General features: G+C 70.7%; 102 protein-coding genes and 1 tRNA gene (2 of these 103 running past the window's edge). 48 read left to right on the forward strand and 55 right to left on the reverse strand.

Annotation, left to right across the window (positions count from 1 at the left end; translation table 11 throughout):
• On the reverse strand, positions 1–616 hold the 5' portion of the coding sequence (locus BFN33_RS34685) for an ABC transporter substrate-binding protein (protein WP_069764159.1). It extends 704 nt beyond the left edge of the window; the window shows 616 of its 1,320 coding nt (coding positions 1–616); it begins with the start codon at positions 614–616; the stop codon falls past the left edge of the window.
• 357 nt (positions 617–973) lie between these two features.
• Here BFN33_RS34685 and BFN33_RS34690 point away from each other — a divergent pair, with 357 nt between their 5' ends.
• Both BFN33_RS34690 and BFN33_RS34695 read left to right on the forward strand, forming a co-directional pair.
• Positions 974–2,029 (forward strand): LacI family DNA-binding transcriptional regulator, encoded by a 1,056-nt coding sequence (locus BFN33_RS34690; protein WP_069764160.1) that lies wholly within the window; start codon positions 974–976, stop codon positions 2,027–2,029.
• 44 nt (positions 2,030–2,073) lie between these two features.
• Positions 2,074–2,853, forward strand: a complete 780-nt coding sequence (locus BFN33_RS34695; protein ID WP_069764161.1) for a serine/threonine protein kinase — start codon at positions 2,074–2,076, stop codon at positions 2,851–2,853.
• 375 nt (positions 2,854–3,228) lie between these two features.
• Here BFN33_RS34695 and BFN33_RS34700 read toward each other — a convergent pair whose 3' ends face one another.
• A complete protein-coding gene (locus BFN33_RS34700; RefSeq protein ID WP_069764162.1) occupies positions 3,229–4,125 on the reverse strand; it encodes an SDR family oxidoreductase in 897 nt (298 codons plus the stop codon).
• Between the two features lie 159 nt (positions 4,126–4,284).
• Between BFN33_RS34700 and BFN33_RS34705 the strand changes: the two genes are divergently transcribed.
• Positions 4,285–5,160, forward strand: coding sequence for a LysR family transcriptional regulator (locus BFN33_RS34705; protein ID WP_069764163.1), 876 nt, complete (start codon positions 4,285–4,287; stop codon positions 5,158–5,160).
• A 49-nt stretch (positions 5,161–5,209) separates the two neighbouring features.
• Here the strand turns inward: BFN33_RS34705 and BFN33_RS34710 are convergent.
• The 4 genes from BFN33_RS34710 to BFN33_RS34725 form a co-directional block, all read right to left on the reverse strand.
• Positions 5,210–5,285 (reverse strand) — tRNA-His (locus BFN33_RS34710).
• A gap of 77 nt (positions 5,286–5,362) precedes the next feature.
• Entirely contained in the window at positions 5,363–5,965 is a 603-nt protein-coding gene (gene orn, locus BFN33_RS34715) for an oligoribonuclease (RefSeq protein ID WP_069764164.1), read from the reverse strand.
• Positions 5,966–6,061: 96 nt separating this feature from the next.
• A complete protein-coding gene (locus BFN33_RS34720; protein ID WP_069764165.1) occupies positions 6,062–7,285 on the reverse strand; it encodes a GlxA family transcriptional regulator in 1,224 nt (407 codons plus the stop codon).
• Positions 7,286–7,671: 386 nt separating this feature from the next.
• Positions 7,672–7,977, reverse strand: coding sequence for a hypothetical protein (locus tag BFN33_RS34725; protein WP_069764166.1), 306 nt, complete (start codon positions 7,975–7,977; stop codon positions 7,672–7,674).
• Positions 7,978–8,313: 336 nt separating this feature from the next.
• Between BFN33_RS34725 and BFN33_RS34730 the strand changes: the two genes are divergently transcribed.
• Positions 8,314–8,841 (forward strand): universal stress protein, encoded by a 528-nt coding sequence (locus BFN33_RS34730; RefSeq protein WP_069764167.1) that lies wholly within the window; start codon positions 8,314–8,316, stop codon positions 8,839–8,841.
• Between the two features lie 244 nt (positions 8,842–9,085).
• Here BFN33_RS34730 and glmS read toward each other — a convergent pair whose 3' ends face one another.
• Positions 9,086–10,903, reverse strand: a complete 1,818-nt coding sequence (gene glmS / locus BFN33_RS34735; RefSeq protein WP_069764168.1) for a glutamine--fructose-6-phosphate transaminase (isomerizing) — start codon at positions 10,901–10,903, stop codon at positions 9,086–9,088.
• 12 nt (positions 10,904–10,915) lie between these two features.
• Positions 10,916–11,173, reverse strand: a complete 258-nt coding sequence (locus BFN33_RS34740) for a hypothetical protein (protein ID WP_069764169.1) — start codon at positions 11,171–11,173, stop codon at positions 10,916–10,918.
• 165 nt (positions 11,174–11,338) lie between these two features.
• On the opposite strand from BFN33_RS34740, the gene BFN33_RS34745 reads away from it, so the two are divergent.
• The gene (locus tag BFN33_RS34745; protein WP_069764170.1) at positions 11,339–12,901 is read left to right on the forward strand and encodes a metallophosphoesterase family protein; all 1,563 of its coding nucleotides are present in this window, start codon (positions 11,339–11,341) and stop codon (positions 12,899–12,901) included.
• 11 nt (positions 12,902–12,912) lie between these two features.
• Here BFN33_RS34745 and BFN33_RS34750 read toward each other — a convergent pair whose 3' ends face one another.
• The 11 genes from BFN33_RS34750 to BFN33_RS34800 all read right to left on the reverse strand — a co-directional run bounded on the left by BFN33_RS34750 (position 12,913) and on the right by BFN33_RS34800 (position 26,689).
• Positions 12,913–13,806 carry a DUF4429 domain-containing protein gene (locus BFN33_RS34750; protein WP_069764171.1) on the reverse strand — a complete coding sequence of 298 codons (894 nt, stop codon included), beginning with the start codon at positions 13,804–13,806 and terminating at the stop codon, positions 12,913–12,915.
• Positions 13,807–13,873: 67 nt separating this feature from the next.
• Positions 13,874–15,646 (reverse strand): IucA/IucC family siderophore biosynthesis protein, encoded by a 1,773-nt coding sequence (locus BFN33_RS34755; RefSeq protein WP_069764172.1) that lies wholly within the window; start codon positions 15,644–15,646, stop codon positions 13,874–13,876.
• Complete coding sequence (locus tag BFN33_RS34760) at positions 15,643–16,179, reverse strand: GNAT family N-acetyltransferase (RefSeq protein WP_069764173.1); 537 nt, start codon at positions 16,177–16,179, stop codon at positions 15,643–15,645. Before BFN33_RS34760 ends, BFN33_RS34755 begins: the two co-directional genes overlap by 4 nt.
• On the reverse strand, positions 16,176–17,453 hold the full coding sequence (locus BFN33_RS34765) for a lysine N(6)-hydroxylase/L-ornithine N(5)-oxygenase family protein (protein WP_069764174.1): 1,278 nt from the start codon (positions 17,451–17,453) through the stop codon (positions 16,176–16,178). Before BFN33_RS34765 ends, BFN33_RS34760 begins: the two co-directional genes overlap by 4 nt.
• A complete protein-coding gene (desA, locus tag BFN33_RS34770; RefSeq protein WP_069764175.1) occupies positions 17,437–18,879 on the reverse strand; it encodes a lysine decarboxylase DesA in 1,443 nt (480 codons plus the stop codon). Before desA ends, BFN33_RS34765 begins: the two co-directional genes overlap by 17 nt.
• A gap of 141 nt (positions 18,880–19,020) precedes the next feature.
• Positions 19,021–19,851 carry a siderophore-interacting protein gene (locus BFN33_RS34775; RefSeq protein ID WP_069764176.1) on the reverse strand — a complete coding sequence of 277 codons (831 nt, stop codon included), beginning with the start codon at positions 19,849–19,851 and terminating at the stop codon, positions 19,021–19,023.
• Between the two features lie 33 nt (positions 19,852–19,884).
• Positions 19,885–20,931: an ABC transporter substrate-binding protein gene (locus BFN33_RS34780; protein ID WP_069764177.1), complete on the reverse strand. Its 1,047-nt coding sequence runs from the start codon at positions 20,929–20,931 to the stop codon at positions 19,885–19,887.
• A 128-nt stretch (positions 20,932–21,059) separates the two neighbouring features.
• Positions 21,060–22,220: an acyl-CoA dehydrogenase family protein gene (locus BFN33_RS34785; protein ID WP_069764178.1), complete on the reverse strand. Its 1,161-nt coding sequence runs from the start codon at positions 22,218–22,220 to the stop codon at positions 21,060–21,062.
• Between the two features lie 6 nt (positions 22,221–22,226).
• Complete coding sequence (locus BFN33_RS34790) at positions 22,227–23,147, reverse strand: hydroxymethylglutaryl-CoA lyase (RefSeq protein WP_069764179.1); 921 nt, start codon at positions 23,145–23,147, stop codon at positions 22,227–22,229.
• Entirely contained in the window at positions 23,144–25,066 is a 1,923-nt protein-coding gene (locus BFN33_RS34795; RefSeq protein ID WP_069764180.1) for a biotin carboxylase N-terminal domain-containing protein, read from the reverse strand. Before BFN33_RS34795 ends, BFN33_RS34790 begins: the two co-directional genes overlap by 4 nt.
• Positions 25,067–25,072: 6 nt before the next feature.
• Positions 25,073–26,689: a carboxyl transferase domain-containing protein gene (locus BFN33_RS34800; RefSeq protein WP_069764181.1), complete on the reverse strand. Its 1,617-nt coding sequence runs from the start codon at positions 26,687–26,689 to the stop codon at positions 25,073–25,075.
• Positions 26,690–26,787: 98 nt separating this feature from the next.
• Between BFN33_RS34800 and BFN33_RS34805 the strand changes: the two genes are divergently transcribed.
• The 3 genes from BFN33_RS34805 (at position 26,788) to BFN33_RS34815 (ending at position 29,548) form a co-directional block, all read left to right on the forward strand.
• Positions 26,788–27,381, forward strand: a complete 594-nt coding sequence (locus BFN33_RS34805; protein ID WP_069764182.1) for a TetR/AcrR family transcriptional regulator — start codon at positions 26,788–26,790, stop codon at positions 27,379–27,381.
• Positions 27,382–27,489: 108 nt separating this feature from the next.
• On the forward strand, positions 27,490–28,647 hold the full coding sequence (locus BFN33_RS34810) for an acyl-CoA dehydrogenase family protein (protein ID WP_069764296.1): 1,158 nt from the start codon (positions 27,490–27,492) through the stop codon (positions 28,645–28,647).
• Positions 28,648–28,681: 34 nt separating this feature from the next.
• Positions 28,682–29,548 carry an acyl-CoA thioesterase II gene (locus BFN33_RS34815; protein WP_069764183.1) on the forward strand — a complete coding sequence of 289 codons (867 nt, stop codon included), beginning with the start codon at positions 28,682–28,684 and terminating at the stop codon, positions 29,546–29,548.
• A gap of 25 nt (positions 29,549–29,573) precedes the next feature.
• Here BFN33_RS34815 and BFN33_RS34820 read toward each other — a convergent pair whose 3' ends face one another.
• Both BFN33_RS34820 and BFN33_RS34825 read right to left on the reverse strand, forming a co-directional pair.
• Complete coding sequence (locus BFN33_RS34820) at positions 29,574–30,362, reverse strand: phosphatase (protein ID WP_069764297.1); 789 nt, start codon at positions 30,360–30,362, stop codon at positions 29,574–29,576.
• Between the two features lie 70 nt (positions 30,363–30,432).
• Positions 30,433–31,893 (reverse strand): PucR family transcriptional regulator, encoded by a 1,461-nt coding sequence (locus BFN33_RS34825; RefSeq protein WP_176742534.1) that lies wholly within the window; start codon positions 31,891–31,893, stop codon positions 30,433–30,435.
• A gap of 106 nt (positions 31,894–31,999) precedes the next feature.
• Here BFN33_RS34825 and BFN33_RS34830 point away from each other — a divergent pair, with 106 nt between their 5' ends.
• Genes BFN33_RS34830 through BFN33_RS34840 form a run of 3 tightly spaced genes read left to right on the forward strand, consistent with a single transcriptional unit; the run spans position 32,000 to position 36,139 of the window.
• The gene (locus BFN33_RS34830) at positions 32,000–33,445 is read left to right on the forward strand and encodes a sodium:solute symporter (RefSeq protein WP_069764185.1); all 1,446 of its coding nucleotides are present in this window, start codon (positions 32,000–32,002) and stop codon (positions 33,443–33,445) included.
• 43 nt (positions 33,446–33,488) lie between these two features.
• Positions 33,489–34,457 carry an agmatinase gene (gene speB, locus BFN33_RS34835; RefSeq protein ID WP_069764186.1) on the forward strand — a complete coding sequence of 323 codons (969 nt, stop codon included), beginning with the start codon at positions 33,489–33,491 and terminating at the stop codon, positions 34,455–34,457.
• Complete coding sequence (locus BFN33_RS34840) at positions 34,454–36,139, forward strand: thiamine pyrophosphate-binding protein (RefSeq protein ID WP_069764187.1); 1,686 nt, start codon at positions 34,454–34,456, stop codon at positions 36,137–36,139. Before speB ends, BFN33_RS34840 begins: the two co-directional genes overlap by 4 nt.
• Before the next feature lie 70 nt (positions 36,140–36,209).
• Here BFN33_RS34840 and BFN33_RS34845 read toward each other — a convergent pair whose 3' ends face one another.
• Entirely contained in the window at positions 36,210–36,641 is a 432-nt protein-coding gene (locus BFN33_RS34845) for a peptidoglycan-binding protein (protein ID WP_069764188.1), read from the reverse strand.
• A 299-nt stretch (positions 36,642–36,940) separates the two neighbouring features.
• On the opposite strand from BFN33_RS34845, the gene BFN33_RS34850 reads away from it, so the two are divergent.
• The 4 genes from BFN33_RS34850 (at position 36,941) to BFN33_RS34865 (ending at position 41,336) form a co-directional block, all read left to right on the forward strand.
• The gene (locus tag BFN33_RS34850; RefSeq protein ID WP_069764298.1) at positions 36,941–37,696 is read left to right on the forward strand and encodes a helix-turn-helix domain-containing protein; all 756 of its coding nucleotides are present in this window, start codon (positions 36,941–36,943) and stop codon (positions 37,694–37,696) included.
• Positions 37,693–38,589 carry an XRE family transcriptional regulator gene (locus tag BFN33_RS53365; RefSeq protein WP_069764189.1) on the forward strand — a complete coding sequence of 299 codons (897 nt, stop codon included), beginning with the start codon at positions 37,693–37,695 and terminating at the stop codon, positions 38,587–38,589. Before BFN33_RS34850 ends, BFN33_RS53365 begins: the two co-directional genes overlap by 4 nt.
• Before the next feature lie 178 nt (positions 38,590–38,767).
• The gene (locus BFN33_RS34860) at positions 38,768–39,628 is read left to right on the forward strand and encodes a PaaX family transcriptional regulator C-terminal domain-containing protein (RefSeq protein WP_256122932.1); all 861 of its coding nucleotides are present in this window, start codon (positions 38,768–38,770) and stop codon (positions 39,626–39,628) included.
• Between the two features lie 133 nt (positions 39,629–39,761).
• A complete protein-coding gene (locus BFN33_RS34865; RefSeq protein ID WP_069764190.1) occupies positions 39,762–41,336 on the forward strand; it encodes an MFS transporter in 1,575 nt (524 codons plus the stop codon).
• A gap of 396 nt (positions 41,337–41,732) precedes the next feature.
• Here the strand turns inward: BFN33_RS34865 and BFN33_RS34870 are convergent, their stop codons facing one another.
• Together BFN33_RS34870 and BFN33_RS34875 are read right to left on the reverse strand one after the other, a co-directional pair.
• Positions 41,733–42,539 carry an endonuclease I family protein gene (locus tag BFN33_RS34870; RefSeq protein ID WP_069764191.1) on the reverse strand — a complete coding sequence of 269 codons (807 nt, stop codon included), beginning with the start codon at positions 42,537–42,539 and terminating at the stop codon, positions 41,733–41,735.
• 189 nt (positions 42,540–42,728) lie between these two features.
• On the reverse strand, positions 42,729–44,939 hold the full coding sequence (locus BFN33_RS34875; protein ID WP_069764192.1) for a glycosyltransferase family 39 protein: 2,211 nt from the start codon (positions 44,937–44,939) through the stop codon (positions 42,729–42,731).
• A gap of 143 nt (positions 44,940–45,082) precedes the next feature.
• On the opposite strand from BFN33_RS34875, the gene BFN33_RS34880 reads away from it, so the two are divergent.
• From BFN33_RS34880 to BFN33_RS34905, 6 genes are all read left to right on the forward strand, one after another.
• Positions 45,083–45,925, forward strand: coding sequence for a serine hydrolase (locus BFN33_RS34880; RefSeq protein WP_069764193.1), 843 nt, complete (start codon positions 45,083–45,085; stop codon positions 45,923–45,925).
• Between the two features lie 48 nt (positions 45,926–45,973).
• Complete coding sequence (locus BFN33_RS34885; RefSeq protein WP_069764194.1) at positions 45,974–46,999, forward strand: esterase-like activity of phytase family protein; 1,026 nt, start codon at positions 45,974–45,976, stop codon at positions 46,997–46,999.
• Positions 47,000–47,092: 93 nt separating this feature from the next.
• Positions 47,093–50,806: an ABC transporter ATP-binding protein gene (locus BFN33_RS34890; RefSeq protein ID WP_069764195.1), complete on the forward strand. Its 3,714-nt coding sequence runs from the start codon at positions 47,093–47,095 to the stop codon at positions 50,804–50,806.
• 20 nt (positions 50,807–50,826) lie between these two features.
• A complete protein-coding gene (locus BFN33_RS34895) occupies positions 50,827–51,039 on the forward strand; it encodes a hypothetical protein (protein ID WP_069764196.1) in 213 nt (70 codons plus the stop codon).
• An 88-nt stretch (positions 51,040–51,127) separates the two neighbouring features.
• Positions 51,128–51,502 carry a hypothetical protein gene (locus tag BFN33_RS34900; RefSeq protein WP_370743344.1) on the forward strand — a complete coding sequence of 125 codons (375 nt, stop codon included), beginning with the start codon at positions 51,128–51,130 and terminating at the stop codon, positions 51,500–51,502.
• A gap of 110 nt (positions 51,503–51,612) precedes the next feature.
• Complete coding sequence (locus BFN33_RS34905) at positions 51,613–53,052, forward strand: S28 family serine protease (protein WP_069764198.1); 1,440 nt, start codon at positions 51,613–51,615, stop codon at positions 53,050–53,052.
• A 24-nt stretch (positions 53,053–53,076) separates the two neighbouring features.
• Here the strand turns inward: BFN33_RS34905 and BFN33_RS34910 are convergent, their stop codons facing one another.
• Together BFN33_RS34910 and BFN33_RS34915 are read right to left on the reverse strand one after the other, a co-directional pair.
• A complete protein-coding gene (locus tag BFN33_RS34910; RefSeq protein WP_069764199.1) occupies positions 53,077–53,718 on the reverse strand; it encodes a hypothetical protein in 642 nt (213 codons plus the stop codon).
• Between the two features lie 134 nt (positions 53,719–53,852).
• The gene (locus BFN33_RS34915; protein WP_088245456.1) at positions 53,853–55,649 is read right to left on the reverse strand and encodes a glycoside hydrolase family 3 protein; all 1,797 of its coding nucleotides are present in this window, start codon (positions 55,647–55,649) and stop codon (positions 53,853–53,855) included.
• 369 nt (positions 55,650–56,018) lie between these two features.
• On the opposite strand from BFN33_RS34915, the gene BFN33_RS34920 reads away from it, so the two are divergent.
• The 4 genes from BFN33_RS34920 to BFN33_RS34935 are packed head-to-tail and all read left to right on the forward strand — an operon-like array spanning position 56,019 to position 58,762.
• The gene (locus BFN33_RS34920) at positions 56,019–56,276 is read left to right on the forward strand and encodes a hypothetical protein (RefSeq protein WP_069764200.1); all 258 of its coding nucleotides are present in this window, start codon (positions 56,019–56,021) and stop codon (positions 56,274–56,276) included.
• A gap of 60 nt (positions 56,277–56,336) precedes the next feature.
• Complete coding sequence (gene aroA / locus BFN33_RS34925; protein ID WP_069764201.1) at positions 56,337–57,602, forward strand: 3-phosphoshikimate 1-carboxyvinyltransferase; 1,266 nt, start codon at positions 56,337–56,339, stop codon at positions 57,600–57,602.
• A gap of 7 nt (positions 57,603–57,609) precedes the next feature.
• Complete coding sequence (locus BFN33_RS34930) at positions 57,610–58,242, forward strand: GNAT family N-acetyltransferase (protein ID WP_069764202.1); 633 nt, start codon at positions 57,610–57,612, stop codon at positions 58,240–58,242.
• Positions 58,243–58,255: 13 nt separating this feature from the next.
• Positions 58,256–58,762: a GNAT family N-acetyltransferase gene (locus BFN33_RS34935; RefSeq protein ID WP_069764203.1), complete on the forward strand. Its 507-nt coding sequence runs from the start codon at positions 58,256–58,258 to the stop codon at positions 58,760–58,762.
• A 480-nt stretch (positions 58,763–59,242) separates the two neighbouring features.
• On the opposite strand, the gene BFN33_RS34940 is transcribed toward BFN33_RS34935, so the two are convergent.
• The 5 genes from BFN33_RS34940 to BFN33_RS34960 form a co-directional block, all read right to left on the reverse strand.
• On the reverse strand, positions 59,243–60,478 hold the full coding sequence (locus BFN33_RS34940) for an MFS transporter (RefSeq protein ID WP_069764204.1): 1,236 nt from the start codon (positions 60,476–60,478) through the stop codon (positions 59,243–59,245).
• A gap of 85 nt (positions 60,479–60,563) precedes the next feature.
• Entirely contained in the window at positions 60,564–61,364 is an 801-nt protein-coding gene (locus BFN33_RS34945; RefSeq protein WP_069764205.1) for a sugar phosphate isomerase/epimerase, read from the reverse strand.
• 367 nt (positions 61,365–61,731) lie between these two features.
• Positions 61,732–62,664, reverse strand: a complete 933-nt coding sequence (locus BFN33_RS34950; RefSeq protein WP_069764206.1) for a bifunctional helix-turn-helix transcriptional regulator/GNAT family N-acetyltransferase — start codon at positions 62,662–62,664, stop codon at positions 61,732–61,734.
• 77 nt (positions 62,665–62,741) lie between these two features.
• Positions 62,742–63,338 (reverse strand): dihydrofolate reductase family protein, encoded by a 597-nt coding sequence (locus tag BFN33_RS34955; protein ID WP_069764207.1) that lies wholly within the window; start codon positions 63,336–63,338, stop codon positions 62,742–62,744.
• A 93-nt stretch (positions 63,339–63,431) separates the two neighbouring features.
• Positions 63,432–64,223, reverse strand: a complete 792-nt coding sequence (locus BFN33_RS34960; RefSeq protein WP_079141152.1) for a DUF4253 domain-containing protein — start codon at positions 64,221–64,223, stop codon at positions 63,432–63,434.
• A 91-nt stretch (positions 64,224–64,314) separates the two neighbouring features.
• Here BFN33_RS34960 and BFN33_RS34965 point away from each other — a divergent pair, with 91 nt between their 5' ends.
• Positions 64,315–64,995 (forward strand): class I SAM-dependent methyltransferase, encoded by a 681-nt coding sequence (locus BFN33_RS34965; protein ID WP_069764208.1) that lies wholly within the window; start codon positions 64,315–64,317, stop codon positions 64,993–64,995.
• 38 nt (positions 64,996–65,033) lie between these two features.
• Positions 65,034–65,627 carry a DinB family protein gene (locus BFN33_RS34970; RefSeq protein WP_069764209.1) on the forward strand — a complete coding sequence of 198 codons (594 nt, stop codon included), beginning with the start codon at positions 65,034–65,036 and terminating at the stop codon, positions 65,625–65,627.
• 75 nt (positions 65,628–65,702) lie between these two features.
• Here BFN33_RS34970 and BFN33_RS34975 read toward each other — a convergent pair whose 3' ends face one another.
• Positions 65,703–66,749, reverse strand: a complete 1,047-nt coding sequence (locus BFN33_RS34975) for a LacI family DNA-binding transcriptional regulator (protein ID WP_057609701.1) — start codon at positions 66,747–66,749, stop codon at positions 65,703–65,705.
• Between the two features lie 265 nt (positions 66,750–67,014).
• On the opposite strand from BFN33_RS34975, the gene BFN33_RS34980 reads away from it, so the two are divergent.
• From BFN33_RS34980 to BFN33_RS34990, 3 genes are read left to right on the forward strand one after another with little or no spacing between them, the layout of a single operon-like run.
• Complete coding sequence (locus BFN33_RS34980) at positions 67,015–68,166, forward strand: Gfo/Idh/MocA family protein (RefSeq protein WP_069764210.1); 1,152 nt, start codon at positions 67,015–67,017, stop codon at positions 68,164–68,166.
• Positions 68,163–69,317 carry a dihydrodipicolinate synthase family protein gene (locus tag BFN33_RS34985; RefSeq protein WP_069764211.1) on the forward strand — a complete coding sequence of 385 codons (1,155 nt, stop codon included), beginning with the start codon at positions 68,163–68,165 and terminating at the stop codon, positions 69,315–69,317. The genes BFN33_RS34980 and BFN33_RS34985 overlap by 4 nt, the downstream gene beginning before the upstream one ends.
• Positions 69,314–70,144 (forward strand): sugar phosphate isomerase/epimerase, encoded by an 831-nt coding sequence (locus BFN33_RS34990; protein WP_256122933.1) that lies wholly within the window; start codon positions 69,314–69,316, stop codon positions 70,142–70,144. Before BFN33_RS34985 ends, BFN33_RS34990 begins: the two co-directional genes overlap by 4 nt.
• Before the next feature lie 54 nt (positions 70,145–70,198).
• On the opposite strand, the gene BFN33_RS34995 is transcribed toward BFN33_RS34990, so the two are convergent.
• From BFN33_RS34995 to BFN33_RS35020, 6 genes are all read right to left on the reverse strand, one after another.
• On the reverse strand, positions 70,199–70,966 hold the full coding sequence (locus BFN33_RS34995) for a DUF1963 domain-containing protein (RefSeq protein ID WP_256122934.1): 768 nt from the start codon (positions 70,964–70,966) through the stop codon (positions 70,199–70,201).
• Positions 70,967–71,298: 332 nt separating this feature from the next.
• Positions 71,299–71,688 carry a D-ribose pyranase gene (gene rbsD, locus BFN33_RS35000; protein ID WP_069764213.1) on the reverse strand — a complete coding sequence of 130 codons (390 nt, stop codon included), beginning with the start codon at positions 71,686–71,688 and terminating at the stop codon, positions 71,299–71,301.
• Entirely contained in the window at positions 71,685–72,590 is a 906-nt protein-coding gene (locus BFN33_RS35005) for a ribokinase (protein WP_069764214.1), read from the reverse strand. Before BFN33_RS35005 ends, rbsD begins: the two co-directional genes overlap by 4 nt.
• A gap of 66 nt (positions 72,591–72,656) precedes the next feature.
• Positions 72,657–74,606 carry a substrate-binding domain-containing protein gene (locus BFN33_RS35010; RefSeq protein ID WP_069764215.1) on the reverse strand — a complete coding sequence of 650 codons (1,950 nt, stop codon included), beginning with the start codon at positions 74,604–74,606 and terminating at the stop codon, positions 72,657–72,659.
• On the reverse strand, positions 74,596–76,116 hold the full coding sequence (locus BFN33_RS35015; protein ID WP_069764216.1) for a sugar ABC transporter ATP-binding protein: 1,521 nt from the start codon (positions 76,114–76,116) through the stop codon (positions 74,596–74,598). The genes BFN33_RS35010 and BFN33_RS35015 overlap by 11 nt, the downstream gene beginning before the upstream one ends.
• Positions 76,113–77,153 (reverse strand): LacI family DNA-binding transcriptional regulator, encoded by a 1,041-nt coding sequence (locus BFN33_RS35020; RefSeq protein WP_069764217.1) that lies wholly within the window; start codon positions 77,151–77,153, stop codon positions 76,113–76,115. Before BFN33_RS35020 ends, BFN33_RS35015 begins: the two co-directional genes overlap by 4 nt.
• A gap of 199 nt (positions 77,154–77,352) precedes the next feature.
• Between BFN33_RS35020 and BFN33_RS35025 the strand changes: the two genes are divergently transcribed.
• A complete protein-coding gene (locus BFN33_RS35025) occupies positions 77,353–79,608 on the forward strand; it encodes an ATP-dependent RecD-like DNA helicase (protein ID WP_069764218.1) in 2,256 nt (751 codons plus the stop codon).
• A gap of 231 nt (positions 79,609–79,839) precedes the next feature.
• Positions 79,840–81,129, forward strand: a complete 1,290-nt coding sequence (locus BFN33_RS35030) for a citrate synthase (RefSeq protein ID WP_062049527.1) — start codon at positions 79,840–79,842, stop codon at positions 81,127–81,129.
• Positions 81,130–81,778: 649 nt separating this feature from the next.
• Here BFN33_RS35030 and BFN33_RS35035 read toward each other — a convergent pair.
• Positions 81,779–84,001 (reverse strand): cation-translocating P-type ATPase, encoded by a 2,223-nt coding sequence (locus BFN33_RS35035; RefSeq protein ID WP_069764219.1) that lies wholly within the window; start codon positions 83,999–84,001, stop codon positions 81,779–81,781.
• A 70-nt stretch (positions 84,002–84,071) separates the two neighbouring features.
• On the reverse strand, positions 84,072–84,311 hold the full coding sequence (locus BFN33_RS35040) for a heavy-metal-associated domain-containing protein (protein ID WP_069764220.1): 240 nt from the start codon (positions 84,309–84,311) through the stop codon (positions 84,072–84,074).
• Positions 84,312–84,459: 148 nt separating this feature from the next.
• On the opposite strand from BFN33_RS35040, the gene BFN33_RS35045 reads away from it, so the two are divergent.
• Complete coding sequence (locus tag BFN33_RS35045; protein WP_069764221.1) at positions 84,460–85,503, forward strand: zinc-dependent alcohol dehydrogenase family protein; 1,044 nt, start codon at positions 84,460–84,462, stop codon at positions 85,501–85,503.
• Here the strand turns inward: BFN33_RS35045 and BFN33_RS35050 are convergent.
• The 4 genes from BFN33_RS35050 to BFN33_RS35065 form a co-directional block, all read right to left on the reverse strand.
• Positions 85,484–86,086, reverse strand: coding sequence for a GNAT family N-acetyltransferase (locus BFN33_RS35050; RefSeq protein WP_069764222.1), 603 nt, complete (start codon positions 86,084–86,086; stop codon positions 85,484–85,486). The two genes, BFN33_RS35045 and BFN33_RS35050, sit on opposite strands and share 20 nt — an antisense overlap.
• Positions 86,087–86,379: 293 nt before the next feature.
• A complete protein-coding gene (locus BFN33_RS35055) occupies positions 86,380–86,580 on the reverse strand; it encodes an AlpA family transcriptional regulator (protein WP_030600956.1) in 201 nt (66 codons plus the stop codon).
• 395 nt (positions 86,581–86,975) lie between these two features.
• Positions 86,976–87,836 (reverse strand): helix-turn-helix domain-containing protein, encoded by an 861-nt coding sequence (locus BFN33_RS35060; protein WP_256122935.1) that lies wholly within the window; start codon positions 87,834–87,836, stop codon positions 86,976–86,978.
• Between the two features lie 161 nt (positions 87,837–87,997).
• The gene (locus BFN33_RS35065) at positions 87,998–88,915 is read right to left on the reverse strand and encodes a sugar phosphate isomerase/epimerase (protein ID WP_069764303.1); all 918 of its coding nucleotides are present in this window, start codon (positions 88,913–88,915) and stop codon (positions 87,998–88,000) included.
• Positions 88,916–89,046: 131 nt separating this feature from the next.
• Between BFN33_RS35065 and iolC the strand changes: the two genes are divergently transcribed.
• The 8 genes from iolC to BFN33_RS35105 all read left to right on the forward strand — a co-directional run bounded on the left by iolC (position 89,047) and on the right by BFN33_RS35105 (position 100,448).
• Positions 89,047–89,997, forward strand: coding sequence for a 5-dehydro-2-deoxygluconokinase (gene iolC / locus BFN33_RS35070; RefSeq protein WP_069764223.1), 951 nt, complete (start codon positions 89,047–89,049; stop codon positions 89,995–89,997).
• Positions 89,994–90,875 carry a deoxyribose-phosphate aldolase gene (locus BFN33_RS35075; RefSeq protein WP_069764224.1) on the forward strand — a complete coding sequence of 294 codons (882 nt, stop codon included), beginning with the start codon at positions 89,994–89,996 and terminating at the stop codon, positions 90,873–90,875. The genes iolC and BFN33_RS35075 overlap by 4 nt, the downstream gene beginning before the upstream one ends.
• Positions 90,876–90,885: 10 nt before the next feature.
• Positions 90,886–91,701 carry a 5-deoxy-glucuronate isomerase gene (iolB, locus tag BFN33_RS35080; protein WP_069764225.1) on the forward strand — a complete coding sequence of 272 codons (816 nt, stop codon included), beginning with the start codon at positions 90,886–90,888 and terminating at the stop codon, positions 91,699–91,701.
• On the forward strand, positions 91,698–93,575 hold the full coding sequence (gene iolD / locus BFN33_RS35085) for a 3D-(3,5/4)-trihydroxycyclohexane-1,2-dione acylhydrolase (decyclizing) (protein ID WP_069764226.1): 1,878 nt from the start codon (positions 91,698–91,700) through the stop codon (positions 93,573–93,575). Before iolB ends, iolD begins: the two co-directional genes overlap by 4 nt.
• Positions 93,576–93,591: 16 nt before the next feature.
• Complete coding sequence (gene mmsA / locus BFN33_RS35090) at positions 93,592–95,094, forward strand: CoA-acylating methylmalonate-semialdehyde dehydrogenase (RefSeq protein ID WP_069764227.1); 1,503 nt, start codon at positions 93,592–93,594, stop codon at positions 95,092–95,094.
• Between the two features lie 178 nt (positions 95,095–95,272).
• Positions 95,273–97,921 carry an alpha/beta fold hydrolase gene (locus tag BFN33_RS35095; protein ID WP_069764228.1) on the forward strand — a complete coding sequence of 883 codons (2,649 nt, stop codon included), beginning with the start codon at positions 95,273–95,275 and terminating at the stop codon, positions 97,919–97,921.
• Positions 97,918–98,784, forward strand: a complete 867-nt coding sequence (locus BFN33_RS35100; RefSeq protein WP_069764229.1) for an ABC transporter permease — start codon at positions 97,918–97,920, stop codon at positions 98,782–98,784. Before BFN33_RS35095 ends, BFN33_RS35100 begins: the two co-directional genes overlap by 4 nt.
• A gap of 146 nt (positions 98,785–98,930) precedes the next feature.
• Entirely contained in the window at positions 98,931–100,448 is a 1,518-nt protein-coding gene (locus BFN33_RS35105) for a VWA domain-containing protein (protein ID WP_069764230.1), read from the forward strand.
• 26 nt (positions 100,449–100,474) lie between these two features.
• Here the strand turns inward: BFN33_RS35105 and BFN33_RS35110 are convergent, their stop codons facing one another.
• From BFN33_RS35110 to BFN33_RS35120, 3 genes are all read right to left on the reverse strand, one after another.
• Positions 100,475–101,170, reverse strand: a complete 696-nt coding sequence (locus BFN33_RS35110) for a chaplin family protein (RefSeq protein ID WP_256122936.1) — start codon at positions 101,168–101,170, stop codon at positions 100,475–100,477.
• Positions 101,171–101,400: 230 nt separating this feature from the next.
• The gene (locus BFN33_RS35115) at positions 101,401–101,676 is read right to left on the reverse strand and encodes a hypothetical protein (protein ID WP_069764232.1); all 276 of its coding nucleotides are present in this window, start codon (positions 101,674–101,676) and stop codon (positions 101,401–101,403) included.
• Between the two features lie 75 nt (positions 101,677–101,751).
• Positions 101,752–102,465, reverse strand: a complete 714-nt coding sequence (locus tag BFN33_RS35120; protein ID WP_069764233.1) for a hypothetical protein — start codon at positions 102,463–102,465, stop codon at positions 101,752–101,754.
• Positions 102,466–102,930: 465 nt separating this feature from the next.
• On the opposite strand from BFN33_RS35120, the gene BFN33_RS35125 reads away from it, so the two are divergent.
• The 3 genes from BFN33_RS35125 (at position 102,931) to BFN33_RS35135 (ending at position 104,324) form a co-directional block, all read left to right on the forward strand.
• Complete coding sequence (locus BFN33_RS35125) at positions 102,931–103,449, forward strand: hypothetical protein (protein WP_069764234.1); 519 nt, start codon at positions 102,931–102,933, stop codon at positions 103,447–103,449.
• A 155-nt stretch (positions 103,450–103,604) separates the two neighbouring features.
• Positions 103,605–103,889, forward strand: coding sequence for a hypothetical protein (locus BFN33_RS35130; RefSeq protein WP_062049489.1), 285 nt, complete (start codon positions 103,605–103,607; stop codon positions 103,887–103,889).
• A gap of 144 nt (positions 103,890–104,033) precedes the next feature.
• Positions 104,034–104,324: a hypothetical protein gene (locus BFN33_RS35135; protein WP_069764235.1), complete on the forward strand. Its 291-nt coding sequence runs from the start codon at positions 104,034–104,036 to the stop codon at positions 104,322–104,324.
• A 129-nt stretch (positions 104,325–104,453) separates the two neighbouring features.
• Here the strand turns inward: BFN33_RS35135 and BFN33_RS35140 are convergent, their stop codons facing one another.
• The 6 genes from BFN33_RS35140 to BFN33_RS35165 form a co-directional block, all read right to left on the reverse strand.
• Positions 104,454–104,810, reverse strand: coding sequence for a hypothetical protein (locus tag BFN33_RS35140; protein WP_256122937.1), 357 nt, complete (start codon positions 104,808–104,810; stop codon positions 104,454–104,456).
• 279 nt (positions 104,811–105,089) lie between these two features.
• Positions 105,090–105,401 (reverse strand): hypothetical protein, encoded by a 312-nt coding sequence (locus tag BFN33_RS53370; protein ID WP_069764236.1) that lies wholly within the window; start codon positions 105,399–105,401, stop codon positions 105,090–105,092.
• A gap of 121 nt (positions 105,402–105,522) precedes the next feature.
• Positions 105,523–105,861 carry a hypothetical protein gene (locus tag BFN33_RS35150; protein WP_069764237.1) on the reverse strand — a complete coding sequence of 113 codons (339 nt, stop codon included), beginning with the start codon at positions 105,859–105,861 and terminating at the stop codon, positions 105,523–105,525.
• Positions 105,862–105,896: 35 nt separating this feature from the next.
• Positions 105,897–106,142, reverse strand: a complete 246-nt coding sequence (locus BFN33_RS35155) for a hypothetical protein (protein ID WP_057609602.1) — start codon at positions 106,140–106,142, stop codon at positions 105,897–105,899.
• Between the two features lie 215 nt (positions 106,143–106,357).
• The gene (locus BFN33_RS35160; RefSeq protein ID WP_069764238.1) at positions 106,358–107,770 is read right to left on the reverse strand and encodes a condensation domain-containing protein; all 1,413 of its coding nucleotides are present in this window, start codon (positions 107,768–107,770) and stop codon (positions 106,358–106,360) included.
• A gap of 272 nt (positions 107,771–108,042) precedes the next feature.
• Positions 108,043–108,435, reverse strand: a complete 393-nt coding sequence (locus tag BFN33_RS35165; protein WP_069764239.1) for a rodlin — start codon at positions 108,433–108,435, stop codon at positions 108,043–108,045.
• Positions 108,436–108,681: 246 nt separating this feature from the next.
• Here BFN33_RS35165 and BFN33_RS35170 point away from each other — a divergent pair, with 246 nt between their 5' ends.
• From BFN33_RS35170 to BFN33_RS35180, 3 genes are all read left to right on the forward strand, one after another.
• Entirely contained in the window at positions 108,682–109,074 is a 393-nt protein-coding gene (locus BFN33_RS35170; protein ID WP_069764240.1) for a rodlin, read from the forward strand.
• Between the two features lie 199 nt (positions 109,075–109,273).
• The gene (locus BFN33_RS35175; protein WP_069764241.1) at positions 109,274–109,525 is read left to right on the forward strand and encodes a chaplin; all 252 of its coding nucleotides are present in this window, start codon (positions 109,274–109,276) and stop codon (positions 109,523–109,525) included.
• Between the two features lie 183 nt (positions 109,526–109,708).
• Entirely contained in the window at positions 109,709–110,323 is a 615-nt protein-coding gene (locus BFN33_RS35180; RefSeq protein WP_305144238.1) for a chaplin, read from the forward strand.
• 113 nt (positions 110,324–110,436) lie between these two features.
• Here the strand turns inward: BFN33_RS35180 and BFN33_RS35185 are convergent, their stop codons facing one another.
• Together BFN33_RS35185 and BFN33_RS35190 are read right to left on the reverse strand one after the other, a co-directional pair.
• Positions 110,437–111,729, reverse strand: coding sequence for an NAD(P)-binding domain-containing protein (locus BFN33_RS35185; protein ID WP_069764243.1), 1,293 nt, complete (start codon positions 111,727–111,729; stop codon positions 110,437–110,439).
• The gene (locus BFN33_RS35190; protein ID WP_069764244.1) at positions 111,729–113,045 is read right to left on the reverse strand and encodes an ATP-grasp domain-containing protein; all 1,317 of its coding nucleotides are present in this window, start codon (positions 113,043–113,045) and stop codon (positions 111,729–111,731) included. Before BFN33_RS35190 ends, BFN33_RS35185 begins: the two co-directional genes overlap by 1 nt.
• 169 nt (positions 113,046–113,214) lie before the next feature.
• Between BFN33_RS35190 and BFN33_RS35195 the strand changes: the two genes are divergently transcribed.
• On the forward strand, positions 113,215–113,773 hold the 5' end (the start) of the coding sequence (locus tag BFN33_RS35195; protein ID WP_069764245.1) for a glycoside hydrolase family 26 protein. The gene runs 767 nt beyond the window's last position; 559 of the gene's 1,326 nt are visible here — the first part of the coding sequence; the start codon lies at positions 113,215–113,217; its stop codon lies beyond the right edge, outside the window.

The raw sequence follows: 113,773 nt of genomic DNA on the forward strand, positions 1-113,773 counted from the left end.
GGGCCTTCCTCTTGTAGTCCGCGCCCGCGTCGACGAGCTTGTTCCAGTCGCCCGCCCACAGCTTGCCGACCTCCTCGCGGTCGGTGGGGAGACCGGCCTGCTGGAAGAGGTCCTTGCGGTAGCAGATCGCCATCGGGCCGATGTCGGTGCCGAGGCCGATGGTCTGGCCGTCCTTGGTGGTGGCCTGCTGCCACTTCCAGTCCACCCACTTGCTCTTGTCCACCCCGGCGACCTTGGACATGTCCACCAGCTTGTCCGCGTTGGTGGAGACGACCTCGGCTATGTTGCCGACTTCGATGGCCTGCACGTCCAGGAGGCCGCTGTTGGTGGTGAGGTGGTTGACGAGAGCCGGGTAGTAGTTCTCGTTCCGCTCGACCACGTTCTCCTGGATCTTGATGTCCGGGTTGAGCTTCTCGTACTCCTTGTAGAGCCCGGCCTCCTTGAAGCCCTGGGTGCCGAAGAGGCCGAGGGTGATCGTGGTCTTGCCTCCGCCCGACGACGAACCGTCGTCGTCGTTGCCGCCGTCGTCGGCACAGCCGGCCAGCAGCCCGGCGCCCAGCGACGCGACGGCCGCGAGGACCACCACCCTGCGGTGGGTTCGGGTACGTGCTCGCATTGCGTCCTCCTGTTGCCCTGACGTGCCGACCCCCCGGCCAACTGCGTTGTTGGGCCCGTTACTTGACTGCTGCGGCTCGGGCGGGGAACGTGCGGGATGTTTATGTGTCAGGTACCGTGGGAGCGCTCCCACTCGTGATGTGTTGAAGGTTCGCGGGTTGGAGCGAGGGTGTCAAGGGAGTGCGCGAGGGGAGATGCGTTCAGTTATAAGCCTGTTAACTGGAACCACTCGGACCGCCCGGCCCTCGGGCAGGAAGGGGTGAGGTGCGGGGCCACCGGCCCCCGTGACCGTCACGCCCACACGCGGGACTGTTAAATTCCAGGCCAGCTTAGAGACACGGTGGGAAGGCGGAGCCCAATGGCAAGCCACGGATCGCGGAGCCGAAGCGGTGGCCGGCCCACCCTCGAAGAGGTCGCCGCGCGCGCAGGCGTCGGCCGGGGGACCGTTTCCCGGGTGATCAACGGCTCGCCCCGGGTCAGCGACGCCACCCGCGCGGCGGTCGAGGCGGCGGTGGCGGAGCTCGGGTACGTCCCGAACACGGCGGCGCGTGCCCTGGCGGCCAACCGTACGGACGCGATCGCGCTGGTCGTGCCCGAACCGGAGACGCGGTTCTTCGCGGAGCCGTACTTCTCGGACATGCTCAAGGGTGTGGGCGCGGAGATCTCGGAGACCGAGATGCAGCTCCTGCTGATCTTCGCGGGTAGCGACCGCGAACGCCGGCGCCTGGCCCAGTACCTGGCGGCACACCGGGTCGACGGCGTCCTGCTGGTGTCGGTCCACGCCGACGACCCGCTTCCCGACCTGCTGTCCCAGCTGGAGATCCCGGCGGTGATCAGCGGCCCGCGCTCGGCGGCGGAGACCCTTCCCTCCGTGGACTCCGACAACTACGGCGGCGGCCGTTCGGCCGTGGAGCACCTCCTGAACGGCGGGCGCCGCGCGATCGCGCACATCACAGGCCGCCTCGACGTGTACGGCGCCCAGCGCCGTGTCGACGGCTACCGGGACGCGTTGCGCGACGCGGGCCACGAGGTGGACGAGCGGCTGATCGAACCCGGCGACTTCACGGAGGAGGGCGGCCGCCGGGCGATGACGAAGCTGCTGGCCCGCCGCCCCGACCTGGACGCCGTCTTCGCCGGCTCCGACGTCATGGCGGCCGGCGCCCGCCAGGTTTTGCGCGAGGAGGGCCGGAGCATCCCCTCCGACGTGGCGCTGATCGGCTACGACGACTCGGCCATAGCGCGCCACATGGACCCGCCTCTGACCAGCGTCCGTCAGCCCATCGAGGAGATGGGCCGGCACATGATCGACCTCCTTCTCACGGAGATCGCCGACCGCCGCCCGGCGGTCTCCCGGGGCCTGGAGCGCAGGCAGGTGGTCCTGGCCACCGAGCTGGTGGCGCGGGCCTCGTCCTGAGCTCAGCATCAAGAGGTTGAACGCAAGGATCACGCGGAAGGGTCATGACGGCGCATCCCCTGCTGGACGTTGACGAGATCCCCGCGACCGAGCCGTACCTGCGGACCGTGGGCCAGGTGTTCCGTTCCTTCCGCGAACAGGACTCCGGCTGCCTCTCCCACGGAGTACGGCTCCCCGACGGCACCCGCTGGTTCGTGAAGGAGGCCACGACCGACCGCGGCCGGCGTTCACTGGACCGCGCCTGGTCCTTCCACCGCACGGTCCGCCACCCGGCGATCGTCCCGCAACTGCACCGGATCACCGTGGGAGACCGCCGTACGGCCGTCGTCATGCCGTGGCACGACGGCGAGATCCTCTACGACGGCTCTGCCCGCGCCCGCTTCCGCGCCCTGTCCCTCGCCCGCGTCCACCACGCCCTGGACCGCGTCCTGGACGCCCACCTCGCGGTCGAGGCCGCGGGTCTGGTCGCCGTGGATCTCTACGACGGTGCCTTCCTCTACGACTTCGGCGCCCACGAGCTGCACCTGATCGACCTGGACGAGTACCGCCCGGGCCCGTTCGTCCTGACCGTGGACCGCCTCCCGGGCTCCACCCGCTTCATGTCCCCCGAGGAGTGGCGGCGCGGCGCCACCATCGACACCCGCACCACCGTCCACGTCCTCGGCCGCACCGCCCGCCTCCTGCTGGACGCCGGCCCGGGCGAGGACGCCTTTCGCGGTACGGCGTCACAGCTCGCGGTCGTCGAACGGGCCACGCATCCTGAGCCGCGCGAACGGTTCGACGGGGTGCGGGAGTTGGTGGAGGCGTGGCGGGCGGTGTCGTAGCGCGGGGGCTCAGGCGGTCGTGGAGCACTGGCCCGCCTCCTGCTGGACGCCGGCCCGGGCGAGGACGCCTTTCGCGGTACGGCGTCACAGCTCGCGGTCGTCGAACGGGCCACGCRTCCTGAGCCGSGCGAACGGTTCGACGGGGTGCGGGAGTTGGTGGAGGCGTGGCGGGCGGTGTCGTAGCGCGGGGGCTCAGGCGGTCGTGGAGCACTGGCCCGCCTCCTGCTGGACGCCGGCCCGGGCGAGGGCGCCTTTCGCGGTACGGCCGCACAGCTCGCGGTCGTCGAACGGGCCACGCGTCCTGAGCCGGGCGAACGGTTCGACGGGGTGCGGGAGTTGGTGGAGGCGTGGCGGGCGGTGTCGTAGCCGGGTGGCTCAGGCGGTCTTGAAGTAGTGGCCCGCCTCCAGGTCCGGGATCAGCGCGGGGTGCTCCGGCTGCCAGTCCAGCAGCTTGCGGGTGAGCGTGCCGGACGCCCGCATGTCGATGGCGGCGAAGTGGCCGAGCCAGCCGAAGTGGTCCATCGCCTCCTCGGGAGCCACGCTCGCGACCGGCACCCCCAGCCCCCGCCCGACGATCTCGGCGATCTCGCGGAACGGCACCCCCTCGTCCCCGATCGCGTGCAGCCGTACGCCCGCCGGTGCCGCCTCCAGGGCCAGCCGGAACAGCCGGGCCGCGTCGAGCCGGTGGACGGCCGCCCAGCGGTTGGAGCCGTCGCCCACCATGGCCGAGACGCCCTTGTCGCGCGCGAAGTCGATGAACATGGGCACGAAGCCGATGTCGCCCTCGCCGTGCACGCTCGGGGGAAGCCGCAGCACCGCCGAGCGCACTCCGCGCTCGGCGAGCGCGAGCGTCGCGACCTCCGAGGCGTGCCGGTGCTTGGCGGGGGAGTCCGGGTCGGCCGGGTCCTCCTCGGTGCCGAGCCGCCCCGGGGCGGTCAGCAGGCCCGAGGTGACCACGAAGGGCTTGCCGGTGCCTTCGAGCACGGACCCGATGGCCTCGATCGCCCGCAGGTCGGCCTCGCCGGAGGTGGTCAGGTTGGTGAAGTCGTGGATGAACGCCAGGTGGGCGACCCCGTCGGCCGCCTCGGCGCCCCGACGCAGACTGTCGAGGTCGTTCAGGTCCCCGCGGTGCACCTCCGCTCCCGCGGACTTCAGTGCTTCCGCGGACCGGTCCGAACGGGCCAGGCCCAGGACCTCGTGCCCGGCGTCGAGGAGTTCACGGGTGACGGCGGAACCGACGAAGCCGGTCGCACCGGTGACGAATACACGCATGGTGATCCTTCGCTGTGACGAGTGAGGGTCCCAGCGTGCGGAGAAGGGATCGGATGCGTCCAAAGCTTGTTCCGCATTGCGCAATACGTATCAGGCATGACAGCAGGTGGCAGCCGTTTCTGCGGGCACCGGCCGCGATCCCGGGCGTACGCTTCGGGCATGACCGACCTCGACCTCCGGCTGGTCCGGTACTTCACGGCCGTCGCCGAGCACCGGCACTTCGGCCGGGCCGCCGACGCGTTGCACATCACCCAGCCGTCGCTGAGCAGGCAGATCCGGCGGCTGGAGCAGCAGCTGGGCGCGCGACTGCTGGAGCGGACCCCGCAGGGGAGCCGTCTCACCGAGGCGGGGGAGGTCTTCCTGCCCCGGGCGAAGGCGCTGCTGCGCTCTGCGGCCCAGGCGGCGGGCCTTGCCCGGGCGGCCGCCGAGCCGAGCCGCATCACCGTGGGGTACACGGCGGGGATCATCGTCACCCCGGCGGTGCGCGCGCTGCGCGAGCGCTTCCCGGACGCCGACGTCAGGACCGTGCACGTCGACTGGAACGAGCGGACCACGGTCCTGCCCGAGCTCAAGGTCGACGCGCTGGTGACCCGGCTGCCCTTCCCGACCGACGGGGCGCAGGTGACGGTCCTCTACGACGAGCTCCGATTCCTGGTGCTCCCGGTCGGTCACCGCCTCGCCGGCAAGGAGTTCGTCACCCTCGACGACATCGCCGACGAGCCGCTGGTCCGGGTGTCCGACCCGGCCTGGAACGCGTACTGGCGCATCGACCCCCGGCCGGACGGCCGACCGGCACCCGACGGTCCGCTGGCCGACGCGCTGGAGGACAAGTTCGAACTCGTCGCGTCGGGGCAGGCCCTGGCCATCACGGCGTTGCCCCGGGCCGGTGCGCTCCGCCCGGACGTCACCGCGGTCCCGCTGCACGGGGTCGACCCGGCCCATGTGGTCCTCGCGACCCGAGCCGAGGAGCGGAGCCGGCTGGTCGCGGCCTTCCGCAAGGACGCGCGGGCCTTGCTCAGGGCGTCCGACTCCTGAAACGACCTCAGCCGGTGACCCTGTCTCCAGGATCACCGGCTGAGGTGAGTGGGGTGAGTGACGGGACTTGAACCCGCGGCCACCTGGACCACAACCAGGTGCTCTACCAACTGAGCTACACCCACCATGTTCGGCTGTCCTGGGTTTCCCCGACCGGCCGAGAAAAAGTGTACAGGGTCTGAAGGGGTGCTCGCGCCCGGCTTTACCGCCCGGGCAGAACGTGCTTCGCGGCGATCGTCTTCGCGGTGTCGGAGTCGGGTCCGGGCTGCGGGACGAAGATCGCCTCGCGGTAGTAGCGCAGCTCCGCGATGGACTCGCGGATGTCGGCGAGGGCGCGGTGGTTGCCGTTCTTCTCCGGGCTGTTGAAGTATGCCCGCGGATACCAGCGCCGGGCGAGCTCCTTGACGGAGCTGACGTCCACGATCCGGTAGTGGAGGTACTCCTCCAGGGTGGGCATGTCCCGGAGCAGGAACCCGCGGTCGGTGCCGACGGAGTTGCCGCACAGCGGGGCCTTGCCGGGTTCCTTGACGTGCTCGCGGACGTAGGAGAGGACCTGGTCCTCGGCGTCGGCGAGCGTCGTGCCGCCGGACAGCTCGGTGAGCAGTCCGGACGCGGTGTGCATCTGACGCACCACCTCCGGCATCGTCTCCAGCGCCTGGTCCGGCGGCCGGATGACGATGTCCACACCGTCGCCGAGCACGTTGAGCTCGGAGTCGGTGACGAGGGCGGCAACCTCGATGAGCGCGTCGTCGGACAGCGAGAGGCCGGTCATCTCGCAGTCGATCCACACCATGCGATCGTTCATGCGAACACCCTACGGCTGACGTCCGCTTTTGGGGTGCCCCGCGTCGGCGCGAGCATGACACCGGGCGGGCTCGATGGCCCGCCCGGCATCAGGACGTCACGTGCCGCTGCGCTGCCCGGGCAGGCTCGCCCGGCCGCCGACGTACAGCTCGCGGCCGTTCTCGGAGTGCGGGCCCACGGGGGCCGGGGTGCGGCGGGTCTGGATCGGCACCGGACCGCTCTCCGGGTGCAGCTGCACCGGTGGATTGGGCGCGGGACCCGTCGGGCCCCCCGAGCCGTCGCTGTCCACCGGCTTGTCGCCCTGCGGACGGCGGGCCCGGTACGCGGCCCGGTAGGCGGCCGGGGACGAGCCCAGCTGCCGCCGGAAGTGCCCGCGCAGCGCCACCGGCGAGCGGAAGCCGCAGCGGCCCGCGACCTCGTCCACCGAGTAGTCGGACGTCTCGAGCAGCCGCTGCGCCTGCAGCACCCGCTGCGTGATGAGCCACTGCAGCGGGGCCGAACCCGTCAGTGAGCGGAACCGGCGGTCGAACGTACGACGGCTCATGTACGCCCGCGCCGCCAGCGTCTCCACGTCGAACTGCTCGTGGAGGTGCTCCAGCGCCCAGGCGACGACCTCGGCGAGCGGGTCGGCGCCGATCTCCTCTGGTAAAGACCTGTCGAGGTAGCGCTCCTGACCGCCCGAGCGGCGCGGCGGGACCACCAGCCGGCGGGCCAGCGCGCCGGCCGCCTCGTTGCCGTGGTCCGTCCGCACGATGTGGAGACAGAGGTCGATTCCGGCCGCGGTACCGGCCGAGGTCAGTACGTCGCCGTCGTCCACGAAGAGTTCTCGTGGATCGACGTGCACCGACGGGTAGCGCTTGGCCAGCGTCGGTGCGTACATCCAGTGTGTTGTCGCGGGGCGGCCGTCCAGCAGGCCCGCCGCGGCCAGGACGAAGGCGCCGGTGCACAGCCCGACGATGCGGGCGCCCTCCTCGTGCGCCCGGCGCAGAGCGTCGAGCGCCTCCTCCGGCGGCGGTGAAGTGATCGAGCGCCAGGCCGGTACGACGACCGTGCCCGCGCGTGAGATCGCTTCCAGGCCATGTGGTGCGGTGAGTTCCAGGCCCCCTGTGGTCCGCAGCGGGCCTTCTTCGCCACCGCACACCAAAAGGCGGTAGCGCGGTACGCCGGCGTCCTGGCGGTCAATCCCGAACACCGACAACGGTATGGAACTCTCGAAGATGGGGCCGCCGCTGAACAGCAGCACCGCGACGATCTCCTTGCGGCGTCGCCCGGAAAGCTTCCGGGCCGCGGCTTCCGGCGCGGCAGTGGAGTCGTGGCTCATACTGCTAAGCCCCCCTCGGTGGTCGCGGCGCCCCTAACTTGTCGGGCATGTCGCTCCAGCACGTTTCCCCTCGGTCCTGCACGAGTCCCCCGCCGTAAGACGTCAAGATCGAATCTACTGTGTCCCGTCGTGCCGACGTGACCAGTTCGTCATCCGGCACATTGTCGACATGGCAACTTGGCGTAAAGCATTCGATCACGAAGCGTTGCACTCGTGGGCCGTGCAGGGAAGTGCGCCTTGTGGCAGTGGCTAATCCACGTAGGGTGCGCAGGGCACCGGAGACCCTATCCGTGCAGGTGGAACGGGGGTTGAGGGGTGGTCGGGCCAAGGGACACGCCCAGTGCGGAAGTTGGCTGAAAAGAATCGTCCGGGTGCATGGAAACCGGTCAGCCGACCGGTGTATTTCCCCCGGTGTGACGACCGCCTCGCCGGGCCCCGGCGCCGCTCCTGTGACGACGGCCACGACGAGGCGCCCGCTCCTCCGCCCGCAGGCGGGCCGCGCCACGCTCCGACTGGCGCAGGAGGATACGGCAGACGGCCGTGACGGCGGCCAGACCGAGAGCCGTGCCCGCCGCGCCGGCCAGCGACGTGCCGTAGCAGACGAGGACCACGGGGACGAGGACGCAGCTGAAGGCCGCCCAGCGGACCACGTCCGTGGTGGAGTCCTCGGAGGGCGGTCGGTGTCCGGTCATCACGTGCTCCCTGTGGCGTCTCCCTGCGGGGTGGCTCAGGGAAGTCAACGCGCGTTCGACCGGTCGGTCACTGTATCGAGGGCCGTCCGGTGGGTCCCGCACAGGACCGGCCATGTGAACCCTGTGCAAACCGCCTGTACAACGCAGCAACCATTGCGTTACGGGCGCCCCCTCGTGCATGCTCCCTGGAACCCCCACGGACGGTGGGCGGGCTCTGGGCCAAGGAGGCTTGGCGCCGTACCCTTGGGGGTATGGGGTTGGGAAGATGATTCCCGGACACAGCTCCGCCGCACACTGTCGTCCCTCCCACACAAGGATCACAACGCCGAGACAGCCATGGCCGGTCACGAATTCTTCGAACCAGCGGACCGCAAGCGGCCCGTCGCCGACCCCACGGCGGCAGAGCCCCTGGCGGCGGAAGAGCCACGCCACTCCTGCGACCCCGCCTTCAAGCACGGCGTCGTGGTCGGCTTCGACGGCTCCACATCCAGCGAGCGCGCCCTCGCGTACGCGATCGGCATGGCCCATCGCTCCGGCTCGGGCCTGATCATCGTGCACGTCGCCAACCGGCTGCCCACCACCGTGTGGGCCGGCTGTGAGCCACCGGTCTTCGTCGACGTGCCGGACCACCGCACCGAGGTGCTCGGCCTCGAGCTCGCCTGTGCCGAGTACCTGGCCGAGGTGCCCTGGATCCTCGTCGAGCGCGGCGGAGACATCTGCCACGAGCTCGAGGAGGTCGGGCGGGAGTACGAGGCGGACGCGATCGTCGTCGGCTCCACCCACGGCATCGTGGGGCGCATCTTCGGCTCTGTCGCGGGGCGGCTCGCCAAGCGGGCGAAGCGGCCCGTCATCGTCATCCCGTAACTCGCCCTCCACCCAGGCGAGATGGGCAAACCTACCCGTGCGTAGAGGTGTTTGCGCCCTTGTGAAGGGCATATACCGGTCACCGCAGCACTGCTGCCGGCCGGGGCGTGACGGCCACCGGCCGGCCGCGCGGGCCGGGAGTCGGGCGGCTTCCCGGCGATGAGACGGACCCCCGTGGACGGTGGCATCACGTGGGGTCCGTCCGCCTGTCCGGCCGCTGCGGCTGGGCGGCCCTTCGGGTCGGCTACTCGACCGTGACCGACTTGGCGAGGTTCCTCGGCTTGTCGATGTCCCGGCCCAGCGCCAAGGCCGTGTGGTACGCGAGGAGTTGGAGGGGGATGCCCATCAGGATGGGGTCCAGTTCGTCCTCGTTCTTCGGGACCACGATCGTCTCGTCGGCCTTCTCCTGGTGCTGGTGGGCGACCGCCAGGATCCTGCCGCTGCGGGCCTTGATCTCCTCCAGGGCGGCGCGGTTCTTCTCCAGGAGGTCGTCGTTCGGGACGATCGCGACCGTGGGCAGCGCGGGCTCGATGAGGGCCAGGGGGCCGTGCTTGAGCTCGGAGGCGGGGTAGGCCTCGGCGTGGATGTAGGAGACCTCCTTGAGCTTCAGGGAAGCCTCGCGGGCCACCGGATAGCCCCGCACCCGGCCGATGAAGAGCATCGAGCGGGCCTCGGCGTACTGCTCGGCCAGCTTCTTGATGTGCTCCTCCTGCTCCAGCATCTCGGTGATCTGCGCGGGCAGCCTGCGCAGGCCCTCGATGATCCGCTTGCCGTCGCGGACCGAGAGGTCACGGGTGCGGCCCAGGTGCAGGGCGAGGAGGGCGAAGGCCACCGTCGTGTTGGTGAAGCACTTCGTGGAGACCACGCACACCTCCGGGCCCGCGTGCACGTAGATGCCGCCGTCCGCCTCCCGGGCGATCGCCGAGCCGACCACGTTCACCACGCCCAGGACGCGCGCGCCCTTGCGCTTGAGCTCCTGGACGGCCGCGAGGACGTCGTAGGTCTCACCGGACTGCGAGACCGCGATGTAGAGGGTGTCCGGGTCCACGACCGCGTTGCGGTAACGGAACTCCGAGGCGGGCTCCGCGTCCGCGGGGATGCGGGCCAGCTCCTCGATCATCTGGGCGCCGATCATGCCCGCGTGGTACGAGGTGCCGCAGCCGAGGATCTTCACCCGGCGGATCTGGCGGGCCTCGCGGGCGTCCAGGTTGAGGCCGCCCAGGTGCACCGTGGAGAAGCGGTCGTCGATGCGGCCGCGCAGCACGCGGTCCACGGCGTCGGCCTGCTCGTGGATCTCCTTGTGCATGTAGGTGTCGTGGCCGCCCATGTCGTAGGAGGCGGCCTCCCACTCGACGGTGGTGGGCTCGGCCGTCGTGCGGGTGCCCTCCGTCGTGTAGGTGCGGAAGTCGTCGGCCTTGAGCGTGGCCATCTCGCCGTCGTCCAGCGTCACTATCTGCCGCGTGTGGGCGACCAGTGCGGCGATGTCCGAGGCGACGAACATCTCCTTCTCGCCGATACCGAGGACGACCGGGGAGCCGTTGCGGGCCACCACGATGCGGTCGCTGAAGTCGGCGTGCATCACGGCGATGCCGTAGGTGCCCTCGATCACCCGCAGGGTGTCGCGGACCTTGTCCTCAAGCTTCTCCGCCTGGGAGCGCGCGATGAGGTGGACGAGGACCTCGGTGTCGGTCTCCGAGAGGAACTCGACACCGTCCGCCTCCAGCTTGCGGCGCAGGTCGGAGGCGTTGTCGATGATGCCGTTGTGGACGACGGCGACCTTGCCCTCGGCGTCCAGGTGCGGGTGGGCGTTCACGTCGGAAGGGGCGCCATGGGTGGCCCAGCGGGTGTGGGCGATGCCGGTCGTGCCCTTGAAGCGGGTGGGGACCTTCGCCTCCAGGTCGCGCACGCGGCCCTTGGCCTTGACCATCTTCAGGCCGGCCGTCTTCGGCGAGGTGACGACTATGCCGGCCGAGTCGTAGCCGCGGTACTCCAGGCGCTGCAGGCCCTCCAGGAGCAGGGGGGCGACATCACGCTTCCCGATGTAACCGACGATTCCGCACATATATATGTATTCCTAGCCGTAGACGATGCGCCGTAGCTGCCTGAGCGTGAGCTCGGGCGGTGCCACCGCTCGGTATGCCAGATCCGCCTCGATCCGTCCGAAGATCTCCGTGTTCACCAGGCCCTGCGCCTGGAGCTCGCGGTGGCGGCGACGGACGAACTCCACGGTCGTCTCGTCGAAGTAGGCGAGCACATCCTGGATCACCCGCAGCGCCTCGCCCCGGCTCAGGGGCGTGGACCGCGTCAGATGATCAACCAGGTCGTCGTGCACCCGGTAGATCCTGGGGTACCGCGAGCCGTTTCGCAAGAAACCTGCCCGATATCGGGCAAGGTGCTGTTGATGTTCTTATGGACGTCTGTTCGTAAGCTGTCCATCCTGCGTCTCACACCTCGTTGCTCATGGCGACGAGTTTCAGACGTCATGGACATTCCTCGTATGGGCGTACCCGACCAGCTCGCCGAGCACATGAGCATGGCCGAGCAGCACGAGTACCTGCGCGCCAGATTCTCCCGGCGCAACATGATCAGGGGCGGCGCCGTCACGCTGGGCGCCGTCGCCGGTGGCGCGTTCGTGCCGGGCGCCGTCGCCCAGGCCGCAACGCCGACCCAGACCTTCGCCAGTACCGAGAGCGTCGACGGCGCCCTCGTCGCCCCCTTCGGCCGACACCTCGCGTACGGCAACGACGCGCGCACCGAGATGACCGTCTCCTGGCAGGTGCCGGTCGCGGTCAAGAAGCCGTTCATCCGGATCGGCGCCCGCCCCTGGGACCTCTCCCGCAAGATCGAGGCCGAGGTGCGCACCCTCTACACCCCGGCCGGCGTCGGCGCCAGCGGCGATCACACGCAGTACTACCTGCACGCCAAGCTGAGTCACCTGCGTCCCGGCCAGACCTACTACTACGGTGTCGGCCACCAGGGCTTCGACCCGGCCGAGCCGCACCTGACCGGCACCCTGGGCACCTTCACCACCGCGCCCGCCCACAAGAAGCCGTTCACCTTCACGGCCTTCGGCGACCAGGGTGTCAGCTACCACGGCCTGGCCAACGACAGCCTGCTCCTCGGCCAGAACCCTGCCTTCCATCTGCACGCCGGCGACATCGCGTACGCCGACCCGGCCGGCGCCGGCAAGACCGCCGACACCGGCTTCGACTCGCGCGTGTGGGACCAGTTCCTCGCCCAGACCGAGTCGGTCGCCAAGTCCGTGCCGTGGATGGTGAGTTACGGCAACCACGACATGGAGGCCTGGTACTCGCCCAACGGCTACGGAGGCGAGGAGGCCCGCTTCACGCTCCCCGACAACGGGCCGGACAAGGCGCACCTGCCGGGCGTGTACTCCTTCGTCTACGGCAACACGGCGGTCATCTCGCTGGACCCGAACGACGTCTCCTTCGAGATCCCGGCCAACCTCGGCATCTCCGGCGGCACCCAGACCACGTGGTTCGAGGGGCAGCTGAAGAAGTACCGCGCCTCGAAGGACATCGACTTCATCATCGTGTTCTTCCACCACTGCGCGTACTGCACCTCCACCGCACACGCCTCGGAGGGGGGCGTGCGCCAGGAGTGGGTGGCGCTGTTCGACAAGTACACGGTGGACCTGGTCATCAACGGCCACAACCACCAGTACGAGCGCACCGACGTCATCAAGGGCGACAAGGTCGCCAAGAAGCTCCCCATCGGTGAGACGGCCTACTCGGAGACCGAGGGCGTCGTCTACGTCACGGCGGGCGCCGCGGGCCGCAGCCTGTACGCGTTCACCGCGCCGGACTCGTACGAGGGCCACCTCAACGAGCAGGACTCGGTGGCCTCCTTCATCAACACCAAGGACGGCAAGGTCAACGAGACCGTCGCCTGGTCCCGGGTGCGCTACCTCAACTACTCCTTCCTGCGCGTGGACGTGGAACCCGCGGCGAAGGGCCACTACGCCAAGCTGAAGGTGTCGGGCATCGCCGAGACCGGTGACCGCATCGACCACTTCACGGTGGCCCGCAAGGCGAAGTAAGCCACCTCGGATCACATCCGCTTGAGGATCGCCTGCTTGGCCATCGTGAACTCCTCGTCCGTCAGGACACCCGTGCGGTGCAGCTCACCGAGCTCGCGCAGCCGGCGCAGGAGGGCATCGTGACCGTCCTCGGCGGAGCCGACCGGAGAAGAAGGCGTTTCCGGTCGTACGTCCCGTGGTGTGCCCACGTCGATGGCGGCGGCCCGGGCCGGGTGCGGAAGCCTGGCCTGGACCGCGGCCGCGACCAACGCCATCAGCGGGTCCTTCTTGAAGCCCCAGAGTTCCACCGCGTTGGGGTCGTACTTCGGCGGGGCCTTCGTCGGAGCGTGTCGCACGGTGAAACGCAGGTGGCCGTTCTCCAGGCCGGCGGCGGGCTGCCACTCCACGGCGACGACGTCGGTCAGGGCGAGGGTGCGGGGCCCCGCGGAGGCCTTGGCGTCCTCCGTCTTCCAGTTCCACTCCAGCCGGATGTGCTCGCCGTCGAAGGCGGCGGTGCCGTCACCCGCGGACACGGCGAGGGGGACGGCCGGGCCCGCGAGCAGATACCCGTCCACGGGGTCGGTGGGGACCTGGTCCAGGAGCAGCGCGCTTCGGACCTCGTCCACGAAGTACTCGGCCACGCCGTAGCGGTCCGACTCCACGGTCAGCTGGTAGGGATCGTGCGGCTCGGTCAGCCGGCCGCCGGTCGCGTGCAGCAGGGGATCGGCGCCGTCGCGCAGCCGTAGCCTCAACCGGCCCGTCTTCCTGCCCTGTTCGAAGGAGACGCCCGCCAACGCGCCGAGCGGGACGACGAGTTCACCCAGCGCTCTGCGCAGCAGCCCGACGTTCTTGTCCCTGCCCGGAGTCAGCCGCAGAGCGTCGCCGTCGAAGACCCATGTGCCGTCCTTCTGGAGGATTTCCGCCATGGGGAAATTCTGGCATTCGGGGCCCACTTGCCCAGCGCCTTGTCCAGGACGTCGTCGAGGAGAGCCGCTACCGGCCCGCGATGGGGTTGTTCAGCGTGCCGACCAGCTGGAGCGCGCCCGAGGGGTCCGCCAGGTCCACCATCTGCTTGTTGTTGCGCAGCTGGAGGCGGTTGAGGCAGGACAGGGCGAACTCGGGGGCGAACATGTCGTACTGCCGGAACTTCTCGGCCAGTTCGGGCACCGAGCGCTGGTAGTCGCGGGTCACCTCGGCGACAGCGCGCCAGAAGTCCTCCTCCTCCAGGATCCCCTCGGCGGCGAGGTTCGCGGCGAGGAAGCGGAAGAAGCAGTCGAAGACGTCCGTGAAGATCGACAGCAGCTTCTTGTCGTCGGGGACCTCGACGCGCAGCCGCTCGACCGCCGGCGGCAGCACCGCCTCCGGGTCCATGACGGCGATCTCCTCGGCGATGTCCTTGTAGATCGCCCGCTCGACCACGCCGTCCTTCACGACCAGGATGACGTTCTCGCCGTGCGGCATGAACACCAGGTCGTAGGCGTAGAAGCTGTGCAGGAGCGGGGTGTAGTAGGCGCGGAGGTAGCGGCGCAGCCAGTCGGCCGGGGCGAGTCCCGACCGCTCGATGAGGGCGCCCGCGAAGGACCGGCCCTCGTGGTCGACGTGGACCAGCGAGGCCATGGTGGCGAGCGACTCCCCGTCCCGGAGGGAGGGGACCGGGCTCTCGCGCCACAGCGCGGCGAGCATCTTGCGGTACGGCGAGTAGCGGTCGGTGGCTGCCTCGTACTCCAGGTGCCGGTAGCCCACGGCCGCGCGCTCGCGGATGATCGTGAGGCCCGTCGCCTTCAGCACCGGGTCGCCCTCGATCAGCGCGGCGAGCCAGTCGTTGATGGCCGGGGTCGCCTCCATGTACGCGGCCGAGAGTCCGCGCATGAAGCCCATGTTGAGGACGGACAGGGCCGTCTTCACATAGTGCTTCTGGGGGTTCGACCGGTTGAAGAAGGTCCGGATGGACTGCTGGGCCAGGTACTCGTCGTCGCCCTCGCCCAGGCAGACCAGCAGCCCGCGGGCGACCTCGGCGGCGAAGGTGACGGTGAGCTTGTTCCACCACTGCCAGGGGTGGACCGGTATGAGGAGGTAGTCGGCTGGGTCGAGGCCCTTGGCGCGCAGGACGCCGTAGAAGCGCTCGACGGTCTCCTCGCCCAGCTCCTGGCGTACGAAGGACTCGTACTCGATGCCGACCCCGGCCGTGAACGCGGCGCGCGAGCGGTGCGCGGCGAGCCAGACCAGGCGGACCGGGCTCGCGGTCTCGGGGGCGTACGAGAGGTACTCGTGGACGCCGAAGCCGAGCCGGCCGTTGTTGGCGACGAAGCAGGGGTGGCCCTCGGTCATACCGGACTCGATGTCCTGGAAGCCGCTCTTCGCGAGCTCGGCGACCGGGATCTGTGGCTTGGTGAGCTTGTAGCAGGTGCCCGAGAGGGTGGAGGAGATCTCCTCCAGGTAGACCGGCAGGATCTCGTCGCTCAGGCCCAGGGTCTGCTTCAGTTCGATGAAGAAGTCGAGGGCGGCGAGGGCGAGTTCGGCACCCTCGCGGTGGCGGGTGATCGAGTCGGCGTCGATCTGCCAGTGGTCCAGGGCGCGGCGGACGGCCGTGAAGTCGTAGCGGGTCCTGCCGTCGTCGCTGCGGACGACGTAGTGGTCCTTGTCGGTCTCCTCGGGCTCGATCAGCCGCTCGTGCGCGAACTCGGCGAGGGCCTTGCGGACCAGCAGGCGGTTGGCGGTCTCCCAGCGCTCGGGGGAGAGGTGGGCCACGGCGTCGGCGAGGCTCATGCGGTCACCCCCGTCGTTTCAAAGAAGCGTTCCCGGGTGCAGAAGCTCAACAGGGCTGTTTTCTCCGGCTTTTGGATCTCCCGCTCGGGCACGAACCCGACTGCCTCATTGAGGGCGTGGACGGCCTTGTTGGAGACGTCCGGTTCCACGACGACCCGCTCGACGGCCCGGTCCTCGAAGAGGTGGGCCATCACGGCGGTGATGACGGACCGGGTGAAGCCGTGGACGGGCCTGTCGGTCGCCGGGGTCAGGAAGTGCATGCCGATGTCACCGGGCCGGGGCTCGTACAGCCCGACGAGCTCGCGGTGGGCGGGGTCGTACTTCTCCATCAGGAAGGCGGGGACGCCCTGCTCGTCGAGGCCCAGCAGCGCGTGGTGGTGCTCGTCGGCCGCGATGTCCATGTAGGCGCGCTCGACGTCGACCAGCGTGGCGTCCTGCATCATCCAGAACGCGGCCTTGGGGTGGGTGACCCACCCATGCAGGAGCTCGGCGTCCTTCAGGGGGTCGAGGGGGCGGAAGGTGAAGGAGGTCATACGGAAAACTCCTGGAACGCGATCGTCTTCTCGACCGGGTAGTACTCGGTGCCGAGCAGTTCTCGGATGATGTAGCTGTTGCGGTAGGCACCCATGCCCAGGTCGGGGCTGGTGATGCTGTGGGTGTGGACGCCGGCGTTCTGGAGGAAGACGCCTCTGCCCGTCACGTCGATCGCGTAGTTGCGGGACACGTCGAAGTTGCCCTGGGAGTCGTACACGAGCCGGTCCTTGACCGGCGCCAGGAACTCCGGCTCGGCGTACTTGTAGCCGGTGGCGAGAACCAGACCCTGCGACTCGATCTCGAAGTCCTTATCCTGCTCCTCCTGGCGGAAGGCGAGCGTGTACGTGCCGTTCTCGTGACGCGCGCTGTTCAGCGAGGAGTTGGTGAGCAGGCGGGTGGGGACCGGACCGCCGAGGTTCTTCTGGTAGAGCAGGTCGAAGATCTCGTTGATCAGGTCGCCGTCGATGCCCTTGAACAGGCCCTTCTGCTCGGCGGTGAGCCGGTAGCGGGTGGCCTCGGGGAGCTCGCGGTAGTAGTCGATGTACTCCGGGGAGGTCATCTCCAGCGTGAGCTTGGTGTATTCGAGGGGGAAGAAGCGGGGGGAGCGGGTGACCCAGTTCAGCCGGTAGCCGTGGACGTCGATCTCGCTTAGGAGGTCGTGGTAGATCTCGGCGGCGGACTGCCCCGAGCCGACGACGGTGATCGACTCCTTCTTCACCAGCTCCGAACGGTGCTGCACATAGCGGGAGTTGTGGATGAAGTCGCCGTCCAGCCCCTGGCAGGCCTCCGGGATGTACGGCGGGGTGCCGGTGCCGAGGACCAGGTGGCGGGCGCCGAACTCCTCACCGGCCGCGGTTTTCACGACGTAGAGGTCGTTCTCGTACGTCACCTCGGTGACCGTCGTGCCGAAGCGGACGTTGCTCAGTTTGTTCGCGGCCCAGCGGCAGTAGTCGTCGTACTCCACGCGCAGCGGATAGAAGTTCTCGCGGATGTAGAACGAGTACAGCCGGCCCTTCTCCTTCAGGTAGTTGAGGAAGGAGTACGGCGAGGTCGGATCCGCGAGGGTGACCAGGTCCGACATGAACGGGGTCTGGAGGTGGGCGCCGTCCAGGAACATGCCGGCGTGCCACTCGAAGTCGGGCTTCGAGTCCAGGAAGATCCCGTCGAGTTCGTCGATGGGCTCGGTGAGGCAGGCCAGGCCGAGGTTGAAGGGGCCCAGCCCGATACCCACGAAGTCATAGGTCTTGGGCGTGTTTTCAGGACGCGCGGTCAAGGGACTCTCCCAGGTACTGCTCGGCGTGGCCGGCGATCAGGTCGAGGACGACGGACATGTCCTCGACCGTCGTCTCAGGGTTGAGCAGGGTGAACTTCAGGTAGTGGCGGCCGCTCACCTTGGTGCCCGCGACCACCGCGTCCCCGGAGGCGAACAGGGCCTTGCGGGCGTACAGGTTGGCGCGGTCGATCTCGGCCGGGTCGGTGACGGCGGCCGGGACGTAGCGGAAGACGAGCGTGGAGAGACTCGGTTCGACGACCACGTCGAAGCGCGGGTCGGCGGCGAGCAGTTTCCAGCCCTCGGCGGCCAGGTCGCAGACCTCGTCGAAGAGCTGCCCGATGCCGTCGGCGCCCATCACGCGCAGGGTCATCCACAGCTTCAGCGCGTCGAAGCGGCGGGTGGTCTGGAGGGACTTGTCCACCTGGTTAGGGATACGTTCCTGCACCATACGGCGCGGGTTGAGGTACTCCGCGTGGTAGGTGGCGTGACGCAGCGTCGAGGAGTCCCGTACCAGTACGGCGGACGAACTCACCGGCTGGAAAAACGACTTGTGGTAGTCCACGGTCACCGAGTCGGCGTTCTCGATGCCGTCGATGCGGTCCCGGTACCTGAGGGAGGCGAGCAGCCCGCAGCCGTAGGCCGCGTCCACATGCATCCAGGCGCCGTACTGCTCGCACAGCTCGGCGATCTCGGGCAGCGGGTCGATCGAACCGAAGTCGGTGGTGCCCGCGGTGGCGACGACGGCCATCGGGACCAGGCCGTCGCGACGGCAGCGCTCCAGCTCACGGGCGAGGGCGACGGTCTGCATGCGCTTGTCGTGGTCGACGGGGATACAGACCACGGAGTCCTGGCCGAGGCCGAGGAGCTTGGCCGACTTCTTCACGCTGAAGTGGCTGACCTCGGAGGCGAAGACGCGCAGTCCGGCCGCTGTCTGTGTCTTCGCCTCCTCGCGGGCGAGCAGCAGTGCCTGCAGGTTGGACTGTGTCCCGCCGGAGGTGAACACCCCGTCCGCGTTGTCGCCGAGACCGATGCGCGCGGTCGTCCAGTCGATCAGTTTGCGTTCGATGAGGGTGCCGCCGGCCGACTGGTCCCAGGTGTCCAGCGAGGAGTTGACGGCCGAGAGGATGGCCTCGCCGAGCACGGCCGGGATGACGACCGGGCAGTTGAGGTGGGCGAGGTAGCGGGGATGGTGAAAGTAGACCGCGTCCCGGAGATACACCTCCTCCAGCTCGTCGAGCACGGCCGCCGTGTCCAGCAGGGGCTTGTCGAGGTCGATCCCGTCGATGCGGGGGCTGAGGGCGTCGACGGTGATTCCGGTGAACGGCCTTGTGGTGGTGGCGAGTTTGGCCGCCACCCGCTCGATTCCTTCGGTCACGGAGCGGCGGTAGCTCTCCGCGGTCGTGTCATTGAGCAGGTGCGAGCGCATGTGGGGGCCCTCCGGTGGGGAATCCGTGCGGGACGGGGCAGAGCGGGGCGGGGCCCCGGGTTCAACTTAGGTAAGCCTAACCTAATTAACTCGGGCGGAAACCTGCCTCATCAGTGACCGGGGTCACTTGGACGGGAGTTACTAGGCTGCCCGCAGCTGCTCTTCGGTCATCCCCTGCCGCCAGTACCCGACGAAGGTGACCCGGCGCCGGTCGATCCCGCGCTCCCGCACGAAGTGCCGCCGCAGCTCCTTCACGCACCCGGACTCGCCCGCGATCCAGACGTACGGCCGCTCGGCGTCGGGCAGTTGTGCATCGCGAAGGGCGCCGAGTGCCATGGGGGAGCACTGGGCGCCGGTCTCTTCGGGCACGAGCCAGGTGATCTCGGCGTCCGCCTCGGTCGCGAGGTCCTGGATGTCCCCGGCGTCGCGCACCTCCAGCCAGACACGGGCACGCCGGCCGGCGGGGAGGGCTTCGAGGATCGCGGAGACGGCGGGCAGGGCGGTCTCGTCGCCCCACAGCAGCACCAGATCGGTGTCCTCGGGCGGACGGAACCGGATCGCCCGGTTGTCGGCGACGGCGGGCCCGAGCAACTGCACCCGGTCGCCCGCGGCGGCACGTGCGGCCCACCGGGAGGCCGGTCCGGCGGGCTCGTGCAGCACGAAGTCGATGTCGATCTCGTCGGGGTCCCGACGGAGCGAGCGCAGCGTGTACGACCGCATCACGGCCCGTACGTCGTCGGGGAGTTCACGCCACGCCTGCCACCATCCGTCGCCGAGCTCGACGGGAACTCCGGGCTCGGTCCGCCCTTCGGCGGGGAGGAAGAGGGACAGCGACTGATCGCGTCCGTCGGAGAAGAAGTGCCGGAGGTCCTCCCCGGTGAAGCTGACCCGGACGAGAGACGGGCCGAGCCGCCTCGTCCGTACGACCTGGAGGGAGAAGAAGCGGAACGGGGCGGCTACGGCCGTGGTCATGGGGCTACTCCTGAATCGGCGTCAACGACGTGCCTAGCTGACCTTCTTCGCGGTCTCTATCGCCTTCGCGAGGTTCTCCACCATCGCCACGCACTTGTCGTACGACGGAATCGGCTCCGGCGACCGCGAGATGACCTGCCCCGCCTTCACCGCGGGCAGCTTCTTCCAGGTCGCCTCGGTGATGTCGGCCGGCTGGATGGTCGCCGTACGGTCGTCCATCATGATGATGTCGGCCGCGTACTTGTCGACGTTCTCCCAGCTCAGCGACTCGTACCAGCCGCCGGAGGCCTTGAGTACGGACGCCGGGGGCTCCACGAAGTTCACGCCGAGTGCCTTGAAGTACTCGAGGTCGATGGAGAGGTTGGTGCCGGAGACGTAGAAGACGTCCTGCGCCGCGGATCCGGCCAGCACCTTGATGTCGGGGTGGGCCTTGGCGGCGGTGCGCAGCCGCTCCGACGCCGCTTCGAACCGCTTCTTCGCGTCGGTGACCTTCGTCGCCGTCATGTCGGCGCCGAGGGACTCGGCCAGCTCCCACACCCGCTGGAGCGGCGTGGTGATCTGGCGGTCGTAGACGGAGACGGCCACGCTCGGCGCCAGCTTTGCGATCTTGGAAGCGGAGGCCGCGGGGACGTACCAGAGGGTGCCGGCGCTGTCGAAGGTCGTGGTGATGAGGACCTCGGGCGCGAAGGCCGCGTACTGCTCGACGTTGAACTGGTCCCAGACGTTGCCGAAGACCGTCAGCTTGCTGACGTCCATGTCGCCGGCCTGGACGTCGGCCTTGCCGTCCTTGGTCTTGGTGGGGCCGAAGACGCCCTTGACCTCGATGCCGTAGTCGTGGAGCGCGGCGGCGACGCCGACGAAGGCGACGATCCTCGTGGGAACCTTGTCGAGCTTCACGGTCGTGCCGCGGTCGTCCTTGAAGGTCCAGGGCCCGGCCTTCGCGGCCGTGGTCTCCTTGCTCGAGCCCTCGCTGCCGGAGTCGTCGTCACCGCAGGCCGCGAGCACGGCGCCGAGGCCGAGTGCGCCGCCCGCGGCGAGGATGCCACGGCGGGTGAGATGGGCGGCTCGTGCGTTGGACATGTGTGGCTGCTTTCGAACGGGGCGGAGCGCCCGCCGGACAAGTTCGAATGTAGGTTAGCCTAACCTCACTGAATGTCCAGGGGGCGGTCCCGCCTCGCCGAAGCAGTGGGTGCCCTGCCGTCCGCGGTCTAACCCGGCAGCCCCAACTCCCGTGCGATCAGCATCCGCTGGACCTCGCTGGTGCCCTCGCCGATCTCCAGGATCTTGGAGTCGCGCCACATACGGGCGACCGGGTACTCGTTCATGAAGCCGTAGCCGCCGTGGATCTGGGTGGCGTCGCGGGCGTTGTCCACGGCGATCGTGGAGGAGTACAGCTTGGCGAGGGCCGCCTCCTTCTTGAAGGGCTCGCCGGTGACCAGACGCGAGGCCGCGTCCCGCCAGGCGAGCCGGGCCGTGTGCGACTTCATCTCCATGTCGGCGATCTTGAACTGGATCGCCTGGTTGGCGCCGATCGGCCGCCCGAACGCCTCCCGCTCCTTGGCGTACTTCACCGACTCGTCCACACAGCCCTGCGCGAGCCCGGTCGCGAGGGCCGCGATGGCGATCCGGCCCTCGTCGAGGATGCGCAGGAACTGGGCGTATCCGCGGCCCTGTTCGCCCAGCAGGTTCGCCGCCGGGACCCGGACGTCCGAGAAGGACAGCTCACGGGTGTCGGAGGCGTTCCAGCCGACCTTCGAGTACGGCGCCGCGACCGTGAAGCCCGGGGTGCCCGAGGGGACGATGATCGAGGAGATCAGCGGCCTGCCGTCCGGCTTGCGCCCGGTGACGGCGGTGACGGTGACCAGGCCCGTGATGTCGGTACCGGAGTTGGTGATAAAGCACTTGGTGCCGTTGATGACCCATTCGTCGGTGTCCGGGTCGAGGCGGGCCGTCGTGCGGGTCGCCCCGGCGTCGCTGCCGCCGTCCGGTTCCGTGAGGCCGAACGCGCCCAGGATCTCGCCCGAGCACAGCCGGGGCAGCCACTCGCGCTTCTGCTCCTCCGTGCCGAACAGGTGCAGCGGCATGGCGCCGAGCGAGACGCCGGCCTCCAGGGTGATCGCCACCGACGAGTCCACGCGCGCGAGTTCCTCGAGCACGAGGCCCAGCGCGAGGTAGTCGCCGCCCATACCGCCGTACTCCTCGGGGAACGGCAGCCCGAACAGGCCCATGCGGCCCATCTCGCGGACGATCTCGTACGGGAACTCGTGGTGCTCGTAGTACTCGCCGATCTTCGGCGCCACGACGTCATGGGCGAACTCCTCGACGGTGCGGCGGAGTTCTTCCAGCTCGGGGGAGAGGCGGTGGTCCATCGGGGTTCACTCCTGGTGGGAGAGGGCGCGGACGGTACGGGACGGGCTGGGTCGGCCCAGGTGTTCGGCCATCCACACGCTGGTGGCGACGAGACGGCCGAGGTCGACGCCGGTGTCGATGCCGAGGCCCTGCAGCATCCACACGAGGTCTTCGGTGGCGAGGTTGCCGGTGGCGGACTTGGCGTACGGGCAGCCGCCGAGGCCGCCGGCGGAGGCGTCCACGGTGGTGACGCCGTGCTGGAGGGCGGCGTAGGTGTTGGCGAGTGCCTGTCCGTACGTGTCGTGGAAGTGCACGCCCAACGTGTCCACGGGTACGTCGAGTTCGGTCAGCAGAGCCCGTACGTGGCCCGGTGTCGCCACCCCGATCGTGTCGCCGAGGCTGAGTTCGTCGCAGCCCATGTCGAGCAGGGCACGGCAGACCCTGGTGACCTGAGGGATCGGGACGGCGCCCTCCCACGGGTCGCCGAAGCACATCGACAGATAGCCGCGGACATGGACGCCCTCCGCCTTCGCCCTGCCGACGACGGGTTCGAACATCGCCAGGGCCTCGTCCACCGTGCGGTTCAGGTTGGCCTTGGCGAAGGACTCGGTCGCGCTGGCGAACACGGCGACCCGGCGGGCTCCGAGGGCCAGCGCGCGGTCCAGGCCGCGTTCGTTCGGGACGAGCACCGGGAGATCCGCGGGCAGATCGGCGATCTGCGGGAACAGCTGCTCCGCGTCCGCGAGTTGGGGCACCCACTTGGGGTGGACGAAGCTGGTGGCCTCGATCGTGGTGAGACCCGCCTCCGCGAGGCGGCGCACGAACTCCGCCTTGACCTCGGTGGGCACGGTCGACTTCTCGTTCTGCAGGCCGTCGCGGGCGCCGACCTCGTGGATACGGACGCGGGCCGGCAGGCCGGGCTCGGGAACGGTCATGGGCAGGGTCACTGCGCCACCTCCTCGTGCGGTGCGATCACGGCCAGCACCTGGTCCATGGCGACGGTCGTGCCCGCCGTGACGTCCAGCTCGGCGACCGTGCCGGCGTGCGGGGCGGAGATGACGTGCTCCATCTTCATCGCCTCGACGACGAGCAGACTCTGACCGGCGGCCACCTCGTCCCCGACCGCCACCTTCACGACGGTCACCGTGCCGGGCATGGGGGCGGTGAGGGAGTCGGCGCCGGCATGACCACTCCCGGTGAGGGACGCGGCCACCGGATCGTGGTCGCGCACCTGCCAGGCGTCGCCGTCCCGGCCCACCCAGTCACCGGCGCGGTGGAAGGTGTGACGGACACCGTCGAGGGTGACGGTGACCTGGTCGTCGGTGACGGTGTGGGTACCGCGGCTTCGGTGGGTGACCGGTTCGAGTCCCGTCACCTGCAGCGGGAACCCGACCGGCTTCCCGAGGCCTCCCATCCGCCAGCCGCTCGGCACCGAGAACGGATCGGTCCAGCCCTCGCCTCGCGGCCGCAGCGCTTCGAGCCGTACGGCCGCCGCCGCCTCGTACACCTCGTCCGGTACGTCCGTGGAGACCAGGTCGTCCACCACCCGCTCGACGAGCCCGGTGTCCAACTCCCCCTTCACCACGTCCGGGTGGGCCAGCAGCCGGCGCAGGAACCCCGCGTTGGTCTGCACGCCCAGCGTCACCGTCCGTGCGAGGGCCGCCCGGAGCTTCCTGAGCGCGGTGGCGCGGTCCGGGCCGTACGCGATGACCTTGGACAGCATCGGGTCGTACAGGCTGCCGACCTCCGTGTCCTCGCTGAGCCCGGAGTCGGTGCGGACGCCGTCGCCCTGGGGCTCGTGGAGCCGGAGCACCGTGCCGCCGGTCGGCAGGAACCCACGGGCCGGGTCCTCCGCGCAGACGCGGGCCTCGACGGCGTGCCCGGTCAGCCGGACGTCCTCCTGCCCGTACGGCAGCCGCTCGCCCGCCGCCACCCGCAGCTGCCACTCCACCAGGTCCAGGCCGGTGATCAGCTCGGTGACCGGGTGCTCCACCTGGAGACGGGTGTTCATCTCCATGAAGTAGTACGACGACGGGTCGTCGCCCGGGACGATGAACTCCACGGTGCCCGCGCCCCGGTAGCCGCAGGAGCGTGCCGCCTCGACCGCGGCCCCGCCCATCGCCGCGCGCGTGCCCTCGTCGAGGAGGACGCTGGGCGCCTCCTCGATGATCTTCTGGTGGCGGCGCTGGAGGGAGCACTCGCGCTCGCCGAGATGGATCACGTTCCCGTGGCCGTCCGCCAGCACCTGGATCTCGATGTGCCGGGGCCGGTCGACCCACCGCTCCACGAGCAGGGTGTCGTCACCGAAGGAGGCACGGGCCTCGCGGCGGGCGGCGGCGATCTCCTCCTCGAGGACCGTCAGGTCCCGGACCAGCCGCATGCCCTTGCCGCCGCCGCCCGCGCTGGGCTTCAGCAGCACGGGTGCGCCCAACGCGCGCGCGGCCTCGGCGAGATCGGGGTCGCGGCCACCGGGCACCACGGGCACCCCGGCCGCCTCCACGGTCTCCTTGGCGCGGATCTTGTCGCCCATCAGGGCGATGGAGTCAGCCGTCGGCCCGATGAAGACCAGCCCGGCGTCGGCGCAGGCGCGCGCGAAGGCCGTGTTCTCCGCAAGGAAGCCGTAGCCGGGGTGGACCGCCTGGGCGCCGGTGCGGGCGGCTGCCTCGAGGAGCCGCTCGACGGACAGATAGCTCTCCGAGGCCGGCGCAGGGCCCAGTCGTACGGCGGTGTCCGCCTCCCGGACGTGCCGGGCGTCGGCGTCCGCGTCGGAGAAGACGGCCACGGAGCGCACGCCCAGGGCGCGCAGGGTGCGGATGACGCGGACCGCGATCTCGCCCCGGTTGGCGACAAGCACTGTGTCAAACATGGGTCCTCACATCCGGAAGACGCCGAACTGGGGGTCGCCCAGCGGCGCGTTGGCGCATGCGGTCAGGGCCAGGCCGAGCACCTGCCGGGTGTCGAGCGGGTCGATGACCCCGTCGTCCCAGAGGCGGGCGGTGGCGTAGTAGGCGTTGCCCTGGCGCTCGTACTGAGCGCGGATCGGGTCCTTGAAGCTCTCTTCGTCCTCGGCGGGCCAGGCCTCCCCGCGGGCCTCCAACTGGTCCCGCTTGACGGTCGCGAGGACCGACGCGGCCTGTTCGCCGCCCATGACGGAGATCTTGGCGTTGGGCCACATCCACAGGAAGCGGGGGGAGTAGGCCCGGCCGCACATGGAGTAGTTCCCGGCGCCGTACGAACCGCCCACGACCACGGTCAGCTTGGGCACGCGCGTGCAGGCGACCGCGGTCACCATCTTGGCGCCGTGCTTGGCGATGCCGCCCGCCTCGTAGTCCTTGCCGACCATGAAGCCGGAGATGTTCTGGAGGAACAGCAGCGGGATGCCGCGCTGGTCGCACAGCTCGATGAAGTGGGCGCCCTTCTGGGCCGATTCGGAGAACAGGATGCCGTTGTTTGCGACGATCCCGACCGGGTGGCCGTGGATCCGGGCGAAGCCGGTGACCAGGGTCTGCCCGAACTCGGCCTTGAACTCCGCGAACCGGGAGCCGTCGGTGACGCGCGCGATGATCTCGCGTACGTCGTAGGGGGTGCGGGAGTCCGTGGGGACGGCGCCGTAGAGGCCGTAGGGGTCGACCTTGGGCTCCACGGCGGGCCTGACGGACCAGGGCAGCGGCCCGCGCGCGGGGAGCGTGGCGGCGATGTTCCGCACGATCCTCAGGGCGTGGGCGTCGTCCTCGGCGAGGTGGTCGGTGACGCCGGAGATCCGGGAGTGCACCTCGCCGCCGCCGAGTTCCTCCGCGGTGACGACCTCGCCGGTGGCGGCCTTCACGAGGGGAGGGCCGCCGAGGAAGATCGTGCCTTGGTTCCGGACGATGACGGCCTCGTCGCTCATGGCGGGGACGTAGGCGCCCCCGGCCGTGCACGAGCCGAGCACGGCGGCGATCTGCGGGATGCCCGCGCCGGACATCCTGGCCTGGTTGTAGAAGATCCGCCCGAAGTGCTCGCGGTCCGGGAAGACCTCGTCCTGCATGGGCAGGAAGGCGCCGCCGGAGTCGACGAGGTAGATGCAGGGGAGGCGGTTGTCGAGGGCGACCTCCTGCGCGCGCAGATGCTTCTTCACCGTCATCGGGTAGTACGTACCGCCCTTGACGGTGGCGTCATTGGCGACGACGACGCACTCCCGCCCGCTCACCCTGCCGATCCCGGCGATGACCCCGGCGGCCGGGGCCTGTCCGTCGTACAGCCCGTCGGCGGCGAGGGGAGCGAGCTCCAGGAAGGGCGAGCCGGGGTCGAGCAGGGTGTCCACCCGGTCCCGGGGCAGCAGCTTCCCGCGCGCGGTGTGCCGTTCGCGCGCCCTCTCCCCGCCGCCCAGCCGGGCCGCCGCGAGCTTGTCCCGCAGCTCGTCCACGAGTGCCCGGTGGGCCGCCTCGTTGGCCTGCCAGGCCTGTGACGCGGGGTCCGCCGCGCTCGTCAGCTCGGGTGCCTGATCCATGTCCCGCGGTTCCCCTCACCCAGTGATCGCCTGTTAATGAGCGTTAACCATTTCCTTCAGGTTAACGACCGCTAACCTCCCTGTCTAGAATTGCTTCCATGGCCACGAGAACCGACGCACCCACCCGCCGCGAGCAGATCCTCAAGGAGGCCGCGCGGCTGTTCGCCGAGCGCGGGTTCCACGGCGTGGGCGTGGACGAGATAGGCGCGGCGGTCGGCATCAGCGGACCCGGCCTCTACCGGCACTTCGCGGGCAAGGACGCGATGCTGGCGGAGCTGCTGGTGGGGATCAGCGGGCAGTTGCTGACCGGGGGGAAGCGGCGGGTGGCCGAATCGGCCGACGGGGATCCGGGGGCGCTGCTTGACTCCCTGATCGAGGGCCACATCGACTTCGCCCTGGACGACCGTCCCCTCATCACCCTCCACGACCGCGAGCTGGACCGCCTGCGGGACAGCGACCGCAAGCTGGTCCGGCAGTTGCAGCGGCAGTACGTGGAGCTGTGGGTGGAGATCCTGCGCGAGGTCTACCCCGGCCTCACGGAGCCCGCCGCCCGCTCGGCGGTGCACTCCGTCTTCGGGCTCCTGAACTCCACCCCGCACCTGGGCCGCCCGGGCTCGCTCCCGGGCCGCGGCGCCACGGCGGAGCTGCTGCACCGCATGGCGAGGGGCGCGTTCGCGGCTGCGGCGGCGTGACGAGCGTTACGGGATCACCCCTGGACGGCTCTCCTTACCGGCCGGTACCTTAATGTTCTGAGCAAGCGCTTAGGTATGGACCCTTTCAGTCAGGTGGAGGTGGCGGCGGTGCGCCGTACGGTGTTCAACGAGGACCACGAGGCGTTCCGGGAGACCCTGCGCGCCTTCATCGAGGCCGAGGTCGTCCCCGTCTACGACGAGTGGTTCGCGGCCGGTCAGGCGCCGCGCGACTTCTACTACAAGCTCGCCGAGCTCGGCGTCTTCGGCATCCGCGTGGACGAGGAGTTCGGCGGCGCCGGCATCGACTCGTACAAGTTCGAGGCCGTGATGTACGAGGAGACCGCACGCGCGGGCGTGCAGTTCGGCGGCTCCGGTGTGCACGTCCTGCTCGGACTGCCGTACATCAAGATGCTCGCGACGGACGAGCAGAAGAAGCGCTTCCTGCCGAAGTTCGTCTCCGGCGAGGAGATGTGGGCCCTCGCGATGACCGAGCCGGGCACCGGCTCCGACCTCGCCGGCATGAAGACCACCGCCAAGCTCTCCGAGGACGGCACGCACTACGTCCTCAACGGCTCCAAGACCTTCATCACCGGCGGCGTCCACGCCGACCGTGTGATCGTCTGCGCCCGCACCTCCGCGCCCACCGCCGAGGACCGCCGGCACGGCATCTCCCTGTTCGCCGTGGACACCAAGTCCGAGGGCTACTCCATCGGCCGCAAGCTCGACAAGCTCGGCCTGAAGACCTCCGACACCGCCGAGCTCGCGTTCGTCGACGTCAAGGTCCCCGTCGAGGACCTCCTCGGCGAGGAGAACAAGGGCTTCTACTACCTCGGCCACAACCTCGCCTCCGAGCGCTGGGGCATCGCCTTCGGCGCCTACGCGCAGGCCAAGGCCGCCGTGCGGTTCGCCAAGGAGTACGTCCAGGAGCGCACCGTCTTCGGCAAGCCGGTCGCGTCCTTCCAGAACACCAAGTTCGAGCTGGCCGCCTGCCAGGCCGAGGTCGACGCGGCCGAGGCCGTCGCCGACCGCGCCCTCGAGGCCCTCGACGCCGGCGAGCTCACCCCCGCCGAGGCCGCCTCCGCCAAGCTGTTCTGCACCGAGGTCGCCCACCGCGTCATCGACCGCTGCCTCCAGCTGCACGGCGGCTACGGCTTCATGAACGAGTACCCCATCGCCCGCCTGTACGCGGACAACCGCGTCAACCGCATCTACGGCGGCACCAGCGAGATCATGAAGACGATCATCGCGAAGGACATGGGCCTGTAAGCCGAGCGATATCACCGGCCGGTACAACAGTTCCATGAGCCAGGCACTTCAGGACCTCCTCGATCTGCTCGACCTCGAGCAGATCGAGGAGGACATCTTCCGCGGTCAGTCCCGGTCCGCCGTCGTCCCCCGCGTCTTCGGCGGGCAGGTCGCGGCGCAGGCGCTGGTCGCCGCCGGGCGGACGGTCCCCGAGGACCGGCTCGCCCACTCCCTGCACGCGTACTTCCTGCGCCCCGGCGACCCCGGCGCGCCGATCGTCTACACCGTCGACCGCATGAACGACGGCCGCTCCTTCACCGCCCGTCGCGTCCTCGCGGTCCAGCACGGCCAGCCGATCTTCGCCCTCTCCGCCTCCTTCCAGCGGCACGAGGAGGGCTTCGACCACCAGGCCGCCATGCCCACCGCCCCCGACCCGGCCACGCTCCCCACCTCCGCGGACCGGCTGCGCGGCTACGACCACCTGGACCCGGCGGTCGTGGAGCGCTTCCTGGAGGCCCGCGAGGCGATCGACCTGCGGTACGCCGACGATCCGCCGTACGGAAGGTTCGGCGAGCCGCGCGAGCCGCACTCCCAGGTCTGGTTCCGCACCAACGGCAAGCTCGCGGACGACCCGCTGCTGCACGTCGTCCTCGCCACGTACGTCTCCGACATGACGCTCCTCGACTCGACCCTCCTCGCGCACGGCCGCGGCGGCTGGGCCGTCGGTGACGTCGTCGGAGCCTCGCTCGACCACGCGATGTGGTTCCACCGCCCCTTCCGTGCGGACGAGTGGCTCCTGTACGACCAGGAGTCCCCGTCGGCCCAGGGCGGCCGCGGCCTCGGCCAGGCCCGCATCTACACGCAGGACGGCCGACTGGCCATCTCGGTGATCCAGGAGGGCGTGGTCCGCGCGCCCAGGTGACGGCCGGCCCCCCCGGGGCCCGTGTCTAGGCCAGGCCCGCTTCCGCCAGCAGATACGCCGTCATCGGGTCGTAGTAACGCGGGCTCACCACATGGTCGTCCAGCGGCACGGTCACCTGGACCGTCCCCTCGGCCTCCGCCAGGAACAGCGCCGGGTCGTTGGAGTCGGCGTAGCCCACCGAGTCCACGCCGTGCTGTCCGGCGTAGCCCGCCCAGCCGTGGTCGGCGACGACCAGGTCGGGCAGCGGACGGCCCTCGCGCTCCAGCGCCGTGAGGATGGCCTTCATCGGGTCGCCGGAATGCGTGTGCCACAGCGTGGCGCCGTGCTCCAGGACCGCCACGTCCGCGAACTGCATGACGTACCCCTCGTCCGTCTGCAGCCCGTCCGGGATGACCACGATCTCGCAGCCGGCCGTGCGCAGCGCGGCGGCCGTGGCGTGGTGCACGTCCAGCATGCCGCCGGGGTGGCCGGTGGCGAACAGCACCCGCTGCTGTCCGTCCGCCGCCTTGCGCAGCCGGGCCGCCATGCGCTCCAGGCCGCCGACGGTCAGCTCGGGGTCGATGGTGTCCTGGCCGTACCGGTACTCCGGGTCGTCGTTGACCCCCACCCGCTCCGCCATCACCGCGAGCACGTCCTGCTCGTCACTCCAGCGGTCCCCGAGCTCCAGGCCGAACCAGTAGTGGCGGTTGCCGTTCGCCAGCTGGCGGTAGTGGGAGAGGTTGTTCTCACGCGGGGTGGCGACCTCACCCGCGATACGGGTCTTCACAAGGTGCTCGACGAGCTCGGCGCGGCTGGGTGTCCCGGGTATCGGCATGTCTCCCATTCTGAGGCACGCCTTCACGAGATCGCCGCGCATCCCGCACGCTGGGACGCGGGTCACCCGATCATGGTCGCCGCAGCGCGAACCACAGCTCCATCCGTACGTCCGGGTCGTCCAGGTCCCGTTCCAGCAGCGCCGCGCACTTCGCGATCCGCTGCCGCACGGTGTTGCGGTGCACGTCCAGCGCGACGGCCGTCCGGTCCCAGCTGCCGTGCAGGGACAGCCAGGTGCGGAGGGTCTCGGTGAGGGTGGGAGCGAGCGGGGCCAGGAGCGCCTTGGCGTGTGCCTCGGCGTCCGCCTCCGGCACCAGGTCGGCGAGGGCGGGACGGGCCCCGTACCGGACCAGCCCGGCCCGGGTCGCACGGGCGCGGGCCAGCGCACGGCCCGCCTGTACGTCGGCGGTGGCCCACTCCCGCGGTCCGGCGACGGCACTGACCCCCAGTGTCCACCCCGGCTGCGGGGCCGGTTCCGGGCCGGCGGGCAGCAGCACCCGTACGACCTCCCGCGCCACGTCCACCAGCGGTGACCCGAGCGCCGCGCCCAGCGCGGAGGCGGCGACGGGGTCCGGAGCGGCGAGGCTGTCGGGCCGGGCGTGCACGACGACCCACCGCTCGCCCCCGAGGAGCGGGGCCACGTCCTCCGCCGGGGCGCCCAGCAGCAGCCGTACGAGAGCGGAGGAGCGCGCCGCCCCCGACCCGGTCTGATGCTCACCGGTGAGCAACGACAGCAGCACGGCGGCGACGGAGGCGATCGTGTGGTCGCCGGGATCCCGCCGCGGGGCGGCGACGCCGAGCACGAAGCCGTGCCCGGCGCCGAGGGAGTAGGCGGCGAGGTGGACGTCGGCGGTCGCGTGACTGGCGGAGGTCGGCGTCCCGGGACCGGAGGGGCGTACCACCTCCGTGAGCCCGGTCAGCGCCTCCCGGGCGACCGAGCCCACCAGTCGCCCGGCGGATGCCACCTCCGCCCCCTCAGGCCCGTACAGCACCGCCCACCCGCCGACCCGCTGCGCGAGCTGCCGCAGTACGGACGGCACCGGGTCGGGGCGGGAAGCGGCCGCGGCCAGGCTCTGCTGGGCCTCGGTGACGCGGCGCAGTTCCGCGTGGCGGGCCTGGGTCATCAGCTGCCAGACCGCGCGGGCCACGGCGGAGAAGGTGGTCCGGGGCGGGACCTCGATCAGGGGCAGCTCGTAGGCGTCGCAGGCCGCGACCAGCGCGCGCGGGACCGTGTCGTGCACCGGCGCCAGCCCGAAGCCGAGGGCAGCGCCGCCCGCCGCGACGATCCTGGACACGTAGTCGTCGAAGTAGGTGCCCGAACCCGCCGCCTCCGGGATGTGCACCCCCGCCGTCAGCAGCAGCTCACCGCCCAGCAGATACGGGTACGGGTCCGCCATCTCCGAGGTGTGCGCCCAGTGCACGACCGCGGACGGATCCGCGGGACCCGCGATCCGCCGCAGCCCGAGATCCTCCCTGGCCAGCAGCGCGGCCAGCGGGACCGGTGGGGTGGGTGGCACAGCCGGGTCCGGCATGGTGGACGTTCCTTCCATCCGGTACGGCTCGAATGGATGAAACGTACACTTCGCAGTCGCTTTCCGGCCACCTACTGTCGACGCAGACCGGCAGAAGGAGGGCCCCATGGCCGTCGACTACACCGTCATCGTCGTCTACCTGGCCGGCATGCTCGCCATGGGCTGGTGGGGCATGCGCCGCGCCAGGTCCAAGAGCGACTTCCTGGTCGCCGGGCGCCGCCTCGGGCCCGCCATGTACTCCGGCACCATGGCCGCGATCGTCCTCGGCGGCGCCTCCACCATCGGCGGTGTGGGCCTCGGCTACCGCTACGGCCTCTCCGGCGCCTGGATGGTCTTCACCATCGGCCTCGGCCTGCTGGCCCTGTCCGTCTTCTTCTCCGCGCGCATCGCCCGCCTCAAGGTCTACACCGTCTCCGAGATGCTGGATCTCAGGTACGGCGGCCGCGCCGGGGTCATCTCCGGCGTGGTCATGTGGGCGTACACCCTCATGCTCGCGGTCACCTCGACCATCGCCTACGCCACGATCTTCGACGTCCTCTTCGACATGAACCGGACCGTCGCGATCGTCCTCGGTGGCTCGATCGTCGTCGCGTACTCGACCCTGGGCGGCATGTGGTCCATCACCCTCACGGACATGGTGCAGTTCGTCGTGAAGACCATCGGCGTACTGCTCCTGCTGCTGCCCATCGCCGTCGTCAAGGCGGGCGGCTTCGGCGAGATGAGGGCCAAGCTGCCCACCGGGTACTTCGACCCGCTGGGCATCGGCGGCGAGACGATCTTCACCTACGTCCTGATCTACACCTTCGGCATGCTCATCGGTCAGGACATCTGGCAGCGCGTCTTCACCGCCCGCAGCGACACGACCGCCAAGTGGGGCGGCACGGTCGCCGGCACCTACTGTCTCGCGTACGCCCTCGCCGGCGCCGTCATCGGTACCGCCGCCAAGGTCCTCTACCCGAACCTGGCCAACGCGGACGACGCCTTCGCGACCATCGTCAAGGACGAACTCCCGGTCGGGGTAAGGGGCCTGGTGCTCGCCGCCGCGCTCGCCGCCGTGATGTCGACGTCCTCCGGCGCGCTGATCGCCTGCGCGACCGTGGCGAACAACGACATCTGGTCGCGGCTGCGGGGCAGGCCTGCCGAAGGGGAGCGCGACGAGGTGCGGGGCAACCGCGCCTTCATCCTCGTCATGGGCGTGGCCGTGATCTGCACGGCGATCGCCCTCAACAACGTCGTCGAGGCGCTGACCGTCGCCTACAACCTGCTGGTCGGCGGCCTCCTCGTCCCCATCCTCGGCGGACTGCTGTGGAAGCGCGGCACCGCCCAGGGCGCGCTGGCCTCAGTGGTCGTCGGCGGCCTCGCCGTCATCGCCCTGATGGCGGGATACGGCATCCTCGCCAACGAGCCCGTGTACTACGGGCTGCCGGCCTCCCTGGTCGTCTACGTCGCCGTATCCCTGGCGACCCCGGCGACCGACACCGCCGTACTCGAAGCGTGGCGCGAGCGTCTCGCCGGGCGCGGTGTTCCCGAGCCGGTTCCGGCATCCCGGTAGACCGGTCGGTTCGAACAGCACGACAGAAGGAAGGCATACGACCATGAGCTCCCCCGAGACCCCCCGCGGCCCCGTCGACTCCTCCCGCATCCCGCGCTACGCGGGCCCCGCGACCTTCGCCCGGCTGCCCCGCCTCGACGAGGTCGGCCGCGCCGACGTCGCCGTCGTGGGGGTGCCCTTCGACTCGGGTGTCTCGTACCGGCCGGGCGCCCGCTTCGGCGGCAACGCGATCCGTGAGGCGTCCCGGCTGCTCAGGCCCTACAACCCGGCCCAGGACGCGTCCCCCTTCGCGCTCGCGCAGGTGGCGGACGGCGGCGACATCGCCGTGAACCCGTTCGACATCCACGAGGCCGTCGAGACGATCGAGGCGGCCGCGGACGACCTCCTCGGCACCGGCGCCCGCCTGATGACCCTGGGCGGCGACCACACCATCGCCCTCCCCCTGCTCAGGTCCGTCGCGAAGAAGCACGGCCCGGTCGCCCTGCTGCACTTCGACGCCCACCTCGACACCTGGGACACCTACTTCGGCGCCGAGTACACGCACGGGACGCCGTTCCGCCGGGCGGTGGAGGAGGGGATCCTGGACACCTCCGCCCTCTCCCACGTGGGCACCCGCGGGCCGCTGTACGGCAAGCAGGACCTCACCGACGACGAGAAGATGGGCTTCGGCATCGTGACGTCCGCGGACGTCATGCGGCGCGGCGTGGACGAGATCGCCGACCAGCTGCGCCAGCGCGTCGGCGACCGGCCCCTCTACATCTCCATCGACATCGACTGCCTGGACCCGGCCCACGCGCCCGGCACGGGCACCCCCGAGGCGGGCGGCATGACCTCCCGCGAGCTGCTGGAGATCCTGCGGGGTCTGGCATCGTGCAACCTGGTGTCGGCGGACGTCGTCGAGGTGGCCCCCGCGTACGACCACGCGGAGATCACGTCGGTGGCGGCCTCCCACACCGCCTACGAACTGACCACGATCATGTCCCGCCAGATTGCAGAGGCCCGCGCGCAGTGACTCACGACCACGACCTGGTGCTCCGCCCGACCGCCGCCCAGACCGAGGCCGCGCTGAACCCGCCTCCCGGCCGCAACGGCGGAGACCTGGTCGTGGAGACACTGGCCGCGCTCGGCGCGACGACCGTCTTCGGCCTGCCCGGCCAGCACGCGCTCGGCATGTTCGACGCGCTCCGGCGGTCCGACCTGCGCTACATCGGCCTGCGGGTGGAGAACAACGCGGGCTTCGCGGCGGACGCGTACGGCAGGATCACGGGGGAGGCGGCGCCGCTGCTGCTGTCGACCGGCCCCGGCGCGCTGACGTCCCTGGCCGCTCTTCAGGAGGCGGCCGCGGCCTCGGCGCCCGTCCTGGCGATCAGCAGCCAGATCCCGTCCGCCGGTCTGGGCGGCGGCCGGCACGGCTATCTGCACGAACTCCCGGACCAGTCGGCCTCGTTCAGGGGCGTGGTGAAGTCGGTGCACACCGTCCGCGCCCAGTCCCAGATCCCCTCCGCGATCGAGGCGGCCTGGAAGTCGGCGCTGACCGCCCCGCACGGCCCGGTGTGGGTGGAGATCCCGCAGGACGTGCTGCTGTCGCCGACCCTGATCCCCGTGGTGACGGGCGGCGACGCCTTCCCCGAGGAGCTGCCTCCGCGCCCCGAACTCACGGCGGTGGCGGCCGACCTGCTGTCGAACGCGGCCCGGCCGGCGATCATCGCGGGCGGCGGAGTGGTGCGGGCGGACGCTTCGGGGAAGCTGCGGCAGCTGGCGGAGGTTCTGCAGGCCCCGGTGGTCACGACTCCCGGCGGCAAGGGCGCCTTCCCCTGGAAGCACCCGCTCTCCCTCCAGTCCTGGATCGAGGACCGCCACACCACGGACTTCCTGGAGGACGCGGACGTACTCCTGGTGGTCGGCTCCGGGCTGGGCGAACTCTCCTCGAACTACCACACGTTCAAACCGCGCGGCCGGGTCGTGCAGATCGAGGCGGACCTCGGCAAGCTGGAGTCCAACCACCCCGCGCTGGGCATCCACGCGGACGCGCGGCCGGCGTTGCAGGCGCTGCTGGAGACGGTCTCACCGAGGGAGGACGCGCAGGCTCCGGAGCGGGTACGTGACGTGCTCGCTCGCGTTGCGGACCGCATCGCCGCCCAGGAACTCACCCTGGAACAGGAGCTGTTGGCCTCGATCCGCCGAGCCCTTCCCGCCTCCGCCCCCTCCTTCTGGGACATGACGATCCTGGCCTACTGGGCCTGGTCGGCCTTCGACGCCAAGGGCCCCAACCTTCTGCACTCCGCCCAGGGCGCCGGAGGTCTGGGCTACGGCTTCCCCGCGGCCCTGGGCGCCGCGGTTGCCGACCCTTCGCGCCCGGTCCTGGCGGTCTCCGGTGACGGCGGCGCCCTGTACTCCATCGCCGAACTCGCCACGGCCCGCCAGTACGACCTGAACGTCACCTGGCTGATCGTCGACGACGGCGGCTACGGCATCCTGCGCGAGTACATGACGGACGCGTTCGGCGAGGCGACGGCGACGGAACTGACCCGCCCGGACTACGTGGCACTGGCGGAGTCCTTCGGGGTCCCCGGGGCCCGTACGACCCCGGAGAACCTGGCGGACGACCTCGCGAAGGCACTCGGCTCACCGGGGCCCTCGGTGGTCGTACTCCCGGCGGTGCTGCGGATGTTCGCGCCGACGCATCTGGGCTGACGGCACGAAGAGGCGGCCCGTTCCCTCCCCCGAGGGGGAACGGGCCGCCGTGCGGTGGAGGTATGGCGGGTTACTTGGCCCGCAGCACCTTCCAGGTCTTCGGACCGACGATGCCGTCGTACGGCTTGATCTTGAACTCGTGCTGGAACCACAGCACGGCCTTCTTGGTCTTCGAGCCGAACTCGCCGTCGACCTTGAGCTTGGGCTTGTAGTCCGTGGTCTGGTTGATGTTCGCCTGCACCTCCTTGACGGCCTGGCCGCTGCTGCCGAACTTCACCGTCTTGTGGCCCTTGTAGTAGCCGCAGTACCAGCCGAGGCTCGTGGTGTGCTTGCACTTCTTCGCGGCGGCGGTGGTGGTGGCATCGGCCGCGCCGGCGTGGGCGGTCGCCGTCCGGGCCGAGTCGGCCGGGCCGGCGGTGGCTGTGCCGCTCGCGACGCCGCCCAGCAGGGCGAGCGTGGCGATGCCGATGCCGATGGACTTGCTCGTTGCGGTGATGACCATGTCTGGCTCCCCGTTCTGTGGTCGGTGGGGCGGTACGGGGTGGACCGCACCGCCCGTCCTGCACCACCGACATTGCAGGCCGAGTCCGGGGCGGGGTAAGGGCCGCCGGACAGTTGCCGTCGACGCGGGACGTCCCACCCTCCGACCTGCGGGGACGCTCCGCGTGGTGAGTCACCGGCGGGACGCCTCGGACGCCCTGTGGGGCGGCCGAAACCGCGCACCCCGCGAGGCGGCCCCGGGAACCGCAACGGCCTTGTGGGGCATCCTCGTTGAGGAGTGGCGACAGACATGGGGTGGACATGTCTCGTTGGAAGCAACTGCCGGACTCGCTGGACCCGCGGACGCGACAACTCGTCGTACAGCTGCGCAGGGCCAAGGACCACAGCGGCCTCGGTCTCCAGGCGCTGGCCGCCCGGACCGGCTACAGCCGGTCCTCCTGGGACCGTTATCTCAACGGCCGGTCGTCACCGCCGCGGGAGGCGGTGGCGGCGCTGGCCCGTGTCTGCGATCTCGACCCGGCCCGGCTGTTGGCCCTGCACGAGGTGGCGGTGGAGGCGGCACGCGGCGGCGAAGGCGGTCCCCGTGCGGAGACGGCCGGGAAGGCAGCCCCGCGGAAGGGGCGTGGCCGCCGACGGTGGGTGCTCGCCGCCGTAGTGGGCGGTGCTGTCTCCGTGCTCGCGCTGGTGGTGGCCGCACCGTGGGGCGGCGGAGGGGAGGGGACGGGCAGCGGTCCGGCCTCGGCGTCGGAGACGGGTGAGGGGGCCTTCGTGTTCCGGGCCGGCAAGGACTACCCGTGCACGGTGCACCGGGCCGAGGACGGCCTGCTGTACGCGGGGTACAGCAAGACCCGTGTCGGCCTGGTCGGCGTGGGCTCCGCACAGTGGGCCGTCGTCGAGGTGCAGTGCCTGCTGCGCCACCACGGCTACTCGCCGGGGATCGCAGACGGAGCGTTCGGGTCCCGCACCGAGCGTGCGGTGGAGCGGTTGCAGGAGGGCGCGCATCTCCGCGTGGACGGAATCGTGGGCGAGGACACCTGGGGGGTGCTTCGGAAATGACGTCCGGCGAACGACCGGTGGAATGCGAGCGGTTGGCGGAGGCACTGCGCGGGCTACGGTCCCGGACGGGCCTGAGCCTGGCCGCGCTGGCCGCGAAGACGCCGTACAGCAAGTCGTCCTGGGAGCGCTACCTCAACGGCAGGACCGTTCCGCCCCGGAAGGCCGTCGAGGAGTTGTGCGAGCTGGCGGGCGAGCCCCCGGGCCGCCCCCTCGCCCTGTGGGAGCTGGCCGACACCGTGTCGAGCGGGCGGGCTGCGGGCGTGCGCCCCGTGGCGGGCCCGCCGTCGCCGGCTCGGGCCGGAGTGCTCCCGCCCGGCGACGGCGGCCGCTCATCCCGGCTCCCGGGGCGGGGACTGCTCGCCGCTGCCGCGGGCGGGCTCGCGGCCGTCGCGATCGTCGTGCCGCTGGCGGCCACCGGCGCTTTCGACACGTCCGGCCCGGATCCGGTGCCCTCGTCCCGCACCGCCCTGGCGAAGGCATGCCAGGGCAGCAGCTGCACAGGCAAGGATCCCGAAACATACGTCTGCGGAGCCGATCCCGTGCCGGTGACCCTGGGCCGACGGGACTTCCCGGGGCCGCCGACCGTGGTCAAGATCCGGCGCAGCACCGCCTGCGGCGCGGTGTGGGCGCGGATCGACCTGGGGAGGGTCGGGGACCGGGCGGAGATCCTCGTACCGGGCCAGGCCCCGCGGCGGATCGAGGTCAAGGACCGGGTCGACGCCACGGACTCGCTGTCCACCCCGATGGTCGCCGCCACCGGGTCCGAGCTGGCCCACGTGCGGGCCTGCCTGGTGCGGGACGGGGAGCGCCACTGCTTCGGTACGGCCCCCACGGCGGCGCCCACGGTGGCTCAGCTCCCACGGCTGTCGGCGGATAGCGAACGCGGCCCCTGACCGGAAGGCCGGGACCGGCACCGGTTCCCACCAAGTCGCCCTGGATGACAGCGTGTTCGCGGAGTGGGGCAACACGGTCACCGCGATGGCGGTTACGGCGGCGAAGCCGTCCTGACGGCGCCGGTCCACCCCCACCCCCTACCTGCCCGGCAGGGGGAACTGGTTCTACCCTTGCGCCGTGACCAGCTTCGATCAGCCCGAACAGTCCGACCAGGCAGGCAGCGCGCCCCGGCCGCAGTCGTTGATGCTGAGCTTCTTCGGCATCCACGCCCTCGGCCGTGACGTCGCCCTGGCCGCCGGCAGCCTGATCGACGTGTTCGGCCGGGCCGGTATCACCGAGGACGCCGTACGGTCCACGCTCACCCGGATGGTCAAACGCGGCCTGCTCGAACGCCACCGGCGCGGCCGCAAGACGTACTTCGGCCCGACTCCCAGGGCCGTCGGCGTCCTCCAGGACGGCCACGACCGCATCTGGCACACCGGTGCCGTCAACCGTGACTGGGACGGCACCTGGACCCTCGTCGGCTTCTCCCTCCCGGAGGCGTGGCGCAGCGAACGCCACGACCTGCGCTCCCGACTGGTGTGGAACGGCTTCGGCCCCCTGCAGAACGGCCTGTGGGTGGCACCGGGCACGGTGGACGTCCCCGAAGTGGTGGCAGGCCTGGGCCTCGACTCCTACCTCCGGGTCTTCCAGGGATCCACGGCGGTCGCCCCCACCGACGCTCGCACCATCCTGCACACGGCGTTCGACGTGGAGTCCATCGCCAAGGGCTACGAGGCGTTCCTGGTCCGCTGGAGCGGCGCGGCCCAGGAGCCCGCGGACGCGGACCCCCTCGTACGGCAGCTGCTCCTGCACACCGACTGGCTGGACCAGGTCCGCCAGGACCCGCATCTGCCCGCCGAGCATCTGCCCGAGGGCTGGCCGGCGGCCCGCGCGGAGGAACGCTTCCACGAGCTCGCGCAGCGCTACGACGCCCCGGCTCGCCAGGAGGCCGCGAGTGCGCTGGACCAGATCAAGGTGACCGCGGCAGGCGAGTGACGGCCCTCAGCACCCACAGCGGAGAGGCCTGCGGACTATTACTGGGCAATCCATTGACCGCCGTCTGAAAACTGCCCTACATTCGTCGCGTTCTCGGCGTGATGGTCAGCCGCCGCTCAAAGGAGAGCCCCTCGTGCCCACCGAAACGCGTTCACTCCCCGATTCCACCGACGCCCGCCCCTCCGGCGGCCTCCCCGTCGGCACCCTCATCGCCGGCTGCTTCGCGGTCTGCCTGGCACAGATCGCGCTGGCCATGCCGGCGACGTTGAACGGCCTCTTCCAGGAGGACCTGCGCCCCGTCGGCTCCCAGCTCACCTGGATCTCGGACGCCTTCCTGCTCCCCGTCTCCGTTCTGGAACTGACCTTCGGAGTCCTCGGCGACCTCTTCGGCCGCAAGCGCCTGCTGGTCGGGGGCGGTGCGCTGATCGTGGCCGGCGAGGCGCTGGCCGCCTCGGCGACCGGCATCCACATGCTCTGGGTCGGCCAGGCCATCGCCGGTCTGGGTGCGGCGGCACTGTTCCCGACCTCGCTGGCGATGATCGCCGCGGGAACGCACTCGGCGAGGGACCGCGCCCGCACGATCACGATCTGGGCGGCCGCTCTGTCGAGCGGTGGCTTCGTCGCTCCGGTGCTGGGTGGCATCACGGGCAACTACGGCTCGTGGCGCTGGGCGTTCATCGTCGTGACCGGCCTGGCGGTGATCAGCACGGTGCTGAGCCAGCTGCTGGCGCACAACTCCAGTGCGCCGGAAGGCCGTTCACTGGACCTGGCGGGCCAGATCACGATCGGCATCGGCATGTTCGCCCTGCTGTACGCGGTGATCCAGGGCCCGGCGGACGGCTGGACGGCGCGGCCGGTGATGATCGCGTATGTGGTGGCCGGTTTGTTCATCGTCCTCTTCATAGTGGCCGAACTCCGCGCGGACTCTCCGCTGTTGAGACTGGACCTGTTCAAGAACCGGGCGTTCGCGGTCGCGTCGTTCGTCGCCGTGGTCGGCATGTTCAGCTACCTGGGCACGGCGTACACGACGAGCATCCGCCTGGGCCCCATCCAGCACCAGAGCCCCTTGCGTGGCTCGTTCGCCTTCATCCTGCTCAACTCGTGGACTCTGCTTCTGATGCCGCTGATCTCGCGGCTGCTGGAGAAGGTCAGCCCGCGCTGGGTACTGGGCGCGGGTCTGGCGCTGATGGCGGGCGGGGACTTCATGGCCGCGACCCTGTCGGTCAACGATCGCGCGCTGACCTCGCTGATCGTCCCGATCAGCCTGGTCGGCATCGGCTTCGCGCTCACGGTCTCCTCGATCACTTCGACGGCCGTCAACACGGTGGAGGTCCACTACGCGGGCATGGCCAGCGCTTCGACGAGCCTGCTGCGTGACTTCGGGTTCACCCTGGGTCCGGCGGTGATCGGCGCGATCGCGCTGAGCCACGCCGCGAACGAGTTCACGCAGAAGCTCGGCTCCTCCAACCTGTCCGCGCAGGTCAAGGCGGCCGCAGGCCAGGTCGCGGCCGAGGGCGGCCCCCTCGCCTCCAACTCCGTACCCCCGTCGTCGCCACCGGGAGGCGCGGTGCCGATCGCGCTGGAAGCCCTCGGCAACGGCTATGCCATCGGGTACGTGGTCTGCGGGATCGCGGCACTGGCCTGCTGCCTTCTCAGCGTGGTGGCGCTGCGAGGGAAGGGGGCCGGCGCACCCTCGGTCGTCGTTTAGTGCAAGTCTTCGCAGGCCGCCAGTCCGATCCGGCCGCCCCGTAACGCCACCCCGCCCGGGTGCGCGACGGCCGGGGCGACCAGCCCGGCCGGGTCCCACCGTGCACGGGCCCGCATCCTGACCGAGGTCCGCCGGTGCTCCCGGACGGGTCGAAGGTGCCGGCCAGATCGGAAGGGCGTCGAACATCGCACGCGTCAGCGCCGCCATCGCTTCCGGGTCCTCGCCCAAAGAGGACGAGAGGGACAGCGGGACAGCGCGTGCGATGTGGTCCAGGAAGCGATTCGCGCTGACCGTCGAGGCCGACGCCACCCCGTACTCCGGCCGTCACTGTCCCGCGCTTGTTCGACAAGTGGCCGAACCCCCCATGCGAAGAGGGGGGTTCAGTCGCGGAACCGCCTACCAGATCGCCTCGACCCACTCCGGGTGGTCGATGAACGGGTTGCGGTTGTGCTGGTAGGTGTCGTAGATGACCTGGTTGCGCTTCTCCTCGAAGGCGCTCGGCGGGTCCGCCTCGTTCCAGGCCTTGAGGACGGAGAGCTTGCCCATGTAGGGGTTGGAGCCGTTGCCGACCTTCTCGTTGGGCTCCAGGTCGGCGAAGCCGTCGCCGCCGTCGTAGCGCACGGCCATGTAGAGGATCATGCGGGCCACGTCGCCCCGGTCCGCGGCGCGCGGCGCGAAGGAGTCGGAGTCGACGGTGCTGCCGCCGCCGTTGGTGACGGCACTGCCGCCGTTGTCGAAGTCGAGGTTGCCGCGGATGCTGTTGACCTGGACGTCCGCGGGGCGCAGGTGGTGCAGGTCGGTGCCGGGCCCGGTCACCTCGCCGAAGTCGCCGTGGGACTTGGCCCACACGTGCTCACGGTTCCAGTCGCCGGTGTCACCGCCGTTGAGGGACTTGCTGCGCGAGACACCGCTGTACAGCAGGATCACGTTGCTGCTGTTGTTCGGGTCCTGGTCGGTGACCTTGAGCGCGTCCCAGACCGCGGAGTACGAGATCTTCGAGACGTTGGCGCTGATGATCGTGTGCAGGGAGGACTTCAGCGTGGTGCCCGTCTTGCCGACCGCGTTCTTGTAGTACGTCGAGTCGTACGCGGTCGTCGTGGCGGCGGCCGGGGTCGTGGTCACGACCGGGGCGGCGAGCCCGACGAGCACGGCGGCGGTGGTGAGCGCCACCGACTTCCAACTGCGGATGCGTGTCGCCAGCATAAAGGGGGTCCCATCTACGCGGGTTGAATGGAGGCGGCAGATGGGAGCGTGACATGGACATGCGACCGTGTAAATGGATGGCGCGTGTCCATTAGGTGACCTGAAACGGCAAATCCGGCCTTGTCTACGCGAGTTGACACACCGAGCGGCCCCCGACGCGTGATCGGGGGCCGCGTTACCAGGAGTTGGTCAGTCGACGTCCGACGGGTCCAGGCGGTAGACCGTCGAGGTGCTCGTGCTCGTGGCCGTGCTCGTGTCCGACGTCGAGCTCTTGCTCGTGCTGTAGTCGCTCTCCTTCACCGCCGTGCCGTACTTCTGTACCCAGCTGGTGATCTCCTGGCTGAGGCTGCTGTTGCCGCCCATTCCACCGCCGCCGAGCTGGATGTAGTGCAGCTCGCCCTTCTTCACCAGCTCCTTGAGCCTGGCGAGGGTCATCGCCTTGTCCGTGCCGGTGAAGCCCCACATGGAGATGACGGGCTTGTGCGTGCTGAGGATCAGCTGGCCGGCGCTCTGTGAATTGGACACCGCGAGCAGCCACTTGGCGCCGTCCTGGTGCTTCTCCAGGTAGGAGACCAGCTCGCTGTCGACGCTGCCGCCCATGCCGCCCCCGCCACCGGGGCGGTTTCCCGCGGTACCGGTGCCGCCGGGAGCCGTGCCGCCGCCCGGGAGTTCCCCGTTCGTGCCGCCGGGTGCGCCGGCCTGCGGGAGTTCACCGGTGCCGCCGCCAGGCTGCATGCCGCCCCCGTTGCCGCCGGGGAGCTCCCCACCGGCCTGGCCGCTGCCCTGCTGGGTGCCGCCCGGCATCTGACCGCCAGGGCCGCCGTTGCCGCCGCCGAAGCCACCTCGGCCACCCCCGCCCCCGGGACCGCCCATGCCGCCACCGGTCGACGGACCCGCCGTCGGGTTGGTGCCGCCCATGCCGCCGGCCGTGGTGGAGAAGGCCGGCGAGGCGGCGTACGCCGTCGGGCCCGCGAGGGCCGCCACGATCGCCGCGACGACGGACACGCCGAGCAGTCGCGCCCTGGTGCCGGAACCCGCCGTACGGAAGACGAACAGGCCCACGATCGCGAGGACCATGACCACACCGATGACCGGCCACAGCCAGGTGTTCCAGCCGGTGGCCCGGCGCAGCAGCACGATCGCCCAGATGCCGGTGACCGCGAGCCCGGCCGGTAGCACCCAGGACCAGCGGGCGTCACCGCCGCGGAAGGCGCGCCACAGCATGACGCCGCCCGCGCCGGTCAGCGCCGCGATGCCCGGGGCGAGCGCGGTCGTGTAGTACGGGTGCATGGTGCCCTCCGCCATGGCGAAGGTCAGGTAGTGCAGCACCAGCCAGCCGCCCCACAGGACGAGCGCGGCGCGGGTGGCGTCGGTACGCGGGGCCCGGCCGCACAGCACCAGGCCGGCGACGAGCGCGAGGAGGGCGAAGGGGATCAGCCAGGAGATCTGGCCGCCGAGGATGTCGTTGAACATCCGGCCGAGGCCCGCGGTGCCGGCGAAGGTGCCGCCCCCGCCCCCGCCGCCGCCGTTGCCCTCGCCGCCCAGGACCCGGCCCAGGCCGTTGTAGCCCATGATCAGGTTCCAGGCGGAGCCGTCGGTCGAACCGCCGATGTAGGGCCGGTCGTCGGCGGGCACGAGCGAGACCGCCGTCGCCCACCAGAAGCTGGAGACCGCCAACGCCACCGACGCGAGGGCCAGGTTGACGGCCTTCTTCCGCCAGCCGAGCCGCGACGCGTACACGTACACCGCGAAGACGGCGGGCAGGGCGATGTAGCCCTGGAGCATCTTGGTGTTGAAGGCGAGCCCGAAGAGCACCGCGGAGCCGATCAGCGGCAGCAGCCTGTCGGTGCGCACCGCGCGCAGCGCGAGGGCCGCTCCGCCGACCATCAGCAGGACGAGGAGGGTGTCGGGGTTGTTGTCCCGGTTGATCGCGACGGTGATCGGGGTCAGCGCGAGGACGAGCGCGGCGATCGTGGCCGCCGCGTGCCCGAACACCCGCTTCACGGAGGTGTGCAGGATCCAGATCGTGCCGAGGGCGGCCGCGATCTCGGGCAGCATCATCTGCCAGGTGCCGAAGCCGAAGATGCGGCACGAAAGGCCCATGACCATCAGTGCGAACGGCGGCTTGTCGACGGTGAGGAAGTTCCCCGCGTCGAGGGACCCGAAGAACCAGGCCTTCCAGCTCTGCGTACCGCTGTAGATCGCGGAACTGTAGAAGCTGTTCAGGCCGGACCCGGACAGGTTCCAGCTGTAGAGGACGCCGGCCAGGACCAGGATCGCGAGCAGCACGGGCAGCGACCAGCGCGGGGCCCTGTCCGGAGGCGCCGCGGGCGGGGCCGGTGGCGGCCAGTCGGCTGACACGGGCTCGGTGTGGGGGTGGGGATCGGTGGCAGATGTCACCCGGGAATCGTGCGGAGGGCGGTTGGGTGAGAGCTGTGACGTAGCTGGCGCCGTCCTGTGAAAACGCCACGGGTTGGGTAACAACTCGCACAACCATTCCCCATGCGTACAACCATTCACCCGAACCCGAGAGTCAACAGGGCATGACTCGGGGGATAGCAAGACACGCGAAATGGATCGCGACGGGCGCGCTGGCCGCGTGCGTCGCCGCCGCCACTCCGGCCGCCGCCGCGACCGCACCGGCAGTCAGCTGCACGTCCGCGAAGGCGGGCCTCGCCGACAAACTCAAGCGGGACATCACGTCCGCCGTCTCCAACCGCTCGGGCACGATCGCCGTGGGCCTCTACGACCGTACGACCAAAACCACCTGCACCCTGCGCTCCTCCACCGCCTACGACTCCGCGAGCGTCGTCAAGGTGACCGTCCTCGCCACGCTGCTGTGGGACGCGAAGAAGCACAACAGGTATCTGACCGACCGTGAGAGCACCCTCGCCAAGGCCATGATCACCAAGTCGGACAACGACGCGACCAGCAAGCTGTGGCGGCAGCTCGGCCTGACGAAGATCAAGGGCTTCCTCACCGCGGCCGGGATGACCCAGACCAAGCCCGGGGCGAACGGCTACTGGGGCCTGACCCAGATCACCGTCACCGACGAGCAGAAGCTGCTCAAGCTGGTCACCGCGAGCAACACCGTCCTGAGCGACAACGCCCGTGCCTACATCTCGAAGTTGATGGGCCAGGTCATCTCGTCGCAGCGCTGGGGCACACCGTACGGCGCCGGATCGGGCATCTCCTGGCACGTCAAGAACGGCTGGCTGCAGCGCTCCACCCACGGCTGGCGGGTGCACAGCGTCGGCACCTTCAAGGGCGGCGGCCACGACTACATGATCACGGTGCTCACCCACGGCAACAGCACCATGAACTACGGCATCACGACGATCCAGGGCGTCGCGAAGGTCATCCACCGGGATCTCGCGGCGAGCTGACGCCTGCCGGTCGCCCGTACGTCACCGGCCCGCCCTACGGTGACGCCCATGCAGCTGAGAACCGTACTCGCCACCACCACCGCGGCTCTGGCGGCGGCGGCCTGCCTCGCGGCCACGGGCCCGGCGCGGGCCGCCGCGCCGGTGAGCCACGCCTGCTCCCCGTCCGTCTCCCTCGACCGCTTCTCCGACGCGCTCGACAAGACGGCGTACGACGGCACCTTCGTCGGAAACTTCTCCGCGCTCGCGGTGGACGGGGACGGCTCGCTCGCCGCCCTCTCGGACCGCTCCTCGCTGTTCTCCCTGGACGCGAGGACGCTCGCGCCCACGTCGGTCGTCCCGCTCGTCGACGAGAAGGGCGCCGCGCTGGACTCCGAGGGCCTGGTGATCGACCGGGACGGCACCCGGCTGGTCACCTCGGAGACCGAGCCGTCCATCCGCCGCTACGGCACCGACGGCACGATCCTCGACCGCCTCCCCGTCCCGGCCTCCCTCCAGGTGGCCCCGGCGGGCCGCGCCACGTCGAACCAGACCTTCGAGGGCCTGACCCTCATGAACGGCGGCCGCACCCTGCTCGCCTCCATGGAGTACGCGCTCTCCGGCGACACGGCCGGCATCGTCCGCTTCCAGACCTGGCGGCGCCACCACGGCCGTTTCGAGCCCGCGGCCCAGTACGCCTACCGCACCGACGCCGCCTTCCTCGGCGTTCCCGAGGTCCAGGCCCTCCCCGACGGCCGCCTCCTCGTCCTGGAGCGCGGCTTCACCTCCGGCGTCGGCAACACGGTCCGCCTGTACCTGGCCGATCCCCGCCACGCGACGGACACGAGCGGCGTCGAGAATCTGACGGGCCAGTCCGGAGTGCGCCTGATCAAGAAGACCCTGCTCACGGACATCGCGAGCTGCCCGACCCTGGGCGCGACGGCCAAGCAGCCCCAGCCGAACCCGCTCCTCGACAACATCGAGGGCATGGTCGTCACGGGCGTGGGCAAGGGCCGCCTCAAGGTCCTCCTGGTCAGCGACGACAACCAGAACGCGGTGCAGACGACCCGGTTCTACTACCTGAGGGTGCGGGTCTGACCCAGGGGAATGTTGCGGAGGGATGAAATCCGCTTGGTTTCGCGTTGGTGTCTTCCGGCAGATCAGGTCGATGGACACACCGGAGGGCACCGCGTGGAACCGCAACGGGGATGGGCACGACGACTGGCCGGGTACGCCTGGCGTTACCCCAAGGACGTCGTCCTCGCTCTGGGCTCCTCCCTCGGCGGCATGGCCGTCATGGCGATCGTCCCCCTGATCACCAAGGTGATCATCGACGACGTCATCGGTGACCACACCCGGGACATGGCCCCGTGGGCCGGCGCCCTGGTCGTCGCGGCGGTCCTGGTCTACGTCCTCACCTACATCCGCCGCTACTACGGCGGCCGGCTCGCCCTCGACGTCCAGCACGACCTGCGCACGGAGATGTTCGGCACGATCACCCGGCTCGACGGCCGCCGCCAGGACGAGCTGTCCACGGGCCAGGTCGTCGGCCGGGCCACCAGCGACCTCCAGCTGATCCAGGGCCTGCTCTTCATGCTGCCGATGACGATCGGCAACTTCGCCCTCTTCCTGATCTCCCTGGTCGTGATGGCCTGGCTGTCGATCCCGCTCACCCTGGTCGCCCTGGCGGTGGCCCCGGCCCTGTGGTGGATCGCCAAGCGCTCCCGTTCCAAGCTGCACCCCGCCACCTGGTACGCCCAGGCCCAGGCCGCCGCCGTCGCGGGCGTGGTCGACGGTGCAGTCAGCGGCGTACGCGTGGTCAAGGGCTTCGGTCAGGAGGACCAGGAGACCGGAAAGCTCAGGGAGGTCGGCCGCCGCCTCTACGCGGGCCGCCTGCGCACGATCCGCTTCAACTCGAAGTACACCCCGGCCCTCCAGGCCGTCCCCGCCCTCGGCCAGGTCGCGATGCTGGCCGTCGGCGGCTGGCTCGCGGTCCGCGGCCACATCACGCTCGGCACCTTCGTCGCCTTCTCCACCTACCTCGCCCAGCTCGTCGGCCCGGTCCGCATGCTCGCCATGGTCCTCACGGTCGGCCAGCAGGCCCGCGCCGGCACCGAGCGCGTCCTGGAGCTGATCGACACCGAGCCGTACCTGAAGGACGGCACCAAGGAGCTTCCCGCCGAGTCCCCGGCCACCGTCGAGTTCGACGACGTCTCCTTCGGTTACGACGACGAGCGCCCGGTTCTCGACGGACTGAGCTTCGAGATCCGCGCCGGCGAGACCCTCGCGGTCGTCGGCTCCTCCGGCTCGGGCAAGTCCACCGTCTCCCTGCTCCTGCCGCGCTTCTACGACGTCACCCACGGCGCCGTCCTGATCGGCGGCCACGACGTCCGCGAGCTCACCCTGGACTCCCTGCGGGCCGCGATCGGCCTGGTCCCCGAGGACTCCTTCCTGTTCTCGGACACGGTCCGCAACAACATCGCGTACGGCCGTCCCGACGCGACGCAGGAGGAGGTCGAGAAGGCCGCCCGCGCCGCCCAGGCGGACCGTTTCATCGCCGCGCTCCCCGAGGGCTACGACACCACGGTCGGCGAGCACGGCCTCACCCTCTCCGGTGGCCAGCGTCAGCGCGTGGCGCTGGCCCGGGCGATCCTCACCGACCCGCGCCTGCTCGTCCTGGACGACGCCACCTCCGCCGTGGACGCGCAGGTCGAGCACGAGATCCACGAGGCCCTGAAGCAGGTCATGGAGGGCCGCACGACCCTGCTGATCGCCCACCGGCGCTCCACCCTGAACCTCGCCGACCGCATCGCCGTCCTCGAGAACGGCCGCCTCGCCGACCTCGGCACCCACGACGAGCTCCAGGAGCGCTCGGCCCTCTACCGCCGCCTGCTCACCGACCCCGACGGTCTCGGTGGCACATCCCCGGGCCACGCCCACCCGGCCGCCGTACAGGCCGTGGACGAGGACACCTCCGTACGCGAGGAGCTGGACGCCGAGTTCGACGCCGAGCGCGGAGTCACCCCCCGCCTGTGGACCGGTGACCGCGAGCCCAAGGACACGGCTCTGGCCGGCACTCCGGCCACCCCCGAACTCCTCGCCGAGGTCGAGGCGTTGCCCCCGGCGACGGACACCCCCGACATCGACGAGGCGCGCGCGGTCACGCCCGAGGAGTCGTACGGTCTGCGACGGCTGCTGCGGGGCTTCGGGCGGCCGCTGCTGATCAGCCTGGGCCTGGTCGCCGTGGACGCCGGCATGGGCCTGCTGCTCCCGGTGATGATCCGGCACGGCATCGACGACGGTGTCTCGCGGATGGCCGTGGGCGCGATCTGGACGGCGACCGCGCTGGCCCTGCTCTCGGTCCTCGTCCAGTGGGCGGCCCAGATCGGCGAGACCCGGATGACCGGACGCACCGGCGAACGGGTCCTGTACTCCCTGCGGCTGAAGATCTTCGCCCAGCTCCAGCGGCTCGGACTCGACTACTACGAGCGGGAGTTGACGGGCCGGATCATGACGAGGATGACGACGGACGTCGACGCCCTCTCCACCTTCCTGCAGACCGGCCTGGTCACCGCGTTCGTCTCGGTCGTCACCTTCTTCGGCATCATGGGCGCCCTGCTGGTGCTCGACGTGCAGCTGGCCCTGGTCGTCTTCGCGACGCTCCCGCCGCTGATCGTCGCCACGTACTTCTTCCGCAAGGCGAGCGTGAAGGCGTACGAACTCGCCCGTGAACGCGTCTCGCTGGTCAACGCCGACCTCCAGGAGTCGGTGTCCGGGCTGCGGATCGTGCAGGCGTTCCGCCGGGAGCGGGACGGCGGGGCGCGCTTCGCGGAGCGCAGCGACAGTTACCGCCAGGCCCGCACCCGGGGCCAGTGGCTGATCTCGATCTACTTCCCCTTCGTCCAGCTGCTGTCCTCGGTGGCCGCCGCGGCCGTGCTGATCGCGGGTGCGGGCCGGGTGGACGCGGCGACCCTGACGACCGGCGCGCTGGTCGCCTACCTCCTCTACATCGACCTGTTCTTCGCCCCGGTCCAGCAGCTCTCCCAGGTCTTCGACGGCTACCAGCAGGCGACAGTCTCCCTGGGCCGCATCCAGGAGCTGCTCCGGGAACCGACGTCCACGAAGGCGGCCGAGGAGCCCCTGGACGTCCTGTCGTTGCGGGGCGAGGTGGCCTTCGAGAACGTGCACTTCGCGTACGGGGACGACGAGGAGGCCCTCGGCGGCATCGACCTGAAGATCCCCGCCGGGCAGACGGTCGCGTTCGTCGGCGAGACCGGCGCGGGCAAGTCCACCGTGGTCAAACTGGTGGCCCGGTTCTACGACCCGACGGGCGGCCGGGTGACGGTCGACGGCTCGGACCTGCGCGCCCTTGACCTGACCTCCTACCGCCACCGCCTCGGCGTGGTCCCCCAGGAGGCCTACCTCTTCCAGGGCACGGTCCGCGACGCCATCGCCTACGGGCGCCCGGACGCCACCGACGCCGAGGTCGAGGCGGCGGCCCGCGCGGTCGGCGCCCACGAGATGATCGCCACGCTGGAGGGCGGCTACCTCCACGAGGTCGCCGAACGCGGCCGCAACCTCTCCGCGGGCCAGCGCCAGCTGATCGCGCTCGCCCGGGCGGAGCTGGTCGACCCGGACATCCTGCTCCTCGACGAGGCCACGGCAGCCCTCGACCTCGCCACCGAGGCCCTGGTCAACCAGGCCACCGACCGTCTCGCGGGCCGCCGCACCACCCTCGTCGTGGCCCACCGCCTGACCACGGCGGCCCGCGCCGACCGCGTCGTGGTGATGGATCACGGCCGCGTGGTCGAGGACGGAACCCACGACGAACTGCTCGCGCTGGAGGGGCGGTACGCGGGGTTGTGGCGGACGTTCGTGGGGGAGGACGCGCCCGCGCCGGCCTGACCGGATCCCGGAGCTCCGGCATGCGGCCACATCGAGCGCCGGACGGAGTCCGGCCGGTCGTCCCGAAGCCGGGGAGGCCCGCCAGGGCCGAGCGGTGCGAGGGCGACATCGGGAGGTTCTGCCACGGCCGCGCGGTCGAGGACGGAACCCACGACGAACTGCTGGCGCTGGAGGGGCGGTACGCCGAGTTGTGGCGGACGTTCGTGGGGGAGCCGGTCGAGGTGTCCGGCTGACGGTCGTGCAACCGTCCGACATACGCTCTGCGTCCGTACACCTGTACGCCTAAGAGCTGCGGGAGGGACGGCAGTGAAGAGTGGAGCGATGCGGCGGCTGGCGGTGGGACTGGCCGTGACGGTGGCGGCCGGGATGCTCGGGGTCGCCGTGCCGGGACAGGCGCAGGCCGCGGCCTCGTCCTGCGAGGGGCGCAAGGTCAGGTCGTTCCCGTTCTCGACCGGCACGGTGGAGGTGTACAAGCGGCGCGGTTACGTGTGCGCGGTCACCCTTCCCAAGCGCCCCGGGGTCCGGCAGCACATGAAGGTGAGTCTGCGCGCCTACGGGCTGCGGCCGGTCGAGGACGTGGGCCGGTACAAGTACCGGGCCGGTCCGGTCACCGTGCACGCCGGGCAGCGGAAGGTGTGGGTCAAGGGCGAGGTCGGCCGGGGCAAGTACGACTCGGACGGCTGGATCCGGCTCTGAGACACAGGTTTCTGACAGGGTTTTCCCCATCGAGGCGTCACCTCCCCTGGTGCGGATGGGACTTGCGCCGCTAGCGTCCGGCGGACATCTGTACTCACAGGGGAGGGTGCATGCGCAAGGCGCTCAGATGGCTTCTCACGCTGGTCGTGCTCATCGGCACGGTCAGCACGGCAGGGGCGGCCACCGCCGCCGAGCCGGAGGCCGACGGCACCGGTGCCACCACCGACATCAAGGATCAGCTCCTCGCCATCCCGGGGATGAGCCTGATCGAGGAGAAGCCGTACACCGGCTACCGCTTCTTCGTCCTGAACTACACCCAGCCGGTCGACCACCGGCACCCGTCCAAGGGCACGTTCCAGCAGCGGATCACCGTGCTCCACAGGGACGTCAGTCGGCCGACGGTCTTCTACACCGGCGGCTACAGCGTCTCGACGACGCCGAGCCGCCGCGAGCCGACCCAGATCGTGGACGGCAACCAGGTCTCCATGGAGTACCGCTTCTTCACGCCCTCCCGGCCCGACCCGGCCGACTGGACCAAGCTGGACATCTGGCAGGCGGCCAGTGACCAGCACCGCATCTTCAAGGCGCTGAAGAAGATCTACTCGAGGAACTGGATCTCCACGGGCGGCTCCAAGGGCGGCATGACCGCCACCTACTTCGAGCGCTTCTACCCGCGCGACATGGACGGCGTCGTCGCCTACGTCGCCCCCAACGACGTGGTGAACGACGAGGACTCGGCGTACGACCGCTTCTTCGAGAAGGTCGGCACCAAGGAGTGCCGAGACCGGCTGAACGCGGTGCAGCGCGAGGCCCTGGTGCGGCGCGAGCCGCTGGAGAAGAAGTACGCCCAGTACGCGGCGGCGGAGGGCTTCACCTTCACCACCGTCGGCAGCCTGGACCGGGCCTACGAGGCGGTCGTCCTCGACTACGTCTGGGGCTTCTGGCAGTACAACCTGCTGGCCAACTGCGGTGACGACGAGCTCATCCCGCCGAACGCGAAGACCGCGACCGACGACCAGATCTGGAACTCGATCGACACCGTCTCCGGGTTCTCCTTCTACACCGACCAGGGCCTCGCGCCGTACACGCCGTACTACTACCAGGCGGCCACCCAGCTCGGTGCCCCGACGATCCACTTCCCGCACATCGAGAAGAAGTACGTGCGCTACGGCTACCAGCCGCCGCGCAACTTCGTCCCGCGGGACATCCCGACGAAGTTCCAGCCGTACGCGATGCGGGACGTGGACAACTGGGTGCGGAGCAACGCCCGTCACATGCTCTACGTGTACGGCCAGAACGACCCGTGGGGCGGGGAGCGGTTCCGCGTCGACAAGGGGGCGAAGGACGCGTACGTGTTCACCGCGCCCGGTATGAACCACGGGGCGAACGTCGCCGGTCTGGTCGCCGACCAGAAGGCGTTCGCCACGGCCAGGATCCTCGCCTGGGCGGGCGTCCCGGCCACGGCCGTGACCGAGGCGAAGCCGCTCGCGAAGTTCGACAAGAAGCTGGACGTACGGGACGTGGAGCGCGAGCCCGCCCTGCGTCCGTAGCCCGCTCGGCGCGCCCGGCCGGGATCACAACGGCCGGGCGCAGCCGACCGGTTGAGCGCCGCCGAGCTGGACGTACAGAGCTGTCGACAGCGGGCACCGGCTGCGCTCGGTGACCGCCTTCACCACCTTGTACTGCGGTTTCTTCGCACCCGTGCCGTCACAGGCGGTCTCCCTGACCTGCCCGCTGCCCGAGCCGTACACGCAGTCGCCGACGATGGTCCGCGGTCCGCCCCCGCCGCCGGGGTCACCGGGATGCGGCGGTTCCAGGTTGCGCATGCAGGCGTATCCCTGCGGCACCGCCCCGTCGCCGTCCTCGTCGGAGATCTGGCTCTGCTCACTGATGTGCAGCACGAAGTCGGTGGTCGCCGGGCACGGTGGCCCGCCGGCCGGGGTGCCGTCGTGCCGGGCGACGACCCGCGCCGCTGCCCGCTCACTGGTGCAGGGCACCTCGGTGAAACTGGCCTTGCCGAAGGAGCTGCACTCGTCGACCGCGAGGAACACCGCGCCGAAACCGGAGGCCCGCGTCGCGGACGGCGAGACCGGGGCCGTGGTGCTGGGCCCTTCGTCGCTCTCCCCGCCGGCCGCCGACTGTGTGCACCCCGTCAGCAGGGCGGCGAGCAGCGCCAGCAGTACACACACCACCCCCGTGGAAAACCTGTCGCGCATCGCCATCCCCCCGCACTGCCCCCACCGCCCAGCGTGACCGTCGCGGCGGGGCCACGCCAGACGTGTGGGGGCCTTTGCGCCTTTTGGGGAGTGATGTACGAGTTGCGAGTCGTACGGGAACTACGTCCCGCGTGCTATCGGCCGTACGACAGCCCGTACCCGACCGGGTACAGCACCTTCGCCGGATCGTCCGCCCGCTGCACCGGCACCGGCAGCCTCCCGCGCGGCGCCGCCTTCCCGGCGATCACCCGTGCCGCCGCCCGCAGTTCGACGTCGGTCCAGGAGTAGGCCGCCAGGTATGCCGGGACGGTGGGCAGCTGGGCCACGTCGTAGGGGTTGCGGATCGCGACCGCCACCACCGGCCTCCCGGTCGCCACGAGCTGCTCGACGAGTGTCCTCTGGGCGGCCGTGATGTTGTACGTCCCCACGATCACCGCGTCCGCGTCCCGCGCGGCGGCGACGGCCTGGGCGACGGTGGCCGCGGAGGGAGCCGTACCGGTCGGCAGGGCGGTGGCCGTGAAGCCCAGTTCGGTGAGGGCGGCGGCGAGCACCCCGGTCGGCGGGCCCGTCGTACCGGAGGGCGAGGCGGGGTCGGCGCCCACCACGAGCAGCTTGCGGTGGGTGCCGCGGTTCAGGGGCAGCAGTCGCCCCTCGTTGACCAGCAGGGTGGTCGTCCGCTCGGCGATCCGGTCGGCTTCGGCGAGGTGGGCCGGGGTGCCGACGGTCCGGGTGACGCCGTCGTGACCGACGTACGGCTCCTCGAAGAGGCGCAGCCGGGCCTTGAGCCGCAGGATCCGCAGGATCGACTCGTCGAGCCGCGCCTCGGTGAGCTCGCCGCCCTGTACGGCCTTCAGGACGGCGTTCCACGCCACGTCCAGGGAGGGCGGGTTGAGGAGCTGGTCGACACCGGCCTTGAGGGCGAGGACGGGGACACGGTCGTCGCCGTACTTCGTGCGGACGCCCTCCATGCCGAGGGAGTCCGTGACCACGACCCCGTCGTAGCCGAGTTCGCCGCGCAGGATGCCGGTGACGATCGGGTGGGAGAGGGTGGCCGGGTCACCGGAGGGGTCGAGGGCCGGGAACTGGATGTGCGCGGTCATGATCGAGTCGATGTCGGCGCGGATCGCGGCCCGGAACGGGACGGCGTCCAGCTTCCCCCACAGCTCCCGGCTGTGGGTGATGACGGGGAAGCCGTAGTGGCTGTCGACCGCGGTGTCCCCGTGCCCCGGGAAGTGCTTGGCGGTCGCGGCGACCCCGGCGCCCTGGTACCCGGCGACCTCGGCGGCCACGAGACCGGCGACTTTTTGGGGGTCGGCGCCGAAGGAGCGGACGCCGATGACGGGGTTGGCCGGGTTGACGTTGACGTCGGCGACGGGGGAGTAGTTCTGCCGGATGCCGATGGCTCGCAGTTCCCGCCCCGCGATCCTGCCGAGTGTGCGGGCGTCCTTGCGCGCTCCACCCGCACCGATCGCCATGGCGCCCGGGAAGAGAGTGGCGGGCTCGCCGACCCGGCAGACGATGCCGTGCTCCTGGTCGGTGGAGACGAGGACGGGCAGTCCGCGCGGCTGTCGCAGGGACGCCTGCTGGATGCCGTTGGACAGGTCGGCGATCTGGTGCGGATCACGGGTGTTGTGCGCCCAGGTGAAGTAGATGATCCCGCCCACCCGGTACCTGGCGATCATCTCGGCGGCCGTACGGACGCCGATCTCCTTGAGGTTGGCGTCGACGTCGGCCTGGTCGGGGGCGGTGGCGGAGTGGCCGTAGACCCGCATCACGAAGAGCTGGCCGACCTTCTCCTCGAGCGTCATACGGGAGATGAGAGAGCGGAGTTTGTGGTCGTGCTTCTTGTCGTCCGCGTGTGCGGTCCCGCTGACGGCGAACGAGGCGGCGACGCCTGCTGTGGCGGCGAGGACGGTACGTCTGGAGGGCACGTGCGCTCCTTCCGGAGGTGATCCGCTGAAGGAAACTTCCGAGAAGTCACCAATAACCGGGAAGTTTCTGCCAGTCAAGGGAGTGCACAGTAACCAGGGAGGGGCCGCCATCGGCGCTTTGGAGGGGGGCGCGCCGATGACGGCCGTGCTGCCGGCCGCAGTACGGAGGAGAGGGTTGGTCAGCGTTCGCAGCCAGCAGCGAGGCCGACGCCGTACCGCGGTGACTCTCCGGCAGCTTGCGCATTGGACGATCGGCGGCGGGGCGGGGTTCCCGGCTTTGGCCTGATTTCCCCAAGTTGGTGCGGCAGGGGTCGACGGGACGGATGAGCCGACACAGTGGGCCGGCGCACCCCGGCGTAGGGTCGGTGCATGAGCCAGTTGCTGCCGCTCCTGACCGTCCTCGCCGGTCTTGCCGTGACCCTGGTCCTCTTCACCCTGCTGGCCCGCCACGTCCGCCGCCGCGGGACGGCGGGCGGGGCCCTGCGCGGCGCGATGGCGGCGCACGACGAGGCGTGGCACGGGACGGCGGCCGACTCGTACTACGAGCTCCAGGTGCAGACGGACCGCAAGGCGCCGCTTCCGGACGACCGGTGGAGGCGGGGGACACGCTCCGGGCACCGCCCCTGAACGAGGTCCACCCCGTGGACGTCCCGGCGTCGGAGGTGACCGTGGGCGATCATGAGGGGCATGCCCGTCGACACGCCCGCCCCGCAGACCCTCTCCCTCCCCGGCTCGAAGTCCATCACCGCCCGGGCCCTCTTCCTGGCCGCCGCCGCCGACGGAGTGACCACCCTCCTGCGCCCCCTCCGCTCGGACGACACGGAGGGCTTCGCCGAGGGCCTGGTACGGCTGGGCTACCGGGTGGGCCGTACCCCGGACGCATGGCAGGTGGACGGCCGCCCGCAGGGACCGGCGGTCGCCGAGGCGGACGTGTACTGCCGTGACGGCGCGACGACCGCCCGCTTCCTGCCCACCCTGGCCGCCGCAGGCCACGGCACATACCGCTTCGACGCCTCGCCCCAGATGCGCAGGCGCCCCCTGCTGCCGCTGTCGCGTGCGCTGCGCGACCTGGGAGTGGACCTGCGGCATGAGGAGGCGGAGGGGCACCATCCGCTGACGGTGCGGGCGGCGGGCGTAGAGGGCGGCGAGGTGACGCTGGACGCCGGCCAGTCCTCCCAGTACCTCACCGCACTCCTGCTGCTGGGCCCGCTCACCCGCCGGGGCCTGCGCATCCGCGTCACGGACCTGGTGTCGGCGCCGTACGTCGAGATCACCCTCGCGATGATGCGGGCGTTCGGGGTGGAGGTGACGAGGCAGGGCGACGTCTTCGCCTTCCCGCCGGGCGGTTACCGCGCCACGACCTACGCGGTCGAGCCGGACGCGTCCACGGCGAGCTACTTCTTCGCGGCGGCAGCCGTGACCCCGGGCGCCGAGGTGACGGTCCCCGGGCTTGGCACGGGCGCGCTCCAGGGCGACCTCGGCTTCGTGGGTGTACTGCGGCGGATGGGGGCGGAGGTGTCCGTCGGCGCCGCGGCCACCACGGTCCGGGGCACCGGGGAACTGCGCGGCCTGACGGTCAACATGCGGGACATCTCGGACACGATGCCGACGCTCGCGGCGATCGCTCCCTTCGCCTCCGCCCCCGTCCGCATCGAGGACGTGGCGAACACACGGGTGAAGGAGTGCGACCGCCTGGAGGCCTGCGCGGAGAACCTGCGGCGGCTGGGCGTGCGGGTGGCGACCGGCCCGGACTGGATCGAGATCCACCCGGGGGCCGCTCCTTCGGCCGACACCCGCATCACGACGTACGGCGACCACCGCATCGTCATGTCCTTCGCGGTCACCGGCCTTCGGGTACCGGGAATCTCGTTCGACGACCCCGGATGCGTACGCAAGACTTTCCCCGGTTTCCATGAGGCGTTCGCCGAGCTGCGAAGGACCATCGGGGGTTGAACGGGCATTGAGTTTCCAGCTGGAAGGGCCGGTCCTGGCAGGCGAGTTGGTGCGCCTGGAACCACTGGGCCACGGGCACACGGCGGACCTGGCCGTGGCGGCGGAGGAGAACCGCGGCACCTACGACTTCACCTGGGTACCGAGGGCCGACGAGGTCGGTGACTACGTCGACGCGCAGCTCGCGCGGGCCGCGGCGGGACAGCTCGCGCCGTACGCTCAGGTGTCGGTCGCGACGGGACGGGCGGTGGGGACCACCTCGTACTGGGAGCCGCGGTACTGGCGGTCGGAGGACCAACTCGACGCGATCGAGGTCGGCTTCACTTGGTTGGGGGCCTCGGCGCAGGGCACGGGCATCAACGCCGAGGCCAAGCTGCTGCTCTTCCGGCACGCCTTCGAGGAGTGGGACGTCGCCCGGGTCGATCTGAAGACGGACGCGCGCAACGAACGCTCCCGTGCGGCGATCGAGAGCGTCGGCGCCCGCTTCGAGGGCGTCCTGCGGAACTGGTCGCGCTCCTGGGCCCCGGGTGAGGACGGACGGCTGCGGGACTCGGCGATCTTCTCGATCACGGAGCAGGAGTGGCCGGGGTGCCGGAAGCGGCTGGAGGAGCGGGTGGCGGGGTTCGTGGCGCGGCGGGGATGAGGGGAGCGGCAGCGTGTGGTTGCGCGATGTCACGGTGGACGACGTGGACGCCTACGTCCGGATGCGCTGCGATCCCGTCATGATGGCCGGGCTCGGCGGGCCGTTGCCGCGGGAGGGCATCGAGGACAAGGTGCGCCGGGACGCGGAGTCGGCGGCAGCAGACGAGTCCTGGACCAAGATGATCGTTCCCGATCCGGACCGGCCCGACGTGGTGGCGGGCTCGGTGACCGTCTGGTCCCACGACCCCGGGGACGGGCCCCTCGCGGAGATCGGCTGGATGGTGCTGCCGGAGTTCCAGGGGCGGGGACTGGGCAAGCGGGCGGTCCGCGCGCTGCTCGAACGGGCCTGGAGCGAGGACCGCTGGGGTGACATCCACGCGTTCCCGGCCACGAGCAACGGCCCCTCGAACGGCATCTGCCGTTCCCTGGGCTTCCGTCTCGTCGGCGAACTCGACATGCCTTTCGCGGACCGGATCCTGCGCAGCAACCACTGGACGATCACACCGCCGCCCAGCTCGTAAGGCCGTTGCGCAATTGGCCGCGCCCGCCCTGGAGTTCACCCTCCCCGGGCCAACCCGCCCGGTCGCCGCCGCCGACCCGTACCGTCCGGAGGAGGCAGGCCCGCGAGACCTTCGGCGACCCCCCGGCATCCCCGCAGACGTCCTCCCCGGTCGCCGGCGTCGACGATCCGTACCGCCTAGAGGGGGCTGCGAGATCTTCGGTGAACCGCCTGGCATCCCCGCAGACGTCCTCCCCGGTCGCCGGCGTCGACGATCCGTACCGCCTGGAGGGGTCCCGCGAGATCTTCGGTGAACCGCTTGGCATCCCCGCAGACGTCCTCCCCGGTCGCCGGCGTCGACGACCCGTACCGCCTGGAGGGGGCTGCGAGACCTTGGGCGCACCGCCCGGCATCCTCCCCGGCGCCGCCCACCTCGACTCGGACGCCGGCTACGGCTCCTGGCCCGCCGTCCTGGACCGGTGTCCGGCCCCGAACTCGCGGATCACGCCTCGTCCGTAACCGGAACCGCCCGCAACTCCGGTGTGCTCGCCCCGACATAGCCCACCGCCGCCACACACATCAGCCCGCCCGTGATCAGCGCCGTCACGCCCGAGCTCCAGCCCGCGACCAGCCCGCCGCGCAGATTGCCGAGGTGCGGGCCCGCCTGGCCGACGATCATCTCGGCGGCCGTGACCCGGCCGAGCAGGGCGTCGGGGGTGCCGGTCTGCACGATGGTGGTGCGGGACAGGACGGCCAGGGCGTCCGCCGCGCCGGCCAGTGCCAGGAACCCGAGGCCCGCCCAGGCACTGGTGGTCAGGCCGAACAGCGCGAGGGCCGCGCCCCAGGTCGCCGACGCGCACAGCATCACCGGACCGGGGCGGGCCAGGCGGGTGACCGGGCCGGAGAAGACCGTCGCGGCGACACCGCCCACGGCGAGCGCGGACAGGAACAGTCCGAGCGTGCGCGGGTCGCCGCCGAAGCGCTCCTCGTTGACCTGGGGAAAGAGGCTCACCGGCATGGACAGGACGGTGGCGGCCAGGTCGGTCAGCAGCGCGCCGCGCACCACCCGGTGGCCGGTCAGAAAGCGCAGCCCGTCCAGGACACCGTGCAGACCGGGGCGGGACTTCTCGCCCTCCGGTGGCAGCGCGGGCAGACCGTAGGCGCCGTAGAAGGACATCGTGAAGCTCAGGGTGTCCAGGAGGTAGCAGACGCCGATGCCCCACCAGCCGAGCACGAGCCCGGCGACGGCCGGACCGACCAGCATCATCGCCTGCCCTGTGACCTGCTGGAGCGCGAGCCCGGAGGCCACCTGCTCCCTGGGCAGCAGGCGCGGCACGAACACGCCGGCGGCGGGCGCGCCGAGCGCGGCGAAGGAGGTCTGCACCGCGACCAGCAGCAGGACGACGGCCACCGGCGCGCGCCCCGCGAAGCCCTGCACGGCCAGCAGCAGGGAGCAGACCGCCGAGCCGACGGTGCCCGTGAGGTAGACCCGGCGCCGGTCGGCCCGGTCGACCCAGGCGCCCGCGAACAGGCTGACCCCGACCATCGGCACCGCCTGCGCGACACCGACCGCGCCGCTCCAGATCGTGCTGTGGGTCATGTCCCAGACCTGGTACATGACCGTGACCATGGTCATGAAGGTGCCGAGCGTGGACACCGTGCGCCCGAACAGCAGCCGCCGGAACACCGGGGAGGTGCGCAGGGGCCGCACATCGAGGAACGTACGGCTGAGGCTCATGACACGGGCAGCGGGGGAGGGGAGGGTCTGTGCACCCCGGGACGCTATCCGGCCGTTCCCGCCGGGGCCACCCGTTTAATCGCCGTCAGGCGGAGTCGTTCAGGAGCCGCGCCAGGTGCTCACGGCCCGCCCCCAGCAGCTCCTCCAGCGGCGCGGCCGCCTCGTACCACCGCTTCTCGTACTCCCAGCACAGCCAGCCGTCCCAGCCGTGCCGGGAGAGGACCTCCACGCACTCCGCGAGCGGCAGGACCCCGGTGCCGAGCGCGACCGGGGTGGTGTCGTCGGCCGACGCGATGTCCTTGACCTGGACGTATCCGAGGTGCGGGGCGAGGGCCGCGTAGGTCTCGGAGGGCTGTTCGCCGCCGAGCCAGGTGTGCATGACGTCCCAGAGCGAGCCGACCTGACGGTGGCCGACCGGGCCGAGGATACGAATCGCGTCGGCACCCGTGCGGTGCGAGTCATGGGTTTCGAGGAGGATGCGTACGTCGAGGTCGCCGGCGTACTCCGCGGCCGTACCGAGCCGCCGGGCGGCCGTGGCGTCGGCCTCCTCGCGGGACTGGTCGGAGGCGGCGCCGGGGAAGACGCGCACGAAGCCGGCGCCGAGGTCGCGGGCGAGGTCCAGGAGGCGGTGGATCTCCTCCACCACGGGTTCGTCGTCGCCGGGCGCGGCCACGCGCGCGTACCCGGCGAGACCGAGGACCTCCACGCCCGCCGCCTTGAACTCGGCGACCGCGTCGGCCCGTTCGGCGAGCCCGATACCGGGGTGCACCGGCTCCTCCGGATGCGCGCGCAGTTCTACTCCGTGATAGCCGTGCGTGGTCGCGAGCCGCAGCACGTCGGCGAGGGGGAGGCCGGGGACACCGAGGGTGGAGAACGCCAGTTTCATGGGCCCTACTCTCACCCGGTCGAGTCGGTGAGGTCCAGCCGGGAGCCCGGATGAGTCGGGGGCTCCGCCTCAGCCGCCCGGACGAGCCGCCCCCGGCCTACGCCTCTCGCTCACCTGCGCCGGTCGGCTCCAGCGAGGCTGCCCGGATGAGCCGCCCCGGGCACCCCTCACTCACTGCACCGGTCAGCTCCGGTCCAGCCGCCCGGACGAGCCGCCCCCGGCCTACGCCTCTCGCTCACCTGCGCCGGTCGGCTCCAGCGAGGCTGCCCGGATGAGCCGCCCCGGGCACCCCTCACTCACTGCACCGGTCAGCTCCGGCCCAGCCACCCGGACGAGCCGCCCCCCGCCGCCCCCCAAGGCCACCCCGTCACTCACCCGTGCCGGTCAGCTCCAGCCGCCAGTCCTGCCCGTTCAGGTCCCTGCCGAAGGAGCGGTGGGGTTTCTCGGCGGCCAGGACGAATCCGTGGCGCTGGTAGATCCGGCGGGCGGCGGCGAGGACGTCGTTGGTCCACAGGACCAGCTCGCGGTAGCCGACACCGCGCGCGAAGTCGACGACGGCCGTCACCAGCCGGTCCCCGATGCCGAGTCCGCGCGCCTCCGGCTCGACGAGGAGCAGCCGGAGGCGGGCGGTCGCGGGCGCCTCGTCCCGCACGCACATCACGCACCCCACCGGCCGTCCGTCCAGCTCGGCGATCCACACCCGCTCCAGATGCGGATCATGATCCTCCGCGAAGTCGGCGACGATCCTGGCGACCAGCCCCTCGTAGTCGGCGTTGAAGCCGTACTCGGCGGCGTAGAGGGCCGCGTTCCGGGCCACGATCCAGCCGAGGTCACCGGGCCCCGGCTCGCGCAGCAGGACGTCTTCTCGGCGCGGCGGGCGACCGTCGGACAGGAGCGTACGGACCGTCCGCATCGCCTCGGAGAGCCGGGGCCGGTCGGCGGAGGGGACGGTCGCGAGGAGTGCGCCCACGGATTCGTCGGCGCGCTCGGCGAGCAGCGCGGCGGTCTCCCGGCCGCGCGGGGTGAGCGTGACCCGGCGTCGGCGCGGGTCACGGGCCGACGCCGTGCGCTCGATCAGTCCGTCCTGCTCGAACTTGTTGAGGATCCGGCTCAAATACCCCGCGTCCAGCGAGAGTTCGGTGCGCAGATCGGCCGCGTCGGTGCGCGGCGAGTGGGCGAGCTCGTACAGGACACGGGACTCGGTGAGGGTGTAGGGGGCGTACAGCTGGCGGCTGTAGTCGAGGGCCCCGATGACGTTCGTGTAGAAGCGGTTGAAGGCGCGGACGTCCTGGACGGTCATGATCGGTCGACCCCCGGATGCTTGACTCAGTCAGAGATATCGATGGACTGAGCGTAGGACGTCCGCGCCCGCCGCGGCTACCCCTCGGTAGCGGGCCGGTACACGCACACCTGCACGCCGGTCTTCCCGGTGACCGCGGACACCAGCTCGAACGGCCGCTTCGCACCGTCCTCCGGGAAGATCGACTTGCCGCCGCCGAGCACGACCGGCATCACGACGAGCTGCAGCTCGTCGACGAGCCCCTCAGCGATCAGCGTGCGGACCAGGGTGGGGCTGCCCATCATCGCCAGCTCACCGCCCTCGCGCTCCCGCAGCGCTCGGATCCGCCCGACGGCCTCGGAGCCCGGGATCCGTTCGGTGTTGTTCCAGGTCAGCTCGGAGTCGTCGAGGGTGTCGGTGACGACGTACTTCTTGAGGGAGTTCAGCCGGTCGGCGAAAGGGTCCCCGGCGCGCTCCGGCCAGGCCCCCGCCATCGTCAGATACGTCCGCCGCCCGTACAGCAGCGCCTCGGCCCGCTCCATGCCCTCGGTGAACGCCGGTCCGAGCAGCTCCGCGTCGAAGTAGGGATGCGACCAGCCGCCGTGCGCGAACCCGCCGTCGGTGTCCTCCTCGGGCCCGCCGGGCGCCTGCACGACCCCGTCCAGACTGATGAACTCGCTGACCACGATGCGCATGGGACTCACTCCAGTTCCTGGTGGGTTACGGCAGTGCAGACCGAGGTGGGACGGGGAACTCATCGGTGCGGGGAGCGTACGGCGTCTTCGGGCTCAGTCCCACCAGAACCGCCACTCCGTCCGCCCGACGAGTGCGCGCGCGTACTCCGGGAAGGGCGTCGGCGGGTCGTCCACGATGTTGTCCGCGGTGGACAGCACATGCTCCAGGGCGAGCCGCTCGGCGTGCGCCGGGTCGAGGGGCGGGCGGGCGACGGAGACATAGAGCTCACCGCCGTACGCGGCCAGGACCCGGGCCCCGAACCGCTCCTCCCAGCTCCGCAGCAGGGCGCCCATGAGCGGCATCGGCGGCCTGTCGGTCCAGCCGATCACCGCCGGGACGTCGGCGGAGCTGCGGGCGGGGACGAGGACAAGGCTCAGGGACGCCGCGAACGGCCCGGTGTGCAGGAGTTCGGCGACGGCACGGCCCGCGGCCTCCTCGGGGCCCGGACCGGTACCGGTGTCCGGACCGGCGGGCGCGAGCCCGGGCCAGCTCGCGAACGGTGGCCCCGGATCGTGCGGCCAGGGCTCGACGCCTTCCGGGGTGTCGTCCGGCTCCGCGGAGGAGGGAGCGGACCAGAACGGCAGCCGCCGCTCCCGGTACTCCGCGAAGTCGGCCGCGAGCGCCTCTTCCAGGCGTACGGCGTCGGCGGCGGCCGGATCCGCGGGGCGCGCGGGGTCGTCGGGCCAACAGAGATGCGGCTGCAGCCCGGTCACCGGGGCCTGCCTGAGCAGATCCGCCCACACCTTCTCGACGTCGTCCGGCAGTTCGTCGCAGATCCAGACCTCCGACGGACCCCGTTGCTCGAACCGCCCCGAAGGCAGCCAGTCTGGCAGCGAAAAGACCATGGCAGGACGATAGGGGCGCCCACTGACAACGCACCGTGAGCCGTGAGCGAACGGCAAGCCGCGGCAAGGGAGCCGTCCCTAGCATCCAGGCATGACGACAGCGACGTACGACGACCACGCGGACTGGTACAACGACTACATGTCGCCGTCCTCCACCGGGGAGTTCGTCGACAGGGTGCACACCACGCTCGGGCAACTGCTGGGCCCCGGCGAGGGAATCTGCCTGGACGTCTGCTGCGGCACCGGCGCGCACGCGGCCCCGGCGGCGGCGCTCGGCTGGACCCCGGTCGGCGTCGACCTTTCACGCGGTCAACTCCGTTACGGACGCCACCGGTTGCCGGTCGTGGTCGGCGACGCGACGGCCCTCCCGCTGGCCGACGGCTCGGTCCCCGCCGCGATGTGCGTGCTGGCGAGCACGGACGTCCCCGACTACGCCGCCGTCCTGAGGGAGATCGCCCGCGTACTCGCCCCCGGCGGCCGGTTCGTGCACCTCGGCGTCCATCCCTGCTTCATCGGCGCGTTCGCCGACTGGAGCGAGGGGACGAGGATCGTGCTGGACGAGCGGTACGCCGACCGCACCCGCACCCTCGACTCATGGAACCCGGCCGGGGTACGCGCCCGCGTCGGCGCCTGGCACATTCCGCTGGCCGACCTGCTCAACGCCACGCTCGCGGCGGGCCTGCGCCTGGAACGGACCACCGAGACCGGCTCGGGCGGGATCCCCAACCTGTTCGGCTTCTCAGCGGTGAAGGCCGACCACTGGTCCGATTAATCAGTGGAAAAAGATCGTGCCGCCGACAGACTGATCCGATGGCCCCAACAGACCCCGGCACCGACCTCCGCCTCTACCTCCAGGACGCCCGCGACTCCCTGCTCCGTAAGCTCGACGGCCTTTCCGAGTACGACGTCCGCCGCCCCCTGACCCCGACCGGCACCAACCTCCTGGGGCTGGTCAAGCACCTCGCCGGTGCCGAGGCGGTGTACTTCGGCGAGACCTTCGGCCGCCCGCTCCCCGGGGCCCAGCCCCTGTGGATCGCCGACGCCGCCGAACCGAACGCCGACCTGTGGGCGACCCCCGAGGAGACCCGCGAGCAGATCGTCGACGGCTACCGCCGGGCCTGTGCCCACGCGGACGAGACCCTCGACTCCCTTCCCCTGGACACCATGGGCCGCGTCCCCTGGCCCCCGCACTCCGAACTCACCCTCGGCCGCATCCTGATCCACATGATCGCCGAGAGCCACCGCCACGTCGGCCACGCCGACGTCGTACGCGAACTCGTCGACGGATCGGTGGGGCAGAGGGCGGAGGGAGACAACATGGCGCCGGGGGACGGGGAGTGGTGGGAGCAGTACCGGAACCGGGTGGAGGAGGCGGCGAGGAAGGCATCCGCGGCGGGCAACTGAACCCACCTGAGGGGCTGCGACTGCCGCCGCTTCGGCGCGACCGGCCCCCACCGGCCCGCACCCGCCCACACCTCCTCAGCCCCGCGGTACCCCCGAAGACCCCCGAACCATCAGCTCCCCCCGAACCGTCGCGATCCCCCCGGGCGGCGGCTCCTCCCGTCCCATCGCGATCCGCCCCGCCCGGGCCCCCGCCTCCGCCAGCGGCAACCGCACCGTCGTCAGGGCAGGCACCGCGTCGATGCTGAACGGCAGGTCGTCGAACCCGGCGACGGACACGTCCTCCGGAATCCGCAGCCCGGAGTCCCGCAGGGCCGCGCACGCGCCCAGCGCGACGGAGTCGTTCGCGGCCACCACGGCGGTCAGCGACGGATCCCGCCGCAGCAGTTCCAGCGTGGCCTCGTACCCGGACCGTCGGTCGTAGCGGCCATGGACGGTCCACCGCGGGTCCTCGGTGATCCCGTGCGCCTCCAGCGCCGCCCGGTGTCCCTCCAGCCGGTGCCGGGTCGTGGTGCGCTCCTCCGGTCCCGCGATGTACCCGAGCCGCCGGTGCCCGAGCCCGATGAGGTGCTCGGTGAGTTCCTTGCCCCCGCCGCGGTTGTCGAAGGTCAGCGCGAACGCCCCGGTCTCCGGCGCCGGCGGCCGCCCGCACAGCACGATCCGCGTCCCGGCGTCCGCGAGCTTGCGCAGCTTGGCGGACATCGCGGCCTTGTGCGGCGCGTCCTCCACCGCCCCACCCGTCAGGACGACCGCCGCCGCCCGCTGCCGCTGCAGCAGGGTGAGATACGTCAGCTCCCGCTCCGGGGAGCCCCCCGTGTTGCAGACGACGCCGAGCCGCTCACCGCCCGCGCGCCCGCCCGGCCCGCCGATCTCCGACTGGATCGCACCGGCCATGATCCCGAAGAAGGGGTCCGCGATGTCGTTCACGAGGATTCCGACCAGGTCCGACGTGGCGGCGGCGAGCGAGCTCGCCGGACCGTTGAGCACGTAGTCCAGCTCGTCCACGGCCCGCAGTACCCGCTCACGCGTGGTCGCGGCCACGGGGTAGTTCCCGTTCAACACGCGCGACACCGTCGCGGGGGAGACCTGGGCGCGGGCCGCCACGTCCGCCAGGGTCACCGTCATCTCGTCGTCCTCCGGTCGCGCGCCGCAGCGCATCTCAGTCGTACTCCGTCGTACACGCGGGCACCAAGGTCCCGGTTCCGAGCCGACCTTAAGGCCAATGCGCCCAGCTGTTCGCCCCCTCGAACAACTCGCCCGGTTCGCGGTCTTGTCCAGACCGCTGGTCAGAGGCTAGCTTCTTCCTAGATAGAAAGCGCTTGCTGTAACGCTCATCAGTGGAGCGTGCGCGGCGCGCACGACCGCGTACGACTCCTACGAAGGGAATGACGTGACACGCAAGACGGTGCGTATCGCCATGAACGGTGTGACGGGACGCATGGGCTACCGCCAGCACCTCGTCCGCTCGATCCTCGCCATCCGCGAGCAGGGCGGTCTCGACCTGGGCGACGGCACGGTGCTGTGGCCCGAGCCGATCCTGGTGGGCCGCCGCGAGCACGCCCTCAAGGCCCTCGCCGAGCAGCACGGCATCGAGCACATCTCCACCGACGTGGACGCGGTCCTCGCCGACCCGACCGTCGACATCTACTTCGATGCCCAGGTCACCTCCGCCCGCGAGCAGGCGATCAAGAAGGCGATCGAGGCGGGCAAGCACATCTACACGGAGAAGCCCACCGCCACCGGCCTGGAGGGTGCCCTGGAGCTGGCCCGTCTGGCCAATGAGAAGGGCATCAAGCACGGCGTCGTCCAGGACAAGCTCTTCCTCCCCGGCCTGCTCAAGCTGAAGCGCCTCATCGACGGCGGCTTCTTCGGCCGGATCCTCTCGATCCGCGGCGAGTTCGGCTACTGGGTCTTCGAGGGCGACTGGCAGTCCGCCCAGCGCCCCTCGTGGAACTACCGGGCCGAGGACGGCGGTGGCATCGTTGTCGACATGTTCCCGCACTGGGAGTACGTGCTCCACGAGCTCTTCGGCCGGGTGAAGTCCGTCCAGGCCCTCACCGCCACCCACATCCCGCAGCGCTGGGACGAGAACGACAAGCCGTACGACGCCACCGCCGACGACGCCGCCTACGGCATCTTCGAGCTCGAGGGCGGCGCCATCGCCCAGATCAACTCCTCCTGGGCCGTCCGCGTCAACCGCGACGAGCTCGTCGAGTTCCAGGTCGACGGCACCGAGGGCTCCGCCGTCGCCGGTCTGCGCAACTGCCGTGTCCAGCACCGCAGCGCCACCCCCAAGCCGGTCTGGAACCCGGACATCCCCGCCACCGAGGTCTTCCGCGACCAGTGGCAGGAGGTCCCGGACAACGTCGAGTTCGACAACGGCTTCAAGGCCCAGTGGGAGCTCTTCCTGAGGCACGTCTACGCCGACGCGCCCTACCAGTGGGACCTCCTGGCCGGCGCCCGGGGCGTCCAGCTCGCCGAACTGGGCCTGAAGTCCTCGGCCGAGGGCCGCCGTTTCGACGTACCGGAGATCTCGCTGTGACGATCCGACTCCCTGCCGGTGACGGGGGATTGCGGGCCTACGAGCCCCGCGAGGAACCCTTCGCCGCCACCCCCGGCACCCCCTTCACCTCCCGTACGGTCTTCTCGGCGGCGCACGTCGTCGCCGACCCGTTCGCCGACTCCACGCCGGACTCCCCGGCCGCCGTCGACTGGGACGCCACCCTCGCCTTCCGCCGCCACCTGTGGTCGCACGGGCTCGGGGTCGCCGAGGCGATGGACACCGCCCAGCGCGGGATGGGCCTGGACTGGGCGGGTGCGGCCGAGCTGATCCGCCGCAGCGCCGCCGAGGCCAGGTCGGTCGGCGGCCTCATCGCCTGCGGTGTCGGCACCGACCAGCTCACCGGTCCCGCGACCCTGGACGAGGTCCGGGCCGCCTACGAGGAGCAGCTCGCCCTCGTCGAGGAGTCCGGCGCCCAGGCCATCCTGATGGCCTCCCGGGCCCTCGCGGCCACGGCGAAGAGCCCCGAGGACTACCTGGAGGTCTACGGCCACCTCCTGCGCCAGTCCGCCGAGCCGGTCGTCCTGCACTGGCTGGGCCCGATGTTCGACCCGGCGCTGGAGGGCTACTGGGGGTCGAGCGACCTGGACGCCGCCACAGATACGTTCCTCGAGGTCATCGCGGCCCACCCGGACAAGGTCGACGGCATCAAGGTCTCGCTCCTCGAAGCCCGGCGCGAGATCGACATCCGCCGCCGGCTCCCGCAGGGTGTCCGCTGCTACACGGGTGACGACTTCAACTACCCCGAGCTGATCGCGGGTGACGAGCAGGGCTTCAGCCACGCGCTGCTCGGCATCTTCGACCCGCTGGGCCCGCTGGCGGCCGAGGCGGTCCGTGTCCTGGACACCGGTGACGCCAAGGGCTTCCGCGAACTCCTCGACCCCACCGTCGAGTTGTCCCGGCACCTCTTCCAGGCACCCACTCGCTTCTACAAGACGGGCGTGGTCTTCCTGGCCTGGCTGGCCGGCCACCAGTCGCACTTCACGATGGTCGGCGGCCTCCAGTCGGCCCGCTCCCTCCCGCACTTCGCGCGCGCCTACGAACTCGCCGACGGCCTGGGCCTGTTCCCGGACCCCAAGCTGGCGGAGGAGCGGATGAAGAACCTGCTGTCCCTGTACGGAGTGAACCAGTGACCGACCTGTCCCGCTTCTCCATCAACCAGATGACGGTCAAGCAGCTGTCGATGCCGGAACTGGTCGAGGCCTGCGGCGAGTTGGGCGTCGTCAACGTCGGTCTGTGGCGCGAGCCCGTCCAGACGTACGGCCTGGAGGCGACGGCCAAACTGGTCCGCGACGCGGGCCTCACGGTCACCACGCTGTGCCGGGGCGGCTTCTTCACGGCGATCGACCCGGACGAGCGGGCCGCGGCGCTGGACGACAACCGCCGTGCGGTCGACGAGGCGGCCACCCTCGGCACCGACACGCTGGTCCTGGTCTCGGGCGGCCTCCCGGCCGGCTCCAAGGACCTGCACGGCGCCCGTGAGCGCATCGCGGACGCGCTGTCCGTCCTGGGCCCGTACGCCGAGGAGCACGGGGTGCGGCTGGCCATCGAGCCGCTGCACCCCATGTACGCCTCGGACCGCTGCGTGGTCTCGACGCTCACCCAGGCCCTCGACCTCGCGGAGCGCTTTCCCGCCCAGCAGGTCGGCGTCACGGTGGACACGTACCACATCTGGTGGGACGACAACGCGCCCGCGCAGATCGCCCGCGCGGGCGCCGGCGGCCGTATCCACACCTTCCAGCTCGCGGACTGGACGACCCCGCTGCCGGAGGGAGTGCTGAACGGCCGCGGACAGATCGGCGACGGCGCGATCGACATGCGGGAGTGGCAGCGCTACGTCGAGGCGGCCGGCTACACGGGCGCCATCGAGGTCGAACTGTTCAACGACGTGCTGTGGGCCCGCGACGGCCGCGAGGTGCTCACCGAGACCGCCGAACGGTTCGTGGCCCACACGCTCTGAAGCGGGAGCCGGAGGGGAATCCCGGGAGTTCCCCTCCGGTCCTCTCCAAAGCCCCTACGGATTCCGGAACACCGTCGTGAACGCGCGGTCGAAGCGCCGTGCCGCCAGGTCCGCGCGCTGGATGGACCAGTGGACGGTGGCGCCCTCCAAGCCGTCGATCCACGGATCCCACTCGGCGAGCAGCACCCAGTCGGCGAGGTCGTCCGACACCGGCTCGCGACGGCCCGCTTCCGCCTCCCTCAGCGCGCAGGTCATCGCCCTCCCGACGGGGTCGGTGTCGACGGCCTCCTGGTCGGCGTACCCGCCGAGCCGGAGCCGCCCCGAGGAGGCGATGTCGTCGTAGGTCTCGGCCCACACCTCGGCCAGTTCCTCGGAGCGCGGATGCCCGGGCAGCGGCACCCAGCGGGGCTCCTCGGGGATCTCGACCCAGTAGTGGTACGGCAGCGAGACGTCGACCGTCGCCCTGAGCGTGTCCTGCGGGAACTGCGCGAAGACCTCCTGGTACTCGTCGTCGTTCTCGAACCAGGCCCATCCCTCCTTGTCCCGCTCCTCCACGGCTGTCCCGGCGGGGACGTACACCACGTTCCCCATGTCGGTCAGGTCGCCGAAGTCCTCGGGATAGGTGAACAGCAGCAGCCGGCCGTCGGGCGGGAGGGGGAGGTCCGTCGCATCCGCGGGCAGGGCCGCGAGATCAATGGTGGCGACGAAGGGGTAGTAGGGGTGCGGTGTCCCGACGGGAAGCATCAGCGGCCCCCCGAACCGCCCCACGACCGGCCCGTCCCCGCCCGTCCCCAGCGTCGCGCAGGGCCGGGCGGTGTCCATCCACCGCTCCACGTCCTCGGCGGGTATCCCTCGCGCGAGGGCCTTGTCACGGAAGGGACGTAACCTGTCCCGCATTTCCTCAGGAGTCACAGGAGTCACAGGAGTCACAGGAGTCACAGGAGTCACAGGAGTCATGGGGGAACCGTAGAGGCGGGCACCGACACCCGGGCATTTCGAAGGGGCCCGGTCGATGACCGAGCCCCTTCGGGTTTCCCCTCCCCATCAGAACCCCCGCGATCCCCCCAGATCCCCCTCCAAGAGTCCTGATGCCAAGTACGACCGGCCAGGTGGACGGAGGGTTGTACGGGTCTCCGGATTTTTTTCCGCGGACGTCAGAAGAACACCCCGCACCTGAGGAGCACGTTCGCGTACGGCCGGGCCTCCCCCGTGCGTACGACCAGCCGCGCGCCCGCCGACAGCTCCTTGAGCTTCTCGTGGGAGACCAGGTGCAGTGCGGGCAGGCGGGCGTCCAGCAGTTCCGCGGCCGCCGGATTGGCGCCCCGCACCTCCGCCGCCGCCGTCCCCCCTTCCACGACCAGCTCGGCGAGCAGCCCATCGAGGACCTCCGCGAACGACGGCACCCCGGCCCGGAAAGCCAGGTCGACCACGCGCGGCCCGTCGGGGATCGGCATCCCGGCGTCACACACCAGCACCCCGTCCCCGTGCCCCAGCTCGGCGAGCGCGCCGGAGAGATGACGGTTCAGTATTCCGGCCTTCTTCATACGGCCTCGACCTCCTCCGCCGTGGGGAAGGAGTCCTGCGCACCCTCCCGGGTCACCGCGACCGCCCCGACCCGCGACGCGTACGCGGCCGCCTCCGGCAGTGCGGAACCGGCTCCGAGACGGAACGCCAGCGCCGCCGTGAAGGCGTCCCCCGCACCCGTCGTGTCCACGGCGTCCACCTTCACCGACGCCACCCGGGTCACGGCCCCGGAGGAGGAGGCCACCAACGACCCCTCCGCGCCCAGCGTCACCACCACCGACCGCGGCCCCTTCGCGAGCAGCAGCCGCGCCCAGTCCTCCGGCGCGTCGCTCACACGCGCGTCCCCGAGGATCACCTTCGCCTCGTGCTCGTTGACGATCAGCGGATCGCAGGCCGCGAGGACCTCGGTCGGCAGCGGCCGCGGCGGCGACGGGTTCAGCACGAACCGGCTGCCCGGCGCCAGATTCCGTACGACCTCCACGACCGTCTCCAGCGGGATCTCCAGCTGGGCCGACACCACCCGCGAGGCGTGGAAGAGGCTGACCGCGCTCCGTACGTCCCCCGGCGTGAGGCGCCCGTTGGCGCCCGGCGACACCACGATGCTGTTGTCGCCCGACGGGTCGACGGTGATCAGCGCCACCCCCGTCGGCGCCCCGCCCACCAGCACACCCACCGTGTCGACCCCGGCCGCCTGCTGCGAGTCCAGCAGCAGCCGGCCGTGACCGTCGTCGCCGACGCGGGCCAGCAACGCCGTACGCGCGCCCAACCGGGCAGCCGCGACCGCCTGGTTGGCGCCCTTGCCCCCCGGGTGCACGGCCAGGTCCGAGCCGAGCACCGTCTCGCCGGCGCCCGGCCGCCGCTCCACGCCGATCACCAGGTCGGCGTTGGCCGACCCCACGACCAGAAGGTCGTAGTCGTACATGAGTGACTCCCCTAGTCAGTGACGCGGGGCGGGCAGTCGAAGCGACCGCCCGCCCGTGCGCCGTCGTCAGCCCGTGAAACCGGCCACGTTCTGCTTCGTGACCACCTTCACCGGCACCTTGATCGTCTCCTCGACCTTCTTGCCGTCGATGGCCTTCAGCGCGTTGTCCACCGCGATCTTGCCCAGCTGGGAAGGCTGTTGCGCCACAGACGCGTACAGCGTGCCGTCCTTCACCGCGTTCAGGCCGTCCGGCGTGCCGTCGAAGCCGACCACCGAGACCGACTTGCCGGCCTTGGAGCCCAGCGCCTTGATCGCGCCGAGCGCCATCTCGTCGTTGGCGGCGATGACGCCCTGGACGTCCGGGTGGGCCTGGAGCAGGTTCGACATCACGTCGAGCCCCTTGGTGCGGTCGAAGTCGGCGGGCTGCTGCGCGACGACCTGGATGCCCGGGTACGCCTTGAGACCCTGCGCGAAACCCTGCGCGCGCTCACGGGCGGCCGACGTGCCCGCCTGGCCCTGGAGGATCACGATCTTGCCCTTGCCGCCGAGCTTCTCGCCGATGCTCTTGGCCGCGAGCTCACCGCCGGCGACGTTGTCGGAGGCGACCAGCGCGTCCACGGAGGCCTTGTTGACGCCCCGGTCCACCGCGATGACCGGGATCCTCGCCTTGTCGGCGGCCTTCACCGAGTTGCTCGCCGCGTCCGAGTCCACCGGGTTGACGATGATGGCGCCGAGGCTCGAACTGGTGAAGTTCTGCAGCTGGTTGGCCTGCTGGGAGGCGTCGTTCTGGGCGTCCGTGACGGTCAGGTCCACGCCCAGCTTCTTCGCCTCGGCCTGGGCACCCGACCGGATCTGCACGAAGAAGGGGTTGTTGAGGGTCGAGAGCGACAGACCCACCTTCGGGTTCGCCGTCGAGGACGAGCCGTTGTGCAGGAAGGAGGTCGCGCCGACGATCGCCACGGTGACCACGGCCGCCAGTCCGTACGTCGCCGCCTGGCGCCCCTTGCCGCCCTGCGAGGCACCTGCCACCGGGGTCGTCCCGGCCTTGCGGCGCAGGGTGTCGAGGAGCACGGCCAGCGCGATGACGACACCGATGACGACCTGCTGCCAGAACGCGGACACGTTCAGCAGGTTGAGGCCGTTGCGCAGCACCGCCAGGATCAGCGCGCCGATCAGCGTCCCGGACGCCTTGCCGGTGCCACCGGCCAGCGAGGCACCGCCGATGACGACCGCGGCGATCGCGTCCAGCTCGTAACCGTCGGCGGCCTGCGGCTGCGCCGAGGACAGCCGGGCGGCGAGCACGACACCCGCGACGGCGGCGAACACCCCGGACAGCGCGTAGATGGCGAGCTTCTGCTTCTTCACCCGGAGGCCGGAGAGCCGGGCCGCCTCCTCGTTGCCGCCGATCGCGTACATCGAGCGGCCGATGTACGTCCGTGCGAGCACGAAGGCCGCGAGGAGCCCCATGACGACCATGACGAGCACGGGCACCGGCAGCCAGCCGCCGAGTGTGTCACCGAGGTGCGAGACCGAGTCGGGGAAGGCGATCGGGGAGCCCTCGGAGATCACCAGCGACAGACCGCGGGCCACCGAGAGCATCGCCAGGGTCGCGATGAACGGGGGGAGTTTGCCGTACGCGATCAGGAAGCCGTTGACGAGACCGGCCGCGATGCCGGTCACGACGGCCAGCAGGACCGCTATGAGGACCGGCACCCCGTGTGACGTCGCGCTCCAGGCGAGGACGGTGGCCGACAGGGCCGCCACCGAGCCCACCGACAGGTCGATGCCCGCCGAGACGATCACGAAGGTCACACCGAAGGCGAGGATGGCGGTCACGGCCGCCTGGACGCCGACGTTGAGCAGGTTGTCGGTGGTGAGGAAGTCGCCCGACAGCGCCGACATGGCGATGACGAGGACGATCAGCGCGGTCAGCGCGCCGTTGTCGAGGAGCAGCCGGCGCAGGCCGCCGGTGGCGCTTTCAGCGCTCGATGTGCTCTTGAGCGTGTCAGTGGCCACGAGCGGCCTCCTTGTCGGGCGTGGGGTTGCTGACGGCGAGTGCCATCACGGAGTCCTGCGTGGCCTCGTCGGCGTCGAGTTCGCCGGCGATCCGGCCCTGGGCCATCACCAGCACCCGGTCGCTCATGCCGAGCACCTCGGGCAGATCGCTGGAGATCATGAGGACGGCGGCACCGGCCGCGGTGAGTTCGTTGATGAGCTGGTAGATCTCGACCTTGGCGCCGACGTCGATCCCGCGCGTGGGCTCGTCGAGGATCAGCACCTTGGTGTCGGCGAGCAGCCACTTGCCGATGACGACCTTCTGCTGGTTGCCGCCGGAGAGCGTCCGGACGTGCTGGTGCAGGCCCGCCATCCGCACCCCGAGCTGTTCGGCGATCCGCGCGGCGGCCGCCCGCTGACCCTTGAGGTCGACGAGCCCCGCGCGCGTGGCGGCCCGCATGGTCACCAGGCCCAGGTTCTCCTCGACCGACTGGTCGAGCACCAGACCCTGGCCCTTGCGGTCCTCGGGGATCAGACCGATCCCGGCCGCCATGGCGGCGCCCACGTCGTGTCCCTTGAGGGGCGCCCCGGAGACCTTGACGGCCCCCTTGTCGTACGGGTCCGCGCCGAACACGGCCCGCACCACCTCGGTACGGCCCGCTCCGACCAGCCCGGCGATGCCGACGACCTCTCCGGCGTGCACCTCGAAGCCGATGTCGTGGAAGACGCCGTCGCGGGTGAGCCCCTCGACCTTCAGAAGGGCCGCTCCGGTGTCGCCGCGCTCGCGAGGGTACTGCTGCTCGATCGACCGCCCCACCATCAGGCGTACGAGCTCGTCCTCGGGCGTGGAGGCGGGCACCTGCCCGACCGACTTCCCGTCCCGGATGACCGTGACCCGGTCGCCCAGGGCGGCGATCTCCTCCAGGTGATGCGTGATGAAGACGATCCCGACCCCGTCCTCGCGCAGCTTGCGCACGATCGCGAAGAGCTTGTCGACCTCCTCGGAGGTGAGCACGGCCGTCGGCTCGTCCATGATCAGCACGCGTGCGTTCAGGCTCAGCGCCTTGGCGATCTCGACCATCTGCAGCCGGGCGATGCCGAGTTCACGCACACGCGCGCGGGGCGACACGTTGACTCCCACGCGCTTCAGCAGCACCTCGGCGTCGGCCTCCATCGTCCTGCGGTCGATCATCCCGAGGCGGCGCGGCTGCCGGCCCAGGAAGATGTTCTCGGCGACCGTCAGATCGGGGACGAGGTTGAACTCCTGGTAGATGGTGGCGATCCCCAGCCGCTCGGCGTCCTGCGCCCCGCGGATGCGCACCTCCTCGCCGTCCACCAGCACGCGGCCCGCGTCGGGGTGGTAGGCGCCCGACAGCATCTTGATCAGCGTGCTCTTGCCGGCGCCGTTCTCGCCGAGCAGTACGTGCACCTCGCCCCGGCGCAGGTCGAAGTCGACGCCGTCGAGCGCGACCACGCCGGGGAAGGACTTCCGTATGCCCTCGATGCGCAGCAACACGTCCTCGTTGCTCACGACTCGCTCCTGTTCGTTACGGGGTTCACTGCGGCGTTCCTGGGTGAGGGCTCGCCGCAGGAGCGGCGAACGACGAGACGGGCGGGGAGGGTGACCGACTCGGGGGGCCGCCCCTCGATGCGGTCGACGAGCGCGCGCACCGCGGCCCGCCCCAGCTCGCCCGTGGGCTGGGCGATCGCGGTGATCGGCGGATCGGTGTGCACGAACCACGGGATGTCGTCGAACGCGGCCAGAGCGATGTCCTGCGGTACGCGCAGCCCACGCGCGCGTACGGCGTCCAGCGCGCCGAGCGCCATCAGGTTGTCGGCCGCGAAGACGACCTCGGGCGGCTCGGGCAGGTCGAGGAAGCCCTCGGTGACCCGCCGCCCGCTCTCGGCCTGGAAGTCGCCCTGCCCGATGTAGGCGTCGGGCAGATCCAGGCCGTACGCCTGGAGGGCCTCCCGGAAGGCCGCGACCCGCTCCTGGCCGGTGGTGGTCGCCGCCGGGCCCGCGATGATGGCGAGCCTGCGGTGCCCCAGCCCGTGCAGATGGGCGACGAGATCGCGTACGGCGGCCCGCCCGTCGGACCGGACGACCGGCACGGCCACGCCCGGCATCCACCGGTCCACGAAGACCATCGGCGTCCCCGCGCGCACGGCTTCCAGCATCAGCGGGGAGCCGCCGTCGGTGGGGGAGACCAGGAGTCCGTCGATCCGCCGGTCGAGCAGGTTGCGTACGTGATGGTCCTGGAGGTCGGGCCGCTCGTCGGCGTTGCCGATGATCACGCTGTACCCCAACGCGCGGGCCTCCTCCTCGACGGAGCGGGCCAGCTCGGTGAAGTAGGGGTTCATGACGTCGCTGATGACCAGGCCGAGGGTGTGCGTCTGGTCGGTGCGCAGGGAGCGGGCGACGGCGTTCGGGCGGTAGCCCAGCGCTTTTACGGCGGCCAGCACGCGCGTACGTGCGTCCGCGCTGACCGACGGATGGTCGTTCAGGACCCGCGACACCGTGGCGACGGAGACCCCCGCCTCGGCAGCGACATCCTTGATGCTCGCCATCGCCGCTCCACCTCCTCGTGGAACTCGTGGAATCGATTACACGACTCCGTTCAGGGAGGATTGGAATCGATTACACGACGGTTTGGCAAGACCCCGAGACAGGATCGTGATGTCACGGCGGTGCGAGGGGCCCCGTTGAAGCGGCCCGCCTGTTCCGGGTGACCGGGGCGCTGTCGGTGCCGGGCGGTACCGTCGGATCATGTCCAATCAGGCGGGGGCCTCCACGGGTGAACGACGACTGGCCGTACTCGAAGGCGTGCTCGAGCGCATCACGTACGCCAACGAGGACAACGGCTACACGGTCGCCCGAGTCGACACCGGCAGAGGCGCCGGCGACCTCCTCACCGTCGTCGGGGCGCTGCTCGGCGCCCAGGTGGGGGAGTCCCTGCGCATGGAGGGGCGTTGGGGCTCCCATGCGCAGTACGGCAAGCAGTTCACCGTCGAGAACTACACGACGGTCCTGCCGGCCACGGTCCAGGGCATCCGCCGCTATCTGGGCTCCGGGCTCGTCAAGGGCATCGGCCCCGTCTTCGCCGACCGCATCACCCAGCACTTCGGCATGGACACCCTGAAGATCATCGAGGAGGAGCCGAAGCGGCTCGTCGAGGTCCCGGGGCTCGGGCCCAAGCGCACCAAGAAGATCGCCGACGCCTGGGAGGAGCAGAAGGCGATCAAGGAGGTCATGCTCTTCCTCCAGAGCGTCGAGGTGTCCACCTCCGTCGCCGTGCGCATCTACAAGAAGTACGGCGACGCCTCGATCTCGGTCGTGAGGAACCAGCCCTACCGGCTCGCCTCCGACGTCTGGGGCATCGGCTTCCTCACCGCCGACAAGATCGCCCAGTCCGTCGGCATCCCCCACGACAGCCCGGAGCGCGTCAAGGCGGGCCTGCAGTATGCCCTTTCGCAGTCCGCCGACCAGGGGCACTGCTACCTCCCCGAGGAACAGCTGATCGCCGACGCGGTGAAACTCCTCCAGGTCGACACCGGCCTGGTCATCGAGTGCCTCGCCGAACTCGCCCTGCCCGACGAGGACTCCGGCGACCCGGGTGTCGTACGGGAGAAGGTGCCCGGCTCGGAGCCCGGATCCGAGCCCGTCACCGCCATCTACCTCGTCCCCTTCCACCGCGCCGAACTCTCCCTCTCCGCCCAGCTGCTGCGGCTCCTGCGGACCGACCAGGACCGCATGCCGGCCTTCCACGACGTGGCCTGGGACAAGGCGCTGGGCTGGCTGAAGTCCCGTACTGGAGTGGAGCTCGCGCCCGAGCAGGAGGCCGCCGTCAGGCTCGCGCTGACCAAGAAGGTCGCCGTCCTCACCGGCGGCCCGGGCTGCGGCAAGTCCTTCACCGTCCGCTCGATCGTGGAGCTGGCCCGCGCCAAGAAGGCCAAGGTCGTCCTCGCGGCTCCGACCGGCCGGGCCGCCAAGCGCCTCGCCGAACTGACCGGTGCCGACGCCTCCACCGTCCACCGCCTGCTGGAGCTGAAGCCCGGCGGCGACGCGGCCTACGACAAGGACCGCCCGCTCGACGCCGACCTGGTCGTGGTCGACGAGGCCTCCATGCTGGACCTGCTGCTCGCCAACAAGCTGGTCAAGGCCGTGCCTCCGGGCGCGCACCTGCTGTTCGTCGGGGACGTCGACCAACTGCCCAGCGTCGGCGCGGGGGAGGTCCTGCGGGATCTGCTCGCCGAGGGCGGCCCGGTCCCCGCGGTGCGCCTCACGCGCGTGTTCCGGCAGGCCCAGCAGTCCGGCGTCGTGACGAACGCCCACCGGATCAACGCCGGGCAGCACCCCGTCACCGACGGCATGAAGGACTTCTTCCTCTTCGTCGAGGATGACACGGAGGAGGTCGGACGGCTCACTGTGGATGTGGCGGCCCGTCGGATTCCGGCCAAGTTCGGCCTCGACCCCCGCCGGGACGTTCAGGTGCTCGCCCCCATGCACCGAGGCCCCGCGGGCGCCGGCACGCTCAACGGCCTGCTCCAGCAGGCCATCACCCCGGCCCGTCCCGACCTCGCGGAGAAGCGGTTCGGCGGCCGGGTCTTCCGGGTCGGCGACAAGGTCACCCAGATTCGCAACAATTACGAGAAGGGCACCAACGGTGTCTTCAACGGCACCGTGGGCGTGGTCACTTCGCTCGATCCGGTCGACCAGCGCCTCACCGTGCTGACGGACGAGGACGAGGAGGTGCCGTACGAGTTCGACGAACTGGACGAACTGGCCCACGCGTACGCGGTGACCATCCACCGTTCCCAGGGCAGCGAGTATCCCGCCGTGGTGATCCCGGTCACCACCAGCGCCTGGATGATGCTGCAGCGGAACCTGCTGTACACGGCGGTCACGCGGGCGAAGAAGCTGGTCGTCCTCGTCGGTTCGCGCAAGGCGATCGGTCAGGCGGTGCGCACCGTCTCGGCGGGGCGGCGCTGCACGGCGCTCGACTTCCGGCTCTCGGGCCCGTGACGAGCGTCAATGCCGGGGCAACACAAAAAATGATCGATCAAATGAGTCACGTGGGTCACAGAGCCCTTCCGGAAGCGGTTGCGGAGGGGCAGGATGAGCAAGTTGGCGGCACTCAGTGCCGCCGATACGCCCAACGGCCGACCCCGAGTGCACTCTCCTGCGCCAAATGGGGGATGGTAGAGACAGTCAGGGCAACCTCGAAGAAGAGGCACAACGTCGGTGAGGGATGACGTGAGCGACAACTCTGTAGTAGTGCGGTACGGCGATGGCGAGTACACCTACCCGGTGATCGACAGCACCGTCGGCGACAAGGGCTTCGACATCGGAAAGCTCCGCGCCCAGACCGGTCTGGTCACCCTGGACAGCGGCTACGGCAACACCGCCGCCTATAAATCCGCCATCACCTACCTCGACGGCGAGGCCGGTATCCTCCGGTACCGCGGCTATCCGATCGAGCAGCTGGCCGAGCGCTCCACGTTCCTGGAGGTCGCCTACCTCCTGATCAACGGTGAGCTTCCGTCCGTCGACGAGCTCTCGGTGTTCAAGAACGACATCACGCAGCACACCCTGCTGCACGAGGATGTCAAGAACTTCTACCGTGGCTTCCCGCGCGACGCCCACCCGATGGCCATGCTGTCGTCGGTCGTCTCCGCGCTGTCCACGTTCTACCAGGACAGCCACAACCCCTTCGACGAGAAGCAGCGCAACCTCTCGACGATCCGGCTCCTTGCCAAGCTTCCGACGATCGCCGCGTACGCGTACAAGAAGTCGATCGGTCACCCGTTCGTCTACCCGCGCAACGACCTCGGTTACGTCGAGAACTTCCTGCGCATGACCTTCTCGGTCCCGGCGCAGGAGTACGAGCCCGACCCCACCGTCGTCGCCGCGCTGGACAAGCTGCTCATCCTGCACGCCGACCACGAGCAGAACTGCTCGACCTCCACGGTCCGCCTCGTCGGCTCGTCCCAGGCGAACATGTTCGCGTCGATCTCCGCCGGCATCAACGCCCTGTGGGGCCCGCTGCACGGCGGTGCCAACCAGTCCGTGCTGGAGATGCTCGAGGGCATCCAGGCCAGCGGCGGCGATGTCGACTCCTTCATCCGCAAGGTGAAGAACAAGGAGGACGGCGTCCGGCTGATGGGCTTCGGCCACCGGGTCTACAAGAACTTCGACCCGCGCGCGAAGATCATCAAGGCGGCCGCGCACGACGTCCTCTCGGCCCTCGGCAAGTCCGACGAGCTGCTGGACATCGCGCTCAAGCTGGAGGAGCACGCGCTCTCCGACGACTACTTCGTCTCGCGCAGCCTCTACCCGAACGTCGACTTCTACACCGGTCTGATCTACCGCGCCATGGGCTTCCCGACCGAGATGTTCACGGTCCTGTTCGCCCTCGGCCGCCTTCCGGGCTGGATCGCCCAGTGGCACGAGATGATCAAGGAGCCCGGCTCCCGTATCGGCCGCCCGCGCCAGATCTACACGGGCGTCGTGGAGCGGGACTTCATCCCGGTCGAGGAGCGCTGACAAGCGCCGGTGGCTGGGCCGACCTGCTTTTCAGGGGCGCGGGGAACCGCGCGATCGGCCCCCACCGGCCAGGGGGCCGGAGACGACCTGTAGTCCCCTGAACCCCCGGTTCGATCCGCAAAAGCGGAAGGCGCCCTGGCGACGGTCCCCCCACGGGCCGGCGTCCAGGGCGCCTTCCCATGTCCCGGTGCGGATTCCCCCCACGGGATCCGGCCGGGCGTCTGAGAGACCAGCGCCTGAAATCGCTGTCTTTCCGGTACTGCTGGTACTGCTGTTGAGCAGAACGAGCAAAACTCCTCGTACTAGTCCTGTGTGCGGTCTGCCGGGACAACGCACGGTCGGGAGGGCCGCTCAAAGCTTCCCTTAGTGCGTGCCCCGGCAACGCAGCTCCGAGGAAGTCCCCCAAGACATCCTCAGATGCCAGTCAACGCCCCCCAAGACGCTGCCTGACATCGCCAACTTAGACCTTTGAACCCCTTCGATGGTTACGTTCACATCACTGTGATCTGCGTCTCTTGCAAATGTCCGTTAGATACGCAAGAGCCCGGATACTGCGAACGAGACCCAAGCGTAAGGACGATGCGCGAGTCTTGTGAAGAGCTTATGTGAGCGTGGCCCCGGACTCCAGAGGGGCCGGTCAAAGGAATCCTCAACGAAAGGCACGCAGCCGCAGGCTGTTGGTCACCACGAACACCGAGGAGAACGCCATCGCCGCCCCGGCGATCATCGGGTTCAGCAACCCGGCGGCGGCCAGCGGCAGCGCCGCCACGTTGTACCCGAAGGCCCACACGAGATTGCCCTTGATCGTGGAGAGCGTGCGCCGCGAGAGCCGGATCGCGTCCGCGGCCACCCGAAGATCCCCGCGCACCAGCGTCAGATCCCCCGCCTCGATCGCCGCGTCGGTCCCGGTCCCCATGGCGAGCCCCAGGTCGGCGGCGGCGAGCGCGGCCGCGTCGTTGACCCCGTCACCGACCATCGCGACGACACGTCCCTCGCCCTGAAGCCGCCGTACGGCAGCGACCTTGTCCTCGGGCAGCACCTCGGCGATCACCTCGTCGATTCCGACGGCCCGGGCCACCGCGCCGGCCACCACCCGGTTGTCCCCGGTCAGCAGCACCGGCGTGAGCCCCAGCGCCCGCAGTGATCGCACCGCCTCGGCGCTGGTCTCCTTGACCGCGTCCGCGACGGCCAGGACACCCCGCGGCACGCCGTCCCACCCGACGACGACAGCCGTACGGCCGTCCCGCTCGGCCTCTTCCTTCGCCCGGGCCAGCTCGGCGGGCAGCACGTCGATCAGCCGCCCCACGACCACCTCGTGGCCCTCCACGCGCCCGCGTACGCCCTTACCGGGGACGTTCTCGAAGCTTTCGGCCCCGGGCAGCGGGCCGACCCGGTCCTCGGCGCCCGCGGCGATCGCCCGGGCGACCGGGTGCTCGGAGGCGTGCTCCAGGGCGCCCGCGAGCCGCAGCACCTGCTTCTCGTCGGCGTCCTGGGCGACGTGGACCTCCTGGAGGGTCATCCGGCCGGTGGTCACCGTGCCGGTCTTGTCCAGGACGACGGTGTCCACGCGCCGCGTGGACTCCAGGACCTCGGGCCCCTTGATGAGGATGCCGAGCTGGGCGCCGCGCCCGGTGCCGACCATGAGCGCGGTCGGTGTGGCCAGGCCCAGCGCACACGGGCAGGCGATGATCAGCACGGCGACGGCCGCCGTGAACGCGGCGACGGTGTCCCCGGTGGCGCCGAGCCACCCCCCGAAGGTGCCGATCGCGATGAGGATGACGGCCGGCACGAAGACCGCGGAGACCCGGTCGGCCAGCCGCTGCACCTCCGCCTTGCCGTTCTGCGCGTCCTCCACCAGCTTCGCCATCCGCGCGAGCCGCGTGTCCGCCCCGACCCGCGTGGCCGCCACGACGATCCGCCCACCGGCGTTGACGGTCGCGCCGGTGACCACGTCCCCGACGCCGACGTCCACCGGTACCGACTCGCCGGTCAGCATGGAGGCGTCCACGGCGGAGGCGCCGTCGACGACGGTGCCGTCGGTGGCGATCTTCTCGCCGGGCCGTACGACGAACCGGTCCCCGACCCCCAGCCGCTCGGCCGGAATCCGCACCTCCCGCCCGTCCCGCAGGACGGAGACGTCCTTGGCCCCGAGCTCCATGAGGGCCCTGAGGGCCGCCCCCGCGCGGCGCTTGGCGCGAGCCTCCAGATACCGGCCCAGGAGGATGAAGGCGGTGACTCCGGCGGCCACCTCGAGATAGATCGTCGAGGCGCCGTCCATGCCGCCGGCGGTGAGCTCGAACCGCTCCCGCATGCCCGGCATGCCGGCGTCACCGAGGAACAGGGCCCACAGCGACCAGCCGAACGCGGCGAGGGTCCCGACCGAGACGAGGGTGTCCATGGTGGCCGCGGCGTGCCTGACGTTCGTCCAGGCGGCCCGGTGGAAGGGCCACGCACCCCAGACGACGACGGGCGAGGCGAGGGTCAGCGCGAGCCACTGCCAGTTGTCGAACTGGAGGGCGGGGACCATGGAGAGCGCGACGACTGGGACGGCGAGCGCCACGGAGACGAGGAGCCGCTGCCGGAGGGCGGTGAGCTCCGGGTCGTCCCGGGACGGCTCCTCCGCGGGCGGCGCGGGTTCCTCGGCGGTGTACCCGGTCTTCACCACGGTCGCGATGAGGTCGGCGACCTCGACCCCGGCGGGGTAGCTGACCCGGGCCTTCTCGGTGGCGTAGTTGACCGTGGCGGTGACGCCGTCCATCCGGTTGAGTTTCTTCTCGACCCGGGCGGCGCACGAGGCGCAGGTCATCCCGCCGATGAGCAGCTCGACTTCGGAGGCCGTCGCTATGGGCGCGGGTTCGGTGACGCTGGACATGCAGGGCAACTCCCTCGGGGGCGCGGGGCTGCAAGCGATGTGCGGCTCCGCACCCCCTGTCGCGACGTTCTCAGGCCCGTCCGACGAGCTCGAAGCCGGCCTCGTCCACGGCGGCGCGTACCGCCTCCTCGTCCAGCGGCGCGGAGGAGACGACCGTCACCTCCCCGCTGGAGGCGACCGCCTTCACCGAGCTGACCCCGTCGATCTCGGAGATCTCCCCGGAGACGGCGCCCTCGCAGTGCCCGCAGCTCATCCCGCTCACCTTGTAGACGGCGGTGACGGAGCCGGCGGTGTCGGTCTGAGTGGTCATGTCGTTCTCCTGATGACTCATGAGAGGTATGCACTGTCTATGGTGCACAACCCTATACCCCTAGGGGGTATTTCTCCAAGAGGTGTACCCGCCGCGGGGCGCGACCGGCCAGGATGTACCGGCAGAGGAAACGGCGAGGGGACGGCAGATGCGAGCGGTGGTCTTCGAACGATACGGCGAACGTCCGGAGGTACGTGATGTCCCCGACCCCCACCCGTCGGACCACGGCGTGGTCGTCCGGGTGGAAGCCACCGGTCTCTGCAGAAGCGACTGGCACGGTTGGCAGGGGCACGACCCGGACATCACCCTCCCTCATGTACCGGGCCATGAACTCGCCGGCGTGGTGGAAGCGGTCGGCCCCCGCGTGAGCGCCTGGCACCCCGGCGACCGGGTGACCGTCCCCTTCGTCTGCGCCTGCGGCACCTGCGCGTCCTGCGCCACCGGTGACCACCAGATCTGCGAGCGCCAGACACAGCCCGGCTTCACCCACTGGGGCTCCTTCGCCCAGTACGTGGCGCTGGACCACGCGGATGTGAACCTGGTGGCCGTGCCGCGGGACATGTCCTTCAGTACGGCCGCGTCCCTGGGCTGCCGTTTCGCCACGGCCTTCAGGGCGGTCGTACAGCAGGGCGGGGTCACCGCGGGGGAGTGGGTCGCGGTGCACGGCTGCGGCGGCGTGGGCCTGTCCGCGGTGATGATCGCGGCGGCTTCGGGAGCCCGGGTGGTGGCGGTGGACGTGTCTCCCCGGGCCCTGGCCCTGGCACGGAAGTTCGGCGCGGCGGAGTGCGTGGACGCGACCGGCACGAAGGACACCGCGGCGGCGATCCGCGACCTGACCGGCGGCGGGGCCCATCTCTCGCTGGACGCCCTGGGTTCACCCGTCACCTGCGCGGCCTCCGTCGACTCCCTGCGCCGCCGCGGCCGGCACATCCAGGTCGGCCTGCTGCCCTCGCCGGACGGCACGACCCCGGTCCCCATGGCCCGCGCGATCGCCCTGGAGCTCCAGATCCTCGGCAGTCACGGCATGGCCGCCCACACCTACCCGCCGATGCTGGAACTGGTCCGGGCGGGCGTACTGCGACCGGATCTGCTGGTCACATCGACGATCACACTGGACGCGGTCCCGGACGCCCTGGCGGCGATGGGTACGGCACCCGGAGCAGGGGTGACGGTCATCGAGCCGTGGAGCTGAGGGCGGCCCACTCGCGGTCGAGGATGCCCATGATCACCCAGTCCACCCACTCGCCGTCCCTCAGATCGGCCTCCCGCCGCACACCTTCGACCACGAATCCGGCCTTCTCGTAGACCCGCAGGGCGCGGGCGTTGTAGCCGTAGGCCTCCAACTCGATCCTGTGCAGGCCGAGTTGCTCGAAGCCGTAGCCGACGATCAGACGGGTGGCCTCGGTGCCGAGGCCCCGGCCGCGTCCGCGGGGGCCGATGAGGGTGCGGAAGGTGCAGCTGCGGGCGTCGCTGTCCCTCCCCCACTCTCGACTTCGCTCGAGCGGGGGGACCCCCATGTGCAGGACGACCTCACCCACGAGTTCGCCGGTGGCGCGGTCGGTGACCGCGAGGTCGAGACGGTCGGGCTGCTCGGAGCGGGAGCCGTACCAGGACCGCAGCCGCTCCAGGGTGAGCTCGCCGGAAGGGGCGCCGGTGAAGCGGACGACCTCGGGGTCCTCGATGATCTCCGCCATGACCTCGGCATCCGCCTCCGTGAACGGCCGCAGCACGGTCCTGTCGCCGGTCAGCACGGGTTTGACGGAGAAGTCGCTCATGGGCCGACTGTGCCAGACACCGGCTTCTTCTGGCCCGGGATTTTCAGGGGGTGGGCACAGGACGACTGCGGCCAACCAGGTGCCGCCGGTGGGTCGTCGGGGGCCTGGGTGCCGGAGGTGAGACCGCCCCCTGCCTACAGTCCATGCGGGCGCGGGCGGACTCGGCCAAGTTCGGCTAGGCGCCCGCGGTGGCGGCCACCCCCGTTCGGCCCGACCCGCGCGCCGCACCCAAACCGGACGCGGGTGCCGACGTGGAGGACGCGGGCAACCGACGTCACCGCGCGAGCCGGGCCTCAGTCCTCTCTCCGCCCCCGGTTGCCCGGTCGGGACGCGACCCACGCGCGCACGGTGTCCGCGAACCAGAAGGGCTTGCCGCCCTCGACGTGATCGGGTGGCGGCAGCAGCCCGTGCTTGCGGTACGACCGCACGGTGTCCGGCTGCACACGGATGTGCGCCGCGATCTCCTTGTACGACCAGAGCCTTCGGTCGGTCATGTCGTGCACCTCCCCGCGCGCACCGCGGCAGCGGCCGGGAAAGGCCGTCGGGGGGACCGGGCGCTGCGCTGGCGATCACAAATCCTGCGCCCGGTGAACGACGCGCGGTGACTTTCGGTCAGCGCCTGTATGCCTGGTGTGACACCCGGCTCGCGTACACGGGACATGTATGACACGGAGGGGACGTTTGTGACAGAGGTGACGCAAAGGCGTACGCGGGCGCGAGGGCGTGGCGCGTTGACACCGGGGGCCGTCCCGGACGACTGCGCCCTCCGAAGACACGGCCGGCGCCACTGACATCGCCAGGGTGGGCCGGACCCGCTGCGCCGGGCCCGACCCACCGGCTCCCCCCGGCCATCCCCCGGATCGACCGGCCGGACGCGCACAGCGTGCAGTCAGGTGGTCCCGTGGGTCTTGGAGAAATCCGCACTTCGCCAGGAAGCATCGGCTGCAGCAGGCGCACCTGAGGCACCGGTCGTCCCGGACGCGAGGATCAGGCTCGTCGCCTCGCCGTCCATCCGGTCCCCGGGCGGCGCGACGGCGAAGGGCAGCCGCCGGGCCGTCGTGAACTCCCGGGGCGTGCACCCGGTCATCGCCTTGAACTCGCCGCTCAGATGCGCCTGGTCGTAGAACCCGCAGGCCGCCGCGGTCTCCGCCTGTCCACGCCCCGCGTCGAGCAGCCGCCGGGCCCGCTGCAACCGCAGCACCCTCGCCGCCGCCTTGGGCCCCAGTCCGATCTGTTCCCGGAACCGGTTCTCCAACTGCCGCACGCTCCAGCCCACCTCCTCGGCGAGCCGTCGCACCGGCATGGCACCACCCGTCCGCACGAGCTCCGACCAGGCCCGCACCACCCGGGCCGAACAGGGCGTACCGGCGTCCCACCACCGCGCGAACACGTCGTCCAGCAACCGGAAGCGCTCCTCCCAGGAGGGCAGCACGGCCAGTGACACGGCGAGTTCACCGACCCGCCGGTCCAGGGTGTGCGGCAGCGCGTCGGGATCGACCACCCGATCGGCGAGCTCGTACTGCGGGGTCCCGAACAGCGTGAACGCGGCCCAGGGCGTGAGCATCACCTCGATGCCGGACAGCCGGCCGCCGTGTTCACCGACGGCGGCTGTGGTGGTGGGCCCGCAGAAGACGGAGACGAGGGTCTCCGGGGCCCGTCCCGCGCGCGTGATGCAAACGGGCTGCTCGAACCCCAACAGCAGCGTGGCGGCCCCGACGGGCGTTTCGAGGCGCCGCCGCGGCCGGTCCATCGCCAGCCGAATCCCGCGATAGCTCAACACCCCGGGCCGCAGCCGAGGATGAGGCGCCCCGAGGGCGAACTCCCACAACCCACCGGACCCACGTCCGGTACGGACCAATACCATCGCCCCAGCTTCACAGCCCAGGGGCCACAGCAACACCCTTGGGGGCGCTACGCCCCGCAGGACCGCAGGAACGCCCTGGTGCGCTGAGCGATCGGCAACGGCCGATCCGGCTCGCACGGGTACATGTCCTGCTCGACGATGGCGAACAGATCGACGTCCAGCCGCCCCGCCGCCTCCAGCACGGGCCCGAGCGCCGGCACACCCGAAGGCGGCTCGCACATCACACCCTGCGCCACCGCGGGCCCGAACGGCGTCCCCTTGGCCCGTACGTCCGCGAGGATCTCCGGATCCACCTGCTTGAGGTGCAGATACCCGATCCGCGACCCGTACGTCTCGATCAGCTTGACGCTGTCGCCGCCGCAGTACGCGTAGTGCCCGGTGTCCAGGCACAGCGACACCAGGGAGGAGTCCGTCCCGTCGAGGAACCGGACGACGTTCTCCTCGCTGTCGATGTGGGTGTCCGCATGCGGGTGGACGACGATCTGGAGGCCGTACTCCTCCCGCACCCGCTGTCCCAGCCGCTCGGTCAGCGAGGTCAGGTTCCGCCACTGCTCGGGCGTCAGCGAGGACGACTCCAGCACCTCCCCCGTCTTGTCGTCCCGCCAGAACGACGGAATCACGACCAGGTGCCTGGCACCCATCGCCTGCGCCAGCACCGCGTTGTCCGCGACATGCGCCCAGGTCTTCTCCCACACGGCCTCGCCGTGGTGCAGGCCGGTGAAGACGGTGCCCGCGGACACCTTCAGGCCGCGCCGGGACACCTCCTCGGTCAGGACCGTGGGATCGGTCGGCAGATACCCGTACGGCCCCAGCTCGATCCACTCGTAACCGGAGTCCGCGACCTCGTCGAGGAAGCGCTGCCAGGGGACCTGCTGGGGGTCGTCGGGGAACCACACGCCCCAGGAGTCGGGAGCCGAGCCGATCCGGATGCGGGACAGTGAGGGCTGAGATGCGGGCGCTGTCATGCCGGTCAGCTTCGGTTCGCACAGCAAGCGCTGTCAAGGTCTCGTCCGAATGTCTGGACAAAACATTGACAGGGCGCGGCGTCCGGGACTACAAACGCCGGGAGAGCCGACGCAGGTACGAAGGGAAGCCGATGGCGTACGACCTGATCACCATGGGGCGGATCGGTGTGGACCTGTATCCACTCCAGACCGGTGTCCCGCTGCCGCAGGTGACGTCCTTCGGCAAGTTCCTCGGAGGATCGGCGACCAATGTCGCGGTCGCCGCGGCCCGCCTGGGACGGCGGACCGCAGTGATCACCCGCACCGGCGACGACCCCTTCGGCACCTATCTGCACGAGGCCCTCCAGGGCTTCGGCGTGGACGACCGCTGGGTCACCCCGGTCCCGGGGCTGCCGACCCCCGTCACCTTCTGCGAGATCTTCCCGCCGGACGACTTCCCGCTGTACTTCTACCGGCAGCCCAAGGCCCCCGACCTGGAGATCGACGCCCACGAGCTGGACCTCGACGCGATCCGTGAGGCGAGCATCTTCTGGATCACCGGCACCGGCCTGAGCGAGGAGCCCAGTCGTACGGCGACACTGGCGGCCCTCGCCCACCGCGCGAAGGCGGGCACCACCGTCTTCGACCTGGACTGGCGCCCGATGTTCTGGTCGGACCCGCAGTCCGCCCGCCCGTTCTACGAAGAGGCCCTGCGCCACACCACCGTCGCCGTCGGAAACCTCGACGAGGTCGAGGTCGCGACCGGCGTACGCGAGCCGCACGCCGCCGCCCGCGCCCTCCTGGACGCCGGTGTCGAACTGGCGGTCGTCAAGCAGGGCCCCAAGGGCGTCCTCGCCGTCAACAGCAAGGGCGAGTCCGCCGAGGTCCCGCCCCTGCCCGTGAACGTCCTCAACGGCCTCGGGGCCGGTGACGCCTTCGGCGGCTCCCTCTGCCACGGCCTGCTCAGCGGCTGGGACCTGGAGAAGATCATGCGGCACGCCAACGCGGCCGGGGCCATCGTCGCCTCCCGTCTGGAGTGCAGCTCGGCGATGCCGACGACCGACGAGATCGACAGCGCAATCGTGGCGGGAGCGGTCAAGTGAGGATCGACATCGCGGAACTCGTCCGCCTGCGTGCCGAACACCCCGAGGCGATCGCCGAGGCGGCCGCCCGCCGCACCCGCAGGCCGCTGCTCAACGACAACGGCCGGCTGATGATCATCGCCGCCGACCACCCCGCCCGGGGCGCGCTCGGCGTCGGTGCCAACCGCATGGCCATGGCCAACCGCGCCGACCTGCTCGAGCGCCTCTGCCTGGCCCTGTCCCGCCCCGGCGTCGACGGCGTCCTCGCCACCGCCGACATCCTGGACGACCTGCTGCTGCTCGGCGCCCTGGACGGCAGGGTCGTCCTGGGCTCCATGAACCGCGGCGGCCTCCAGGGCGCGAGCTTCGAGCTCGACGACCGCTTCACCGGCCACCGCCCCGAGGACATCGAGCGCCTCGGCTTCGACGCCGGCAAACTGCTCCTGCGCATCGACTACGACGACCCGGGCTCCCTCACCACCCTGGAGTCCACGGCCCGCGCCATCGACGACATGGCCGCACGGAAACTCCCCGTGTTCGTCGAGCCGTTCATCAGCGGCCGAACCACCGAGGGCAAGGTCAGGAACGACCTCTCCGCCGAGGCCGTCAGCAAGTCGATCGCCATCGCCTCGGGCCTGGGCGGCAGTTCGGCCTACACCTGGCTCAAGGTCCCGGTCACCGACAACCCCGACGACATGGGCGAGGTCATGGCGACCTCCACGCTCCCCGCCGTACTGCTCGGCGGCGAGGTCGGGGACGACCAGGACGGCGCGTACGAGAAGTGGCGCGGCGCCCTCCAACTCCCCACCGTGCGCGGCCTCGTGGTCGGCCGTTCGCTGCTGTACCCGGCGGACGGCGACGTGGCCGCCGCCGTGGACACCGCCGTAGGACTGCTGTGAGGGCCGCCGTATGACACAGAACGAGCTGTACGTCCCCAAGGGCGGCTCCGCCAACGCCCAGTACACGATGGACATCGACCCCAAGCGGGCCGGCTGGACCCACAGCAGCCTGCGCATCGTCGAGCTGGCACCCGGCGGCACCCACACCTTCACCTCCGGTGACAGCGAGTGGATCGTGCTTCCGCTGGAAGGCGCCTGTACGGTCCACATCGGTAACGAGGAATTCCAACTCCTGGGCCGGGAAAGCGTGTTCGCCGGAGTCTCGGACTTCGCGTACGTGCCCCGGGACGCCCAGGCATCGATCGCCTCCGGCGCGGGAGGCCGCTTCGCCCTGGCAGGAGCGAAGTGCGAGCGACGACTCCCCGCCCGCTACGGCCCCGCGCCGGAGGTCCCCGTCGAAGAACGCGGCAGCGGCACCCAGTTGCGGCACGTCCGCAACTTCGCCTCCGCCGACGCCTTCGACTGCGACAAGCTCATCGCCGTCGAGGTGGTCACTCCCGGCGGCAACTGGTCCTCGTATCCGCCGCACAAGCACGACGAGAACCGGCCCGGCGTGGAAGCCGAGCTGGAGGAGATCTACTACTTCGAGATCGACGGCCCGAACGGTTTCGGCTATCAGCGCGTATCTCCCTCCCGTGAGGGCGGATCCGACGTCCTCGCCGAGGTCCGCTCCGGCGACGCCGTCCTCGTCCCCGACGGATGGCACGGCCCGTCCATCGCCCAGCCCGGCCACGACATGTACTACCTCAACGTCATGGCGGGACCGGGTGAGACGCGGGAGTGGCGGATCTGCTTCCACCCGGACCACACCGAGGGGTACCGATGACGATCCGCCTGACCGTCGCGCAAGCGCTGGTCCGCTTCCTCGCCGCCCAGTACACCGAACGCGACGGCGTACGGCAGCGGTCGATCTCCGCGACCTGGGGCATCTTCGGCCACGGCAATGTCGCGGGCCTCGGCCAGGCGCTCGTCGAGTACGCCGACGACATGCCCTACCACCAGGGCCGCAACGAGCAGTCCATGGTGCACGCGGCCGTGGGCTACGCACGTCAGTCGAACCGCCTCTCCACCCACGCGGTGACCACCTCCATCGGCCCGGGCGCCACCAACCTGGTGACGGGCGCGGCCCTCGCGACCGTCAACCACCTCCCGGTCCTGCTGCTGCCCGGCGACACCTTCGCCACCCGGGTCGCCGACCCGGTCCTCCAGCAGCTCGAAGTGCCGTACGCCGGCGACATCAGCGTCAACGACTGTCTGCGGCCCGTGTCGAGGTACTTCGACCGCGTCACGCGCCCGGAAGCCCTGATCCCGGCCGCCCTCCAGGCGATGCGGGTCCTCACCGACCCCGTCGAGACCGGCGCCGTGACCCTCGCCCTCCCGCAGGACGTCCAGGCCGAGGCCCACGACTGGCCGGACGAGTTCTTCGCCGAGCGCACCTGGACCGTACGCCGGCCGGGCGCCGACCCCACCGAACTCGCGGAGGCCGTGCGGGCGATCAGGTCGGCCCAGCGCCCCCTGCTCGTCGCCGGCGGCGGAGTCCACCACAGCCGCGCCGAGGAGGCCCTCGCCGAGTTCGCGAGCGCCACCGGCATCCCGGTCGCCTCCACCCAGGCCGGCAAGGGCTCCCTGCGCCACGACCACCCCCAGGACGTCGGCGGCATCGGCCACACCGGCACCGCCACCGCCAACGAACTGGCCCGCCAGGCCGACCTGGTGATAGGCGTCGGCACCCGCTACACGGACTTCACCACGGCCTCCGGCACCCTGTTCGCCGCCGACGGCGTCCGCTTCCTCAACCTCAACATCGCGCCCTACGACGGCCACAAGCTCGCCGGTACGCCCCTGGTCGCGGACGCCCGCAGCGCCCTGACGGAGCTCACCGAGGCACTCCAGCTGCACGCCCACCGGGTCACGGGCACGTACGTCGACGAGTACACGCTCGACAAGGAGCGCTGGGAGCAGCGCGTCGACGCCTGCTACGAGGCCGACGAGCCCGACATCCGGCCGACCCAGCCGCAGGTCCTCGGCGCCCTGGACGCCCTGGTGGACGAGTCCGACGTGATCATCAACGCGGCCGGCTCCCTCCCGGGCGACCTGCACAAGCTGTGGCGCGCCCGGTCCAGGGACCAGTACCACCTGGAGTACGGCTACTCCTGCATGGGCTACGAGATCCCGGCCGCGATCGGTGTCAAGATGGCCGCGCCCGACCGCAACGTCTGGGCGCTGGTCGGCGACGGAACGTACCTGATGATGCCGACGGAGATCGTCACGGCCGTGCAGGAGGGCATCGCGATCAAGCTGCTCCTGATCCAGAACCACGGCTACGCCTCCATCGGCGGCCTGTCCGAGACGGTCGGCGGCGAGCGATTCGGAACCGCCTACCGCTACCAGTCCGAGGACGGCACCTACACGGGCGCCCCGCTGCCCGTGGACCTGGCCGCCAACGTGGCCAGTCTCGGTATGCGCGTGCTGCGCGCGAAGACCGTACGAGACCTCCGCGCCGCCCTCGAGGAGGCGCGGGCCGCCGACACTCCCACATGTGTCTACGTCGAGACCGAAACGGCAGACACAGTGTCGGGCCCGCCTCCGGCGCAGGCCTGGTGGGATGTACCTGTGGCCGAAACCGCGACTCGACCGTCCGCGGTGAAGGCCCGAGAGCTGTACGAACGGCACGTCTCAACCCGACGCCGCCATCTGTGAAAAGGAGTACCCGGTCATGACGAAGATCGTCAACCACTGGATCGGCGGCAAGACCGTCGAAGGCGCGTCGGGGAACTACGGGCCGGTCACCGACCCGGCGACCGGCGCGGTCACCACCAAGGTCGCGTTCGCCTCCGTCGACGAGGTCGACGCCGCGGTCGCCGCCGCCAAGGACGCGTTCGCGACCTGGGGCACCTCCTCGCTCGCCAAGCGCACCACGATCCTGTTCCGCTTCCGGGCGCTGCTCGAGGCGAACCGGGACGCGATCGCCGAGCTGATCACCGCCGAGCACGGCAAGGTGCACAGCGACGCCCTCGGTGAGGTCGCGCGCGGCCTGGAGATCGTGGACCTGGCGTGCGGGATCACCGTGCAGCTGAAGGGTGAGCTGTCGACCGAGGTCGCCAGCCGCGTGGACGTGGCCTCCATCCGCCAGCCGCTCGGTGTCGTCGCGGGCATCACGCCGTTCAACTTCCCGGCGATGGTCCCGATGTGGATGTTCCCGATCGCCATCGCGACCGGCAACACCTTCGTCCTCAAGCCGTCCGAGAAGGACCCGTCGGCCTCCCTCAAGATCGCCGAGCTGCTGGCCGAGGCCGGTCTGCCCGACGGCGTCTTCAACGTCGTGCACGGTGACAAGGTGGCCGTCGACCGCCTCCTGGAGCACCCGGACGTCAAGGCCGTCTCCTTCGTCGGCTCGACCCCGATCGCCCGCTACATCCACACCACCGCCTCCGCGAACGGCAAGCGCGTCCAGGCCCTGGGCGGCGCCAAGAACCACATGCTGGTGCTGCCGGACGCCGACCTGGACGCGGCCGCCGACGCCGCCGTCTCCGCCGCCTACGGCTCCGCGGGCGAGCGCTGCATGGCCATCTCCGCGGTCGTCGCCGTCGGGTCCATCGGTGACCAGCTGGTCGACAAGATCCGCGAGCGCGCCGAGAAGATCAAGATCGGCCCCGGCAACGACCCGGCCTCCGAGATGGGCCCGCTCATCACCAAGGTGCACCGCGACAAGGTGGCGTCCTACGTCACCGGCGCGGCCGCCGAGGGCTGCGAGGTCGTCCTGGACGGCTCCGGCTTCACGGTCGAGGGCTTCGAGGACGGCCACTGGATCGGCATCTCGCTCCTCGACAAGGTCCCCACCACGGCGAAGGCCTACCAGGACGAGATCTTCGGCCCGGTGCTGACCGTGCTGCGCGTCGACACCTACGACGACGGCATCGCCCTCATCAACGCCTCGCCGTTCGGCAACGGCACCGCGATCTTCACCCGGGACGGCGGCGCCGCCCGCCGCTTCCAGCTGGAGGTCGAGGCCGGCATGGTCGGCGTGAACGTCCCGATCCCGGTCCCCGTCGGCTACCACTCCTTCGGTGGCTGGAAGGACTCGCTCTTCGGCGACCACCACATCTACGGCAACGACGGCACGCACTTCTACACCCGCGGCAAGGTCGTCACCACCCGCTGGCCCGACCCGGCCGACGCCCCGGCGGGCGTCGACCTGGGCTTCCCGCGCAACCACTGAGCGCGTACGGCGCCCCGACCCTCCGCTTGGGCCGGAGAGTCGGGGCGCCGTCGTGTCACCGGCCGTCGGCCGTACCGCGAACGCGGTACACGACGACGCCGTCTACCCCCACGGGATGGCCCCCGGTTCACCCCCCGGTCGGCGACTCACCGACCTTTTCACCCCGTACCGTTGACACATGGATCTTCGACTGCCGCCGCTGCGTGACCTACGACGGCGGCCACGACGGCTCGCCGCCGCCGTGGCCGCCGTCGTCGTGCTCGCCGGTGCCGGGACATGGACGGCCGTGGCCGACGACAAGCCGGCCCCGGTGCACCGGGAGGACCAGCTCATGGCCCTCGACGGCGTCCGCATCGACACCTCGTACTTCACCTCGTCCGACGCCGGACGCCGCCCCGCCGTCCTGCTCGCGCACGGCTTCGGCGGCAGCAAGGACGACGTGCGGCAACAGGCCGAGAACCTGGCCCGGGACGGGTACGCGGTACTGACCTGGTCGGCGCGCAGTTTCGGCAGGTCCACCGGGAAGATCGGCCTGAACGACCCGAAGGGCGAGGTCCAGGACGTCAGGAAGCTGATCGACTGGCTCGCCCGGCAGCCCGAGGTCCAGCTCGACAAACCCGGCGACCCCCGCGTCGGCGTCGCGGGCGCCTCGTACGGCGGCGCGATCTCCCTGCTCGCCGCCGGCTACGACGACCGCGTGGACGCCATCGCCCCGGCGATCACCTACTGGAACCTCAGCGACGCGCTCTTCCCGAACGGCGTGTTCAAGAAGCTCTGGGCGGGCATCTTCGTCAACTCCGGCGGCGGCTGCGCCAAGTTCGAGCCGCAGCTGTGCCGGATGTACGAGCGGGTCGCCGAGTCCGGCACCCCGGACGCGCAGGCCGAAAAGCTGCTGGACGAGCGGTCGCCGTCGGCCGTCGGCGACCGCATCAAGGTGCCCACCCTGCTGCTGCAGGGCCAGACCGACTCCCTCTTCCCGCTCGGCCAGGCCGACGCCGCGGCGAAGGCGATCCGCGCCAACGGCGCCCCCGTCGACGTCGACTGGATCGCGGGTGGACACGACGGCGGCGACATGGAGACCGGCCGGGTCCAGGCCCGGGTCGCTTCCTGGTTCGACCGCTACCTCAAGGACGACAAGGGCGCCGACACCGGCCCCGGCTTCCGCGTCACCCGCACCCTCGACTCCGGCACCGGCGACGGCGAGACCCGGCTGAGCGGCGTGGACGCCGACACCTACCCCGGCCTGGAGGGCGACCCGCGCCCGATCGCCCTCGCCGGACGCGAGCAGTCCTTCGAGAACCCGGCCGGCTCCAGCCCACCCGCCGTCTCCGCCCTGCCCGGCATCGGCGGCGCCGGCGGCCTCGCCCAGCTCTCCACGCTCGGCGTCGGGATCTCCCTCGACTTCCCCGGCCAGTACGCCGGCTTCGAGTCCGCCCCCGTCAAGGACGACCTGCGGATCACCGGGTCCCCGACGGTCACCGTCCACGTGAAGTCGACGAGCGACGACGCGGTCCTCTTCGCCAAGGTGTACGACGTCGGCCCCGGCCGCGGACAGCAGGTGCTGCCCTCCCAACTGGTCGAGCCCCTGCGCGTCGAGGACGCCAAGGCCGGCAAGGACGTCACCCTCACCCTCCCGGCGATCGACCACGAGGTGCAGGACGGCCACCGGCTGCGCCTGGTCCTCGCCTCCACCGACCTCGGCTACGCCTCACCGGCCGCCCCGGCGACGTACACGGTCTCCCTCAAGGGCGACCTGTTGGTGCCGACCACCCTCGCCGGCAGCGACGCGCCCGCACCGCTGCCCTCGTGGGTGTGGTGGCTGCCCCTGGCCGGCGCGGTGACCGCGCTCGCCCTCCTCCTGACGGCGAGGCGCCGCACCACGGCCCCCGCCCCCGACCCCGGCCTCGCCGAGGTCCCCCTCCAGATAAGGGATCTCAGCAAGCGGTACGCGAAGTCCGCCGACCGGTACGCGGTCCGCGACCTGTCCTTCCGGGTAGAGAAGGGCCAGGTCCTCGGCCTGCTCGGCCCGAACGGCGCGGGCAAGACGACCACCCTGCGCATGCTGATGGGCCTGATCACACCGGACGGCGGCGAGATCCGCGTCTTCGGCCACGCCATCGCGCCCGGCGCCCCCGTGCTGTCCCGCGTCGGCGCCTTCGTCGAGGGCGCCGGCTTCCTGCCGCACCTGTCCGGCCGGGAGAACCTCGAGCTGTACTGGCGGGCCACCGGCCGCCCGCCCCAGGACGCCCACCTGGACGAGGCCCTGGAGATCGCCGGCCTCGGCACCGCCCTGGAGCGCGCGGTCCGCACCTACTCGCAGGGCATGCGCCAGCGCCTCGCCATCGCCCAGGCCATGCTCGGCCTGCCCGACCTGCTGATACTGGACGAGCCGACCAACGGACTCGACCCGCCGCAGATTCGCGAGATGCGCGAGGTGATGATCCGCTACGCGGCGGCCGGCCGCACGGTGATCGTCTCCAGCCACATGCTGTCCGAGGTCGAACAGTCCTGCACCCACCTGGTGGTGATGGACCACGGACAGCTCGTCCAGGCGGGCCCGGTCGGCGAGATCATCGGCTCCGGCGACACCCTGCTGGTCGGCACGGCCGGCCCGGTCGACGAACCCCTCGTCGAGAAGGTCGCCGCCCTGCCCGGCGTGGCCTCGGCGGTCCGTACCGACGGCGGGCTGGTGGTCCGCCTCGACGCCGACGGCAGCGCCCGGCGCCTGGTCGCCGAACTCGTCCGGCTGGAGATCCCCGTGGAGGCGGTCGGCCCGCACCGCCGCCTTGAAGACGCCTTCCTCACCCTGATCGGAGACTCCGCATGAGCAGCACGCTGATCGACAGCGCGGAGGTCGCCGAGGGTTATCGCGCCGGCCGCACGCTGCCCCTGAGGGTGGAACTGGTCCGGCAGCTGAAGCGACGCCGCACGATCGTCATGGGCGGGATCCTGTTCGCCCTGCCGTTCGTGCTGCTCATCGCCTTTCAGGTGGGTGGCGGGCCGGGCGGCGGCAACAACCGGGTGAACCTGATGGACACGGCCACCCTGTCCGGCGCGAACTTCGCCGCGGTGAACCTGTTCGCCTCGGCGGGCTTCCTCCTGGTCATCCCCGTGGCCCTGTTCTGCGGGGACACGGTCGCCTCCGAGGCCGGCTGGTCCTCCCTGCGCTACCTGCTGGCGGCGCCCGTGCCCCGGGCCCGGCTGCTGTGGTCCAAGCTGGTCGTCGGACTAGGGCTCAGCCTGGCCGCGATGCTGCTCCTGCCGCTGGTCGCGCTCGCCGTCGGCACGGCGGCCTACGGCTGGGGCCCGCTGGAGCTGCCCACCGGCGGTGAGCTGGCCGCAGGCACCGCGGCACAGCGCCTCCTGGTCACGGTGGCGTACATCTTCGTGTCCCAACTGGTCACCGCCGCCCTGGCGTTCTGGCTGTCCACCAGGACGGACGCCCCGCTGGGCGCGGTCGGCGGCGCGGTCGGCCTGACCATCGTCGGCAACGTGCTCGACCAGGTGACGGCGCTCGGCCACTGGCGGGACTTCCTGCCCTCGCACTGGCAGTACGCCTGGCTCGACGCCGTCCGCCCCCGACTGGAGTGGTCCGACATGATCCAGGGGACGGCCCTGTCGATAACGTACGCCCTCGTGCTGTTCGCGCTGGCCTTCCGCGGTTTCGCCCGCAAGGACGTGGTGTCGTAGGTCACCGGAGGATCACCCACCGGTCTCGAAGGCCGTCGTCCGTGCCCTGTTCGAGATTCATCCGCAACCCCCCGTAGCGCACGTTCCGGCTCCCCGGCCCGTCACAGTCACAGACACGGCGTCAACTGGCCAAGGGGGCACGGACGATGGACCGGCACGGGACACGGCGGCTGCGGGCCGCTCTCCTCGCACTCACCGCCACGGGCGGCCTGCTCCTCACGGGATGCGGGGCGGGCGGCTCGGGCGACAACAGCAGCGCGGACCGGGCGAACGGCGCCAGCGCCTTCCCGGCCCCCGACCACAGCCGGGGAAGCGAACGGGACGACGAGTCCCGCGACACCGCCCCCGACCACCTCTCCACCTTCGCCCTCGACGTCGACACCGCGTCCTACGGCTACGCCCGCCGCACCCTCGCCGACGGACAGCGCCCCGACCCCTCGACGATCCGCCCCGAGGAGTTCGTCAACAGCTTCCGCCAGGACTACGAGCGTCCCGCCGGCAACGGCTTCACGGTGACCGTCGACGGCGCCCGCACCGACGAGAAGGACTGGTCCCTGGTCCGCGTGGGCCTGGCCACCCGCAACGCGCGAGACCAGCACGGCGAACGCCCGCCGGCCGCCCTCACCTTCGTCATCGACATCTCCGGCTCCATGTCCGAACCCGGCCGCCTCGACCTCGCCCAGAAGTCCCTCGGCGTGATGACGGACCGGCTGCGCGACGACGACTCGGTCGCGATCGTCACCTTCAGCGACGAGGCGGAGACCGTCCTGCCGATGACCCGCCTCGACGGCAACCGCGACGAGATCCACGACGCGATCGACAGCCTGGAGCCCACCTTCTCCACCAACCTCGCGGCGGGCGTCGAGACCGGCTACGCCACCGCCGTCAAGGGCCTGCGCGAGGGCGCCACCAACCGGGTCGTCCTCGTCTCCGACGCCCTCGCCAACGACGGCGACACCGACCCCGACGCCATCCTCGACCGCATCGACGGCGCCCGTCGCGAGCACGGCATCACCCTCTTCGGCGTCGGCGTGGGCAGCGACTACGGCGACGCCCTGATGGAACGCCTCGCCGACAAGGGCGACGGCCACACCACATACGTCTCGGACGAGAAGGACGCTCGCGAGGTCTTCTGCGAGCAGCTCCCGCAGAACATCGACCTCACCGCCCGCGACGCCAAGGCCCAGGTCGCCTTCGACCCGGAGACGGTCACGGACTTCCGGCTGGTCGGCTACGACGACCGCCGCGTCGCCGACGACGACTTCCGCGACGACCGCGTCGACGGCGGCGAGGTCGGCCCCGGCCACACCGTCACCGCCCTCTACGCCGTCCGCACCCGGCCGGGCGCGGACGGCCACCTCGCCACCGCCACCGTTCGCTGGCAGGACCCCGAGACCCGCACCCCGCACGAGGAGTCGGGCCAACTGGAGTCGGACACCCTCGCCGACTCCCTGGGCGGCGCGAGCCCGCGCCTCCAGGTCACCGCGGTGGCCGCCTACTTCGCCGACGCCCTCCGCCGGGGCGACGACCGCTGGAGCCCCCTGCCGGGAGCGCCACGCCTTCGCGAACTGGCCGACCGGGCAGACAGGTTGGCGGACATCACGCAGGACCGGGCGGTACGACAGCTCGCCGACACCATCCGGCAGGCGGGACACCTCGAGTGACCGTCCCGCCGGGCAACCGGTCGGCATCACCCCCGGCGGCTGCCCGCGCTCGGACGAGAGCGCCGGTACAGCACCGCTCCGGCGGTCAGGAGAGCCAGGCTCGCCACGCTCGGTACCCAGGGGTTGTCCGCTCCGGTGTGCGCGAGAGTGGCGGCCGCTTCCGGCTGAACGGCGGCGGGGGAACCCTCCGCCGCCGAGTGCGCCTCGACCGGGTGCGACGACTGGTGAGGGACCCGCGGCGTGGACGGTACGGACCGGTCCTCGGACTCGTTGGGACGGTCGACCGGGCCGTTGACCGACTCGTTGCCGAAGGCGGGATTGCCGATACCCACCAGGTTCGCGCTGTTGCCACTGAGGTTCACGGGCAGATCAATCGGAAGCTGGACGTTGTTGCCGGAGACGACGCCCGGCGAGCCGTGGGCGCTGCCCTCGGCAGCGGCCCCGCCCGGCGCCTCGGACGATTTGCCGCCCCTGGCCTTGCCGCCCTCGTTGGCGCAGCGGTTGCCCATGGCGGGGTTGAGGAGGCCGACCACGTTCAGGGTGTTCCCGCACACGTTCACCGGGACGTCCACGGGCAACTGGATGCCGTTGCCGGAGATCAGCCCGGGCGAGCCTTCTGCGGAGCCGTCAGCGGTGGAGTCGGCCTGCGCCGGCCCCGCGACCGCCATCGCGCCGGAGGCGACGGCGACGGCGATCACACTGTTTCGGATAGCCCGTTTCATGGGTCCCTGCCCTTCAGAGATGGCGCGGGCACTCACCCGCACTCGGTGAAACATGCGTGAAACCGTGGAAGTAATGGTTTTTCAGTCTTTTGCCCGGAACGGGGTTGTGTGCGTACACCTGTTGGGGCCCGTTCGCGCGGCAGGCCGCTCCACGGAAAGACCCTCGCCCCGCACCGAGAGCGTCTCGGCGCAGGGGAGGGTCAAGGCCGCCTGCCGGGCGGTGAAGTCGGTCAGAGGGCCTGGTTGTCGCAACCCATGTCCGAACCGAGGTGGCTCTGCTGCGCACCGGGATTGCCCTCGCCGTTCAGCAGGTTGCCCGCCAGGCCGTTGAGGGCGCCGACGCTGCCGAGCACATCGATGTTCATGTCGTGCGAGCGGCACTCGATGCCCTGAGTGATGTCGAAGTCGTTGCCCGGCTCACCGTGTGCCAGGGCGGTACCGGCGCCGAAGGAGCCGACACTGCCGAGGATGGCGCCCACGAGGACTGCCTTGTGGAACGTGCGCATGAAATACTCCATTTCGAGTGGATGGGGTCTGCAACAGATCGAGCTGGGATGCGGTGGACGAGGCGCGGGCGGCCGTCAGCCGAGTCGGGGAAGCCCCAGTTGGCCGACGGGAGGCGCCGCGAGCTGCCCCAGGCCGACCGGAGCCAGCTGCGGCGCGCCCGCCGACGCGAGCTGCGGGTTGATGAGCGGGTTCACCTGCGGGTTGACCTGTGGGTTCACCTGAGGCGTGACAGTCGTCGGCGGCTCCGGCGCGAAGGTCTGGGGAACGGCCAGCTGGGGGGCGACCTGCGGCATCACCTGCGGCATGACCTGGGGCGGCGCGGGCGCGGGTGCCGGTGCGGCCGGTGCCGGCTGCGCGGGTGCCGCCTGCTGCGCGTACGGCGAGGCGGAGGCCTGTGCCGACCCCTGTGACGAGGCGGCGGCGTAACTGGTGTGCTGAGGTGCCTGCTGGTAGACGGGCGCCGGGGCGGCCTGCGGTGCCTGCTGGTAGACGGGTGCGGGCGCGGCCTGGGGGGCCTGCTGGACGGGCGCGGGTGCGGGCGCGGCCTGCGGTGCCTGCTGGGGTGCGGGCGCCGGGGCGGCCTGCGGCGCCTGCTGGTAGACGGGTGCAGGCGCGGCCTGCGGTGCCGACTGGTAGGCGGGCGCCGGGGCGGCCTGCGAAGCCGGGTTGTCGGGAGCCGGTGCCGGCGGGGGAGTGATGGGAGAGTCGGCATGGCTGATGCCGGTGCCCATGGCGGACAGACCGCTGGCCGCTGCTACTAGGAGCACGGCCTTGTGAAGCTTGCGCATGAAACTCTCGGCCCTTCATACCTGAATAGGGAAGTCCATTGCATTGAGTGCGGTCACGCGTGCAGTCGGTGCGTTGCTCCCAACTGCACGGTCGGCAACGGTGATCCCGAGTGGCACGCGGACTTCGCATCAAAGCCGGCAGCGACTCGCCTCACCCACTTCAGGTCCACGACCGCTGCCCTCTCCCGGTTGGAACGAGGACGCCTGGCCGTGGTCACGGAATCCCACGGCCCGTCACCCGTTTGCCGCTTGGGGGGCGCGTGTCGCAACCCGTACGCCGTTTGCGGCAAATGGGTGACCACGCCCCGGCGCCCGTATCTGCGTCTCTTCTCGTTTCGTTCCCCACGGGGCAAGGACGCTGGTCCATCGCAGTCACTCAGGGCAGTGGGAACAGCTGCAACTGCGCTGCCGTATCAGCGTTTCCCCAGATTTTCGTGCACAGGTCAATGAAGGGCCGAGAATTCAATGCGCAAGCTCCAGCAAATCGCGCTCGTCGTCGCAGCGGCCGGCGGACTGACCGCCGTCGGGGCAGGATCGAGCTCTGCCGTCACCCCCGTCGCCCTCAACGGGGCTGTGCCGCCTCCCGTTTCGCAGCCGGACGCCCAGGCCGCCACGGCCACGTCCGCTCAGGCGACCACGCAGAGCTACGGCACGCCGACCGCTCAGCAGCCGGCCCCGCAGCAGTCGGCCGCGCAGCGCGGCACCCAGGTTGCACCGCAGCTCAACCCCCAGCTCAACCCGCAGATCAACCCTCAACTCTCCTCCCCGGCCCCGCAGACGGCGCAGACCGGGCGCATGGCGCAGAGTGTCGCGCCGGCCCAGAACAACCTGTTCCGGCCGGCCCAGGAGTGCAGCCCGCAGTCCCTGCTCGACGCGAACGTCCCGGTCGCGGTGCTCGCCGCCTCCCAGACCCGGGGCATCGAATGCACCCAGGCCAACAGCCAGTCGAACGCCCTCTCCAGCGCCCTCGCCAACGCGCGCTAGCTCTGCGCACGCGATACGACTTTGGGGTGTTTTCGCGCCGAGATCACGAAATCGGCGCGCCTCTGACCGTTTTGAGATACTTCGCACTAATCTCTTGTAACTGTAAGGAGTCGATCTGTTACAGATCGCACCCATTCACTCTCACCGGAGATGACATGCGCAAGCTTCGCAACGTTGCCGTCCTGGTCGTTGCCCTCGGCAGCATCGGCCTCGTGGGTGGCACCGCCCACGCTGACGGTCATGGCGGGAAGGACGGCGGGGACAAGTTCAAGATCACGCAGAGCTCCAGCTGCCGCTCGCACGACCTGAACCTTGACGTCCTCGGCGAGGTCAACCTCCTCGGCGGCGTGCTGGGCAACGCCCTCAACGGCGAGGGCAACCCGGGTGCTCAGTCCACCGACATCGGCTCCACGATGGGCTGCAACAACAGCGCCTTCTGAGGTTCTGACCGGCGCCCAGGCGCCGAACTCCGCGAATGGTCCCGGCGCAGGGCCGGGACCATTCGCGTGCCGCCAGGCCTGCCAGGCGGCGATGGTTTCGTCGATCAACACGGATCGCGTCCACCTCACTTCACCGGAGATGACATGCGCAAGCTCCGCACGGCTGCCGTCCTCCTCGCCGCATTCGGGAGCATCGGTCTCCTGGGTGCCGGCACCGCCCACGCCGACCAGGGTGGGCACAAGGGCGGTGGCGACACTTTCGACATCATGCAGACCAGCAATTGCACGTCGCACGACACCAACGTCGACATCCTCGGCGAGGTCGGCATCGGCAACGGCCTGGGCGGCAACCTCCTGAACGGCGAGGGCAACCCGGGCGCCATGAAGACGTCCATGGGCTCGAGCATGGGCTGCAGCAACACGGTCGGCAAGTAAGACCCACTCTCTCCCCGGTGCCCCGAATCGCTGACGGGGTACCGGGGATTTTTGTTTCGTCGGCAGACCTTCCGCAAAAACCGAAATGCCGGGTCGGGAATCATCCCGGCCCGGCATTCGCCGTAGTGCTCAGAACTCGATGTGCGGCCTCTTGAACTCCCTGGGCTTCTTGTACTCCTTGGGCAGCGGGGCGTTGTTGGAGCACTCCACGACCGGCCCGGCGCTCGTGGCCCCGCCCTCGAGCATCTTGTCCTGCCAGTCCACCACGTGCGGCTGGTCTGCCGTCGAGCAGTCCTGCTTCTGCTCGAGGGTATGCGCGTTGTCCTTGTCGGTCTGCGTCTCGCTCTTGCGAATACAGATGGTGTCACCCTGCGCGGTGGTCGCGCAGTTGCCGTCGTCCGCGTAGGCGAATGGGGCGCCGAGGCAGATCGCGGCGAGACTTGTGACGAGCCCCGAGACGGCGGCGATCTTCTGCGCAGTGAACATGTGCGGTATTCCTTTACGACGGAGGCCCGAGCGCACGTGCCATCAACGGGTGTGCGCTCGAGCCCGAGAAGGTCGAAACAGACGGCCGCAGCCCGGACGCGTGCCCTGATCGAGCGGCGCGTCCGGGCTGCATTCGCCACGGGGATTCACTCAGCACACCGTTGAACCCGCTGAAGCGGTGCGGGACCGAGTCGTTGAGTTCGTGCAATGTGCGTCAGGCTTCCCAGGAACGCGGGTGCGTCCGTTGTGGCGCTGTGCGGATGGGCTTGCGGCAAGGTCTTACTCTTCGCCGTGCTGCTCCTCCGGCTGAGCCTCGGGCTGGGCCTCGGGCTGCTGAGCCTCCGGCTGAGCCTCGGGCTGCTGCTCCTCCGGCTGACCCTCCGGCTGGGCTTCCGGCTGGCCCTCGGGCTGGGCCTGCGGCAGGGTGTAGTAGTCGCCCCCGAAGGCGACGGCGTTGGCCGACGAGTTGGCCACGGCGCTGATCGGCGGAGGCGCTTCGCCGTTGTCGCCGGCGAAACCGACGCCGGCACCGAGGGTGGACAGCCCCGCAATCGCTGCCGCTACGACTGCAGCACGCTGAAACATACGCATGGTTGACCCTTTCTCACCCGGGCAGGACCGCCCGGCTTGGCTACTCAATGTGAGCATATACACACACTGTGTAGCTATCGAGGATCTGCGTTCCCCATGTCGCGTCGTCGGTTTGTGGGGGTCAGCCCAACAGGCCGGTCTCCTCCGGTGCGGTGCCGTTCGCGTCGGGTGCTGTCAATGCCGGGGCGGCACAGGTCACCTCGGGGCCGAGCCGGGCCCTGCCGTTGCCCAGGGCGGAGGGCAGTGTCACGGGCTCAACCGGCTTACAGGTCTCCTGGTGGGGGATGACGCCGTCTTCGGGAATCACTCCCGTGATCCGCTGGGTGCAGGTGAAACCGAAAAGGTCGCGAGTGCAGTTTCCCGGGCCCGCCGCGGCATGCGCCTGGGTGGTGCCGACGCAGGCCATGAGGAGGCCCCCGGTCAACGCCGAAAGGGCCGCGATCTTCCTTCTGTTGAACATCTGATGCGTTGTCCTTTGTGGGGGTCCTGCCGAGTTCAGCCCTGGAAGGCGGTGTTGAACTGGCCGCAGGTGGTGGCCGTGGTGGTCGCGAGGCCGAGCACGCCGATCGGGACGTTGTTCTCGGCCACCGTCTGCGGACTGCATTCCTGATAGGGGCGGTAGAGGTTGTTCACCTGCAGCCCCCCGTCGGAGGTGTCGGCGGCGGCGGTGCCGGCGCCGACGGCGGACAGACCGCCGGCCGCCACTGCTGCTGCGATCACGACCTGCTGAATCTTGCGCATGGAACACCTCGTTCGTCGCTCGTACGTCACGATTGGTTGCCTAGCGTGACTGGACGAATACTAGCAGTAGTCACAGTGGGCACCCGCACGCAACAGGCGTGTTGCTGAGGGGGATAGACCACGCACCACCACCGGGTTGACGCCAACTGCCCGCCCAGGGAAACGGTTTGCCGAGGGGGGAGGGGCCAACTCGGTTGAAGCAGGAGCGAGTCGTGTCAGGTGAACACCGGCTCCGCGACCCGCAAGCGACCATGCGCGGGCACGGAGGCGATCACATCCCGCAGTCCTTCGGCGTACCGCCGCACGTTCTTGTGGGCGATCTCGGTGTCCGGGTAGCGGCAGGCGAACCACAGGCCCTCGTGCAGCCGGTTGACCCAGGCGCACACCTGGTCGCCGTACGACACCCGGATCAGACCGTACGCCCTCTGCTCCGCCCAGCGGTCCGAGCCGGGGATGAGGCGGGCGTCCACGTACGAGACCATCGAGTACATGTCGGGTGACGTCGGACGGAAGTCCTTGCCGAGCAGCCGCAGTACACGGGCCAGCGGAATGCGCGCCAGTGACCGGTTGGCCCGCAACTCGGCGCGGACCGCGACGAGCGCTCCCTCGAAGTCCTGGGCCGCGGGCACCTCGATCGGGGCGCCGCCGACGTACCAGCCCACGGAATCCGACCACGCCGACTTCAGCCGGGTGTGGAACGGCACGACCGTGCGATAGACCGGCTGTCCGCCCAGTTGGTGGACGATGAGGCTGGTCGCCGCCAGGATGCCCACCAAACTGCCGCCGTATGGACGGCAGTACTCCTCGAACGCGGCGGCGGCGCTCGCGTCGACGAGTGGCTCGCACAGCAGCTTCTGGGCGGGCAGTACCCCGCCGGGCCGCACACCGAGATCGACGGGGAACTCCGGGAGCCTTCCGTCGCACCGGCTCACGAACTCCCGCCAGCGCGCGACGATCGCGTGGGTGTCGTCGATCCCGTCCGCGTTCGCCCGCTCCTGCTCGCAGAAGTCGACGTAACTTCCCACCGGCGTACCGACGACGGGCCGCCCCGTGACGCCGGCCATGTACAGCTCGCTGATCTCCTCCGGGATGCGCTGCAGGGAGTAGGCGTCGACATTGGTGTGGTCGAAGGCCATGTACACACTGACGGAGTCCTCGCGAACGACCGCCGCATACATGAGATTCGGCCAACCCAGCGCGTCCGCAGCGATGTCGAACCGGCCCTGGAGGTAACTGACCAGCGCCTCCGGGTCGGTGAAGTCACCGACCACCTCGCGTTGCAGCGACACGTCCCTCGCGTCGAGCGTGAAGCGCTGCATGTCGTCCCCGGCCCATCTGAATCCGCTGCGCAGCGTCTCGTGCCGCAGCGTCCAGTCCCGCAGCGCCCCTTCCAGCGCATCGAGGTCCACGCGGCCCGGCAGGTCGAAGGCCGCCCCGAGCCACGTCGGTACGAACAGGCCGTCCTCACGCACCGATCGCGCCGTCCTGACGTGCGACTCCTGGATGTACGCCGGCGGCCGCGGATCCGGTGGCAGCACCGCCGCAGCCGCGACGGTCGCCGCGCTGACCGTCCACTCGACGAGTTGTCCCGGCCGGACCTCGCAGCGCTGCATGTCAGAAATTCGCACGGTGGTCTCTCCTTCGGCAGAAGACACCAGCTTGATCAAGAGGCCGCCTTGTGGCAGCAGTGGCCGCCGTGTCGCCGTCATTTCAGCAACACGTGTGACACCTCGAACGACGAAGCGATCCCTGGGAGACGGCAGGGCGAGGCTGCCTAGTTGAGCACGAGTGTCGCACAACCAGTCTGTGCGGCAGGCGGGTTGGCGACCTTGCATCCGGTCGAGGGCACAAGAAGGGCGGGGCCACCGATCAGTTCGGTGGCCCCGCCCTCCCGTCGATGTCAGCTCTCGCCGTTCTGGGACAGGACCGACACGTCCTCCAGCAGGTGCGCCAGCGCGCCGTCCCGCTTGGTCTGCGTGGAGTTCTCGGCACACTGCTGGGTCATGTCGTCCGAGAGGATCGGCACGTCGTGAACGGGGATGAGGTTGACGACAGGGACGCTGGCGTCGTCCAGAGCGAGGCACGGCTTGTTGAAGGAGCCCTGGATCAGTGCCATCTGGGGGCTCATGTTGCCGTACGTGCTCGAGTTGCCGAAGCTCTGCATCGCCCCGTTGCCGTTCGAGGAGACCGGCCCGCCGTCGTCGCCCAGCGCCATCGCCTGCGGAGCCGCGGCAGCGGCGGCGCCCATGACGGAAGCGGCAATAGCGGCGGTGGCAAAAACCTTCTTGATCACTGGCCAGTCCTTTCGGGGGAAACGTCTGCGTGGGAGCGATCTGGTTCAACTGCATCGGCGCAGCATGGTTTCTCCCGTTCACTCCGTCGGCCCATACCGGGGACACCTGGCGAGCCTCTTCGGCCCTGGTGTTCAGGTGCACCGGCATTTCATGCGGGCCAACCGGGTGAATCCCCGAAACCAATTCACGAGGGTCCGGTTGATGAGGCCGTAGGACATGCGTCGCTACGACGAAAGGAAAGCGAAGTGCTCAAGAAGGCAATGGTCGCCGCGGCGGCTGCCGCTTCTGTCATTGGCATGTCGGTGGCGGCCGCGCCCCAGGCGCTTGCCATCGGCGACGACAAGGGGCCGACCGTGGCCAACGGGAACGGCGCCTCGTCGAAATTCGGCAACTCGGCGACCAAGGGCGACATGAGCCCGCAGCTCTCCCTGGTCAATGGGACGCTGAACAAGCCGTGTGCCGCCCTGGAGGACATCAACGTCGCCGTCTTCAACGGCATCCCGGTCCAGGACGTGCCGATCCTCTCGGACGACCTGACGCAGCAGTGCGCCGACAACTCCACGCAGGCCAAGCGGGACGGCGCGCTGTCGCACGTCCTGGAGGACGTGTCGGTCCTGTCGGCGAACAGCGAGAAGTAGGCCGCCTCGCAGGGTGAGGGTGTCGGCGGCTGTGTAGCTCTTTCGGCGGTACGGCGGCGGTATTGTGCGGCCCATCCGAGTGAATTTCGGAGTGTCGTACGTTGATTTTCCCTTCTTTGGTCAATTCCTCGTGTGCAGGCTGCTGGTCATGGTGCGAGCCGTACGGCTGTGCTCGCGCGGTTTCGGCCGTCAATGAGGCATGACCGCAGAGAAGGGAAAGTTCATGAAGAAGACCGCTGCTGTCGTTGCGGGCGTGATCATGGCTCTGGGTGCGGCCACTCCGGCTTTCGCTGACGCGGACGCCCAGGCTGTCTCCGTCGGTTCCGGAGGATTTCTGTCCGGCAACGTGATCCAGGTTCCCATTCACGCGGCCATCAATCTGTGTGGCAACTCCGTGAACCTCATCGGGGCCTTGAACCCGACGTCCGGCAATGTGTGTGTGAACGCCTGACGCGTTCCACACCAGCCGTACGGCTGAGTCATGGCCGGCCTTGGACATCTTCGTCCGCTCCAAGGCCGGCTTTCCCATTTCTTCAAGCAGGAAAGACGATCAAGAGTGCGACAGACCCTGAGCAGGGGCATGTTCGCGGCCGCTGCCGCGACGAGCGTTCTCTCCCTGTGCGGTAGTCCCGCCATGGCCGATTCGCATGCGAACGGGTCCGCCGTGGACTCGCCGGGTGTCGTGTCCGGCAACGACGTGCAGGTCCCGGTCGACGTGCCGCTGAACGTGTGCGGCAACGCGGTCGACGTGATCGCCGCACTCGACCCCGTTTTCGGCAACGACTGCGCAGCGCGGGACGAGGGCGGCGAGGACGACTCCTCGTACGGCTCGGGTCAGGATGAGGACGCGGACGGCGGGACCGAGGGTTCGCCCGGCGCCGGCTCGGGCAACGACGTGCGGGTCCCGGTCGAGGTGCCGTTGAACGTGTGCGGTGACAGCGCAGGTGTGGCCGCCGTACTCGACCCCGCCTTCGGCAACGACTGCGCCGAGGACACCCAGGACGGATACGGCGACACCCCCGCGACTACTCCTCCGTCGACCCCACCGCCCGGGGGGAAGAGCACGGGGAAGAGCACGCCTCCCCCCGCCGGCGGCGACCACGTGACCCCGCCGCGCGCCGGAGACGACCAGCCCGCTCTGGCCGAGACCGGCAGCGAGGCCCTGGTGGGCACATCGGCCGCGAGCGCCGCGTTGATCGCGGCCGGAGCCGTCCTGTACCGGCGAAGCCGGGCTGCGTCCCGTCGATGACACGTGGAGGGTGCCGGCCGCGCACGCCCGGCATCCTCCCGGCCGGCCGGCGAGCCGCCCGGCCGGGAGCCATGTCAGGACCGCACGACAGCCGGGGCGCGCGCGGCGTGCTGTCAGGGCCGCGCGGCGGGCGCCGCCCCGCGCTGTCCCCGGCCGCTGGGCGCCGGGATCGTTCCGCCGGGTGTGCCCGTGCGCAGGTGACGCCGCACTCCGCCGACGAGCGTGCTCGCCGTGAAGGTCGCGCCCTGCACAAAGCGCATGGCCGGTCCGAAGCCGGACGCCGTCACCAGGCCCGCGAGGAACAGCCCTGGACACGAGGACTCGAAGTCCCGCCCGACCTGCGGCGCGCCGTCGGCCACCGTCGCGAGGGAGCCGCGCAGTTCGTCGGAGAGCAGCCGCAGCCGGTCTCCCGTCGCCCTGAAGCCCGTGGCGGCGATGACGTGCTCGGTCTCCAGGGAGCGCAGGGCCCGCCCCGACGCCGACGGTTCCGATCCGCCTCCGCCGCTCACCACATCCAGCCGCACCCCGCCGCGCACCTCACGGGCCGCCGCCACCTCGTGGCCGAGCCGCACCTCGACGACCGGCTCGATCCGGTCCCGCAGCCACCAGGCTCCGGCCGGCCCCAGCGCCGTGGCGCAGATCCGCGTCCGCCTCGCCTCGGGAAGCCGGTGGAAGAGGCCGGGGCGTTCGGAGTAGAACCAGTTGCGCCAGCCGGGGCCGAGGCCGCTGTGAGGGGCGCGCGCCCTTTGCCACCAGGGGCGCTGCCAGGGCGGCGGCACGTCGTTCCACTCCAGCTGGTCGGCGCGCGCCAGGACCCGTACGCGCGTGCCCTGCTCGGCGAGGAGGGCCGCCGTCTCCAGGGCCGCCTGGCCACCGCCGATCACGGTGACGTCCCGGTCGCGGAAGCGGGCGAGGTCGTCGTGATGGCTGCTGTGCGACACCAGGGAGGCGGGCAGCGCGCGCAGTGCGGCCGGCAGCTCCACGAAGGGCATCACACCGACCGCCAGCGCGACCGTGCGGGTGAGCAGGGTCTCGCCGTCCTCGGTGACCGCCTCGAAGCCGCCCGGGCAGGGGGCGATCCGCGTGATCGTGCGCTCGTCCACCTCCGGTACCGCGTTACGGGCGAACCACTGGCCGTACGCGGCGAACATCTCCACCGGGATCGGCTCCCCGTGCTCGGCCGCAACTCCCTGGCCCGCGCAGTACGCGTCCAGCCGCAGACGGCCCGCCGGGTCCGAGAGGTTGGACGCCCAGGGCTCCGACTTGAGGAACATCCCGCGTGGCATGTGGTCACGCCACGAGGCCATGGGGCGACCGAACACCCGCAGCCGCAGTCCGGCGGCCGCGGCGTGGGACGCGATGGACAGACCGTACGGGCCCGCGCCCACCACCAGAAGGTCGTACATCAGCAGCTGCTCACTTTCTTCTCGTCGGACAGCTCGTCGGGGAGCCCGTTCGCCAGCGCGGCGGACAGGCGGGGCGTGGCGGAGGAAGGCGGTGGCACGGACACGGTGGCCCCGACCAGGCGTCCGGTTCCGTCTGCGCCCGGCCGTCGTAGTCGCTCCCGCACGCGGCGGGACACATGGCGTGCCCACAGCCCCCGCATCGCCCGGCCCGGCTCCGGGTCGTCCTCTGCGTGCCAGGCCAGTTCACGTCCGTCGGGGGCGGGACGCAGCAGGGTGAGCGGGGAGTAGTTCTCCACCACGAAGGCGCGCCCCGGCAGGGGTGAACCCTCCGGCAGCGGACGGTGTGTCAGGTCCAGGTGCAGGGCCCGTACGACGTCCAGGTCCGCGCTGTCGGCGAAGAGCCGGAACTGGGCACCGGGGCGCGGGTTGAAGTCGAGGAGGTGGTAGGCGCCGGTCGTGCCGCAGCGGCGGAAGTCCAGATCGAGGATCCCGCGGTAGCCCAGTGCGTCGGTGAGCCGCTCGGCGAGCGCCTGCACGTCCGGGTTCGGCCGCCAGCGCCCCACCGCGGTCAGGCCCGCCGCGCGCGGCCAGGACCGTTCCTTCACACCGGGGCCGCCGCCGATCACCGCGCCCGAGCGGGCGGCGTAACCGTGAAAGAACCAGTCGCGGTCCGGGCCCGACGGCAGGAACGCCTGCAGCAGCAGCCGGCTGCCCGCCTCCTCGGTGCGCAGGTACAGCTCGTGCGCCTCCTGCGGACTGCGCACCACGACCGTGCTGCGCAGCCCGCCTTTCGTCGGCAGCAGCCAGGGGCGGCTCCACTTCGCCACCACCGGAAGGCCCAGCCGCCAGGCCGCGGCGGCGGCCTCGCCGGCGCTGGCCGGGACGACCGTCTCCGGGTGCGGGATGTCCGCGGCCGCGCACACCGCCGCCAACTCGGCCTTGTCGGCCACCCGCTCGGGCAGCGCCGGGGGTTGCTGCGGCAGGAGGTAGGAGGGGGCCAGCTCCTCGCGCAGTCGGCCGACCGCGACCGCGCTCGCGTCGTCCATCGGGATCAGGACGGCGGGTCCGGCGATCCGGGCGGCCACCTGACGCAGTACGACGGCGATGTCGGCCGGGGACGCGCCGGGCGGCGGCGGTGGGTGCAACTGCCGTACGAAACGGGACGCGCGGACCGGACTTCCCGCGCAGTCGGCGACCAGGTGCACCTCCAGACCTGCCCGGCCCAGTGAACGCACGGCACCCAGCGTTCCGTGGTGAAAGGGATTGGGGTCGATCCGCAGCAGTACTGCGGGGACCCGGCTGTCGAACGGCGACACGGCATCGTCCTTCGGTTGTTTCACTCGTGCGGGCGATCGGAGCACACGAAAGCCGTAGGCACGGTGGCGGAATTCATATTGATATGACTGAGTGTCAGGTAAGGGAAAGGCCATAGGGCGCGGCAAAGAGTGAGAAAGCGAAAGTCCGAGCGTGGAGAGAGGAGCAGGCATGGCCCCACAGCATCGACGGACCCGGTCCGGGCGGTTGGCCGTCGTCGCGGCGTCGGTCGTCGCGACGACGGCACTGGCGTCCGGTCCAGGATTCGCCGCGGGTGCGGGGGTGGCGCGGATCGCCGATCCTCCCGCTCCGACACCCGTCGCCATTCCGGTCCCCGTGACCCCGGTCCTGCCCGAGCGGCCGAAGGTGACCCCGCCGCCGCTCCCGGCCCCGGCGTGGCCCGGAAAGCACGCTCCCGCGTTCGGCGCCTACCTCGACTACGGCCCCAGTGGCGTGGCCCGCATGCTCGACCTCAGCCGCTGGCTGGGCGGTGCCGACCTGCGCGTCGGCCACACGTATCTGCCCGGCGACCGCTGGAGCAACATCGAGGGCGCCCCGGGCTTTCTCGACGCGTGGGCGCGCTGGCGCACCGGGCGGGACGACCGGATGTTCGTCCTCAACGTCCCCATGCTGGAGCGCAACGAGGAGAACGTCTCCGACGCCGAGGTGCGGCTGCTGCTGCGCCAGGGCGCCGCCGGCCGGTTCGACCATCACTTCCGCGCCCTGGCCG

Source organism: Streptomyces sp. LUP47B, from assembly GCF_001746295.1.
Classification (GTDB): domain Bacteria; phylum Actinomycetota; class Actinomycetes; order Streptomycetales; family Streptomycetaceae; genus Streptomyces.

What these genes read in the sequence shown, in the direction of transcription:
- BFN33_RS34690 (WP_069764160.1), top strand. Translation starts at nt 974, where the DNA reads ATGGCAAGCCACGGATCGCGGAGCCGAAGCGGTGGCCGGCCCACCCTC.
- BFN33_RS34695 (WP_069764161.1), top strand. Translation starts at nt 2,074, where the DNA reads ATGACGGCGCATCCCCTGCTGGACGTTGACGAGATCCCCGCGACCGAG.
- BFN33_RS34700 (WP_069764162.1), bottom strand. Translation starts at nt 4,125, where the DNA reads ATGCGTGTATTCGTCACCGGTGCGACCGGCTTCGTCGGTTCCGCCGTC.
- BFN33_RS34705 (WP_069764163.1), top strand. Translation starts at nt 4,285, where the DNA reads ATGACCGACCTCGACCTCCGGCTGGTCCGGTACTTCACGGCCGTCGCC.
- orn (WP_069764164.1), bottom strand. Translation starts at nt 5,965, where the DNA reads ATGAACGATCGCATGGTGTGGATCGACTGCGAGATGACCGGCCTCTCG.
- BFN33_RS34720 (WP_069764165.1), bottom strand. Translation starts at nt 7,285, where the DNA reads ATGAGCCACGACTCCACTGCCGCGCCGGAAGCCGCGGCCCGGAAGCTT.
- BFN33_RS34725 (WP_069764166.1), bottom strand. Translation starts at nt 7,977, where the DNA reads ATGACCGGACACCGACCGCCCTCCGAGGACTCCACCACGGACGTGGTC.
- BFN33_RS34730 (WP_069764167.1), top strand. Translation starts at nt 8,314, where the DNA reads ATGGCCGGTCACGAATTCTTCGAACCAGCGGACCGCAAGCGGCCCGTC.
- glmS (WP_069764168.1), bottom strand. Translation starts at nt 10,903, where the DNA reads ATGTGCGGAATCGTCGGTTACATCGGGAAGCGTGATGTCGCCCCCCTG.
- BFN33_RS34745 (WP_069764170.1), top strand. Translation starts at nt 11,339, where the DNA reads ATGGGCGTACCCGACCAGCTCGCCGAGCACATGAGCATGGCCGAGCAG.
- BFN33_RS34750 (WP_069764171.1), bottom strand. Translation starts at nt 13,806, where the DNA reads ATGGCGGAAATCCTCCAGAAGGACGGCACATGGGTCTTCGACGGCGAC.
- BFN33_RS34755 (WP_069764172.1), bottom strand. Translation starts at nt 15,646, where the DNA reads ATGAGCCTCGCCGACGCCGTGGCCCACCTCTCCCCCGAGCGCTGGGAG.
- BFN33_RS34760 (WP_069764173.1), bottom strand. Translation starts at nt 16,179, where the DNA reads ATGACCTCCTTCACCTTCCGCCCCCTCGACCCCCTGAAGGACGCCGAG.
- desA (WP_069764175.1), bottom strand. Translation starts at nt 18,879, where the DNA reads ATGCGCTCGCACCTGCTCAATGACACGACCGCGGAGAGCTACCGCCGC.
- BFN33_RS34775 (WP_069764176.1), bottom strand. Translation starts at nt 19,851, where the DNA reads ATGACCACGGCCGTAGCCGCCCCGTTCCGCTTCTTCTCCCTCCAGGTC.
- BFN33_RS34780 (WP_069764177.1), bottom strand. Translation starts at nt 20,931, where the DNA reads ATGTCCAACGCACGAGCCGCCCATCTCACCCGCCGTGGCATCCTCGCC.
- BFN33_RS34785 (WP_069764178.1), bottom strand. Translation starts at nt 22,220, where the DNA reads ATGGACCACCGCCTCTCCCCCGAGCTGGAAGAACTCCGCCGCACCGTC.
- BFN33_RS34795 (WP_069764180.1), bottom strand. Translation starts at nt 25,066, where the DNA reads ATGTTTGACACAGTGCTTGTCGCCAACCGGGGCGAGATCGCGGTCCGC.
- BFN33_RS34800 (WP_069764181.1), bottom strand. Translation starts at nt 26,689, where the DNA reads ATGGATCAGGCACCCGAGCTGACGAGCGCGGCGGACCCCGCGTCACAG.
- BFN33_RS34805 (WP_069764182.1), top strand. Translation starts at nt 26,788, where the DNA reads ATGGCCACGAGAACCGACGCACCCACCCGCCGCGAGCAGATCCTCAAG.
- BFN33_RS34815 (WP_069764183.1), top strand. Translation starts at nt 28,682, where the DNA reads ATGAGCCAGGCACTTCAGGACCTCCTCGATCTGCTCGACCTCGAGCAG.
- BFN33_RS34820 (WP_069764297.1), bottom strand. Translation starts at nt 30,362, where the DNA reads ATGCCGATACCCGGGACACCCAGCCGCGCCGAGCTCGTCGAGCACCTT.
- BFN33_RS34825 (WP_176742534.1), bottom strand. Translation starts at nt 31,893, where the DNA reads ATGCCGGACCCGGCTGTGCCACCCACCCCACCGGTCCCGCTGGCCGCG.
- BFN33_RS34830 (WP_069764185.1), top strand. Translation starts at nt 32,000, where the DNA reads ATGGCCGTCGACTACACCGTCATCGTCGTCTACCTGGCCGGCATGCTC.
- speB (WP_069764186.1), top strand. Translation starts at nt 33,489, where the DNA reads ATGAGCTCCCCCGAGACCCCCCGCGGCCCCGTCGACTCCTCCCGCATC.
- BFN33_RS34845 (WP_069764188.1), bottom strand. Translation starts at nt 36,641, where the DNA reads ATGGTCATCACCGCAACGAGCAAGTCCATCGGCATCGGCATCGCCACG.
- BFN33_RS34850 (WP_069764298.1), top strand. Translation starts at nt 36,941, where the DNA reads ATGTCTCGTTGGAAGCAACTGCCGGACTCGCTGGACCCGCGGACGCGA.
- BFN33_RS53365 (WP_069764189.1), top strand. Translation starts at nt 37,693, where the DNA reads ATGACGTCCGGCGAACGACCGGTGGAATGCGAGCGGTTGGCGGAGGCA.
- BFN33_RS34870 (WP_069764191.1), bottom strand. Translation starts at nt 42,539, where the DNA reads ATGCTGGCGACACGCATCCGCAGTTGGAAGTCGGTGGCGCTCACCACC.
- BFN33_RS34880 (WP_069764193.1), top strand. Translation starts at nt 45,083, where the DNA reads ATGACTCGGGGGATAGCAAGACACGCGAAATGGATCGCGACGGGCGCG.
- BFN33_RS34885 (WP_069764194.1), top strand. Translation starts at nt 45,974, where the DNA reads ATGCAGCTGAGAACCGTACTCGCCACCACCACCGCGGCTCTGGCGGCG.
- BFN33_RS34895 (WP_069764196.1), top strand. Translation starts at nt 50,827, where the DNA reads ATGCGGCCACATCGAGCGCCGGACGGAGTCCGGCCGGTCGTCCCGAAG.
- BFN33_RS34900 (WP_370743344.1), top strand. Translation starts at nt 51,128, where the DNA reads ATGCGGCGGCTGGCGGTGGGACTGGCCGTGACGGTGGCGGCCGGGATG.
- BFN33_RS34905 (WP_069764198.1), top strand. Translation starts at nt 51,613, where the DNA reads ATGCGCAAGGCGCTCAGATGGCTTCTCACGCTGGTCGTGCTCATCGGC.
- BFN33_RS34910 (WP_069764199.1), bottom strand. Translation starts at nt 53,718, where the DNA reads ATGCGCGACAGGTTTTCCACGGGGGTGGTGTGTGTACTGCTGGCGCTG.
- BFN33_RS34920 (WP_069764200.1), top strand. Translation starts at nt 56,019, where the DNA reads ATGAGCCAGTTGCTGCCGCTCCTGACCGTCCTCGCCGGTCTTGCCGTG.
- aroA (WP_069764201.1), top strand. Translation starts at nt 56,337, where the DNA reads ATGCCCGTCGACACGCCCGCCCCGCAGACCCTCTCCCTCCCCGGCTCG.
- BFN33_RS34940 (WP_069764204.1), bottom strand. Translation starts at nt 60,478, where the DNA reads ATGAGCCTCAGCCGTACGTTCCTCGATGTGCGGCCCCTGCGCACCTCC.
- BFN33_RS34945 (WP_069764205.1), bottom strand. Translation starts at nt 61,364, where the DNA reads ATGAAACTGGCGTTCTCCACCCTCGGTGTCCCCGGCCTCCCCCTCGCC.
- BFN33_RS34950 (WP_069764206.1), bottom strand. Translation starts at nt 62,664, where the DNA reads ATGACCGTCCAGGACGTCCGCGCCTTCAACCGCTTCTACACGAACGTC.
- BFN33_RS34955 (WP_069764207.1), bottom strand. Translation starts at nt 63,338, where the DNA reads ATGCGCATCGTGGTCAGCGAGTTCATCAGTCTGGACGGGGTCGTGCAG.
- BFN33_RS34960 (WP_079141152.1), bottom strand. Translation starts at nt 64,223, where the DNA reads ATGGTCTTTTCGCTGCCAGACTGGCTGCCTTCGGGGCGGTTCGAGCAA.
- BFN33_RS34965 (WP_069764208.1), top strand. Translation starts at nt 64,315, where the DNA reads ATGACGACAGCGACGTACGACGACCACGCGGACTGGTACAACGACTAC.
- BFN33_RS34970 (WP_069764209.1), top strand. Translation starts at nt 65,034, where the DNA reads ATGGCCCCAACAGACCCCGGCACCGACCTCCGCCTCTACCTCCAGGAC.
- BFN33_RS34975 (WP_057609701.1), bottom strand. Translation starts at nt 66,749, where the DNA reads ATGACGGTGACCCTGGCGGACGTGGCGGCCCGCGCCCAGGTCTCCCCC.
- BFN33_RS34995 (WP_256122934.1), bottom strand. Translation starts at nt 70,966, where the DNA reads ATGGACACCGCCCGGCCCTGCGCGACGCTGGGGACGGGCGGGGACGGG.
- rbsD (WP_069764213.1), bottom strand. Translation starts at nt 71,688, where the DNA reads ATGAAGAAGGCCGGAATACTGAACCGTCATCTCTCCGGCGCGCTCGCC.
- BFN33_RS35005 (WP_069764214.1), bottom strand. Translation starts at nt 72,590, where the DNA reads ATGTACGACTACGACCTTCTGGTCGTGGGGTCGGCCAACGCCGACCTG.
- BFN33_RS35020 (WP_069764217.1), bottom strand. Translation starts at nt 77,153, where the DNA reads ATGGCGAGCATCAAGGATGTCGCTGCCGAGGCGGGGGTCTCCGTCGCC.
- BFN33_RS35025 (WP_069764218.1), top strand. Translation starts at nt 77,353, where the DNA reads ATGTCCAATCAGGCGGGGGCCTCCACGGGTGAACGACGACTGGCCGTA.
- BFN33_RS35035 (WP_069764219.1), bottom strand. Translation starts at nt 84,001, where the DNA reads ATGTCCAGCGTCACCGAACCCGCGCCCATAGCGACGGCCTCCGAAGTC.
- BFN33_RS35040 (WP_069764220.1), bottom strand. Translation starts at nt 84,311, where the DNA reads ATGACCACTCAGACCGACACCGCCGGCTCCGTCACCGCCGTCTACAAG.
- BFN33_RS35045 (WP_069764221.1), top strand. Translation starts at nt 84,460, where the DNA reads ATGCGAGCGGTGGTCTTCGAACGATACGGCGAACGTCCGGAGGTACGT.
- BFN33_RS35050 (WP_069764222.1), bottom strand. Translation starts at nt 86,086, where the DNA reads ATGAGCGACTTCTCCGTCAAACCCGTGCTGACCGGCGACAGGACCGTG.
- BFN33_RS35055 (WP_030600956.1), bottom strand. Translation starts at nt 86,580, where the DNA reads ATGACCGACCGAAGGCTCTGGTCGTACAAGGAGATCGCGGCGCACATC.
- BFN33_RS35060 (WP_256122935.1), bottom strand. Translation starts at nt 87,836, where the DNA reads ATGGACCGGCCGCGGCGGCGCCTCGAAACGCCCGTCGGGGCCGCCACG.
- BFN33_RS35065 (WP_069764303.1), bottom strand. Translation starts at nt 88,915, where the DNA reads ATGACAGCGCCCGCATCTCAGCCCTCACTGTCCCGCATCCGGATCGGC.
- iolC (WP_069764223.1), top strand. Translation starts at nt 89,047, where the DNA reads ATGGCGTACGACCTGATCACCATGGGGCGGATCGGTGTGGACCTGTAT.
- iolB (WP_069764225.1), top strand. Translation starts at nt 90,886, where the DNA reads ATGACACAGAACGAGCTGTACGTCCCCAAGGGCGGCTCCGCCAACGCC.
- iolD (WP_069764226.1), top strand. Translation starts at nt 91,698, where the DNA reads ATGACGATCCGCCTGACCGTCGCGCAAGCGCTGGTCCGCTTCCTCGCC.
- mmsA (WP_069764227.1), top strand. Translation starts at nt 93,592, where the DNA reads ATGACGAAGATCGTCAACCACTGGATCGGCGGCAAGACCGTCGAAGGC.
- BFN33_RS35095 (WP_069764228.1), top strand. Translation starts at nt 95,273, where the DNA reads ATGGATCTTCGACTGCCGCCGCTGCGTGACCTACGACGGCGGCCACGA.
- BFN33_RS35100 (WP_069764229.1), top strand. Translation starts at nt 97,918, where the DNA reads ATGAGCAGCACGCTGATCGACAGCGCGGAGGTCGCCGAGGGTTATCGC.
- BFN33_RS35105 (WP_069764230.1), top strand. Translation starts at nt 98,931, where the DNA reads ATGGACCGGCACGGGACACGGCGGCTGCGGGCCGCTCTCCTCGCACTC.
- BFN33_RS35110 (WP_256122936.1), bottom strand. Translation starts at nt 101,170, where the DNA reads ATGAAACGGGCTATCCGAAACAGTGTGATCGCCGTCGCCGTCGCCTCC.
- BFN33_RS35115 (WP_069764232.1), bottom strand. Translation starts at nt 101,676, where the DNA reads ATGCGCACGTTCCACAAGGCAGTCCTCGTGGGCGCCATCCTCGGCAGT.
- BFN33_RS35120 (WP_069764233.1), bottom strand. Translation starts at nt 102,465, where the DNA reads ATGCGCAAGCTTCACAAGGCCGTGCTCCTAGTAGCAGCGGCCAGCGGT.
- BFN33_RS35125 (WP_069764234.1), top strand. Translation starts at nt 102,931, where the DNA reads ATGCGCAAGCTCCAGCAAATCGCGCTCGTCGTCGCAGCGGCCGGCGGA.
- BFN33_RS35130 (WP_062049489.1), top strand. Translation starts at nt 103,605, where the DNA reads ATGCGCAAGCTTCGCAACGTTGCCGTCCTGGTCGTTGCCCTCGGCAGC.
- BFN33_RS35135 (WP_069764235.1), top strand. Translation starts at nt 104,034, where the DNA reads ATGCGCAAGCTCCGCACGGCTGCCGTCCTCCTCGCCGCATTCGGGAGC.
- BFN33_RS35140 (WP_256122937.1), bottom strand. Translation starts at nt 104,810, where the DNA reads ATGTTCACTGCGCAGAAGATCGCCGCCGTCTCGGGGCTCGTCACAAGT.
- BFN33_RS53370 (WP_069764236.1), bottom strand. Translation starts at nt 105,401, where the DNA reads ATGCGTATGTTTCAGCGTGCTGCAGTCGTAGCGGCAGCGATTGCGGGG.
- BFN33_RS35150 (WP_069764237.1), bottom strand. Translation starts at nt 105,861, where the DNA reads ATGTTCAACAGAAGGAAGATCGCGGCCCTTTCGGCGTTGACCGGGGGC.
- BFN33_RS35155 (WP_057609602.1), bottom strand. Translation starts at nt 106,142, where the DNA reads ATGCGCAAGATTCAGCAGGTCGTGATCGCAGCAGCAGTGGCGGCCGGC.
- BFN33_RS35175 (WP_069764241.1), top strand. Translation starts at nt 109,274, where the DNA reads ATGACCGCAGAGAAGGGAAAGTTCATGAAGAAGACCGCTGCTGTCGTT.
- BFN33_RS35180 (WP_305144238.1), top strand. Translation starts at nt 109,709, where the DNA reads ATGGCCGATTCGCATGCGAACGGGTCCGCCGTGGACTCGCCGGGTGTC.
- BFN33_RS35185 (WP_069764243.1), bottom strand. Translation starts at nt 111,729, where the DNA reads ATGTACGACCTTCTGGTGGTGGGCGCGGGCCCGTACGGTCTGTCCATC.